The sequence below is a fragment of the Amycolatopsis sp. lyj-84 genome, assembly GCF_046549075.1.
Classification (GTDB): domain Bacteria; phylum Actinomycetota; class Actinomycetes; order Mycobacteriales; family Pseudonocardiaceae; genus Amycolatopsis.
In genome coordinates, this window is sequence record NZ_JAJPWO010000011.1 from 1 (window position 1) to 110,620 (window position 110,620).

The 110,620-nt window shown below is 69.0% G+C and carries 112 protein-coding genes and 1 pseudogene (1 of these 113 cut by a window edge); 57 read left to right on the top strand and 56 right to left on the bottom strand.

Going from position 1 to position 110,620, the window contains the following annotated elements; all coding sequences use genetic code 11:
- Positions 1-112: 112 nt before the first annotated feature.
- From ACLJRM_RS29680 to ACLJRM_RS29690, 3 genes are read right to left on the bottom strand one after another with little or no spacing between them, the layout of a single operon-like run.
- Positions 113-1,558, bottom strand: coding sequence for an alpha/beta hydrolase (locus ACLJRM_RS29680; RefSeq protein ID WP_410664933.1), 1,446 nt, complete (start codon positions 1,556-1,558; stop codon positions 113-115).
- 26 nt (positions 1,559-1,584) lie between these two features.
- Positions 1,585-2,304, bottom strand: a complete 720-nt coding sequence (locus ACLJRM_RS29685) for an ABC transporter permease (protein ID WP_101608995.1) — start codon at positions 2,302-2,304, stop codon at positions 1,585-1,587.
- Positions 2,305-2,331: 27 nt separating this feature from the next.
- Entirely contained in the window at positions 2,332-3,216 is an 885-nt protein-coding gene (locus tag ACLJRM_RS29690; RefSeq protein WP_168214356.1) for an ABC transporter ATP-binding protein, read from the bottom strand.
- A gap of 141 nt (positions 3,217-3,357) precedes the next feature.
- Here ACLJRM_RS29690 and ACLJRM_RS29695 point away from each other — a divergent pair, with 141 nt between their 5' ends.
- Both ACLJRM_RS29695 and ACLJRM_RS29700 read left to right on the top strand, forming a co-directional pair.
- Positions 3,358-4,476, top strand: coding sequence for a histidine kinase (locus ACLJRM_RS29695; RefSeq protein ID WP_410665082.1), 1,119 nt, complete (start codon positions 3,358-3,360; stop codon positions 4,474-4,476).
- A complete protein-coding gene (locus ACLJRM_RS29700) occupies positions 4,473-5,075 on the top strand; it encodes a response regulator transcription factor (RefSeq protein ID WP_101608992.1) in 603 nt (200 codons plus the stop codon). Before ACLJRM_RS29695 ends, ACLJRM_RS29700 begins: the two co-directional genes overlap by 4 nt.
- A 17-nt stretch (positions 5,076-5,092) precedes the next feature.
- Here the strand turns inward: ACLJRM_RS29700 and ACLJRM_RS29705 are convergent, their stop codons facing one another.
- Positions 5,093-5,665: a helix-turn-helix domain-containing protein gene (locus ACLJRM_RS29705; protein ID WP_101608991.1), complete on the bottom strand. Its 573-nt coding sequence runs from the start codon at positions 5,663-5,665 to the stop codon at positions 5,093-5,095.
- Between the two features lie 68 nt (positions 5,666-5,733).
- On the opposite strand from ACLJRM_RS29705, the gene ACLJRM_RS29710 reads away from it, so the two are divergent.
- Genes ACLJRM_RS29710 through ACLJRM_RS29720 form a run of 3 tightly spaced genes read left to right on the top strand, consistent with a single transcriptional unit; the run spans position 5,734 to position 7,773 of the window.
- Positions 5,734-6,327, top strand: coding sequence for a class I SAM-dependent methyltransferase (locus tag ACLJRM_RS29710; protein WP_410664934.1), 594 nt, complete (start codon positions 5,734-5,736; stop codon positions 6,325-6,327).
- A complete protein-coding gene (locus tag ACLJRM_RS29715) occupies positions 6,324-6,791 on the top strand; it encodes a DinB family protein (RefSeq protein WP_410664935.1) in 468 nt (155 codons plus the stop codon). Before ACLJRM_RS29710 ends, ACLJRM_RS29715 begins: the two co-directional genes overlap by 4 nt.
- Before the next feature lie 13 nt (positions 6,792-6,804).
- The gene (locus ACLJRM_RS29720; RefSeq protein WP_410664936.1) at positions 6,805-7,773 is read left to right on the top strand and encodes an alpha/beta fold hydrolase; all 969 of its coding nucleotides are present in this window, start codon (positions 6,805-6,807) and stop codon (positions 7,771-7,773) included.
- A 92-nt stretch (positions 7,774-7,865) separates the two neighbouring features.
- Here the strand turns inward: ACLJRM_RS29720 and ACLJRM_RS29725 are convergent, their stop codons facing one another.
- A complete protein-coding gene (locus ACLJRM_RS29725; protein WP_410664937.1) occupies positions 7,866-8,525 on the bottom strand; it encodes a hypothetical protein in 660 nt (219 codons plus the stop codon).
- 130 nt (positions 8,526-8,655) lie between these two features.
- Here ACLJRM_RS29725 and ACLJRM_RS29730 point away from each other — a divergent pair, with 130 nt between their 5' ends.
- Complete coding sequence (locus ACLJRM_RS29730; RefSeq protein ID WP_410664938.1) at positions 8,656-9,504, top strand: SAM-dependent methyltransferase; 849 nt, start codon at positions 8,656-8,658, stop codon at positions 9,502-9,504.
- A 58-nt stretch (positions 9,505-9,562) separates the two neighbouring features.
- Here ACLJRM_RS29730 and ACLJRM_RS29735 read toward each other — a convergent pair whose 3' ends face one another.
- Together ACLJRM_RS29735 and ACLJRM_RS29740 are read right to left on the bottom strand one after the other, a co-directional pair.
- Positions 9,563-10,720: a S1 family peptidase gene (locus tag ACLJRM_RS29735; protein WP_101608986.1), complete on the bottom strand. Its 1,158-nt coding sequence runs from the start codon at positions 10,718-10,720 to the stop codon at positions 9,563-9,565.
- Positions 10,721-10,940: 220 nt separating this feature from the next.
- The gene (locus tag ACLJRM_RS29740; protein ID WP_410664939.1) at positions 10,941-11,657 is read right to left on the bottom strand and encodes a TioE family transcriptional regulator; all 717 of its coding nucleotides are present in this window, start codon (positions 11,655-11,657) and stop codon (positions 10,941-10,943) included.
- A 58-nt stretch (positions 11,658-11,715) separates the two neighbouring features.
- Here ACLJRM_RS29740 and ACLJRM_RS29745 point away from each other — a divergent pair, with 58 nt between their 5' ends.
- A complete protein-coding gene (locus ACLJRM_RS29745; protein WP_410664940.1) occupies positions 11,716-12,276 on the top strand; it encodes a putative immunity protein in 561 nt (186 codons plus the stop codon).
- Here ACLJRM_RS29745 and ACLJRM_RS29750 read toward each other — a convergent pair.
- A complete protein-coding gene (locus ACLJRM_RS29750) occupies positions 12,273-12,749 on the bottom strand; it encodes a DUF6194 family protein (protein ID WP_410664941.1) in 477 nt (158 codons plus the stop codon). The two genes, ACLJRM_RS29745 and ACLJRM_RS29750, sit on opposite strands and share 4 nt — an antisense overlap.
- 62 nt (positions 12,750-12,811) lie before the next feature.
- Here ACLJRM_RS29750 and ACLJRM_RS29755 point away from each other — a divergent pair, with 62 nt between their 5' ends.
- Positions 12,812-13,522 carry a MerR family transcriptional regulator gene (locus ACLJRM_RS29755; protein WP_410664942.1) on the top strand — a complete coding sequence of 237 codons (711 nt, stop codon included), beginning with the start codon at positions 12,812-12,814 and terminating at the stop codon, positions 13,520-13,522.
- Here the strand turns inward: ACLJRM_RS29755 and ACLJRM_RS29760 are convergent.
- Together ACLJRM_RS29760 and ACLJRM_RS29765 are read right to left on the bottom strand one after the other, a co-directional pair.
- Positions 13,519-13,980: a peroxiredoxin gene (locus ACLJRM_RS29760; RefSeq protein ID WP_101608981.1), complete on the bottom strand. Its 462-nt coding sequence runs from the start codon at positions 13,978-13,980 to the stop codon at positions 13,519-13,521. The genes ACLJRM_RS29755 and ACLJRM_RS29760 overlap by 4 nt on opposite strands.
- 44 nt (positions 13,981-14,024) lie before the next feature.
- Positions 14,025-14,276: a hypothetical protein gene (locus tag ACLJRM_RS29765; RefSeq protein WP_168214353.1), complete on the bottom strand. Its 252-nt coding sequence runs from the start codon at positions 14,274-14,276 to the stop codon at positions 14,025-14,027.
- Between the two features lie 119 nt (positions 14,277-14,395).
- On the opposite strand from ACLJRM_RS29765, the gene ACLJRM_RS29770 reads away from it, so the two are divergent.
- The 4 genes from ACLJRM_RS29770 (at position 14,396) to ACLJRM_RS29785 (ending at position 18,580) form a co-directional block, all read left to right on the top strand.
- On the top strand, positions 14,396-15,199 hold the full coding sequence (locus ACLJRM_RS29770) for a class I SAM-dependent methyltransferase (RefSeq protein WP_101608980.1): 804 nt from the start codon (positions 14,396-14,398) through the stop codon (positions 15,197-15,199).
- Positions 15,200-15,284: 85 nt separating this feature from the next.
- A complete protein-coding gene (locus ACLJRM_RS29775; RefSeq protein ID WP_101613319.1) occupies positions 15,285-16,847 on the top strand; it encodes an adenylate/guanylate cyclase domain-containing protein in 1,563 nt (520 codons plus the stop codon).
- A 335-nt stretch (positions 16,848-17,182) separates the two neighbouring features.
- Positions 17,183-17,797, top strand: coding sequence for a papain-like cysteine protease family protein (locus ACLJRM_RS29780; RefSeq protein ID WP_369862477.1), 615 nt, complete (start codon positions 17,183-17,185; stop codon positions 17,795-17,797).
- 9 nt (positions 17,798-17,806) lie between these two features.
- Positions 17,807-18,580: a hypothetical protein gene (locus tag ACLJRM_RS29785; RefSeq protein WP_101608978.1), complete on the top strand. Its 774-nt coding sequence runs from the start codon at positions 17,807-17,809 to the stop codon at positions 18,578-18,580.
- On the opposite strand, the gene ACLJRM_RS29790 is transcribed toward ACLJRM_RS29785, so the two are convergent.
- The 4 genes from ACLJRM_RS29790 to wecB form a co-directional block, all read right to left on the bottom strand.
- On the bottom strand, positions 18,567-19,517 hold the full coding sequence (locus tag ACLJRM_RS29790) for an XRE family transcriptional regulator (protein WP_410664943.1): 951 nt from the start codon (positions 19,515-19,517) through the stop codon (positions 18,567-18,569). The two genes, ACLJRM_RS29785 and ACLJRM_RS29790, sit on opposite strands and share 14 nt — an antisense overlap.
- Before the next feature lie 97 nt (positions 19,518-19,614).
- A complete protein-coding gene (locus tag ACLJRM_RS29795; RefSeq protein ID WP_410664944.1) occupies positions 19,615-20,802 on the bottom strand; it encodes a cytochrome P450 in 1,188 nt (395 codons plus the stop codon).
- Between the two features lie 15 nt (positions 20,803-20,817).
- The gene (locus ACLJRM_RS29800) at positions 20,818-22,545 is read right to left on the bottom strand and encodes a DUF2334 domain-containing protein (protein WP_101608975.1); all 1,728 of its coding nucleotides are present in this window, start codon (positions 22,543-22,545) and stop codon (positions 20,818-20,820) included.
- A 4-nt stretch (positions 22,546-22,549) separates the two neighbouring features.
- Complete coding sequence (gene wecB, locus ACLJRM_RS29805; protein ID WP_410664945.1) at positions 22,550-23,764, bottom strand: non-hydrolyzing UDP-N-acetylglucosamine 2-epimerase; 1,215 nt, start codon at positions 23,762-23,764, stop codon at positions 22,550-22,552.
- Positions 23,765-24,014: 250 nt separating this feature from the next.
- Here wecB and ACLJRM_RS29810 point away from each other — a divergent pair, with 250 nt between their 5' ends.
- The 7 genes from ACLJRM_RS29810 to ACLJRM_RS29840 all read left to right on the top strand — a co-directional run bounded on the left by ACLJRM_RS29810 (position 24,015) and on the right by ACLJRM_RS29840 (position 30,626).
- On the top strand, positions 24,015-24,170 hold the full coding sequence (locus ACLJRM_RS29810; RefSeq protein ID WP_168214352.1) for a hypothetical protein: 156 nt from the start codon (positions 24,015-24,017) through the stop codon (positions 24,168-24,170).
- Positions 24,171-24,181: 11 nt separating this feature from the next.
- Positions 24,182-25,483 carry a glycosyltransferase family 2 protein gene (locus ACLJRM_RS29815; RefSeq protein WP_410664946.1) on the top strand — a complete coding sequence of 434 codons (1,302 nt, stop codon included), beginning with the start codon at positions 24,182-24,184 and terminating at the stop codon, positions 25,481-25,483.
- Complete coding sequence (locus ACLJRM_RS29820) at positions 25,480-26,070, top strand: hypothetical protein (RefSeq protein WP_199193123.1); 591 nt, start codon at positions 25,480-25,482, stop codon at positions 26,068-26,070. Before ACLJRM_RS29815 ends, ACLJRM_RS29820 begins: the two co-directional genes overlap by 4 nt.
- A gap of 20 nt (positions 26,071-26,090) precedes the next feature.
- Positions 26,091-27,167 carry a M20 family metallopeptidase gene (locus ACLJRM_RS29825; protein WP_410664947.1) on the top strand — a complete coding sequence of 359 codons (1,077 nt, stop codon included), beginning with the start codon at positions 26,091-26,093 and terminating at the stop codon, positions 27,165-27,167.
- A gap of 118 nt (positions 27,168-27,285) precedes the next feature.
- Entirely contained in the window at positions 27,286-27,546 is a 261-nt protein-coding gene (locus tag ACLJRM_RS29830) for a hypothetical protein (protein ID WP_101608972.1), read from the top strand.
- Between the two features lie 58 nt (positions 27,547-27,604).
- Complete coding sequence (gene glmS / locus ACLJRM_RS29835; protein ID WP_101608971.1) at positions 27,605-29,425, top strand: glutamine--fructose-6-phosphate transaminase (isomerizing); 1,821 nt, start codon at positions 27,605-27,607, stop codon at positions 29,423-29,425.
- Between the two features lie 67 nt (positions 29,426-29,492).
- Positions 29,493-30,626: a serine hydrolase domain-containing protein gene (locus tag ACLJRM_RS29840; protein ID WP_233224214.1), complete on the top strand. Its 1,134-nt coding sequence runs from the start codon at positions 29,493-29,495 to the stop codon at positions 30,624-30,626.
- 37 nt (positions 30,627-30,663) lie between these two features.
- On the opposite strand, the gene ACLJRM_RS29845 is transcribed toward ACLJRM_RS29840, so the two are convergent.
- Entirely contained in the window at positions 30,664-31,257 is a 594-nt protein-coding gene (locus ACLJRM_RS29845; protein ID WP_199193124.1) for a TetR/AcrR family transcriptional regulator, read from the bottom strand.
- Between the two features lie 109 nt (positions 31,258-31,366).
- Here ACLJRM_RS29845 and ACLJRM_RS29850 point away from each other — a divergent pair, with 109 nt between their 5' ends.
- From ACLJRM_RS29850 to ACLJRM_RS29860, 3 genes are all read left to right on the top strand, one after another.
- Complete coding sequence (locus ACLJRM_RS29850; RefSeq protein ID WP_101608970.1) at positions 31,367-32,137, top strand: ABC transporter ATP-binding protein; 771 nt, start codon at positions 31,367-31,369, stop codon at positions 32,135-32,137.
- A complete protein-coding gene (locus ACLJRM_RS29855; protein ID WP_410664948.1) occupies positions 32,122-33,738 on the top strand; it encodes a hypothetical protein in 1,617 nt (538 codons plus the stop codon). Before ACLJRM_RS29850 ends, ACLJRM_RS29855 begins: the two co-directional genes overlap by 16 nt.
- An 82-nt stretch (positions 33,739-33,820) precedes the next feature.
- Entirely contained in the window at positions 33,821-34,042 is a 222-nt protein-coding gene (locus ACLJRM_RS29860; RefSeq protein WP_410664949.1) for a hypothetical protein, read from the top strand.
- A gap of 325 nt (positions 34,043-34,367) precedes the next feature.
- Here the strand turns inward: ACLJRM_RS29860 and ACLJRM_RS29865 are convergent, their stop codons facing one another.
- Positions 34,368-36,764, bottom strand: coding sequence for a beta-L-arabinofuranosidase domain-containing protein (locus tag ACLJRM_RS29865; RefSeq protein WP_410664950.1), 2,397 nt, complete (start codon positions 36,762-36,764; stop codon positions 34,368-34,370).
- A 259-nt stretch (positions 36,765-37,023) separates the two neighbouring features.
- Here ACLJRM_RS29865 and ACLJRM_RS29870 point away from each other — a divergent pair, with 259 nt between their 5' ends.
- Genes ACLJRM_RS29870 through ACLJRM_RS29880 form a run of 3 tightly spaced genes read left to right on the top strand, consistent with a single transcriptional unit; the run spans position 37,024 to position 39,506 of the window.
- The gene (locus ACLJRM_RS29870; protein WP_101608967.1) at positions 37,024-37,785 is read left to right on the top strand and encodes a DeoR/GlpR family DNA-binding transcription regulator; all 762 of its coding nucleotides are present in this window, start codon (positions 37,024-37,026) and stop codon (positions 37,783-37,785) included.
- Complete coding sequence (locus ACLJRM_RS29875) at positions 37,782-38,675, top strand: carbohydrate ABC transporter permease (protein ID WP_410664951.1); 894 nt, start codon at positions 37,782-37,784, stop codon at positions 38,673-38,675. The genes ACLJRM_RS29870 and ACLJRM_RS29875 overlap by 4 nt, the downstream gene beginning before the upstream one ends.
- A gap of 3 nt (positions 38,676-38,678) precedes the next feature.
- Positions 38,679-39,506 (top strand): carbohydrate ABC transporter permease, encoded by an 828-nt coding sequence (locus tag ACLJRM_RS29880; protein ID WP_101608965.1) that lies wholly within the window; start codon positions 38,679-38,681, stop codon positions 39,504-39,506.
- Between the two features lie 106 nt (positions 39,507-39,612).
- Here ACLJRM_RS29880 and ACLJRM_RS29885 read toward each other — a convergent pair whose 3' ends face one another.
- From ACLJRM_RS29885 to ACLJRM_RS29900, 4 genes are all read right to left on the bottom strand, one after another.
- Positions 39,613-40,983: a GH1 family beta-glucosidase gene (locus tag ACLJRM_RS29885; RefSeq protein WP_410664952.1), complete on the bottom strand. Its 1,371-nt coding sequence runs from the start codon at positions 40,981-40,983 to the stop codon at positions 39,613-39,615.
- An 11-nt stretch (positions 40,984-40,994) separates the two neighbouring features.
- A complete protein-coding gene (locus ACLJRM_RS29890; protein WP_410664953.1) occupies positions 40,995-42,254 on the bottom strand; it encodes an ABC transporter substrate-binding protein in 1,260 nt (419 codons plus the stop codon).
- Positions 42,255-42,367: 113 nt separating this feature from the next.
- Positions 42,368-46,024: a BTAD domain-containing putative transcriptional regulator gene (locus ACLJRM_RS29895; protein ID WP_410664954.1), complete on the bottom strand. Its 3,657-nt coding sequence runs from the start codon at positions 46,022-46,024 to the stop codon at positions 42,368-42,370.
- Positions 46,025-46,128: 104 nt separating this feature from the next.
- Complete coding sequence (locus ACLJRM_RS29900; RefSeq protein WP_410664955.1) at positions 46,129-48,213, bottom strand: BTAD domain-containing putative transcriptional regulator; 2,085 nt, start codon at positions 48,211-48,213, stop codon at positions 46,129-46,131.
- A 319-nt stretch (positions 48,214-48,532) separates the two neighbouring features.
- On the opposite strand from ACLJRM_RS29900, the gene ACLJRM_RS29905 reads away from it, so the two are divergent.
- A complete protein-coding gene (locus ACLJRM_RS29905) occupies positions 48,533-48,784 on the top strand; it encodes a hypothetical protein (protein WP_101613313.1) in 252 nt (83 codons plus the stop codon).
- An 83-nt stretch (positions 48,785-48,867) separates the two neighbouring features.
- Positions 48,868-49,503, top strand: a complete 636-nt coding sequence (locus tag ACLJRM_RS29910) for a helix-turn-helix transcriptional regulator (protein ID WP_101608961.1) — start codon at positions 48,868-48,870, stop codon at positions 49,501-49,503.
- Positions 49,504-49,595: 92 nt separating this feature from the next.
- Here the strand turns inward: ACLJRM_RS29910 and ACLJRM_RS29915 are convergent, their stop codons facing one another.
- The 5 genes from ACLJRM_RS29915 to ACLJRM_RS29935 all read right to left on the bottom strand — a co-directional run bounded on the left by ACLJRM_RS29915 (position 49,596) and on the right by ACLJRM_RS29935 (position 55,049).
- Positions 49,596-50,195: a helix-turn-helix transcriptional regulator gene (locus tag ACLJRM_RS29915; protein ID WP_410664956.1), complete on the bottom strand. Its 600-nt coding sequence runs from the start codon at positions 50,193-50,195 to the stop codon at positions 49,596-49,598.
- Positions 50,192-52,783 carry an AAA family ATPase gene (locus ACLJRM_RS29920; RefSeq protein ID WP_410664957.1) on the bottom strand — a complete coding sequence of 864 codons (2,592 nt, stop codon included), beginning with the start codon at positions 52,781-52,783 and terminating at the stop codon, positions 50,192-50,194. Before ACLJRM_RS29920 ends, ACLJRM_RS29915 begins: the two co-directional genes overlap by 4 nt.
- 184 nt (positions 52,784-52,967) lie before the next feature.
- Positions 52,968-53,495, bottom strand: coding sequence for an EF-hand domain-containing protein (locus ACLJRM_RS29925; protein ID WP_410664958.1), 528 nt, complete (start codon positions 53,493-53,495; stop codon positions 52,968-52,970).
- A gap of 81 nt (positions 53,496-53,576) precedes the next feature.
- A complete protein-coding gene (locus ACLJRM_RS29930; protein WP_101608959.1) occupies positions 53,577-54,614 on the bottom strand; it encodes a hypothetical protein in 1,038 nt (345 codons plus the stop codon).
- A gap of 78 nt (positions 54,615-54,692) precedes the next feature.
- Positions 54,693-55,049, bottom strand: coding sequence for a helix-turn-helix transcriptional regulator (locus ACLJRM_RS29935; protein WP_233224216.1), 357 nt, complete (start codon positions 55,047-55,049; stop codon positions 54,693-54,695).
- 127 nt (positions 55,050-55,176) lie between these two features.
- Here ACLJRM_RS29935 and ACLJRM_RS29940 point away from each other — a divergent pair, with 127 nt between their 5' ends.
- Positions 55,177-56,466 carry an MFS transporter gene (locus tag ACLJRM_RS29940; RefSeq protein WP_410664959.1) on the top strand — a complete coding sequence of 430 codons (1,290 nt, stop codon included), beginning with the start codon at positions 55,177-55,179 and terminating at the stop codon, positions 56,464-56,466.
- On the opposite strand, the gene ACLJRM_RS29945 is transcribed toward ACLJRM_RS29940, so the two are convergent.
- Genes ACLJRM_RS29945 through ACLJRM_RS29965 form a run of 5 tightly spaced genes read right to left on the bottom strand, consistent with a single transcriptional unit; the run spans position 56,366 to position 63,501 of the window.
- Positions 56,366-56,920, bottom strand: coding sequence for an HPP family protein (locus ACLJRM_RS29945; protein ID WP_410664960.1), 555 nt, complete (start codon positions 56,918-56,920; stop codon positions 56,366-56,368). The genes ACLJRM_RS29940 and ACLJRM_RS29945 overlap by 101 nt on opposite strands.
- The gene (narI, locus tag ACLJRM_RS29950) at positions 56,917-57,642 is read right to left on the bottom strand and encodes a respiratory nitrate reductase subunit gamma (RefSeq protein ID WP_101608955.1); all 726 of its coding nucleotides are present in this window, start codon (positions 57,640-57,642) and stop codon (positions 56,917-56,919) included. Before narI ends, ACLJRM_RS29945 begins: the two co-directional genes overlap by 4 nt.
- Positions 57,639-58,250, bottom strand: a complete 612-nt coding sequence (narJ, locus tag ACLJRM_RS29955; protein WP_410664961.1) for a nitrate reductase molybdenum cofactor assembly chaperone — start codon at positions 58,248-58,250, stop codon at positions 57,639-57,641. The genes narI and narJ overlap by 4 nt, the downstream gene beginning before the upstream one ends.
- Entirely contained in the window at positions 58,247-59,812 is a 1,566-nt protein-coding gene (gene narH / locus ACLJRM_RS29960; RefSeq protein WP_410664962.1) for a nitrate reductase subunit beta, read from the bottom strand. Before narH ends, narJ begins: the two co-directional genes overlap by 4 nt.
- On the bottom strand, positions 59,812-63,501 hold the full coding sequence (locus ACLJRM_RS29965; RefSeq protein ID WP_410664963.1) for a nitrate reductase subunit alpha: 3,690 nt from the start codon (positions 63,499-63,501) through the stop codon (positions 59,812-59,814). The genes narH and ACLJRM_RS29965 overlap by 1 nt, the downstream gene beginning before the upstream one ends.
- Before the next feature lie 424 nt (positions 63,502-63,925).
- Between ACLJRM_RS29965 and ACLJRM_RS29970 the strand changes: the two genes are divergently transcribed.
- The 7 genes from ACLJRM_RS29970 to ACLJRM_RS30000 all read left to right on the top strand — a co-directional run bounded on the left by ACLJRM_RS29970 (position 63,926) and on the right by ACLJRM_RS30000 (position 68,355).
- Entirely contained in the window at positions 63,926-64,279 is a 354-nt protein-coding gene (locus ACLJRM_RS29970; protein ID WP_233224217.1) for an STAS domain-containing protein, read from the top strand.
- Positions 64,279-65,610 carry a PP2C family protein-serine/threonine phosphatase gene (locus ACLJRM_RS29975; protein WP_101608950.1) on the top strand — a complete coding sequence of 444 codons (1,332 nt, stop codon included), beginning with the start codon at positions 64,279-64,281 and terminating at the stop codon, positions 65,608-65,610. Before ACLJRM_RS29970 ends, ACLJRM_RS29975 begins: the two co-directional genes overlap by 1 nt.
- Complete coding sequence (locus ACLJRM_RS29980; protein ID WP_410664964.1) at positions 65,607-66,026, top strand: ATP-binding protein; 420 nt, start codon at positions 65,607-65,609, stop codon at positions 66,024-66,026. Before ACLJRM_RS29975 ends, ACLJRM_RS29980 begins: the two co-directional genes overlap by 4 nt.
- Positions 66,023-66,229: a hypothetical protein gene (locus ACLJRM_RS29985; RefSeq protein WP_101608948.1), complete on the top strand. Its 207-nt coding sequence runs from the start codon at positions 66,023-66,025 to the stop codon at positions 66,227-66,229. The genes ACLJRM_RS29980 and ACLJRM_RS29985 overlap by 4 nt, the downstream gene beginning before the upstream one ends.
- Positions 66,230-66,313: 84 nt before the next feature.
- Positions 66,314-66,712: an ATP-binding protein gene (locus ACLJRM_RS29990; RefSeq protein WP_410664965.1), complete on the top strand. Its 399-nt coding sequence runs from the start codon at positions 66,314-66,316 to the stop codon at positions 66,710-66,712.
- 95 nt (positions 66,713-66,807) lie between these two features.
- Positions 66,808-66,984, top strand: coding sequence for a CsbD family protein (locus ACLJRM_RS29995; protein ID WP_101608946.1), 177 nt, complete (start codon positions 66,808-66,810; stop codon positions 66,982-66,984).
- A 711-nt stretch (positions 66,985-67,695) separates the two neighbouring features.
- Positions 67,696-68,355 (top strand): pentapeptide repeat-containing protein, encoded by a 660-nt coding sequence (locus ACLJRM_RS30000; protein WP_410664966.1) that lies wholly within the window; start codon positions 67,696-67,698, stop codon positions 68,353-68,355.
- 6 nt (positions 68,356-68,361) lie between these two features.
- Here the strand turns inward: ACLJRM_RS30000 and ACLJRM_RS30005 are convergent, their stop codons facing one another.
- The gene (locus ACLJRM_RS30005) at positions 68,362-68,697 is read right to left on the bottom strand and encodes a cupin domain-containing protein (RefSeq protein WP_101608944.1); all 336 of its coding nucleotides are present in this window, start codon (positions 68,695-68,697) and stop codon (positions 68,362-68,364) included.
- 71 nt (positions 68,698-68,768) lie between these two features.
- Between ACLJRM_RS30005 and ACLJRM_RS30010 the strand changes: the two genes are divergently transcribed.
- Both ACLJRM_RS30010 and ACLJRM_RS30015 read left to right on the top strand, forming a co-directional pair.
- Complete coding sequence (locus ACLJRM_RS30010; RefSeq protein ID WP_101608943.1) at positions 68,769-69,713, top strand: GlxA family transcriptional regulator; 945 nt, start codon at positions 68,769-68,771, stop codon at positions 69,711-69,713.
- 46 nt (positions 69,714-69,759) lie between these two features.
- Complete coding sequence (locus tag ACLJRM_RS30015) at positions 69,760-70,107, top strand: helix-turn-helix domain-containing protein (protein WP_101608942.1); 348 nt, start codon at positions 69,760-69,762, stop codon at positions 70,105-70,107.
- 8 nt (positions 70,108-70,115) lie between these two features.
- Here ACLJRM_RS30015 and ACLJRM_RS30020 read toward each other — a convergent pair whose 3' ends face one another.
- From ACLJRM_RS30020 to ACLJRM_RS30030, 3 genes are read right to left on the bottom strand one after another with little or no spacing between them, the layout of a single operon-like run.
- Complete coding sequence (locus tag ACLJRM_RS30020; RefSeq protein WP_410664967.1) at positions 70,116-70,706, bottom strand: ClpP family protease; 591 nt, start codon at positions 70,704-70,706, stop codon at positions 70,116-70,118.
- Positions 70,703-71,329: a ClpP family protease gene (locus tag ACLJRM_RS30025; RefSeq protein ID WP_101608940.1), complete on the bottom strand. Its 627-nt coding sequence runs from the start codon at positions 71,327-71,329 to the stop codon at positions 70,703-70,705. The genes ACLJRM_RS30020 and ACLJRM_RS30025 overlap by 4 nt, the downstream gene beginning before the upstream one ends.
- Before the next feature lie 56 nt (positions 71,330-71,385).
- Positions 71,386-72,621: a serine/threonine-protein kinase gene (locus ACLJRM_RS30030; RefSeq protein ID WP_410664968.1), complete on the bottom strand. Its 1,236-nt coding sequence runs from the start codon at positions 72,619-72,621 to the stop codon at positions 71,386-71,388.
- Positions 72,622-72,738: 117 nt separating this feature from the next.
- On the opposite strand from ACLJRM_RS30030, the gene ACLJRM_RS30035 reads away from it, so the two are divergent.
- The gene (locus tag ACLJRM_RS30035; RefSeq protein WP_101608938.1) at positions 72,739-74,301 is read left to right on the top strand and encodes a PucR family transcriptional regulator; all 1,563 of its coding nucleotides are present in this window, start codon (positions 72,739-72,741) and stop codon (positions 74,299-74,301) included.
- On the opposite strand, the gene ACLJRM_RS30040 is transcribed toward ACLJRM_RS30035, so the two are convergent.
- The 3 genes from ACLJRM_RS30040 to ACLJRM_RS30050 are packed head-to-tail and all read right to left on the bottom strand — an operon-like array spanning position 74,289 to position 76,884.
- Positions 74,289-75,158, bottom strand: coding sequence for a polysaccharide deacetylase family protein (locus ACLJRM_RS30040; protein WP_410664969.1), 870 nt, complete (start codon positions 75,156-75,158; stop codon positions 74,289-74,291). The two genes, ACLJRM_RS30035 and ACLJRM_RS30040, sit on opposite strands and share 13 nt — an antisense overlap.
- Complete coding sequence (locus ACLJRM_RS30045) at positions 75,155-76,282, bottom strand: tRNA-dihydrouridine synthase (protein WP_101608936.1); 1,128 nt, start codon at positions 76,280-76,282, stop codon at positions 75,155-75,157. The genes ACLJRM_RS30040 and ACLJRM_RS30045 overlap by 4 nt, the downstream gene beginning before the upstream one ends.
- On the bottom strand, positions 76,279-76,884 hold the full coding sequence (locus tag ACLJRM_RS30050) for a DUF1989 domain-containing protein (RefSeq protein ID WP_410664970.1): 606 nt from the start codon (positions 76,882-76,884) through the stop codon (positions 76,279-76,281). The genes ACLJRM_RS30045 and ACLJRM_RS30050 overlap by 4 nt, the downstream gene beginning before the upstream one ends.
- Positions 76,885-77,022: 138 nt before the next feature.
- Here ACLJRM_RS30050 and ACLJRM_RS30055 point away from each other — a divergent pair, with 138 nt between their 5' ends.
- The 3 genes from ACLJRM_RS30055 (at position 77,023) to fahA (ending at position 79,743) form a co-directional block, all read left to right on the top strand.
- Positions 77,023-77,556 carry a MarR family winged helix-turn-helix transcriptional regulator gene (locus ACLJRM_RS30055; protein WP_101608934.1) on the top strand — a complete coding sequence of 178 codons (534 nt, stop codon included), beginning with the start codon at positions 77,023-77,025 and terminating at the stop codon, positions 77,554-77,556.
- Positions 77,557-77,725: 169 nt separating this feature from the next.
- Entirely contained in the window at positions 77,726-78,571 is an 846-nt protein-coding gene (locus ACLJRM_RS30060) for a hypothetical protein (RefSeq protein WP_410664971.1), read from the top strand.
- Entirely contained in the window at positions 78,568-79,743 is a 1,176-nt protein-coding gene (gene fahA / locus ACLJRM_RS30065; RefSeq protein WP_101608932.1) for a fumarylacetoacetase, read from the top strand. The genes ACLJRM_RS30060 and fahA overlap by 4 nt, the downstream gene beginning before the upstream one ends.
- Positions 79,744-79,752: 9 nt before the next feature.
- On the opposite strand, the gene ACLJRM_RS30070 is transcribed toward fahA, so the two are convergent.
- The gene (locus ACLJRM_RS30070) at positions 79,753-80,469 is read right to left on the bottom strand and encodes an ANTAR domain-containing protein (protein WP_101613310.1); all 717 of its coding nucleotides are present in this window, start codon (positions 80,467-80,469) and stop codon (positions 79,753-79,755) included.
- A gap of 78 nt (positions 80,470-80,547) precedes the next feature.
- Positions 80,548-80,970: a DUF6292 family protein gene (locus ACLJRM_RS30075; protein ID WP_101608931.1), complete on the bottom strand. Its 423-nt coding sequence runs from the start codon at positions 80,968-80,970 to the stop codon at positions 80,548-80,550.
- A 174-nt stretch (positions 80,971-81,144) separates the two neighbouring features.
- Between ACLJRM_RS30075 and ACLJRM_RS30080 the strand changes: the two genes are divergently transcribed.
- The 4 genes from ACLJRM_RS30080 to ACLJRM_RS30095 all read left to right on the top strand — a co-directional run bounded on the left by ACLJRM_RS30080 (position 81,145) and on the right by ACLJRM_RS30095 (position 84,044).
- Positions 81,145-81,609 carry a hypothetical protein gene (locus ACLJRM_RS30080; RefSeq protein ID WP_410664972.1) on the top strand — a complete coding sequence of 155 codons (465 nt, stop codon included), beginning with the start codon at positions 81,145-81,147 and terminating at the stop codon, positions 81,607-81,609.
- A gap of 20 nt (positions 81,610-81,629) precedes the next feature.
- Positions 81,630-82,178, top strand: a complete 549-nt coding sequence (locus tag ACLJRM_RS30085) for a GNAT family N-acetyltransferase (protein WP_410664973.1) — start codon at positions 81,630-81,632, stop codon at positions 82,176-82,178.
- A gap of 87 nt (positions 82,179-82,265) precedes the next feature.
- Positions 82,266-83,105 (top strand): pentapeptide repeat-containing protein, encoded by an 840-nt coding sequence (locus ACLJRM_RS30090; RefSeq protein WP_101608927.1) that lies wholly within the window; start codon positions 82,266-82,268, stop codon positions 83,103-83,105.
- Positions 83,106-83,174: 69 nt separating this feature from the next.
- Complete coding sequence (locus ACLJRM_RS30095) at positions 83,175-84,044, top strand: aminoglycoside phosphotransferase family protein (protein WP_410664974.1); 870 nt, start codon at positions 83,175-83,177, stop codon at positions 84,042-84,044.
- A gap of 9 nt (positions 84,045-84,053) precedes the next feature.
- On the opposite strand, the gene ACLJRM_RS30100 is transcribed toward ACLJRM_RS30095, so the two are convergent.
- The 3 genes from ACLJRM_RS30100 to ACLJRM_RS30110 are packed head-to-tail and all read right to left on the bottom strand — an operon-like array spanning position 84,054 to position 86,409.
- Positions 84,054-84,290: a hypothetical protein gene (locus ACLJRM_RS30100; protein WP_410664975.1), complete on the bottom strand. Its 237-nt coding sequence runs from the start codon at positions 84,288-84,290 to the stop codon at positions 84,054-84,056.
- A 56-nt stretch (positions 84,291-84,346) separates the two neighbouring features.
- Positions 84,347-85,189 (bottom strand): hypothetical protein, encoded by an 843-nt coding sequence (locus ACLJRM_RS30105; protein WP_410664976.1) that lies wholly within the window; start codon positions 85,187-85,189, stop codon positions 84,347-84,349.
- A 20-nt stretch (positions 85,190-85,209) separates the two neighbouring features.
- On the bottom strand, positions 85,210-86,409 hold the full coding sequence (locus tag ACLJRM_RS30110; protein ID WP_101608924.1) for a cytochrome P450: 1,200 nt from the start codon (positions 86,407-86,409) through the stop codon (positions 85,210-85,212).
- Between the two features lie 100 nt (positions 86,410-86,509).
- Between ACLJRM_RS30110 and ACLJRM_RS30115 the strand changes: the two genes are divergently transcribed.
- Positions 86,510-87,169 (top strand): TetR/AcrR family transcriptional regulator, encoded by a 660-nt coding sequence (locus tag ACLJRM_RS30115; RefSeq protein WP_233224218.1) that lies wholly within the window; start codon positions 86,510-86,512, stop codon positions 87,167-87,169.
- Between the two features lie 608 nt (positions 87,170-87,777).
- Complete coding sequence (locus tag ACLJRM_RS30120) at positions 87,778-89,928, top strand: putative bifunctional diguanylate cyclase/phosphodiesterase (protein ID WP_410664977.1); 2,151 nt, start codon at positions 87,778-87,780, stop codon at positions 89,926-89,928.
- A 48-nt stretch (positions 89,929-89,976) separates the two neighbouring features.
- Here ACLJRM_RS30120 and ACLJRM_RS30125 read toward each other — a convergent pair whose 3' ends face one another.
- Positions 89,977-90,798, bottom strand: a complete 822-nt coding sequence (locus ACLJRM_RS30125; RefSeq protein WP_101608922.1) for an SAM-dependent methyltransferase — start codon at positions 90,796-90,798, stop codon at positions 89,977-89,979.
- Positions 90,799-90,954: 156 nt separating this feature from the next.
- Here ACLJRM_RS30125 and ACLJRM_RS30130 point away from each other — a divergent pair, with 156 nt between their 5' ends.
- From ACLJRM_RS30130 to ACLJRM_RS30140, 3 genes are all read left to right on the top strand, one after another.
- A complete protein-coding gene (locus ACLJRM_RS30130; RefSeq protein WP_410664978.1) occupies positions 90,955-92,280 on the top strand; it encodes a cytochrome P450 in 1,326 nt (441 codons plus the stop codon).
- Between the two features lie 58 nt (positions 92,281-92,338).
- A complete protein-coding gene (locus ACLJRM_RS30135) occupies positions 92,339-93,367 on the top strand; it encodes an alpha/beta hydrolase (protein ID WP_410664979.1) in 1,029 nt (342 codons plus the stop codon).
- Between the two features lie 242 nt (positions 93,368-93,609).
- A complete protein-coding gene (locus tag ACLJRM_RS30140; protein ID WP_101608919.1) occupies positions 93,610-93,882 on the top strand; it encodes a hypothetical protein in 273 nt (90 codons plus the stop codon).
- Between the two features lie 278 nt (positions 93,883-94,160).
- Here ACLJRM_RS30140 and ACLJRM_RS30145 read toward each other — a convergent pair whose 3' ends face one another.
- Positions 94,161-94,637 (bottom strand): nuclear transport factor 2 family protein, encoded by a 477-nt coding sequence (locus tag ACLJRM_RS30145; RefSeq protein ID WP_410664980.1) that lies wholly within the window; start codon positions 94,635-94,637, stop codon positions 94,161-94,163.
- 301 nt (positions 94,638-94,938) lie between these two features.
- On the opposite strand from ACLJRM_RS30145, the gene ACLJRM_RS30150 reads away from it, so the two are divergent.
- Positions 94,939-95,724, top strand: coding sequence for a helix-turn-helix domain-containing protein (locus ACLJRM_RS30150; protein WP_101608917.1), 786 nt, complete (start codon positions 94,939-94,941; stop codon positions 95,722-95,724).
- Between the two features lie 193 nt (positions 95,725-95,917).
- Here the strand turns inward: ACLJRM_RS30150 and ACLJRM_RS30155 are convergent, their stop codons facing one another.
- The 3 genes from ACLJRM_RS30155 to ACLJRM_RS30165 all read right to left on the bottom strand — a co-directional run bounded on the left by ACLJRM_RS30155 (position 95,918) and on the right by ACLJRM_RS30165 (position 97,968).
- Positions 95,918-96,181 carry a hypothetical protein gene (locus ACLJRM_RS30155; RefSeq protein WP_410664981.1) on the bottom strand — a complete coding sequence of 88 codons (264 nt, stop codon included), beginning with the start codon at positions 96,179-96,181 and terminating at the stop codon, positions 95,918-95,920.
- Between the two features lie 139 nt (positions 96,182-96,320).
- A complete protein-coding gene (locus ACLJRM_RS30160; protein ID WP_410664982.1) occupies positions 96,321-97,553 on the bottom strand; it encodes an RNA polymerase sigma factor in 1,233 nt (410 codons plus the stop codon).
- Between the two features lie 13 nt (positions 97,554-97,566).
- Positions 97,567-97,968 (bottom strand): YciI family protein, encoded by a 402-nt coding sequence (locus tag ACLJRM_RS30165; protein ID WP_410664983.1) that lies wholly within the window; start codon positions 97,966-97,968, stop codon positions 97,567-97,569.
- A gap of 477 nt (positions 97,969-98,445) precedes the next feature.
- Here ACLJRM_RS30165 and ACLJRM_RS30170 point away from each other — a divergent pair.
- A pseudogene (locus ACLJRM_RS30170) lies at positions 98,446-98,664 on the top strand (IS5/IS1182 family transposase); the annotation flags it as partial.
- A 417-nt stretch (positions 98,665-99,081) separates the two neighbouring features.
- Here the strand turns inward: ACLJRM_RS30170 and ACLJRM_RS30175 are convergent.
- Positions 99,082-99,471, bottom strand: coding sequence for a cupin (locus tag ACLJRM_RS30175; RefSeq protein ID WP_410664984.1), 390 nt, complete (start codon positions 99,469-99,471; stop codon positions 99,082-99,084).
- Positions 99,472-99,549: 78 nt separating this feature from the next.
- Here ACLJRM_RS30175 and ACLJRM_RS30180 point away from each other — a divergent pair, with 78 nt between their 5' ends.
- Both ACLJRM_RS30180 and ACLJRM_RS30185 read left to right on the top strand, forming a co-directional pair.
- Positions 99,550-100,122, top strand: coding sequence for a TetR/AcrR family transcriptional regulator (locus tag ACLJRM_RS30180; protein ID WP_410664985.1), 573 nt, complete (start codon positions 99,550-99,552; stop codon positions 100,120-100,122).
- A gap of 56 nt (positions 100,123-100,178) precedes the next feature.
- Complete coding sequence (locus ACLJRM_RS30185) at positions 100,179-100,799, top strand: TMEM175 family protein (protein ID WP_410664986.1); 621 nt, start codon at positions 100,179-100,181, stop codon at positions 100,797-100,799.
- A gap of 5 nt (positions 100,800-100,804) precedes the next feature.
- Here the strand turns inward: ACLJRM_RS30185 and ACLJRM_RS30190 are convergent, their stop codons facing one another.
- Positions 100,805-101,770 (bottom strand): hypothetical protein, encoded by a 966-nt coding sequence (locus ACLJRM_RS30190; RefSeq protein ID WP_410664987.1) that lies wholly within the window; start codon positions 101,768-101,770, stop codon positions 100,805-100,807.
- A gap of 50 nt (positions 101,771-101,820) precedes the next feature.
- On the bottom strand, positions 101,821-102,834 hold the full coding sequence (locus ACLJRM_RS30195) for a metallophosphoesterase family protein (RefSeq protein WP_101608909.1): 1,014 nt from the start codon (positions 102,832-102,834) through the stop codon (positions 101,821-101,823).
- Between the two features lie 165 nt (positions 102,835-102,999).
- Here ACLJRM_RS30195 and ACLJRM_RS30200 point away from each other — a divergent pair, with 165 nt between their 5' ends.
- Positions 103,000-103,734 (top strand): aminoglycoside phosphotransferase family protein, encoded by a 735-nt coding sequence (locus ACLJRM_RS30200; RefSeq protein ID WP_410665083.1) that lies wholly within the window; start codon positions 103,000-103,002, stop codon positions 103,732-103,734.
- 7 nt (positions 103,735-103,741) lie between these two features.
- Here the strand turns inward: ACLJRM_RS30200 and ACLJRM_RS30205 are convergent, their stop codons facing one another.
- From ACLJRM_RS30205 to ACLJRM_RS30230, 6 genes are read right to left on the bottom strand one after another with little or no spacing between them, the layout of a single operon-like run.
- A complete protein-coding gene (locus ACLJRM_RS30205; protein ID WP_410664988.1) occupies positions 103,742-105,061 on the bottom strand; it encodes an ABC transporter substrate-binding protein in 1,320 nt (439 codons plus the stop codon).
- Complete coding sequence (locus tag ACLJRM_RS30210; RefSeq protein ID WP_410664989.1) at positions 105,058-106,065, bottom strand: branched-chain amino acid ABC transporter permease; 1,008 nt, start codon at positions 106,063-106,065, stop codon at positions 105,058-105,060. The genes ACLJRM_RS30205 and ACLJRM_RS30210 overlap by 4 nt, the downstream gene beginning before the upstream one ends.
- A 1-nt stretch (position 106,066) precedes the next feature.
- On the bottom strand, positions 106,067-106,945 hold the full coding sequence (locus tag ACLJRM_RS30215) for a branched-chain amino acid ABC transporter permease (RefSeq protein WP_410599280.1): 879 nt from the start codon (positions 106,943-106,945) through the stop codon (positions 106,067-106,069).
- Between the two features lie 11 nt (positions 106,946-106,956).
- Positions 106,957-107,661, bottom strand: a complete 705-nt coding sequence (locus tag ACLJRM_RS30220) for an ABC transporter ATP-binding protein (protein ID WP_101613306.1) — start codon at positions 107,659-107,661, stop codon at positions 106,957-106,959.
- Complete coding sequence (locus ACLJRM_RS30225) at positions 107,648-108,418, bottom strand: ABC transporter ATP-binding protein (protein WP_410599278.1); 771 nt, start codon at positions 108,416-108,418, stop codon at positions 107,648-107,650. The genes ACLJRM_RS30220 and ACLJRM_RS30225 overlap by 14 nt, the downstream gene beginning before the upstream one ends.
- Positions 108,419-108,476: 58 nt before the next feature.
- On the bottom strand, positions 108,477-109,334 hold the full coding sequence (locus tag ACLJRM_RS30230; protein WP_101608904.1) for an alpha/beta hydrolase family protein: 858 nt from the start codon (positions 109,332-109,334) through the stop codon (positions 108,477-108,479).
- Between the two features lie 140 nt (positions 109,335-109,474).
- On the opposite strand from ACLJRM_RS30230, the gene ACLJRM_RS30235 reads away from it, so the two are divergent.
- Positions 109,475-110,071: a QsdR family transcriptional regulator gene (locus ACLJRM_RS30235; RefSeq protein ID WP_101608903.1), complete on the top strand. Its 597-nt coding sequence runs from the start codon at positions 109,475-109,477 to the stop codon at positions 110,069-110,071.
- A gap of 49 nt (positions 110,072-110,120) precedes the next feature.
- Positions 110,121-110,620 carry the start of a helix-turn-helix transcriptional regulator gene (locus tag ACLJRM_RS30240; protein WP_410664990.1) on the top strand. 1,879 nt of this gene lie beyond the right edge of the window, so only the first 500 of its 2,379 coding nucleotides appear in the window; its start codon is at positions 110,121-110,123; its stop codon lies off the right edge, out of view.

Sequence of the window (110,620 nt, forward strand, 5' to 3'; positions counted from 1 at the left end):
AACCGGCGACGCGGTCCGGCCAGACGATCAGATGCTCCCCGACCAGGCCTTCCCGTTCGTGCTCGATCACCGTCACCGAATCGCCACTCACGACCCACTGGACCACCGCGGATCAGCAGGCGAGATCGTGCCGCGGTCGCGCGCCGGTGACCAGGAACCCCGTCGCGAGGTCGTTGGCGCACTTGTTGTCCTTGAACAGGTAGGCCAGATGCCCGCCCTGGTCGACGGTGACCATCCTGGCGCGGTCGCCGAAGGCTTCACGCAGCTTCCGCGCGCCCGCCAGCGGCGTGGCCGGGTCGCGGAGGTTCTGCACGATCAGCAGGTTCGACGGGCCGCGGCCGGTGATCTTCACCGGCGGTTCCACCGGCTCGGACGGCCAGAACGCGCACGGCGTGATGTCCGCGGCCGCCGCGCCGAACAGCGGATGCCGGAACCGGTCGATCGCGACGTTGCGCCGGTACGTCCCGACGTTCTCCGGCCAGTCCGAGTCGTTGCAGATCACGTGCAGCTGGCTCGCGATGTAGTTGTCGGCCGGGTACGCCGTGCCGGCGGTCGATCCGGTGACGGCTGGTGTCGGCGCGGGTTTCCCGGTGTCGAGCGCGCGCCAGGTCTCGGCCAGCAGCGGCAGCTGCTTGTCGTAGTAGAGATAGGCGAACGTGATGTGGCGGAACACCTGGCCGTTGTAGCCATCCGGACTCGGGGTCTTGTCCAGCCGCGCGGCGAGCTCGAAGTACTTCGCCGTCACCTCCGCCGGCGTCCGGCCCAAGCCGTACTCGGGTTTCGAAGCGGCGAACTTCGCGAAGTCCGGGAAACGATCTTCGACACCTTGCCCGAACAGCCGCGAGAACGACGCGTCCCAGCCGCCGGGCCCGGTCGCGCTGTCGATCAGGAACCGGTCGCTGCGCTCGGGGAACAACGAGGTGTACACCGAACCGAGGTAGGTGCCGTAGGAGATGCCGAAGTAGTTCACCTTCCGCTCGCCGAGCGCCTCGCGGACACGGTCCATGTCACGGGCGGTGTTGGCGGTGGTCATGTACGGCAGGAGCGGCGCGGTGGGCGAGGAGCCGCATTTCGCGGCGACGGCGGCGACCCGCTGTGCCTCGGACGTGACGTCGGCCGAGTCCCGGGCGTACCTCGGGATGTTGGACGGATGCTCAGCGACGGTCAGCCCGCAGGTCACCGGCGTGCTGTTGTGGACACCGCGCGGGTCCATCCCGATCACGTCGTAGCTGTCCAGCACGTCCTGCGGGATGTTCAGCTTCTTGAGGGTGTCCGGATAGGCCAGCCCTTCACCGCCGGGGCCGCCGGTGTTCGTCAGCAGCACGCCGCGGCGCTTTTCAGGCTTGGTGCTCGCCAGCCGCGAGATCGCGATCTCGATGGTCTTCCCGCCGGGGTCGCGGTAGTCCAGCGGGACCTCGAGGGTGCCGCACTCCAGGCCGAGGCCTGCCGCCTCCGCCGGGCAAGGCCCCCACTTCGGCGGGGGTGCCGCGGAAGCGACCGCCGGGGTCGCCACGGTCAGCAAGGCGGCCGCGAGAACGGGGATCATGGCTTTGCGCATGGGTTTTCCTCCTCGGATGGACCGGATCACCGGCGCGGTTCCCAGCGGAAGAGCCGCGAGGCCAGGACCACCGCGACGACGACCCACGCCAGGGTCGGGGCGAGCAGGAGCAGCGATTCGGAGACCGCGACGCCGCCGTTCCAGGCGTTGACCGCGAGTTCGGTGGCCGAACCGCCCGGCAGCAGGCGCTTGACCAGGGTCAGGTCGTCGGTGCCGCTGATGCCGACCCAGGAAGCGACCGCGATGACCCCGAGGCTCACCGGCAGCGTGGTGACCTGGGCGTGCTCGGGGGAGTTGGTCAGGCCCGCGGTGGCCAGACCGAGGCCGATCATCATGGCGACGGTGGCGAGGACGGCCAGCACCAGCAAGCCGATGTTCGCGGGCTTGCCGGTCACGAAGCCCAGTACGGTCATGATCACGGCCACCTGGACGAGCGCGATGACGGTGACCGGAAGCACCAGCCCGATCAGGATGGAGGCGTCACCGGCCGCTGTCGAGCGCAACCGCTTGAGGAACAGGTTCTGCCGCCGGGAGGCGAGCGTGGTCACCGAGCTGGCGTAGAGACCGAACGCGCACACGGTGAACATCACGATCGCCGCGATGTAACCGAGGCTGCCGATCTTGGCGAAGATTTCGTGCTGGTAGACGAAGAACGCGCAGATCGCGATGGGCATCACGAAACTGGTGATGAGGACCGAGCGGTTCCGGAAGATCTGGATCAGCTCGCTGCGGGCGATCGAAAGCATGACTGGAGTCCTTTGTGGAGTGAGTGGCTAGTCGTTGTCGATGGCGCGGAACACGTCGTCGAGCCTGGTCGGGCCCGCTTCGAGGTCCCGCAGCTCGATCGCGTGGTCCTGCGCCCACCGCAACAGGGTGTGCAGGTCCTTCTGCAGACCGAAGGTCTCGATGACGAACTTCCCGTCGTGCTCCCGCCTGCCCTGCAACGGCAGCGCCGGTGCCGGGGCGGGGAGGACGAAGCGGATCACGGCGGGCAGCGTCCGCGTCAGTTCGGAGACCGTGCCCTCCTGGTGGAACTTCCCCCGGTGCATCAGGCCGATGCGGTCTGCGCGCTGCTGGGCCTCTTCGAGGTAATGCGTGGTGAGCACGATCGTGGAGCCGTCCTCGCGCAGTTTGTCGACCGCGTCCCACAGCGCGTCCCGCGACTGGATGTCCAGACCGGTCGTCGGCTCGTCCAGGAACACCAGTTCCGGCGAGCCGTACACCGCGGTCGCGAAGTCGAGCCGCCGCTTCTCGCCACCGGAAAGCTGGGACACCTTCGTGTTCGCCTTGCGGGCGAGGTCCACGATGCCGAGCACCCGTTCGAGCCGGTCCGTGCGGTGGGTCAGCGTCCCGATCAGGCGGATCGATTCCTTCACCGTCAGGTCCGGTGAGAAACCGCTCTCCTGCAACATGATGCCCATCTTGGGCCGCACGGCGGCGCGGTCACGCGGGCTCTTTCCCAGGACGCGGACCGTGCCCGACGTCGGGGTCCGGTGCCCTTCGAGGGTTTCCAGGGTCGAGGTCTTCCCCGCCCCGTTGGTGCCCAGCAGGGCGTAGAACTCGCCTCGCCCGACCTGGAAGGACAGATCCTTCACGGCGTGGAAGTCGCCGTACTTCAGGTTCAGGCGGTCTACGTCGATCACTGGTGTCGAAGTCATACCTAGATCTCAACCGCTCCGGCCCGGAACGGCCAGTGCGGCCACGTCATGACCGGCCCATGACATTCTTCGGGGTGAACCATGACGTGGTGTCACTGGTGCCCTCCGTCGCGGAGGGCCGATACTGGGCCCATGTCTGATGTGGACACCGAGCCGGCGCGGGGAAAACTGCGCAAGCTCAATCTCACCATGTTCTTCCCGCTGTTCACCGTCGGCGGGGTGATCGTGGTGGCGTCGGACGCGCGGACCTGGTGGCATGTGGTCGTCCTGAGCTTGAGCGTGCTGGCGGCCATGGTCGCCTTCGTGCGGTGGACTTCGGGCGAGCTCATGCGGGTCGCGATCCCGTGCCTGGTCGTCACGGCCGCCGTGTGGCCGTTCTCCGTGCTGCTGATCGGCGGCGGGTCGGCGTTCTTCGGGATCCTTCTCGTGGGTTCCTTCGTCGTTCCCCAGCTTCCCCGGCACCGGGTCGCGGCCGCGATCGCGCTCGTCGTGTACATCGCGGCGGTGGGCGCGTCGAGGCTGCTGGTCTCCCACGAGGACGTGTCCGAAGAGCTGATCAGGTTCGTCTTCGTTCCCGCCGCGGTCACCGCCATCGTGCTCGGGCTCATGTTCCCCAACAAGCGGTTCTACGACGTCGTCCACGAACTCGAGGAGTCACGCGAGCGTGAGGCTGAACTGGCCGTCATCCGCGAACGCGTCCGCTTCGCCAGCGATCTGCACGACATCCAGGGCCACACCCTCCACGTGGTGAAGCTGAAGACCGCGCTCGCCACGAAACTGGTGGACATCGACGCCGAACGGGCCAAACAGGAGCTGAGGGAGATCCACGCGCTCGTCAGCGACACGATCACCCAGACGAAGGAACTCGCCTATGCTCAGCGGAGGCTCAACCTTTCCGCCGAACTGGAGAACGCGAGGAACCTTTTCGAGGCCGCGGGGATCCGCGTGCGGATCAACCGGGAGGGTGACGTCGATCCGGAGGCGGGCAGGCTGCTCGGCCAGGTCCTCCGCGAGACCACGACCAACATCCTGCGCCACGCCCAGGCGACGCGGGTGCGGATCACCCTGACGGAGTGGAGTATCGGCATCGTCAACGACGGCGCCCAGCGCGCACCACTGCCCGAACTCCGGGGGCTGGCCGCGCTCGGACAACGCGTCGTCGCGGAGGGCGGCGAGCTGACGGTGGAACAGGAAGACGGGCAGTTCGTCACGGCCGCGTCCTTCCCGGGCGGGCGTTCCGAAGCAACGGAGAAACGATGACCACGGTGGTACTCGCCGACGACGAAGCCCTGCTCCGCAAGGCGATGGCCGCGCTGCTCCCGCTCGAGGGCGAGATCACCGTCCTCGCCGAAGCGGAGAACGGCGAGGAGGCCGTCGAGGCCACCTTGCGGCACGAACCCGACGTCCTCGTCATCGACCTCGAAATGCCCGGTGTGGACGGGCTCGGCGCTGTCGCGGAGATCCGCCGCACCCGGCCGGACCAGGTCATCCTCATGCTGACCAGGCACGCGAAACCCGGTGTGCTCCGCAAAGCCCTCAAACTCGGGGTGCAGGGATTCGTCAGCAAGGCGGCCGAACCCTCGCACATCACGTTCGTCATCGCCGCCCTGCACCAGGGCAAACGCTGGATCGACCCGGACGTCTCCGCGCTCGCCGTGGTCGACGACTGTCCCCTCACCGAACGGGAGCTCGAGGTGCTGCGGGTGACCGGGGAGGGGTATTCCGTCGCCGAGATCGCCGCTCAGCTCCACCTCGCGCAGGGCACGGTGCGCAACTATCTCTCGAACGCCATGCAGAAGACCCAGACGCAGACCCGGCACGAAGCCGCCAGGTACGCGCGTGAGCACGACTGGCTCTAGGGCTTATGAAACACGCCCTAGTCCGCGCGGATGTGGGCGCGTTCGCCCTGCGGTCCGAAAAGGACAAGGGTCTCGACGGCATGCCCGTCGGCGGAGCCGAGCCAATGCGGCAGCGCGGTGTCGAACTCGGCGGCCTCGCCGGGCGGCAGGACCATGTCGCGGTCGCCGACCACCAGCCGGAGCCGTCCATTGAGGACATACACCCACTCGTAGCCGCCGTGGGTCTGCGGCGTGGGTTCCGCCGGTTCGGGGCGACTGGGAATGAGCATCTTGAAGGCCTGCACGCCGCCGGCGCGGCGGGTGAGCGGCAGGAAGGTCATGCCGTGCCGGTGGATCGGCTGTAAATGGATCCGCGGATCGCCGGTCCGGGGTGCGCCGACGAGGTCGTCGAGCGGGACGCCGTGCACGCGCGCGAGTGGTAGCAGCAGTTCCAGTGTGGGCCGCCGCCCGCCGCTTTCCAGTCGCGACAAGGTGCTTTCCGAGATCCCGGTCGTCGCCGACACCTCGGCCAGGGTCAGGCCACGGCGTTTGCGCAGCGCGCGCAACCGGGGGCCGACCGCGTCCAGTACCTCGTCTGTCTCGTCCGCCATGCCGTCGATCTTGCCAGGTCGGCAAGTTTTCGTGCCAGGTCATGTCCTCCGAGGCAACAGTGGCGACCATGGACGCGACGAAATTCTGGGACGGGCTCTACGAACGGCGTTCCGCCGGAACGCCCAAGGTGAACGCGAGACTGGCCGAGATAGCCGGCCCGCTGGCCCCTGGCGCGGCGCTCGATCTCGGCTGCGGCGGCGGGGGAGACGCGCTGTGGCTGGCCGCCCGGGGCTGGCGGGTGACCGCGGTCGACATCTCCGGCGCGGCCGTGCGTTCGCTCCGGGAGCGCGGTGCGGCGATCACGGCCCTCCGCGTCGATCTCGCCGAGGATTTCCCTTACGGCGCCTTCGATCTGGTGTCCGCGCAGTACTTCCACACGCCTTTCGAACTGGACCGGGCCCACGTGCTGCGGACCGCCGCGAACTCGGTGAACCCCGGCGGACGGTTGGTCGTCGTCGATCACGGCTCGGCCGCGCCGTGGTCCTGGGACCAGAACGCCCAGTACCCCGCGCCGCTGGAAGTGGCCGCTGAGCTGGACCTCGATCCGGTGGAATGGCCGGTCGAGCGCGCGGAGGCCTCGGAACGGCACGCCACCGGTCCGGCGGGACAGACCGCGACCGTCGTCGACCACATCCTGGTGCTCAGGCGAGGGGAGCGATGAGCAGGAAACGCGACACCGGGCCGCCGTCGACCGGAGCCGGCGAGAAGGACGTGCTCGCCGGTTTCCTCGACTACTTGCGCGCCGCGATCATGGTTAAAGCCGACGGGGTGCCTGAAGAGCGGGCCCGCGTACCGGGCGTGCCCTCCGGCACGAACCTGCTCGGCCTGATCAAGCACCTGACCCAGGTGGAACGGCACTGGCTGCTCGGGCACGACGACGTCACCGACTGGAAAGCGACGTTCCATCCGTCCCCGGAGGACACGACGGCGTCACTTCTCGCCGCTTACCGGGAAGTCATCGCCGAAGCGAACGACGAGATCGCGTCCTGGACCGACCTCGCCGAAGCGGGCCCCCGCCGGGGATCACGGCGCTGGACGCTGACCCATTTGATCGAGGAAACCGCACGCCACGCGGGACACGCCGACATCCTGCGCGAACTGATCGACGGCGCCACCGGGCGCTGAGACGGAGACTTCCATGCTTCACCGAGCCGCCGTGTTCGTCGCGGCCCTCGTCCTGATGACGGCCTGCGGTTCGCCACCGGCCGCCCCACCCTACGAAGAGATCACCCGCGGCGACGCGAGTTTCGCGCAGCAGTTCCGCCACGAGTTCGCCGACGTCGACGGGGTGAAGATGCACTACGTCACCGGCGGCAAGGGCGCCCCGCTCGTCCTGCTGCACGGCTGGCCGCAGACCTGGTACGGCTGGCACCGCGTCATGCCCGCGCTGGCCGAGCATTTCACCGTGTACGCGCTCGACCTCCCCGGCCTCGGGGACAGCATCGGCGCGCCGCCCAGCTACGACAAGGCCACCCTCGCCCGCTACGTGCACGGCCTCGTCGCCGGACGGCTGGGCCTGCGCGACGCCCGGATCGCCGGCCATGACCTCGGTGCCGCTGTCGCCTTCCAGTACGCCGCGCAATTCCCCGGCGATCTCACCAAGCTCGCCTATCTCGACCTGCCGCTGCCGGGCCCCGCGCTCGACGCGACGGCGTACCGGAACCTGAGCTGGCATATCGCTTTCCACTCGCAGAAAACGGTTCCGGAAGCCGTCGTCGGCGACGACGTCCGCGAATATCTTTCCCTTTTCTATCCCCAGGTCGCCTATTCGGGGACGGCTTTCGGCGGGCCCGGGGCGCCGTCGCCGTTCGACGAGGCCGAGATCGGCGAATACGCCCGTACCTACAGCAAGCCGGAGGTCCTGCACGGCGGTTTCGAGCTCTACCGCACGCTCGGCCAGGACGCGACCGCCAACACCGGCGCGAAGCCCATCACCACTCCGACCCTGCTGATGACCGCCGAAGGGCTGCTCGAACCGCAGAAGGCCACCCTGGCGCCCCGCGTCGCCGACCTCGCCCGCGCCGTCGAGGTGCCCAGGGCCGGGCACTGGCTCGCGGAAGAGAACCCGGAGTTCGTGAGCGCCGAACTGGTCAAGTTCCTGAAGTAGCCGTCCGGTCCGTGAAGGCCTCCTTCCCTACCCTGAAGGTAGTGAAGGAGGCCTTCACGGACTGCCGAGTGCGCTGTCGGCGGCCACCAGGCTCAGTGAGGGAACAGTCGCCCGGCCGCCTTGAGTAGATCGTCCAGCTCCGAGGAGAGGGAGCCGGCTTTCTGTGCGAAGGTCGAGGTCTTCAGTTCGGGCGGTGGCAGTCGTTTCTGCAGCCGGGCCAGTGTCTGTCGCTCGTTTTCGGCGATCGTGAGATCGGCGGCGCAGCGCGTCGTCCCGGTGGTCAGGCCCAGCGACTGGATCAGCGTCTGCGTGTCGTACCTGGCGGCGGCGCCGTAGTCGACGATCCGGGTACTGGCCTCGAGACAGCTCGTCACCGCGTTCTTGTACCGCTCGTTCCGGATCAGCTCGGGCAGCTGTTCGCGAGCGGCGGTGGCGGTCTGGTCGACCACGGTCATCGTCGACCATTGGCTCTGGAGCACGGAATCTATCACCAGGCCGACCTCCGCCGGCCGCAGCGCGACGGTGACGGCCGTGCCCGGTTCCAGCGTCGTGCCGCCGAGGACGCCCGGTGATCGGCTCGCGCGGAAGATCTGCACCATCGCCGGCACGCCGCCGTGTTGCAGGACCGTCGCCGGGCGGGCGGGCTGAACCAGCCAGACGTCCTTGGTGTCGTTGCCGATGAAGACCGACGTGCCGATTTCGTCGGTGCACATGGCCAGCCCGGAAATGTCCCGCAAGGCCCCGCCGGTCATCACGAGGGGTACGCGTTTCCCGGTCGTGGCGTCGGGACAGCCGGGGTCGCCCCCTTCATCGGGAAAACGTGTCTGCAGGTCGTCGGCGAACCGGGAACCGTTACACGACGGGATCCGCTATCTTCTGCTCATGGGGGAGAATGCGAGCGCCCGTGACGTGGCGCAGCGGCTGGCGGATTCGGTGAACAAGGTCTCGGTCGGCCGCGTGTACGACTATCTGCTCGGCGGGGTGCACAACTACGCCGTCGATCAGCAATTCGCGGAGGAACAGCTCCGGCTTGTCCCGTCGATGCGCGATTTCGCCCGTGCCAACCGGGCTTTCCTCGGCCGTGCCGTTCGCTACATGGTCGATCAGGGCATCCGGCAGTTCGTGGACATCGGTTCCGGGCTGCCGACCCAGGGCAACGTGCACGAGGTCGCCGAAGAGGTCGCGCCGGGCGAATGCCGGGTCGTCTACATCGACAACGAGCCGATCGCGCAGGCGCACGCGGAGATCCTGCTGGAGCAGACGGCCGACCCGGCCCGGCACACCGCGCTGGACGGCGACTTCCACGACGGTCTCCGGCTGTGGAAGAAGGTGCTCGGCACCGGGTTGATCGATCCGGGCCAGCCGATCGGCCTGCTGGCGGTGGCGTTGCTGCATTTCATGCCCGACGAAACCGCCCCGCACGTCACCCTCGGCCGCTATCTGGAGCAGTTGCCTTCCGGCAGTCTCATGGCACTTTCGCATATCCACGTTCCGGTCGAGGACACCGTGCTGCACGCACAATCGGCGAACGTCGTCGATTCCTACCGCCGCCGGACAAACAGCGCCATCACGCTTCGCGGGCGGGAGGAGATCGCCGCTTTCTTCACCGGACTGCGGCCGGTCGAGCCCGGTCTGGTGTGGTTGCCGGAATGGCGTCCCGAAGGCGGACCGCTGCACGAGGAAGATTTGGTGGGGTCTCGCGGATTGGCGGGCGTGGCCCGTAAACCCTGAGCCTCGTGAGTGGTAAGGACGGTTAGAACCGTCCTTACCACTCACGAGGCTTTGTCGGTCAGGAACGGGTCAGCGTGACCCCGTAGGTGTTCGCCGCGTCCACGACGGGCTGGTAGTAGGAGTACGAGCCGGTGGCGTTGGAGCCCTGGTTGTACCCGCAGTCGTGCCCGTCGTCGGGGCCGCCGGAGGTCATGCCCTGCGCGGTGTTGCCCGCGATGTAGGCGCCGCCGCTGTCGCCGCCTTCGGTGCAGACCGTGGACTTCGCCAGGCCCTTGGTGGCGACGCTTTCCCCGTTGTAGCGGACGGTCTGGTTGTAAGCGGTGATCTTGCCGCAGGTCCAGCCGGTGGTGTTGCCCGCCTTGCACAGCGTGGTGCCGACCGGCGCCTTCGAGCTGCCGGTGATCTGCACCGTGGTGCCCTTGCGGGTGTCCACGTAGCCGCGGCCGGTGTCTTCGTCGTCGATGTCCATCAGGCCCATGTCGGCCGACGGGAACTCGGTGGCGACGCCCCGGCCGATGTGGACGCCGTTGCGGTTGAGGATGTCAGGGTTGCCTTCGACGCAGTGCCCGGCGGTGAGCAGCACGTTGTCGCCGTCACTGGTGGTGCCGGGGAAGCCGAGGGAGCAGTTGGTGCCGGGGTCGAGGTCCATGATCTGGCCGGGGATGACGTCGGCCTGCGTGGTGTTGCCGTTGGCGACCCCGGTCCGGACGGTCACGCCGGGCAGCGCCGAAAGCCTGCGGACGAGGGCGCGGTCCGCGCCCTGCTGCACGGTGACGACGACCTGGTCGGCCGCGAGTTCCGGACCCCAGGACTGCACCTGGGCGACGTCCTTGCCGATCACGCTGCCGACGGTGGCGGTCAGGGCGTCCAGCGCCTTCTCGCCGCGGGCGCCGGTGCGGGCGGTCAATCCGGCCGCGCGGAGTGCCTGGGCGGATCCGGCGTCGGAGTTCACCACGAGGGCGCCGGCGTCGTCGAAGTACGCGCCGTCGGTGTGCAGGCCACGTGTTCTGATGCTCTCCAGCGACGAGATCAGGTTCTTCTCGTGGTCGAGTTTCTGCGCGGCCTGAAGCGGGCTGACCTGGAGCTGGGCCGCGAGGGTCTCGAGCATCGTCTGGTCGTAAGCGGTGACCGGGGCGGCGGTCGCCGGAACGGCGAACGCGCCTATTCCGGCGCAGACGCTCAGCAGAGTGAGCATGACGGGTCCGCGAATTCGCATGCGAATTTCCTTCGATAAGGAGGGAACGACGAACCGCCGGAATATGTTCTAAAAGGCAGGGACCGGGCGGTTCATCTCGACGTCACGCAGATTACGAGCGGCTGACTATCGTGTCGTAGCGCCGAAAGTAGGTTCCGTTGAACCGGTACTACTTTCGTATGCGGAAAACGTGAATTGCCTGCGTATTCTATTGCGCGGAAGTGTCAATGGCGCAAAAGTGTCAGCGATTCGGGTTCTCGCCGAGATAGGCGTCCAGCGCGGCGGCGCCGGAGAGCAAGGCGCGGCCCCTCGCCGAGAGCCGGGTGTGCCAGTCGTGCAGTGTCGACTCGAGGGGCACGACGCCTCCGGCCGAGCGGACCTGCTCGATCAGCGGCGCGATCCGCTCCAGGAGATAGCCGCCCCGCCTGAGCTGATGGGTCAGCTTGGCGTCGCGCACATCGGCCGGGCTGTACACGCGGTAGCCCGTCCGCGGGTCGCGTTCGGGCCGGAGAAGGCCGGCGCGTTCCCATTTCCGGAGGGTGGCGGGCCGGACGCCCAGTTTCCGCGCCAGCGGGCCGACGAACAGGTCGCCCCGCTCCTGCGGCACGGGCTCGAGCTCGCGGAGCGCGGCCGCGACGGCCTGGAGGGTGCGGCGGTCGTCGAGCAGCTGGGCGTGACTCTCGTCGACGAGCCGGAGCGCCTCCTCGACCGCGCCCCGGTTGACCTCGGTCATGATCGACGTCGCCGTCGCGTGGCCGTGTCCCGGCACGAGCGCGAGGAACGCGCGCAGGGCTTGCGCGTGCAGCGGGGTATAGGTGCGATAGCCCTGCGGACCGCGTTCGGCCGCCGGGAGGATGCCGTCCGCCTCGTAGTTGCGGACGGCCTGCGTCGACAGACCGTGCTCACGCGCCAGATCGACCGGCCTGAGCCGTTCGCGGATTTGAAGGTTTCGGCCCACTGTCCTGCCATCGTCGCTGCGAAGTGCCAACCGGCGATTCAACGATACAGTCGAGTGAATGACAGCGGCGGAACAGAACCTCACGATCGACCTCGACCTGGCGGAACTACGTGCGGTCACGGCCTTCTCCGTGGCCTGCGCGGAGCCCGCCCTGGCGATCTTCGAGCGCGAGTGCCCGGAGGATCCGCGTCCGCGGGCCGTGCTCGACGAGGCACACCGGTTCGCGGCCGGGGGCAAGCGGACGAAGGCGTTGCGGGTGACCTCGCTGGACGCGCACCGGGCAGCTCGGGCCGCCAGGGAAAGCGGTCGTGAAGCCGCGTTCGAAGCGGCCCGGGCCGCCGGCCACGCGGGAGCGTCCGCGTATCTGCATCCGCTGGCGAAAGCGACCCAGGTCCTGCACATCCTGGGAGCCGCTGCGAACGCGGCGCGCGCCTTCGAACTCGAGGCCGGTGATGACCCCGCCGTCGGCGCCGGGTACGTCGAGAAGTTTGCCGGTCTCGCCGGTCCTGTCGTGGTGGACGTCCTGAAGCGCTACCCGGACGCCCCGGGCGGCGGTCGCCGGGCAGGGGAGTTGCTGCGGACGCTGGACGCGTCGTTGCGGTCGCGTTCGGTCCTCTAAGCGCGTGGGGAGTCCGCTCGCCGCTCGTACCGCTCCCGCGCTCGCTGATAGGCCGTGCCGAGCAGTTCGCGAGTGACCTCTTCGGTCCGGGACGCCGGGTTCACCACCGCCAGCCAGCCCGCGGTTCCGTACACGGGATGGGCGATCACGGTGTCGGTGACGCCGGGGTCGACGTCGGTTCCGGCCGCTTCCCGGGGTGTGCGGCCGAGCCGCCGGGCGAACTCCTCCTTACCGGCGTGGATGTTCACGCGGAACGTGTCCGGCCGGTCCAGGCGCGAGGTCTCGTCGCCGGGGTAGTTCTTGGTCACGACCGTCGCGAAGGGCTGGACGTTCGTGGGGACGACGCCGTCGGGTGAGTAGTAGAAGAACGCGTCGCCCCAGCTGAGCTCCGGCCAGTCGTCGCCGGGCGCGGGGGTGAGGGCCAGGACGCCGTCGAGGTCCGACACGAAGCTGATGATCTCTTCGATGGTCATGTGCTCAAGCGTCACATTAAAGTGCTTGTGGAGGGTTCGACCATGTTTCCGACGGAGTGAAGGTGTCAAGTCTCAAATCGGCCGGGATGCGCACCGCGGAGGTCGCGCGGCGGGCGGGGTACTCCGTCCAGCAGGTGCGCAACCTCGAACGCGACGGCGTGCTCCCGGCGGCGACGCGGGCGGCCGCGGGGTACCGGAGCTACGGGGAGGTCCATCTCCGGTCCGCGCTGGCCTATCGTGCGCTCGCCTCCGGGGTGGGGCCGGTCGAGGCCAAGAAGATCGTCCGCGCACTGCACCGCGACCCGCTCGCCGAGGTGCTCGCGCTCCTCGACGCGGCCCATGCCCGGCTCGACGCCGAACGCGCGGATCTGCGAGAGGCCACGGAAGCCGTCCGGGTGATCTCCCGCGAACCGATCGAAGACGTGCGCGGCTCAGACTCGATGGGTGTCTCCGAACTCGCGTCGGCGCTCGGTCTGCGTCCGTCGACATTGCGGCACTGGGACGCGGAACGGCTCGTCGTCCCCGGCCGCGATCAGCGCGGGACGCGGCGGTACACGCCGTCCCAGGTGCGGAACGCGCGGATCGTGCACCAGCTGCGGCTCGCCGGGTATCGCGTCGCGCCCCTTCGCGCGCTCATGCCGGAGTTGCGGCGATCCCGGAGGCTGGAGGACGTCGCCTCAGCGCTCGCCGTCCGGGAGGCCGCGATCACGGCCCGCTCGCGAGCGCTTTTCGACGGCACCGCCGCGCTTTCGCTCATCGCCACGGCAGGCTAGGCCGTGGTCTTCCGTTCGCGCAGGGCCGCGAGCGCCTTGTCCGCATGGACGTCGAACTTCAGCTCGCTCTTGATCACCTCGAGGACCTTGCGGTCGGTGTCGATCACGAAGGTGCGCCGTTTGGCGTGCAGCGGGCTGAACCTGCGCCAGACGCCGAACTGCTTGGCTACGGCACCATCCACATCGGACAGCAGCGGGTAGTCGAAACCGTGCAGGGTGGAGAATTCGCGCTGTTTGGTGACGCCGTCCGGGCTGATCCCGACGCGGTGGGCGCCGACGTCGGCGAATTCCGCGGCGAGGTCGCGGAAGTGGCAGCTCTCGGCGGTGCAGCCACCGGTCATCGCGGCGGGGTAGAAGAACAGCACGACCGGGCCGGTGGACAGGAAGTCCGACAGTGTGCGGTCCTGGCCGGTGTCGTCGGGCAGGGTGAAGTCCGGGGCGAGGTCTCCTTGGTCCATGTCCGGCTTTCGGAGCCGGGTGCGCGCCGGATTGGTCCCGGATCTCAGCGGGTGCAGCGCCAGAAGACCGTCGCGTTGTACGGGAAGAGGATCTTGTCGTACTCCTCGCAGTCCGGGAAACCGGCCCAGGTCGCCTGGTTCCTGGCGTCGTGCCGGGCGTAGACGAGTTCGAGGCCGAAGTCGCTCGACCCGTGCCCGACGAACTCCCTGGTCTCCTGCGTGCTCGCGGAAGCGGGGGTGGCGATCGTGCCCAGGACGGCGGCCGCGCCGAGCAGCGCGAGCAGTGTTTTCCTCATGCCGACCACGGTAGGGCGGGAGTGGTTCGCGGTTCGCCCGCTGGATGGGCGTTCTCGCGGCCTCCGTCCGTCGTAGGTAACAAGGACCCGGAGGGTGCGAAAACGGATATCGTCGCGGCATGTCTACTCGCAAGGTCGGCACGCAGCGTGCCTTCGACGAAGCGGCGGCCGATTTCGCCGCGTTGGGGCGCTATCTCTGGGAGCCGATCGGCGCGGCCACGGTGGCGGCCGCCGGACTCGGCCGCGGAGCCCGTGTCCTCGACGCCTGTTGCGGGACCGGCGCGTCCGCGATCCCGGCGGCGCGGGTGGTCGGCCCCGAGGGGGTGGTGGACGCGCTCGACCTCTCCGGTCCGATGATCGGCGAGTTGCGCCGGTTGTCGGCGGACCTGCCGCAGCTTCGCGCGCACCAAGCCGACGCGACGGCGTGGGAAACCGACGGGTACGACGCGGTGTTGACCGCGCTCGGCATTTTCTTCTTTCCCGACATGGCGGACGGCACCGAGCGGCTGATCAGGCGGGTCCGGCCCGGCGGGCGGGCCGTGTTCACCATCTGGCGCGGCGGATCCATGGTGACGGCGGGCCGGTACGTCGGCCGGGCGATGGCCGCGGTGACCGATTCCGCGCCGCCGCCGGAACGCGAGCCCGGGTTGATCGACCGGATCAACCAGGCCGGAAGCTACGCCGAGTGGCTTTCCGCGCGTGGTCTGTCCGATGTGGACGTCGTGGTCAACGAACTGCGGCTGACCATGACGCCGGAAGTGGCGTGGCTGGTCATCATCGGTTCCGGCTTCCGGGGCCTTCTTTCCGATCTCGAACCCGCTGTCGTCGAGCAGGTACGCGAGCGTTATCTCGATTCCTTGCGCGACGAGGGCGTGACCGAGCTCGACGTCACCACGCTGATCGGCTCCGGCACCGTCGGCTGACCCCGCGTTCAGAGGACTAAACGCGAGGGGTGGCGGGTTTCGGTGTACAGTCGTTCACTCAAACCGGGTGAACGGCGGGTACGGGGTGCGACCAGTCAAGGACTCCTCTGTTCGGGACCGCGGGCAAGGGCCGTTCGGCTCCTGGCTGCTCGGTCCGCTCGATCAGGACGCGGCCGTGTTGCGCCGTCGCGTCCAGGGACTGCTCACCGGGACGCTGATCGCGACCAACGTCATCGGCGCGCTGGTCGTGGTCGGCCTGGCGGCACTGCTGATGCCCTCACCCGGCATGTCCGGCGAACTCGTCCGGGTCACCGCGATCGCTGTCCCCGTCTACGTGGTCTCCGCCGTCGTCGTGGGGGCGATGTGGGGCACCCGCGGCGCGCTGCGGACGTTGCGCTGGGCGGCGGACGGCCGGACGCCGACCGACGCGGAGCGCGCCGCCTGCCTCCGCGTGCCGTTGCGCCTGACCTTGGTCCAGGCGGTGTTGTGGGGCATCGCGACCGTGGTGTTCGGCGTGCTGGCCGCGCTGGTGCAGCCGCGGGTCGCGCTGACCGAACTGCTCGTCGTCGCGTTCGCGGGCGTGGTCGTCTGCGCGATCGCTTATCTGGCAGGGGAGTTCATCCTCCGGCCGTACGTGGCCCTTGCCTTGGCGGGCACCTCGCCCGAGCGGCCCCTCAGCGGTGGGGTCAACCTGCGGATGCTGCTGTTCTGGTGCCTCGGCACCGGCGTTCCGGTCGCCGGGCTGGTGGTCACGGCGGTGCTGGCGTGGGTGCGCGGCGACGTGTCGACCACGAAGCTCGCGGTCTCGGTCGTCGCCCTCGGCCTGGTGGTGCTGTGCTTCGGCCTGCTGGTGACGGTGTTCACCGCTCGCGCCGTGGTGAACCCGATCCGGTCGGTGCAGCACGCGCTGGGCCGCGTGCGGGCCGGGGACTTCGCCGTGGAGATCCCGGTCTACGACGGCACCGAACTCGGTCTGCTGCAGGCGGGTTTCAACGGGATGGCCGTCGGCCTCGCCGAACGCGAACGTTTGCGGGACCTGTTCGGCAGGCACGTCGGCGAGGACGTCGCGATCGAAGCGATGCGCACGTCCGCCGAACTCGGCGGCACGGTGCGGACGGTGTCGGTGCTGTTCGTCGACCTGATCGGCTCGACCGCGCTGGCCGCGAGCCGTCCGCCCGAGGAGGTCGTCGGCCTGCTCAACCGGTTCTTCGCGGTGGTGGTCGACGAGGTCGATCGCAACCACGGGCTGGTCAACAAGTTCGTCGGTGACGCCGCGCTCGCGATCTTCGGCGCGCCGGTGCGGCTGGACGACCACGCGACGCTCGCGCTGTCCGCGGCCCGCGCGATCGGGCGCAGGCTGGCGGCGGAGGTGCCGGAATGCCCGGCCGGGATCGGCGTGGCGACGGGCGAGGTGGTCGCCGGGAACGTCGGCGACCCGCGGCGGTTCGAGTACACGGTGATCGGCGACCCGGTCAACGAAGCCGCCCGGCTCACGGAACTGGCGAAGAACGTCGAAGCCCGGTTGCTCGCTTCGTGGACGGCGATCGAGTCGGCGGCCGAGGCCGAGGCCGCACAGTGGAAGGCGACGGAGGACGTCACCTTGCGAGGTCGCACCCGCCCCACGACGCTCGCGACCCCGCGTCCCTGAGCCTTTGGTGGCGGATTCACAGCTCTTGTGAACGGACAGTGAATCTTGCGCGTGTCCGCGCGTCGTGACTCCGTGGACCCGCGCTTTCCTGCCGTCCCGACGTCGCGCTTCCTGTGAACGATCACAGCGTTTCCTGACCGTCGCGCGAGGGCGTTGTCCCCGGGGGCGCCGCGGCGCACGGTGATCTCGGCCGGGAGCACCTCGTCCGGCCGGCGGCCACCTTTGGTGCGCCTCTCCCCATCCCCATGTCAAAGGAGACATCTGTGAAGAGCTTATCGAGTCGGCGGGTGACCCGGGCCGTGCTGGCGACCGGTGCCGCGGTCTTCGCGTTGAGCATGGTGCCCGCCGCCGCCCTCGCGCAGCCCGGCGGGGACGGCGACCGGCCCAGCGGTCTGATCAAGACCGAGACCCACACCCAGGTGCGCGAGATCGCCCCGGTCGCGGGCACGGCGATGACGGTCGCCTCGACCGCGGCCTCCAAGCAGTTGAACTACACCCAGCAGGTGCAGCAGTACAACCAGTGGTGCTGGGCCGCGGACGGTTCGAGCATCGAACGCTCGATGGGCGGAAGCGCCACGCAGGCCCAGTTCTGCGCGGCGGGCAAGGGAACGCAGGCGGGGTACTGCCCGAACCAGGCGGCACAGATCTCCGAGATCATCCGCGGGTTCCGCGGTACCGGCTTCTCCGCGCAGGACGCCGGTGGCCCCATCGGTTTCACCTCGGTCGTCAGCCAGGTCGACTCCGGGATCCTGAACCTGACGGGGATCTACTGGACTTCGGGCGGCGGCCACGCCCAGGTGATCTACGGCTACGACACCACGAGCCAGTCCATCATGGTCGGTGACCCGTGGGCGTCTTCCCCGCGGTACAAGACCTGGAACTACAACCAGTACCGCCGCAACGCCCAGCACACCTGGAACGACACCATCGTCAACATCCGGAAGGGCTGAGACGCGGTCATGAACAGGATCTGCCGGAAGTTCTCCGGTTGTCTCGTGCTGGCCGTCGCGGCACTCTTGCCGGTCACGTCGCCCGCCGCGGCGAGCGAAGGAGTCGTCCCGCCCTCGGCCGACGATCTCGCCGCCGCTGTGCGCGTCGCCGGTGAGCCGGGCGCGATCGGTCTCGCGAAATCGAACTTCCGGCAGGTCGACCGCATCGAGCCGCAGCGGATCACGGTCAGCGAGCGCGGTGTGGCGGTCTACACGCTCAATCCCGATTTCGTCCGCGGCACCGCCGGCGCCCCGGCCGGTGCTTTGAGTTCCGTCGCCGTGACGGCCACCGCCGACTCCGGCCAGAAGGCGACTCTGCAGGCGATGCCGGACGGCCCGGGGAAGTGGGTCGCGGCCGGCGCGTTCTCCGGGAACGACGAAGAGACCTTCAGCGCCCGGCTCCGGCCCGGTTCGGTCCTGCTCAACGAACCTCAGATCGACGGCTGGTACGACCTCGGCGCGGACGACGTCGTACTCCTGCGGGCGAGCCTTCCCCAGTCGGAGGTGGGAAAGTCCCTCTCGCTTCCCGACTACCAGCGGAAGGTGCACGACCGTTACGGCGACAAGATGCCGGGCTCGGACTATCAGCGCAATCAAGGAATCGGCTTCGCCCCGGCCGGCCCGCAGCCCGTCGACGGCGGTGTGCCCGTCGCGATTCTGGCCGGATCGATCGCCGGGGGAGTGGCCGTGCTCGCCCTCGCGGTGTTCTTGGTCTGGCGCAAGCGCCGGCTCACTCCCAGATGAGGTCGATTCCGGCGATCCCGACGCCGAGGTCTTCGAAATACGCGCTGACCGTGGCTCCCGGACCGCAGAACAACGGTTCGCTGACCACGGGAGGAAGTTCTTCGCGCTCGCGGACGGTTTTGACGCAGCGGGCCGGGATCGCTCCGGCGTCGAACCGCATCCGGAGAAGGTAGGCGGACATGCGAGAGCGCACTGTCCGGTGAAAACAGGTCGAACGGACGGACCCGGCCAGGTGCAACGTGAAGGCGAAGGTGTGCGTCTCGCCCTCGGCCAAGCCCCGGTCGAAGAGGAGCTCAAAGACCATTCCCGGTGATGAGGTGCTTCTTCGCACTCTGCCTCTTCGACAACCGTCGACGGCGACGACGGACGTGGCCTCCATGTCGGTGCCGGGTTCGTCCTGGTGGGTCACCACGAAGCCGTCCGCTCCGGTTTCCCGCGCCCGGACGACCATCGTCGAGGTGATCTCCACGATCCGGCCTTCCACCGTCATGGTCAGCACGTCGACGACGGTCACGACGTCGACCTTCGCGTTTCCCGCCGCACCGGGTGACTCGCTCAGTTCGTCCAGCAGCGAGCAGGTTTCGGCCCAGCTCTGCCGTAGTTCCGGCAACGACGGCCTGCGGTCGCCTTCGCCGGGAGACCTCCGCTGCGGGCCGATCAGGACGACCAGGCTGTCCGCGGGCAGGCCCAGCACCGCTTCGAGCGCGCGGACGATGTCGAGCGACCGCGGCGTCGACGGATGCCGCAGTCCGCGCTGCCAGTAGCTCAGGGTCGATTCGGCCACGGAAACCCCGCGTGCCGCCAGATGCGCCCGGATCCGGGACAGGGAAAGGCCGCGGTGATCCACCGCCTCGGAAAGCGCGCGATGGAAGGGGCCGGACCTGACCGCGTCCGGCACCGCTCGCCGTGCGCTGGGCTCCTTGGTTTCCTGGTACATAGGGCACCCCCACCGGGACCGGGTCGGGCGCACAGCATGTTGCAGTCCGGTGGCGGACGGCAACCGTCGAAGGTCGAGAACCGGACTTTCCGCCCCCTCAGGCGAACTCGAGCCGTAGGCCGGAGAGGCCGCGCAACGTCACCTGTTTCACCCAGGCCGGCTCGGAGGTCCGGTGGAAGGCGCGGCCCGCGCCGAGCAGCGCTTCGAACACGGTCCGCCCTTCCAGCCGTGCCAACGGGGCGCCGAGGCAGAAGTGGATGCCCTGTCCCAGCGCGAGATGCCTCGGTGAGGGCCGGTCGACGTCGAAGCGGTCCGGGTCCTCGTACGCGCGAGGGTCGCGGTTGGCCGCTCCCAGCAGAACGACCGTCTGGGCGCCTTCGCCGACGAACCGGTCGCCGACGGTCGCGTCCCGCAAGGCGATGCGGGTGGTCAGCTGGACGGGGGAGTCGTACCGGAGCATCTCCTCGACCGCGTTCGGGATCTTCGACCGGTCGTCGGCCAGTTTCCGGAGCTGCTCCGGGTGGTTCAGCAGCGCGAGGATCCCGTTGCCGATCAGGTTGGTCGTCGTTTCGTGCCCGGCGACCAGCAGGAGCATCGCGGTGATCACCAGCTCGCCCTCGCTGAGTCTGTCGCCCTCGTCGGACACCGACACCAGGTCGGAGAACAGGTCGCCGGTCGGCCGCTTCCGCCGGTCCTTCGCCAGTTCGCGGAAATAGGCGACGAACTCGCGGCGGGCGGCGACCGCCGCGGCGACGGTCTCCTTCGCGATCAGGAAGGACGGGTCGAGCGCGCGCCCCATCGCGTGCGACCAGCCCTCGAACCGATCGCGATCGGCGAGGGGCACGCCGAGCATCTCGCTGATGACGACGACCGGCAGCGGCTTCGCGATCTCGGTCATCAGGTCGAATTCGCCCATTTCGAGCGCTTTCGAGACCAGTTCCTTCGCCAGTTCTTCGACTCGCGGGGCGAGTTGCTCGACCATCCTCGGCGTGAAGGCTTTGGAGACCAGCCGCCGCAGCCGCGTGTGATCGGGCGGATCGAGCCCGAGGAACGACCGGATCACGCGGCCCTCGTCGTCCACCGGCTCGTTTTCGTGCGGATCCGGCAGCACCTCCGGCTCCGAATGCCCGAACGCGGGGTTCTTCAGCAGCGCGGAGGCCTCCTCGAACCCGCTCACCACGAAGAACCGGTCGGCGGCCTCGAACACCGGTCCGCGGCCGAAGACCTGACGGTAGAACGGGTACGGATCGGTCCTGGTCTCCGGCGTGAGCAGGTTCTCGAGCATGGCCCGATCCTATGCTCAGCCGTCGAGGATCTCCGCCGGTGTGACGAAGCGGTACCCCAGCGCCCGCAACGAGTTCACCAGATCCCGCAGGCCGCCCTCGCCGAGGAACGGGTGGTAGAAGAAGCTCGCCACGTTGTCACGGACGACGAGCGCGCTCTGGGCGTCGGCGAGCATGTCGACGGCGGTGCGGGCGGCGTGCTGGTTGAACGCGATGGGCGCCACGTTGCCGATGTTCTCGGGGACGACGTTCGCGCCGTAGACGTCGCGCACCGGATACGGGAAGAACTGGCCGTACACCTGTTCCGAGGTCGCCGTGGCCGTCGAGCCGCAGCGGCCGCCGGGGCAGAAGCCCGCATAGTAGCTGCCGCGGTCGTAGCGTCCCTGGAAGAGCGCGGTGGTCTGCTGGTAGTCCACGGCGGAACCGCCGTAGTGCGGGAACTCGAACATCGTCGGCTCCGGGAGGCCCACCCGCCGGAATTCCCCGAGGCCGGTCGCGATGCGCTGGTCGAACCACTGAGCCGAGTCCTCGGGCATCGGCCCGTCCATGTGCACGACGCCTTCGCCGTCGACACTGGCCTTGTAGAACTCGAAATCGCTCGCGCTCACCCCGTCGTACGGGTTCGGGCCGCTGTCGCTCTGGTGGCTGTAGCCGTGCATGATCAGCGTCGCGCCCGCCTGGACGGCGTCCTTGAGCACGCCGACCAGCTCCGGCGAGTCCACCAGCCGCGCGGAGGTCGGGTCGCCGTTGTTGGCCCGGCCCTGCGGATCCGAGTAGTACGGGTAGACCGCGAGGGAGAACGGAACCTGCTGCTGGATCAGGAAGTCCGTGATCCGCCGGAGTTCCTCGGGCTTCGTCCTCGGACCGACGTCCTCGAGCCGGACCAGCGCGCGGTGCCGATCCGGCGCCTGTGGCGACAGGACGCCCAGCAGGATGTCGGCCGCAGCGAGATAGCGGTCCTGCGCTTCGGCGTAGGCGTAAGGAACTTCGGCCAGATACGTCAACTGTCCTGAATGGACAGCCCAGGGTGACGGCGTGCCGCCCGGAGCACTCGCTTCGGCCAAGATCTGGACCTTCGTCCGATCGCGGACGTCGATCGCGACGACCCCGGTGCCCGAACGCGGATCGCGGCGCAGGGGAGTGCCCTTGTAGGTGACGGTGGTGGGGTTGTCGTCGCGGTAGCCTTCCGCGCGCCAGCCGGGACCACCGGCCGCCTTGCCGGAACTGGCGTGCAGTTGCCAGATGTTGGCGCCGATCCAGACCACGGGGATCCGGGTCGTCGTGACGTCGGTCAGGAACGCCTTCGGCAGCGACGCGTCGTAGATCGAGCCGAGGTACACGATGGCCTGGAACTCGTCCGCCTGCCGCGGCCGGTAGTCGGCGGCGGGCTGCAGTTTCCAAGCGGTGCCACGGGAAACGAGGTTCGCGGTGAACATCGCGTACGCCTCGGCCGTTTTGACCTCGTCGGGCGGGGAAGTGGTTCCGTCCTTCTTTCGCCCGTCGTCGTAGAGCACGAGGGTCCGCCGGTCCGGATCGCCGCCGGGGCCCGGTAGTCCCGCCTTGCCCGCCTCGGGAGCGCGACCGGCGAGCGACACCGGCGTGGCGGGCGGCGACGCCGTGACCGGAGTCTTCTTGGTGACCTGGACCAGGACGACGACGGCGACGGTGACCGCGACGACCGCCACGACGGCGAGCCGGAACCAAGCGGGCAGGCGGAAGCGCTGCGTGCCCTTGTCCTTCGTCATCGGGTCAGACCTCGGCCAGATCGCTCGCGGAGGCGGGCCGGAACGGAGCGGGCAGATCCGCGGCCAGCCCCAGCAGGTGCGCGAGTGCCCGCTCGGTCCGTTCGGAGGCGGCGCCGTCGCCGAACGGGTTGCCGCTGCTCATCATCCGCGTCCGCGCCGCCGGGTCGTTCAGCAGTCGCGTCGCGGTCGAGACGATCTTCTCGCCGTCGGTGCCGACGAGCAGCGCGCAACCGGCGTTCACGGCCTCCATGCGCTCGGTGACGTCACGGAGCACCAGGACCGGGACGCCGAAAGTCGGGGCCTCTTCCTGGATACCGCCCGAATCGGAGAGCACCAGCGTGCTGGCCGCGAGGGTCGCCGCCAGTTCGGGATAGGGCAGCGACCCGGTGATCAGCACACCCGGCGTCGCGGCCAGTTCCTCGCGGACCAGGGCACGCACCTGCGGGTTCGGATGCGCGGGAAGCACCACCCGCAGTTCCGGATCCGAGGCCATCAACTCGGCCACCGCGCGCAGGACCCGGCGCATCGGCTCGCCCCAGGATTCCCGGCGGTGCAGGGTGACCAGCATCAGTTTGACCGCGCCGCGGGTCGCGTTTTCGAGCAGCGTCGCCAGTTCGGGATCGTGCACCGTGGTGGATTTGTCCGTCACCGTGAGGATCGCGTCGACGACGGTGTTGCCCGCGACGAGCACGTTCTCCTCGGGCACCCCTTCGGCCAGCAGGTTCGCGGCGGCGTCGGGAGTGGGGGCGAGATGCAGCGCGGCCGCCTGGGTCACCAGTTTCCGGTTGAGCTCCTCGGGGAACGGCGCTCCCAGGTCGAACGAGCGGAGGCCCGCCTCGAGGTGCACGACGGGAACACGCCGCCAGAACGCCGACAGCGCCCCGGCCAACGTCGTCGTCGTGTCGCCCTGGACGACCACGGCGGCGGGCGGACGTCGCCCGGCTATTTCCTCCAAACCCAGGAGGAGTCCGGAAAGGAGTTCCGGTTGGGACCCCGTTCGCCGATTCAGGGTCAGCCGTTCATCCGCCGTCAATCCGAAGGTCGCCAAGGCCTGGTCGACCATTTCGGGATGCTGGCCCGTGGCCACGACCACGGGCCGCATCCGGCCTTCGGAAGCCAAGGCCCTGGCCACCGGGGCCAGTTTCACGGCTTCCGGGCGGGTTCCCGCGACCAGCCAGATTTCGGGCATGGCGTCGGTCTCGTTCTGTGCGTTACGCACCTGGTCCTTCTTCCGGGTTCGCGCTTGGTACGGCGTGAATTCGTCGTTGAAGTCACGAAGGAGTGGTAGGTGAGGCGAGGATCACTAACTGATGGTCACCTTTACGGGGGATCGTCGCCCGCGAACGTTAACACAGACGGGGTACTGTACCCACCCGAAAGGCTTAATATCGCTTCCCAGGGTGACCCCAAGCTCACGGTGTGAAAACTGTGAGTAGATGTTTGCGGCGCCCTCTGTCCGGAGGAAAGACATGTCGATGGTGCCGGTGGGCCCGGTCAAGGTTTCCGCGCTCGGAATCGGCGCGACGATGGCGGGGGCGACGGTGAGCACCGTGCTCGCCATGGTGATCGGCGCGATCGCCCTGCTGCTCATGGCGCGTTCGCTGCACCTTCGCTTGAAGGACTGAACCACCCGCCCATGACGAACCCCGCCTTCGCCGCGACCATGATGCTGTTGCTCCTGTGGTGGCCGACGCACAACATCCTGCTCGCGGCGTTCGCGTGGCGCACCGGCCGCCCGCGCCGGGCGGTGGCCGCGCGCGGGGAGGGGCTGGAATTCTGGATCGTGATCCCGGCGCTCAACGAGGAGCGGGTGGTCGGGAACACCGTCCGCACCGCGCTTTCGCTTGGCACGACGCGGAATCCGGTGCGCGTCCTGGTCATCGACGACGGTTCGGACGACGGCACGCCGGGCGTCCTCCGCGAGGTGACCGACCCGCGCCTGCACGTCCTGCGCCGTGATCTCCCGCTGGCCCGTCAGGGCAAGGGGGAGGCGCTGAACGCCGGCTACCGCTACATCCGCCGGCTGTGCGAGGCCGAGGGAAGCGTGCCGCGGACGATCGTCGGCATCATCGACGGGGACGGCCGGGGCAGCCCGGGGATGCTGCGCGAGGTGGCCGACGTGTTCGGCGACCGCGGAATCGGCGCCGTGCAATGCCGGGTGCGTATTCACAATCGGCGCAGCATTCTGGCCTTGTTGCAGGATCTGGAGTTCGGGGCGGTCGCCGACGCGTCGCAAAGCCTGCGCGATCTCGCGGGCAGTGTCGGAATGGGCGGGAACGGGCAATTCACGAGACTCGGCGTGCTGCGCCGTTTCGATCCGGCCCCCTGGTCGGACTGCCTGGTGGAGGATCTCGAACTAGGGCTGAGGCTGCACGTCGCCGGTATTCGGATGCGGTACGTGAAATCGGCGTGGGTCACGCAGCAAGGACTCGTCGATCTGCGCAGGTTGCTGCGGCAACGTACTCGATGGGCACAGGGCAATTTGCAGTGCGCAAGGCATTTGCGGGAATTGCTGGGCTCGCGTCACGTGGGCAGTATCGGTCTCTTGGACTTCCTCGCCTATCTCGTGACGCCTTGGCTGACGGTGCCGTTGTCCTTGGTGGTTTCGCTGTTGTTCGTGGGCACGCTCGTCGCTTCGTGGTCGGGCGTCACCTTGGGCGGGCTGATCGCGCCGCCGTCGGCGTTGCCGGGCGCGGCGTTGATCGGCGTGGTCGTGTTGCTGGTCCCCGGTGTGGTGTGGGCGGTCGTGCACCGGCTGCGGCTCGGCGAGGAACCGTTCCACCGCTGTCTGCTCGCGGGCCTTCTCTATCCGGGATTCCTGGTGCTCGGCGTGATCGCCACCTGGCGCGCGCTGTTCCGCGTGCTGGCCCGCCGCAACAGCTGGACCAAAACCGAGCGGCTGAGCGAGGACGAGACCGTCTCCGCCGGAGTGGCGTGACCCGGCGAGGTCACCTGCTCGCCGCGATGCTCTTGGCGTGCTCGCTCGCCGGTTGCGGGGTGGAGGAATCGACAGGCTGGACGGCGACCGTCTACTACACCGCCGTCGAGGAGTTCCACCACGAACCGCCGGTCGGCGTCCGGGGCTGTCCCGACCGCGACTGTGTTTTCGGTGACGCCGATCTGGGGCGGCATCCGGCGGGCTTCGTCGCGGCGGTGCGTGAGGAAGGAACCGGCCGTCTCGAAGCGGGCGGGTATCTCAACTGGTCCCACAACGTCGGCTACTGGCTGGACTCCGAGCCCCGGGACGCGGCCGGTGACGCGTTGCGCCCGTTCGTCTCGGCGGCCGCGGATCCGGGAGTGCTCGCCAGGGGGACGGCGTTCCGGCTGATGGACTGTGGCCGGTTCCCGGCGGGCGCGGTGTGCGCACGCCTGCTCGAAGCGCGCTGGGTGGTCGTCGACGAGTTCACCCCGGGCTTCGGCGGTGACCGGCACGTGGATCTCTACCTCGGCGAGGAAACCGGACCCGGTTTCACCACGGGCCCGTGGTACGCGACGTTGGCCGGGGCCACTGTCGCGCAGGAGTGAGCATGCGCGAAGGTGTTCGGATGACTGCCGACGCGATGATCGAAGACCTCAGGACCCTCGTCGAAATCGAGTCGCCTTCGGGCGACCTCAAGGCTTTGACGGCCTCGGCCGAGGCCGTCAAAGCCCTCCTCGGGAGCCGCCTCGGCGGTACGGCGACCCTGACGGAGAGCGCGGCCGGGCCCCACGTCCGGTGGTCCGGCGGTGGTGAACCCCGCGTGCTGATCCTGGGGCACCACGACACCGTGTTCCCGATCGGCACGCTGGCGCGCCGCCCGTTCGCGGTGACCGGCGGCCGGGTGACCGGCCCCGGGGTGTTCGACATGCTCGGCGGGCTGGTGCAGGCGATCCACGGCCTGGCGGCACTCGACGATCTGACCGGTGTCGAGATCCTGGTGACGGCCGACGAAGAAACGGGCTCGCACGAATCCCGCGCGCTCATCGAGGAACGCGCCCGCGCGTGCGGCTCGGTGCTCGTGTTCGAAGGAGCGGCCGACGGCGGCGGCCTCAAGATCGGGCGCAAGGGATGCGGCACGTTCGAGGTCGTCATCACCGGCCGGGCGTCGCACGCCGGTCTCGAACCCGAAGCCGGGGTGAACGCGCTGACCGAAGCCGCGCATCAGGTGCTGGCCATCGCCGCGCTCGGCCGGCAGGCGGCCGGGACGAGCGTCACCCCCACCGTCGCTTCGGCGGGAACCGCGAGCAACGTCGTTCCCGCTTCCGCGACCGTCGTGGTCGACGTCCGCGTCGAGTCCGCCGAGGAGAAGGAGCGCGTCGAAGCGGGGTTCGCCGCGCTGACCCCGCGTCTCGCCGGGGCGGAAATCCTGGTCCGAGGCGGGATTCACCGGCCGCCGATGCCCGAGTCGGCCGCCGCGGAGCTCTTCGCCGTGGCGGAACGGCTGCTGCCCGGCGTCGCCGGGGTCGCCGTCGGCGGCGGGAGCGACGGCAACCTCACGGCCGCGATCGGCGTCCCGACCCTCGACGGGCTGGGCGCCGTCGGCGGCGGCGCGCACGCCGATCACGAGTACCTGCTGGTCGAGTCGATGGTGGAGCGGGCGAACCTCGTCACCGGGCTCGTGGCGGCGATCCGGGACCGGTGACCATGTGGTTGCCCACCACTCACGAGCGATTTCGAGGTCAAGCAGGCTGAAATGCCAGTTCTTGCCCGATTTCGGGCAAGAACTGGCATTTCGAGACCTCGCTGTGCATGATGGGAGCGTGGAGGACGCGGACATCGTCGAGCAGGTGGCCCTGTCGACGGGTCTGTCGACGGCCATCGCCGCCCGTGTCGTCGAGGACGTCCTGGCGTTCTACCGGCAGCCGGTCGAGCAGTACGTCCGGTCGCGGCACGCTCAGTTGCAGGGCGAAGGCAGGAAGAATCCCGAGATCTTCCCTCTCATCGCCGGGGAACTGGGCGCGCGGCTCGTCGCGCCTCCCGAACTGTCCGAGCGGCAACTGCGCCGCATCGTCTACGGCTGACGGAGCACGCCCGGTCTCGCGTGCCATTCGTCCGTTTTCTTTGTGAGGTTGACTCGTCATGTGCGGAATCGTCGGCTACATCGGCGGTCAGAACGCCGCCCCGATCCTGATCGAGGGGCTCACGCGGCTGGAATACCGCGGCTACGACTCGGCCGGGATCTCCGTCCTGGGCGGTAAAGGCGCGCAGGTGCACCGGATCGTGGGGCGGGTGCGGAACCTGACGGCGGCCCTGCCCAAGCGGCTCGCGGGCAAGGTCGGCATCGGGCACACGAGGTGGGCGACGCACGGCCCGGCGACCGAGGCGAACGCCCATCCGCACGTCTCCGAGGACGGCCGGATCTCCGTGGTGCACAACGGGATCATCGACAACGCCGACAGCCTGCGCGAGCAGCTCGGCCAGGCCGGGGTGACGCTGACCTCCGAGACCGACACCGAAGTGCTCGCCCACCTCATCGCGAGGTCGGGTGCGAAGACCCTCGAAGACGCTGTCGTCGAGGCCGTTTCCCGGGTCACCGGTACCTACGCGATCGCCGTGACCGACACCGAGCACCCCGACCGCGTCGTGGTCGCGCGGAACGGTTCGCCGCTGATCATCGGCGTCGGCGACCGGGAGATGTTCGTGGCCAGCGACCTGTCCGCGCTGGTCCGGCACACCTCGCAGGTGGTGCACCTCGACGACGGCGAGTTCGCCAGCGTCTCGGCCACGGGCTACCGCACCTTCACCGTCGACGAGAGCGACACCGGCAAGGCCGCGACCGCGATCGACATCAAGGCCGACGATCTCGACCTCGGGGGTCACCGGCACTACATGTACAAGGAAATCCAGGAGCAGTCGGAATGCCTGGAGCGCATGATCCGCGGCCGCCTCGACGACCGCTTCGGAGTGTCCCGTTTGGACGGTCTGAACCTGACTCCCCGTGACCTGCGCGGCTTCGCCAGGGTGAAGATCCTCGGCTGTGGCTCCGCGTACTACGCCGGGCAGATCGGCGCGACCATGATCGAGGACCTGGCGCGGGTCCCGGCCGACGCGGAGGCCGCGTCCGAGTTCCGCTATCGCAACCCCATCATCGAGGCCGACACCCTCTACATCGCGGTCAGCCAGTCCGGCGAAACCGCGGACACCGCCTTCGCCGTCGAAGAGGTCAAGCGCAAGGGCGGCCGGGTGATCGGTCTGGTCAACGTCGTCGGCTCGACGATCGCGCGGGCCTGCGAGGGCGGCCTGTACCTGCACGCGGGTCCCGAGATCGCCGTCGCCTCGACCAAGGCGCTCACCAACATGGCCGTCGGGTTCGCGATGATCGCGCTGGCGCTGGGCCGGGTCCGCGATCTGTCCAATGCGGACGGACAGCGCATCGTGGCCGCCATCCGGGCCCTGCCGAAGCAGGTCGCGTCCATTGTGGAGGCGGAGTCCGAGATCGCCGAGCACGCCAAGACCTGCGCGGACGCGCGGAGCCTGTTCTTCATCGGCCGCGTCCGGGGTTTCCCGGTGGCACGGGAAGGCGCGCAGAAGTTCAAGGAGATCTCGTACCGGCACGCGGAGGCCTACCAGACCTCGGAACTCAAGCACGGCCCGCTCGCGCTGATCGACGAGTCGCTGCCCACGGTCGCGATCGTGCCGTTCGACGACCTCGCCGACCGCAACCTCGCCGCGATGCAGCAGATCAAGGCCCGCAAGGGTCCGGTCCTGGCGATCACGCACGACGACGTCGACTTCGGCGACCTCGACGTGCCGCGGTTCGTCGTCCCGCGTTCGGAGCCGGAACTCGACCCGATCCTGCTCACGATCCCGCTGCAGTTGCTGGCCTACCACGCCGCGCTGATCCTCGGCCACGACATCGACAAGCCGCGGAACCTCGCGAAGTCGGTCACCGTGGAGTGACCCTGATCTTCGAAGATCGGGTATCTCCCTGATGTCCCCGGCGTCTCACACGGACATCATCTGTGACATGAAACTTCCAGTTGTCACAGCAGTCGCCGTCGTCGCGGCGGTCCTCACCTCGGTGCCGGCCGCCGCGACACCCTGCCTCGGAAAGCCCGACCCCGCCGCGTTGTCGGCGGCGATCGCGGGTCTGCCCGACAAGGACACGACGGGCGCGCTGGTCCGGGTCACCGGCCTGTCCGGCGCGTGGTCCGGCACCTCCGGGGAGTCCGACGTCCGCACCCATGCCCCTGTCCGGCCGGACGGGTTCTTCCGGATCGGCAGCACCACCAAGGTCTACACCGCCGTCATGGTGCTCCAGTTGGCGCAGGAGAACCGGATCGACCTCGAACAGCCGGTTCAGCGGTATCTCCCCGGGGTGCTTCCGGCGGGCTATCCGCCGGTGCCGGTGCGCACCCTGCTCGACCACACCTCCGGGTTGCCGTCGGTGGACATCCCCGGTCTCTACGAGCCGGAGTGGATCCTCGCGCATCGCTACGATCACTGGAGCCCGCGCGAGGTGGTGGACACCGCGCTGCGCCATCCGATCGACTTCCAGCCCGGTACGGCCCAGAAGTACACGAACACCGCTTACGTCACGGCGGGAATGCTCGTCGAGAAGGTGACGGGACAGTCCTACGCCCGCAATCTGCGCGATCGCATCACCGTGCCGCTCGGCCTTTGGGAGACCTTTTACCCGGAGGACGACCCGCGTCTGCCGAACCCGGCCGCGCGCGGTTATCTCGACGTGGACGGGGAACTGGTCGACGTCACCGAGATGAACCAGTCCATCCCCGGCGCCGCCGGCGCGATCGTCTCCACGGCCGGGGACCTCGACAAGTTCATCACCGGTCTGTTCGGTGGCCGGCTGCTCGGTCCCTCGGTGATGCCGCGCCTGTTCGCCGTGCCGGACGTGCCCATGGCCGACGGCAACGGCCGGGCGAGTTACAGCCAGGGCTTGATGAAGCTGACCCTGAACGGGCTCACCGTCTGGGGAAAGACCGGCAGCCGGTACGGCTACGCGAGCGGGATCTTCGCCACCCAGGACCTTTCCAGGGTGGTGGCGTACTCGGTCAATCCCACGGTGAAATCCCCGGACGGCCAGCCGCTCATCGTGCAGAAGATCGCGGAAGCGGCGAGCAGGAGCCTGCCGAAGACCTAGGCCTAGTACTGCAACGGCAGTTAGGTGCGTTGCAGTACTAGGTCGCCGTCGGGGCCTTCGGTCCCATCCCGGCGAAGACCGCCTCGATCACGCGGTCGACGTATTCGCGCGTCAGCGGTTTCCGGGTGATCAACACCTGGAAATACAACGGGCCGGACAGGAGGGCCATCGCCAGGCTCAGGTCGAAGTCGCCGGCCAGTTGCCCCTGGTCGCGAGCCTTCCGCAAGCGAGCGATCGTCTTCTCCTCTTGCGGGCCGATGAAACGTTCGTTCAACGCCTCCGCGACTTGAGGATCTTGCTGGGCCTCGACCAGCAAAGCCTGATACAGCGGCCCGAGCGGCGGTTTGGCCAGCAGATCGACGGCCGCGTAAATCTGCCGGCGCAGGTCGGCTTCGATATCGCCGGTGTCCGGATAGTTCAGTCCGGGCTCGTTCAGCGACAGCAGGGAGTCGAGGAACAGAGCGCCCTTCGACGGCCATCGGCGATAGATCGTGTGCTTGCCGGCTCCGGCGCGTGCCGCGACCGCCTCGATGCTGAGGTTGGCGTACCCCACCTCCTGCCCGAGCTCCAGTGTGGTCCGCATGATGGCGTCAGTCCGGTCGGCGACACGGCTGCTGCGTTTGTCGGCCATTTCGCCAGCATAGCGGAACGGCACGTGCCGTGTTGACTTTGCCGGAGGCCTCCAGCATGCTCCCTTCGGAAACGGCACGACACGTGCCGTTTCGTAACTGGAGGATTTCATGGATTCATCGGGTACGGCTCCGGCGCTTCGGCTCGCCGGGCTGACCAAGACCTTCGGCGGCAGGCCGGCGGTCGACCACATCGATCTGGAAGTGCCCCGGGGATCCTTCTTCGGCCTGATCGGCCCCAACGGCGCCGGTAAGACGACGTCGTTGTCGATGGCGGTGGGACTGCTGCGTCCCGACAGCGGGCGCTCGGAGATCTTCGGCGTCGACGTCTGGACCGACCCCGCGCGGGCCAAGGAAATCATCGGCGTGCTGCCTGACGGGCTGTCCATGCCCGAGCGGCTGACCGGCCGCGAACTGCTGCGTTTCACCGGTCTGCTGCGCGGTATGGAGGTGGCCGAGGTCGAACGGCGATCGGGCGAGTTGCTGGAGATCTTGGCACTGGCCGATACCGGGCGCACCCTCGTGATGGAGTACTCGACGGGCATGCGCAAGAAGATCGGCCTGGCCACCGCGCTGCTGCACGCGCCGAAGCTGTTGGTGCTGGACGAACCGCTGGAGGCCGTCGATCCCGTCTCGGCCGCCACCATCAAGGTCATCTTGCGGCGGTTCGTACGCGATGGCGGTTCCGTGGTGTTCTCCAGCCACGTGATGACCGTCGTCGAGCAGTTGTGCGACCACGTGGCGGTGATCGCCTCCGGCCGGGTCGTGGCCTCGGGCCTGTTGGAGACCGTGCGATCGGGCCGAAACCTGGAAGAGCGGTTCGTGGACCTGGTCGGCGGCCAGGCTCCCGAGATGGGGGAGCTGGCGTGGCTGTCCTCCTGATCCGGATGAAACTGGCCGTGCTGCGGAATTCCATGAACGGCCAGCGCGCCGGCCGGCTGGTCACGGGCGCCGTGGCCGGGCTGGCGCTCGCGGCGGGCCTGATCTTGGTCGCCGGACGCGACTACCCGGTCGCGTCGCTGCGCTTCGATGTACTGGGAGCGGGATTCGCGCTCTGGACGGCCGGGTGGCTGCTGGGCCCGGCGCTTTTCGGTGGCGGTGACGAGACGTTGCGTCCCGAACAGTTCTCGCTGTTGCCGTTGACACCACGTCGTCTGGCGGCCGGACTGGCGGCGGCGTCGTTCGTCGGCGTGGGCCCGCTGGTCACGCTCGTCGCCTTTTCCGCGCTGGTGGTGGCGTCGGTCAAGACAGGGCTTGGTGCCGCGGCCACGGTGGTCGGCGTGCTCGCGGTCGTCCTCCAGCTTTCGGTGTGCGTGCTGGCCTCCCGCTTGGTCACCGCGGCGCTCGGCCAGGTCATGCGCTCCAAGGTGGGTGCGGCGCTCGCCGCTCTCGTCAGTGCCGCGATCTTGGCCGGGCTGCATTCGAGCTGGGTGCTCTCGCCGCTGGCACAGACCGCATTGCGCACCGGCTTCCCGGACTCGTTTTCCGCGTTATTGACGGCCTTGCCCTCAGGCTGGGGACTGCTGGCAGTGCGGGCCGCCGCGCAGGGGAATTGGCCGACCGTGGCCGCCGCCCTGGCGGGGCTGGCGGCGCTCGGATTGCTCTGCTGGTACGGCTGGGCCGGTCTGCTGAAGCGACGGCTGGCCACCCGTCGCGCGAGCGGACGTCCGGTCCGGGTGTCCTCCGGCGGCTGGGCCAGTGGCCCGGTGACGGCGGTCGTCGCCCGGGAGCTGCGCACCTGGTCCCGAGACCTGCTTCGCTTTCATTACCTGGTTTTCGCCCTGTGCTACGCGCTGGTGTTCTGCCTGCTGCCGCTGGCCGTCGGCGCGTCGATCTTCCTGCCGTGGACCGGGCTGGTGTTCGTGCTGTGGGTCGCGGCGATCTCCGCGAACCTCTACGGCGAGGACGGCACCGAGCTGTGGGGCAAGCTGATGATCCCCGGTTCCGCCCGCCACGATGTCCGCGGCCGCCAGCTCGCCTGGTTGCTGGTCACCGCGCCGGCGGCACTCACCCTGACCATCGCGATGGTCGTCTTCACCGGCGAATACGGCCTTGGGCACTGGCTGGCCACGTTGCTACCCGCGCTGCTGGGCGGCGGTGCGGGCGCTGCTGGGCGGCGGTGCGGGCGTGACCGTGCTGGTGTCGGTGCTGAGGCCGGTGCCCATGACCGATCCGCAGCTCCGGGGCGGCAACCTGCTGGAGAACGGTACCGACTTCGCGCAGGTCCTGTTGGTGCTGATCCTCAGCGCGGCGACCGCCGCCCCCGCCTATTTCGCGGCGCGGCTGGGGCCGGTCTGGGCGGGGCCGGTCGTGGGCTTGGCCGGCGGCGCTTCGCTGGCCTGGCTACTGGGACGTCGGGCCGCGGCCAAGCTCGAATCGAGCGCGCCGGAGTTGCTCCTGTATCTGCGTACCGGCGTCTCGCCCCGGCGAAAGCGACCGGCCCCGGCCTGGAAACCGGAAAAGCCTTCCCTGCCCAAGCCTGAACTGCACCTGGAGAAACTCGGCCTCCACCTGGCTCCGCAAGGCAAGCGTTTCTACGTCGTCGCGAGCCTGATCCTGTGCTGGGTGCCCCTGGGCGCCCAGGGCATCGTGCCCGCGACCATGCTGATCACCGGCCAGATCACGCCATCCTGGTTTCTGGCGCTGCACCTGCCCCGGCAACTCCAGTGGCCCACGGTCATCGTCATGACCTGCCTTGGGCTCGTCATGCTGACCACCGGCCTCGGCATCGGCCTCCACTACCGGGCCAAGTCACGGCGAGAAGAGGGCGAACTCGAGCCCGGCTAGCTCCGCAATCGCGAAAACCGCCTCTCCGGCGAGTTCACGGAGAGGCGGTTTCGCCGCTGAGCCGCCAAGCGAGTCGCATCCGGCCGAGTGCCACCGCAAAGCCGTATCATCGTTCGGCCGGGACGAAGCCGAATTCGTCACCCGCCCCGTCGATCGATCCACATAGGACGCTCCTCCGTTGCAAAGGGCACCACATCCGGTCGGTTACGACGGCACGGAGATAGCCGACCCGCGATCCGCTCATGCACCCGGCCCGGCTCACCCATCGCCACATCGACCACCGCAACGATGATCTACCACACGCACACCAAGTGCCGTTGCAGTACTAGTCCAGCAGGCGCCACAGGTGGTCCGCGGTCCCGTTGTCGTCGAACTGCACGACGATCGCCGAGTCCGCCGTGGACATGAGGTCCACGCCGAGGACCTTGCTCGAGTTGCGGTTCTGGAGGCGGAACCACCCGTCCCCGTTGTCCAGGAACCGCCAGAGGTGGTCCGCGGTGCCGTTGTCGTCGAATTGGACGACCCGCGCCGAGTTCGCCGTGGACATCTGGTCCACCCCCAGGACTTTGCCGGAGTTGCGGTTCTTGACGCGGAACCAGCCATCGCCGTTGTCGATGGTGCGCCACAGGTGGTCCGCGGTGCCGTTGTCGTGGAACTGGACGACCTGCGCCGAGTCCGCGGTGGACATCCGGTCCACGCCGAGGAGCTTGCCGGAGTTGCGGTTCTCGATCCGGGTCCAGCCGGTCCGCCACGGCCGTGATCCACCGGTCCGCGGGAACGACGTCACCCGCAGTCGCGCGGCGCCCATCGGGATCAGGGTGACGCGCTGGACCGGTGTGGTCACGGCGACCGGGCTGTCGGCGAGTTCGTCGATCACGTCCTGCTCGCTCGCCTGCCACGCGTCGATGCGCTGGGCGTCGGTGGTGAGCCGGACCGGGCTGTTCGCCGGGGTGAACGGGTCGAGCGGGTTCCCGCCCGTCGTGGAGACCGTGAACGCGGCCTGCGGCACCAGGCCGTAGTTCCACGCGGAGCCGGGCCGGACCTCGTGGACGGGCCATTGGTCGTCGCCCGCGACCCGGCTCCAGTTCTCCTGGATCGCGAGGGAGAACGTCAGCGGCCCGCGGTCGACCGAGACGGAGCCGTGGTTGCGCGCCCAGACCCGCGTGCGGGTGGTCATCGGCAGCCGCAGGGTGACGCGGTCGCCGGTCCGCCAGACCCGGCGGACGGTTTCGTACCGCGGGCCGCCGCTCACGGCGACCGTGCCACCGTTCACCGACAGCGCCGGTGCCGGGCACCAGCCGGGAATCCTGATCTGGAAAGGGAAATCCGTCGGCTTCGGCAGTGAGAAGGTGAACGTGATGGTGTCGGAGAACGGATAGCCGGTCGTCTGCGTGATGGTCACCGGAGTGCCGCCGGCGACCTTCGCGGTCACCGTGGACGCGCCGTACAGCATCGCGCAGAGACCTCCGCCCGCCGTCGCCTGCCACATCTCCTCGACGTAGTACGGCCAGCCCATCCCGTAGTTGTGCGGGCAGCACCGGTAGTTGTCGATCCCCGGTTCGTACGCCTGCATGGTGAAGTCGTTGTCGAACTGGCTCAACGTCTTCGGCTGCCGGTCGAGCTGGATCCCGTTCGCCGACGTCACGTAGTGCACGCCCCGCCCCGCCGGATCCAGCGCGGCGGGAAGCAGATTGAAGGCGAGTTCCTCGACGCGGTCGGCCCAGACGGGATCGCCGGTCGTCCTGGCGAGGATCTCGTGGCTCATCATGTACTCGACGATCCCGCAGGTTTCGAAGCCCTGCCGGGGATCGTCGTAGCCGGGCCGGACGTTCTCGTCACCGGCGAAGCCGCCGCCGGGGAACTGGCCGTAGCGGCCCTGGATCCGGTCGTAGTTCGCGTAGGCGCTCGCGCGATGCGCCGGATCGCCGGAGAGGACCCAGAACTGGCCCGGTTCGCGGAAGCCCTGGGTGATGTTGACGTTGTGCGCGGTGGGCAGGTCGTCCACCCAGTTCGCCGAGTGACGGTGGATGGTGCGGACCAGATCCAGCAGGAACGGCTCGCCGGTGCGGTTGTAGAGCCAGTAGACGACGTCGATCGTGTCGGCCCAGCGGGTGTTGCCCCAGCCGTCGGTGTACACGGACACCGGTTGTGCCGCCATGAAACGGAAGTAGCCGCTGAGGAACGGGACGACCCGGGCGTCCTTTGTGTACTCCTCGTACGAGCGCAGCGCGTGCAGCATCGGCATGTGCGGCCAGAGGTCCGCGTGGCCCGACTGCCGGGTGCGCAGCTCGGACGGGCCGAAGTACCCGTCCGGGGCCTGGGTGGCGAGGATCGCGTCGATCCAGCGGCGCGTGTCGGCGAGCACGCGGGAGTCGCCGGTGACGTAGCCGAGATCGCCGTAACCGCGCAGCCAGTACGGCACCTCCTCCCAGCCTTTCAGCTCGGGCCGCGTCCAGCCGGTGTTGTCGAACGCGAGGTAATGCGAGACCTCCTGGTAGCGGCCGTTGAGGCCGTCGAGCTGCTTGCGGAGCTGGGTGGCCAGCCAGCCACCGGCCTTCGCCGAGCCGGGCGGGAGCCGGACCAGGGGAGCGGGCAGGAGCGGCGCGCGGTTCGCCACGTAGGGCGCGGCGGCCGCGGCTTCGGCTGTGGCCTGCGTGCCGACGCCGACGACGAGGCCTGTCGCGAGGGTGGCTTTGAGGAAGTTGCGGCGGGGGACTGACATGGGGTTTCCCCTTTCCTGGCCCGGTGCGACCAGATTTACATCGTTGATACAACGTTGTAAATCCGCCGTTCGGTCGGTCCGAACGGGCAAATCAGCCGTCGATTCGGGCAATACCGCGGCAAGGTCCACCTGGCGCAGTGTCCTCAATGGACAGAGCGACGCGGAAAGCTCCCGGTTACCGAGGGGTTCCGTTGTCGGACCGGTGAGAAAGCAACTATTGTCGCCATGACCGCTCATCCGCCAGGGCAGGAGGTGACCGTTGTACGCCGAAGAGCGGCAACGCGCCATCCTCAAGCAAGCCCGGCAGGACGGCCGCGTCGACGTGGCGACACTCGCGGCCGCTTTCGAGATCACCAGCGAGACCGTCCGTCGTGACCTGACGGCGTTGGAGCGCAGCGGGGTGCTGCGCCGGGTGCACGGCGGCGCGATCCCGGTCGAGCGGCTGGGGATCGAGCCCGGCCTCGACGCCCGCGACACGGTGATGACGGCGGAAAAGGACCGCATCGCCACCGCCGCGCTGGACGAGATCCCCGCCGAGGGCGCGATCCTGCTGGACGCGGGCACCACCGTAGGACGCTTGGCGGGCCTCATCCCCGCCGATCGTGAACTGACCGTGGTCACCCCGTCCCTGCCCAACGCCTGCGCCCTCGCCAACCGGCCAGGAATCACGCTGATGCTGGTCGGCGGAAGACTCCGAGGCCACACCATGGCCTCGGTCGACAGCTGGGCTCTCGACACCCTCAAGGACACCTACGTCGACGTCGCCTTCATCGGCGCCAACGGCCTTTCCGTCGAACGAGGGCTCACCACGCCGGACACCGCCGAGGCGATGGTCAAGCGCGCGGCCATCGCGTCCGCGCGGCGGACGGTGCTGCTGGCCGATCACACCAAGATCGGCAACGACCACTTCGCCCGGTTCGGTGACCTCGGGGACGTCGACACCCTGATCACCGACGCCGGCGTCGATCCCCGGATCGCCGACGAGATCACCCGGACCGGCGTCAAGGTGATCACCGTTTGAGGCGAACGGGCGAGCGGCTCGCCGGATACCTGATGACAGCGCCGTTCTACGTCCTGTTCGGCGTTTTCGGCCTCTTCCCCCTGCTCTACACCGCCTGGGTGGCGCTGCACCACTGGCATCTGATCAACGGCGACACCGGGTTCGCCGGGCTCGGCAACTTCGCCGTCCTGCTCCAGGATCCGAACTTCTACAACGCTCTCTTCAACACGGTCAGCATCTTCGTCCTCTCCACCGTCCCCCAGCTGCTGGCCGCGCTCGGGCTCGCCGCGCTGCTCGACCGCCCGTTGCGCGCGCGGACCCTGTGGCGGGCCAGCGTGCTGTTGCCCAACGTCGTCTCGGTGGTCGCGGTGGCGCTGGTGTTCAGCCAGCTCTTCGCCGAGGACTACGGCGTCGTCAACTGGGCGCTGGGCCTGGTGGGTCTCGACCCGGTGGACTGGCGGTCGGACCGGTTCGCCTCGCATGTCGCGGTGAGCGTGATGGTGATGTGGCGCTGGACCGGCTACAACGCGCTGCTCTACCTCGCGGCCATGCAGTCCGTGCCGCAGGAGCGCTACGACGCCGCCATGCTCGACGGCGCCTCGCGCTGGCGGACGTTCTGGTCGATCACCGTGCCCGCGATCCGGCCGACCATCGCCTTCACCGTCGTCGTCTCGACCATCGGCGGGCTGCAGCTGTTCGCCGAACCGCAGCTGTTCGACGACACCGGCACCAACGGGACCGGCGGCGCCGACCGGCAGTTCCAGACCCTCGCCATGTACTTGTACGAGAAGGGGTTCGGCGAGTTCGACGCCGGATACGCGGCGGCCATCGCGTGGCTGCTCTTCCTGTTCTCGGCGGGCTTCGCGCTGGTCAACTTCTTGCTCGTGCGCCGGATCCGGGGCGGTGAGTGAGGCGTGGCGGCCAGGGAACGGACCGGTTTCGTCGTCTACGGGCTGCTGCTCGCCGTCGGCATCGCCTCGATCTTCCCGCTGTACTGGTCGTTCGTGGTGTCCTCCAAGGACAATTCCGCCCTCGGCGAGACCACCCCGCCGCTGCTGCCCGGCGGTAACCTGATCGAGAACGTGGGCAAGGTCTTCGAGACCGTCGACTTCTGGCTGGCGATGCAGAACTCGCTGATCGTCGCAGGAACGGTGACCGTCTCGAACGTGCTGCTCTCCAGCATGGCCGGATTCGCCTTCGCGCGCCTGCGGTTCCCCGGCCGCGACTCGCTCTTCCTGGTCGTCATCGGCACGGCCATGGTGCCCGCCCAGCTCGGCGTCATCCCGCTCTACCTGGTGGTCGGCGAACTCGGCTGGTACGGGCGGCTGGAAGCGGTGATCGTGCCCGGACTGGTCGGCGCCTTCAGCGTGTTCTGGATGCGGCAGGCGTGCGAAGAAGCGATCCCGGGCGAACTGCTCGACGCCGGCCGCGTCGACGGCTGCTCGACGGCGCGGCTGTTCTGGAGCGTCGCCATGCCCGCCATCCGCCCCCAGGCCGCCGTACTCGCGATGCTGACGTTCATGACCGCGTGGAACGACTTCTTCTGGCCCTTGATCGTGCTCGATCCCAACGCGCACCCGACGGTCCAGGTGGCACTGTCGCGGCTGGCCAGCGGCTACTTCACCGACTACTCGCTGATGCTCACCGCGGCCACGCTCGGCGTGCTGCCCGTCATCGTGCTGTTCATCGTGCTGGCCAGGAAGGTGGTCGACGGCGTCATGCGCGGTGCGCTGCGGGGCTGAAGTCCCGTCGCGCGCCACCCCCGGGACGCTATGAAAGGCCCGTTACTTGCAAAATTTGCAAGTAACGGGCCTTTCCTAGCACTTCAGGGACCCGTGACCGGGCCGCTCACGCTCCTGCGAGACCGTTGCGCGCCACCACGTCCGCGTAGAACCGGGCGCTGTCCTTGAGCGTCCGCTCCTGGGTGCCGAAGTCGACGTGCACGAGGCCGAACCGCTGCGTGTACCCCATGGCCCATTCGAAGTTGTCCAGCAGCGACCAGGCCATGTAGCCGCGGATGTCGGCGCCGCGTTCGATCGCGTCGTGGACGGCGGCGAGGTGTTCGGCGAAGTACCGCACGCGTTTCGCGTCGTGCACGCGACCGTCCACGACCTCGTCCTCGAAGGCGGCCCCGTTCTCGGCGATCACGAGCGGCAGGCCGGGGCAGTGGTCACGCAGCCACAGCAGCAGATCGGTGAACGACTCCGGCCGCTGCTCCCAGCCGAGCGAGGTCAGGTCACCGCGGGGTGGCGTGACGTCCATCCCGCGCAGGCCGGGCAGCGGGCAGTTGCTGTCGGCCACGGGGTCGGCGAGCGGGACCGCGCGGGCAGGCGCGTAGTAGTTGACGCCCAGGACGTCCAGCGGCTGCGCGACGATCTCCAGATCGCCGTCCGCGATCGCCGCTTCGAGGGTGCCGAGATGCTCCAGATCCGCCAGCAGTTCGGGCGGATAACCGCGGCCGAGCAGCGGGTCGAGGAAGAACCTGTTGTGCAGGAAGTCGAACTTGCGCGCGGCCTCACGGTGCTCGGCGTCGTCCACGTCGGTCAGCACCGGGGCGAAGTTGAGCACGATGGACACTTCCTGCTCGCCGCCACCCGCGCGCAACGCCTGCGCGGCCAGCCCGTGCGCGAGCATCAGGTTGTGCCCCGCCACCAGCGCGGCGCCCTCGTCCCGGATGCCCGGCGCGTGGTCGCCGTTGCCGTAGCCGATGAAGGCGGCGCAGAACGGCTCGTTGATCGTGGTCCATTGCCGGACGCGGTCGCCGAGTGCCTTGTGGACGGTCAGGGTGTAGTCGGCGAAGAGACTCGCGACATCGCGGTTGGGCCAGCCGCCTTCCTCCTGCAACGCCTGCGGCAGATCCCAGTGGTAGAGCGTGACCATCGGGGTGATCCCGTGCTCCAGCAACGTGTCGACAAGACGATCGTAGAAGGCGAGCCCGCGCGGTTCGATCGTGCGGCCGTCCGGCATGACCCGCGACCACGCGACCGAGAAGCGGTAGTACGGCACGCCGAGTTCGCTCAGCAGGCCGACGTCCTCGCGATAGCGCCGGTAGTGGTCGCACGCCGGGTCGCCGGTGGCGCCGTCGAGCACCAGGCCCGGTCGCGCGGTGAAGGTGTCCCAAATGGACGGTCCGCGGCCGTCGGCGGTCGTCGAGCCCTCGATCTGGTACGCCGCCGTGGCCGTTCCCCAGCGGAACCCGGCCGGAAACCCGCGTGTCACGCCGTCCCCGCTCATTTGGCGGCCGCGGCGCGGCCTTCGGTCGCGGCCTGGGTCCAGGCCTGGTCGAGCGTTTGCCTTCCCTCTTCGACCCGGCCGAGCGCGTGCCCGTACACGGGCCGCACCTCACCGTCGCGCAGCCCGCGATAGTTCGGGCGGAGGGCTTCGGCGGACGCGGCGAAGATCTTGCCGACCGGCGCGTCGCTGAAGTACTTGCTGGTGTGGGAAAGCACGGCGCCGTCCTGGTAGGCGCCCAGCGCGCTCGGCAGCAGGCCGCTTTCCAGGAAGATCCGCTTCTGCTGTTCCGGCGCGGTGAGCCAGACGGCGAGGTCGTAGGCCTCTTTGCGGTGCTCGCCCTGTTTCGGGACGGTCAGGAAGGATCCGCCCCAGTTGCCCGCCTTGCCGGGAACCGAGGTGACGTCCCATTTGCCCGCGAGTTCCGGGCCGCCCGCCTCCTCGATCTGGGTGAGCATCCAGGCGGGACAGGTGATGGCGGCGAACCGGCTCTGCTTGATCGCCACCGTCCAAGGCTGGGTGAAGGTGGTGACGGCGGCCGTCTCCTTCTTCAGCGCCATCCCGCCCGCCAGGTCGAAGGCCTTGCGCACGTTCGGGTTCGTGTCGCCGACGAACGTGTCGTCCTTGGCGAAGTAGTTCTCCTGAGCCTGGTTGAGCATCGCCGTGTAGATGGTGCCGGCCGAGTCGGCGAACTTGACGTCCGGCGCCCTCGAACTGAACTTCTCCCCGGTTTCGGCGAACTTCTCCCAGGTCGGCCACAGCGCGGCCACCTGGTCGCGGTCGGTCGGCAGACCGGCGTTCGCGAACAGGTCGCGGCGGTAGCAGAGGGCGAGGCTGCCCATGTCGGTGCCGAGGCCCATCACGAACTTCCCGTCGTTCGCGGTGCCCTGGTCCCATTTCCAGCCGGGCCAGTTCGCGCGGAGGTCCTGCGCGCCGAATTCGGAGAGGTCGGTGAACTTGTCCGTGGATTGGCGGAACTTGGGGAGGTACTGCTCCTCGATCGCCACCACGTCCGCGCTGCCGCGTCCGGCGCCGAGGCCGGTGGCGAGCTGACGGTGGTGCGTCTCGAAGTCGGCGACCCGGCCCTCGACCGTGATCCCCGGATGCGTTTTCTCGTACTCGTCGAAGAGCTTCTCGTAGCCGAACTCGCCGAAGGTGGCGACGGTCAGCTTGATCGGTCCGCCGGATTCCGCCGGCTTTCCCGAACAGCCGGTGAGCAGCAGCGCGAAGGCCGCCAATCCGGCCAGCAGGCGGGTCATGGCTCTCCTCGGTCGTGCGCGATTCACGGACTGCAGGCGAATTATGTCGTGGTGATCGGGCGGTGGCAGCGCGTGCCGTCCGTTGGGACAACCGCGTTGCCCGAAGAGACGGCTCACGCGAGCCGTCTCGGCAACTGATCGCCGACGGTCAGCCGGGAATCGGCGTGCAGTTTGGTCAGCACCCGGGACACCAGCGACTGCACCGTCCGCCTCGGCAGGCTCAGTTCCGCGGCGATCTCCGGATTGGACAGTTTCGCCGCCACCAGCCGCGCGACCCGCAGTTCCAGCGGCGACAGCGCCCCGGCGTGGCGGGGACCCTGCTCGGCACGGCTCAGCACGCCGTGGCGGCGCAGCCTGTTTTCCGCCCGGCGGATGTTCCAGCCCGCGCCGACCTGCCCGAGTACCTCGCACGCCTCGGTGAGCGCCTGGGTGGCCGCTTCGAGGTAGCCGGTGCGGCCGAGCAGTTCGGCGGCGTCCTCCAGCGAGGCCGCGAGTTCGATCGGGCGGCGGACCTCGCGATAGTGATCGGCCGCGGCCAGCACGCCTTCGGGATCGCCGTCGATCAGCGCGCGGCACCGCGCGGCGGCCGCCGCCGCCCTCGCGGGCACGGTCTCCTGGCTCGCTTCCTCGGCGCAGACGGCGAGCGCTTCCCTTGCGAGGTCGTCGTTCCCGGCCGCGAGCGCGATCCGGACGACGTCGGGAAGCCATTGGTGGCGCAGCATCATCTGGGCGAAGTCGGGGCGCAGCACCGGTGCGAACAGCCGCAGCGCGTCGTCGAGCCGGTCACGCTGCTCGGCGGCCATCGCCTGGGCGGCGAGGTAGAAGTCGCAGCTTTCGCGCTCGGAGGAGTTCGACGGCGAGTGCGCCTCGGCCGCTTCCAGATGCGCGCGGACGGAGACGCGTTCGTTCCGGTGGCCCGCGATGAGGGCGGCGACCCCGTGCAGCAGCAGGGCGGCGGCCCCCGGCTCGCGCACGCCGTAGAAGGTGATCGCCGGGCCGTCCTCGGTGACCGAGTCCAGTTCGGCCAGCGCCTCGTCCCAGCGGCCTGTCCAGTAGTAGTGCACGGCCGCCGAGACCTGCGGGCCGGTCGGCAGGCCGTGCCGTGCCGCCGTCTCGTACCCGGCGTGCAGCGTGGCGTCGGCCTCGTCGAGACGGTCGAGGTTCTGCAGGGTGAAGAGGCGGTTGTCGAGCAGGTCGAACCGCAGTGTCGCCAGGTCGGCTTCGTCCCCGGTGGTCTCGAGCGCGGCGTCGATCGCGGTCAGCGCCCGGTCGTGCTCGCGGCGGATCGAATGCACGAGCCACAACGTCTGCTGCGCGTGCGCGGCGGGATACCGTTCGCCCGCCTCGACGGCCTCGGCGTGCAGTCCTCGCGCTATCCGTTCGGTCTCGCCGAGATCGTCGAGCGTGCCGCGCCGGAAGTTGGCGAGCAGGGTGCGGGTGCTGGTCCGCCACAGTTCCGGCATCGACGGGTCGTCCGCGGTGTCGGCGAGCGCCTCGATCGCGCCGGGGGTGTCGCCCCGGCGGTAGCGCAGCGCGGCGAGGACGTGCCGCATCTGCGCCAGATCCGCCTTGTCGCCGACCGTCTTCACCGCCTGCTCCGCCTCGGCCTCCGGGTCTTTTTCGAGCCGGAACAGCACGCGGACCAGCGCGGCGATCAGCGTCTCCCGTTGCTCGCGGGTGGGCACCGTGCTGTCGAGCGCGCCTCGGAGGAGATCGGCCGCGATGTGCGGGGCGCGGTTGGACACCGCGATGTGGTTGCCGGTGAGCCAGCCGACCAGCCACGGGTCGACCGGCACCGGTTCGGCCGCCAGTTGCTCGGCGACCCGTTTGATCGGCGCGCCACCGCGGGCGAGCGCCTCGGCGGCGCGCCGGTGCAGCGCGGCGCGGACCGGTTCGGCGATGCCGCCGTAGAGCGCCTGCCGCTGGAACGGATGGTGGAAGGCGAGTTTGTCGCCCGCGTACTCGATCACCCCGGCGGTGGTGGCCGGTTCGAGATCCCGCAGGACCTCCAGCGGGCTCTTGCCCGCCAGCGCGGCGAGGTCCTCGACCGCGAACTCCGCGCCCAGCAGCGAGGCGGTGCGCAGGATGTCGGTCGTGGCCGGGTCGAGGCATTCCAGCGTGCGGCCCACCGCCGCCAGCAGCGATCGCGGCGCGTTCTCGCTGCCGTTGAGCGTCACCTCGGCCACGCCCGCCTTGATCCGCAGCGAGCCGGTGCGGACCAGGTCGTGCGCGATTTCCCTGGCGTAGAGCGGATTCCCGGCCGCGCGCCGGACCAGCGGGCGCAGGCTCGGGCCCAGTTTCGCCGCGAGGATCACTTCGAAGACCGCGGTGACCTCGTCGTTGGTGAGCACCTCGACCGGCATGATCTCGCCGTCCCTCGCCTCGATCCCGCGGCGCAGCTGGGCGAGGTCCCGGCGGCCGTGCCCGGTGCGCGTGGCGGCGACCAGCAGCAGCGGCAGCTGACGGGTGGCGGCGGCGAGGCGCTGCCACAGCAGCACACTGGCCTCGTCGGCCCAATGGAGATCGTCGATCACCAGCACCAGCGGGCCCGCCGCGCAGGTCTCGTCGACCAGTGCCAGTAGTTTGTCCACGGTGGACAGGATCGGGTCGGTGGGGCCCCAGTTCCCGTGTGCGGGCTCGGCGTGCAGCTCACCGGCCAGTTTGGCCTTGGCCGGATCCGCGGCGCCGTGGTGCACCCCGAGGCATTCCATGATCACCTGCAGCGGGAACCGTTGCTGGAGCTCGTCGGCCGCGGTCCAGGCGAGCTGGCAGCCGCGTGCCGCCGCGCCCGCCAGCCCGGCGATCAGCAGCTCCGACTTGCCGATCCCCGGTTCGCCTTCGAGCCAGACCGGACGGCCGCGCCCGGCGAGCAGGTCGGTGACGAACCCGTCCAGTCGTTCGACCTGACGGGCCCGGCCGGGCAGATACCCCTGGCCGCCGCGTTCGATCGCCTTGGCCACCGGCGGCGGCACGACGCGCACCGGAACCGGTTTCGATCCGGTGACAGGTTTTTCGGTGCCGTCAAGGATGCGCTGATGGAGTTCACGCAGCGGGGCGCCGGGCTCGACGCCGAGTTCGTCACGGAGGACGCGCCGGGCATCGCGGTAGACGGTCAGCGCTTCGATCTGCCGCCCGCTGGCGTGCAGGGCGCGCATGAGCGTCTCGTGCAGCGACTCGCGCAACGGGTGCCGCTGGACCAGCGCGGTCAGCTCGGCCACCAGTTCACGGTGGTCGCCGAGGCCGAGCAGCGCGGTGGCCCGCAGTTCGGTGGCGGTCAGCTGGAGTTCGGAAAGCCGGACGCGCTCGGCTTCGGCGAACGGGCCCGGTACGCCGGAATAGGCCTCGCCGCGCCAGCGGCCGAGCGCGGTGGTGAGCCGCGCGGCCGCGCCACGCTGATCCGCGTGGGCCAGCAGCATTTTCCTGGCGTCGGCGGCGTCCCGTTCGGCCAGGTGGACGTCGAGCGCCTCGCGGTCCAGCCGCAGCACGTAGCTCGATCCGGACGAATGCAGCACTTCGTGCGCGTCGCCGCCCGCTTTGCGGATCGCCCCGCGCAGACCCGAGACGTAGGTGTGGACACTGCCGGTGGCGCTGGCGGGCGCCGTGCCACCCCAGACGTCGGCGATCAGTTCGCCGAGCGAGACGGACTGGCCGCACCGCGCCGCGAGGGTGGCGAAAACCGCGCGCTGGCGGGCGGGCCCGAGCTTCAGCTCGACGTCTTCGAGCCAGGCACGGGGCGGCCCGAGCAGCTCGACGCGCAGCCCGTTCGTCACGCCGGCTCCATTTCTCGTTCTCACCGAAAGTGGCCGGATCACTACCGTGGTCCCCGCAGTTTAGGACGTACGCGCGGCGGTTCGGTTGCGCACCCGGGTGTGGGTCAGACGACGCCGCGCTGGGGCGGGACACCGGGGCGGGCGAGGGCGTGCAGCGGCGCGCACCAGGGCTGCGCGGCCCCCGTCGTGCGCGCGGTGGGCCAGGACGTCTCCGTGCCCGTTTCGGGCAGCAAAAGCGCGGCGAGTTCGCCTGCCAGGCCCTGGTGCTGCTCCTCGGTGAGGTTCCGCTGGTGCGAAAGCAGGTGGAGCAGTTCGACCGCGTGCCCAGTGGACAGCAGGCCTACGTTGTCGAGCAGCCATTGCGGGATCCACCGCGCCGTCAGCTCGTCGCCCACCTGGAGCAGCTGCTCGGCGACGCGGTCCGCGGGCGCGCCGGAGCCCACCATGGTCGCGGCGATCTCCTGGTGCAGCACGGCGCGGATGGCGGGCGGGGTGTTCGCGGCGAACACCGAACGCACCAGGGGGACGCGGAACCGCAGGCGGTCCCCTTCGGTTTCCAGCACACGCGCGGCGAGCGCCTCCTCGACCGCTTCGATCAGCGCCCGCAGCTCGCGGCCGGTGACGCCGGTCAGGTCGGCGACCGTGAACGACGAGCCGAGCAGCGCGGCCGAAGTCAGCGTTCGCTTGCACGCCACGGAAAGCGTGGCGAGATGCTCTTCCACCACGGCGGTGATCCGGCTGTGCGGTGCGGCGGTGAGGTCGCGGCCGTCGGCGAATTCGGTGAACAGCTCGCACAGGTAACCGGCGTTGCCCGCGGTGTACTCGGCGGCGAACCCGAGGAAGTCCTCACCGGGATCCCTGGCCAGGGTCTCCTCGGCGAGCGCGGCGACGGCCGGGCCGTCGAACGGCGGCAGCGAGACGATCTCGCCGTCGAGCCGCGAGCGGAGGACGTCGAGCGTGCGGCGCCGGGGGAGGGGTCGCACGGAGCCGATCAGCAGCAGTGGCAGGTGCGCGGTGAGCCGGTGCAGGCGCTGCCAGGCGAGCAGGCTGTCCTCGTCGGCCCAGTGCAGATCCTCGAAGACGAGTACCCGCGGCCCGTCCTCGCACAGTTCGGTGACCGTCTTGGTGAGATTGTCGAGCGCCTCCCCGCCGAGGCAGTCGGCGATGAGGCTCAGCGGGATTGCGCTGGTCAGTTCGTCGGCTTCGACCCAGCGCGTCCGGTTTCCCGCCGCGGCGAGGGCCTCCGCAAGGAGCGCGCTCTTGCCGCTGCCCGCCTCGCCGTCCAGCCACACCGTCCCGCCGCGGCCTTCGTCCAGCAACGCGGACAGGTGACGGCGCAACCGGCCCAGTTCGAACTCGCGGCCGACGAAGGCGGACGGCCGTTCGGGCAGCGCCCGCGTCGGCCGGTGGCGTTCCGGCTGGTCCTGGTGGTGCAGCGACGGGTCGCCGTCCAGGACCCGCTGTCGCAGCGCCAGCAGCTCCGGACCGGGTTCGAGACCGGACTGCTCGATGATCGTCTCGCGGGCGCTGTCGAACGCGGCCAGTGCTTCGGCCTGCCTGCCGGACCGGAACAACGCGGTAACCAGCATGCGGTGCAGGCCTTCGTGCAACGGATGGCGCTCGACCAGCACGGCCAGCTCGCCCACGAGCTCGCGATAGCCGCCCAGGTGCAACGCGACCTCGGCCTGGCGTTCGAGCGCGCCCATGCGCAGTTCGTTCAGCCGGGCGCGCTGGGTTTCGGCGAAGGGACCGGGGATCCCGGTCAGCGCGGAGCCCCGCCACTGAGCGAGCGCGGAGCGCAGCGACTCCAGCTCCCGGTGGTGCTCGCCCGCGAGCCGGTAGGTGCGGGCCCGTTCCAATTCGGCTTCGAAGACGTGGACGTCGACCTGCTGTCTCGGCAGGTCGAGGCTGTAACCGGCGCGGGTGGCGACGAGCGGCTCGCCCACGGGCTCCAGCGCGCGGCGCAGTGCGGAGACGTAGGTGTAGACGATGCCGGTGGCGCTGTCCGGGGGCCGCTCACCCCACACGGCGTCGATGATGTCCTTGCGGGAGACGAACTGGCCGGCGTGCAGGGCGAGCGCGGCGAACACCGCTTGCCGCTGAGCGGGACCCAGGGCGATCTCGCCGGAGCCGTGCCGGGCGGGGGCGCCGCCCAGTAGCCGCACCGTCAGCGAGGGAACCTCGTCCATGACCTGCCGCCTGTGCGTCCGACTTCCGGAAAGAGCATCGCGCCCGGGGAAAATCCTAGTAGGGCCGTTGTGGGTTTCGCAATCAATCGGACACTCAGCGTGTGGGTTTCGTCCGCTGGTCATGAGACATTCTCGCGTTTTGCCAGGGCGGTCCGGTTCAGGGGGTTCACCACCGTGAACGGGTCCGAGGTCGGTGCCCGTTCATGTGGTTTTCAGGATGTGGACAGCCGAGGGGCGACTGGGCAAAGCCGGACGTTCTCGGGGGCAGACTGTCGTCCGGCCCTGGTCCCTGGCATGCGTGGCTGTGCATGCTGTGTCGGTGAGCCAGGATCAGGAGCGATTCGCCGGAGATGTCCTGCTCAGCCTCGCCCACGACGGCAGGCTGATGCTCGACGCCGACGAAGCCGAAGCGCGCGTCGCCGAGCTCCGGCGGACGCTGGCCTACGGGTACGCCCTGCTCGCCGACCCGGACTACACCGGACCCGAGGACAGGCTCCGCGAGATCCTCGACGAACTTCCCAAGTACGTGGAAGCGTTTCAGCTGGCCACGAAGTTCTTCACGCCTCGTTGAGAACTCGTGGAGAGTTCGTGAAGAGCTCCTTCGCAGACTGTGTCCCATCCGACTGGGGCCGCGGATCAAGCGGAGGGGACAGAGTGGACACGGAAACCCGACAGATCACCGTGGCGGTGCACGCGCCCGATCCGATCACCACGGCGGGCCTGGCCAGTCAGCTGGGCACGCAGCAGGGGATCGACATCCGGGACTGGGAGCAGCGCGCCGACACCGACGTACTGGTGTTCGCCGCCGAATGGCTCACCCCCGAGATCGTGCTGTGGCTGCGACGGCTCGCCTCCGAGGACGGCAAGCCGGTGGTGCTCGTGGTGAGCCAGATCAGCGAGGCGGAACTGGTCCCCGCGATCGAATGCCGGGTGGTGGCGGTCCTGCCGCGTTCGGCGACGACCGGTGAGCGGCTCGCGCACGCCGTCCGCGCGGCGGCGTCCGGCGGCGGGGTGCTCCCGCCGAGCCTGCTCGGCGAACTGCTCAAGCACGTCGAACGGCTGCAACGCGAGGTGCTCGACCCGATGGGCGTCAACACCGCCGGGCTCACCACGCGGGAGATCGACGTCCTGCGCCTGATGGCCGACGGCAAGGACACCGTCGAGATCGCGGGCGAGCTCTGCTACTCGGAGCGCAGCGTGAAGCACATCATCCAGGGCATCACCGGACGGCTGAAGCTGAAGAACCGGCCACACGCCGTCGCTTACGCGGTGCGGGCCGGGGTCATCTAGAACGGGCTGAAGGGGCCCATGGCCGCATGTAACGCGGTGAAGGGCGCTTTCGTCGCGTCGGATGCGGGGAAAGTCCCCTTCAGCTCACGTCCTCAGATCAGCCCGGCCCGGATGGCGGCGGCCACCGCCTCCGCCCGGTTCCGCAGCGCCAGCCGGTGCTGGGCCTGGTGCAGGATGTTCTTGATGGTCCGCTGCGAGTAGCCCATCGCCGCGCCGATCTCGCCGGTGTCCTTGCCGTCGGCGATCATCCGCAGCACACGGATCTCGCGTTCGTGGAACCGCGAAGTTTCGTCGGGGCCGCCCACCATGGCGTCATACCCGGCGGCCAGCCTCGCGGCGGTGGTCGTGACCGCCGTCCGCGCGGCCAGGACCTCCGCGATCAGCAGTTCCGTCCCAGCCGCCTGATGCGGCAGCGCGCGGCGCACCCCGGCGGCCGCGGCCGAGCGATAGCCCTCGGGCGGCAGCGGCCCGGTGATCAGGACGCCGGGCAGGCCGCCCTGTTCGGACACCGCGCGCCGGAGAACCGGGAGGTCGTGGTCGACCGGATCCTCGGCGGCCACCAGCACGTCCGCGCCCCGGGTACCGGCCGGGACGACTTCGAGCGCCTCGGCCTGCGACAGCATGCCGACCAGCCCCGCCAGGGTCAGCGGGTCGGCCGTGTGGACGGCCACCCGGAGGTCCGGCCCGCTCACGAGGCGTATCGGCCGTTCAGCAGCGCCGTGGCCAGTTCGATCCGGGAACGGTAGCCGGTCCGGCTGAAGAGCAGGCTCAACCGTCCCTCGACGCTTTTCTGGCTCGTCTGCAGCGCCGTCGCCAGTTGTTCGTTCGTCAGCCCTTCGCCCGCCAGCAGTGCCAGCAGGTGCTCGTTCTCGGCGACCGTCTCCTGGCCGCCGGGAATCTCGATCCCGTTCTCCCGCATCAGGTTCCGCAGCCGCGCGCGGTACAGCAGCGCGTCCAGCGACCCGAGCACCTCGTACACCTCGGTGAGCACCTTCGGATCCGTCGCGCCGTGCCGGACCAGCCGTTCGGCCGCGACGGCCAGTTCGAGCGGTTGCGCGCGTTCGCGGGCCAGCCAGAGACATTCGCCGGCGGGCTCGCGGCCGAGGCAGGCCCGGACCAGATGGCGGTGCAGCAGCACCCGCCCGGTCGGCATCGCGGAAGCGAGGTCCTCCAGCGCGTCGAGTGCCTTCTTCGTCCCCGCGCGGTCGTTGTTGCGCAATGCCAGTTCGGCGAGATCGGCCCAGGCGATGTCCGTTCCGACGGCGAGTCCGCAGGTGGCCGCGTGCAGACGTTTGGCGGCGCGGTCGGTTTCGCCCAGCGCGATGTCGACCCGCGCTTCGGCGATGTCGAGCAGATGCGCCAGCATCGGCGCGGTGGCGCGGGCGGCGGTCAGCAGTTCTCGTGCCGCGCTGAACCGTCCCTGCGACAGCAGGACCGACACGGTCGACAGGTGCATCGCGGCCGAGCCGGTGTCATAGCCGCGCCGCGAGCGGTCGGCCACGCTGCGGTGGGCGAAGTCGACCGCGCGGGCGGAATCGCCGTGCATGGCCGCGAGCAGTGAACGTTCGCTGTCGCGCAGGCCGGTTTCCGGGAAGACCTCGTCGGCGAGCAGCTTTTCCGCCCGCGCCCGTTCGCCCAGCACCAGCAGCGCGGTGACGTACGACGTGATCTGGTCGTTCCGCGGCCGCCTCGCCGTCCTCAACGGCCACCGCTCGCGCTCGGTCAGGTTCGCGCCGAACCGTGCGGAGCGGCCTGCCCAGAGTTCGGCCAGACCGCCGAAAAGTTCGCCCAGCATCGCGGAAACCGTCGACTCGGTGCGCCATGAATCGTTCTCCGCCAGCAGTTCGGCGGCTTCGGCCCACCGGTCCAGCAGGCTCAGCGCGATCGCGCTCGACGCCACCGACCATTCCGGCGGGTTCGTGGCGATCCTCGCCAGCTCGGCCGTGTTGCCGGAGTTGTGCAGCGCGCAGACGGCGATCGACTGCGCTTCCTGTGCGGCGTCGGCGGAAAGCCGGTCGGGGAATTCCTCCAGCAACCGCCGCGTGCCCGCGAGACTCTGGTCGTGATCGCCGTTGAGGTGGCACCACATGGTGTGGAGAAGGGTCACCCTCGCGCGTTGTGGCCGGTCCTCGGTCAGTTCGACGGCGGCGCGCAGCCACCGCGCGCCGCGGGTGGTCTGGTCGTCGGGCAGGAAGGCCGCGTTGTCGAGCAGTTCCGCGAGCGCGCGCCGCGGATCGATCAGCTTGCCCGCTTCGGCGATCCGGTCGGCGAGATAGTACGGGTCGGACGTGTGCGCGGTCCCGTTCCACAACGCGGTGACGGCGGCCGCGGAGAACCGGCGCCGCTCGAAGGGGCCGAGTTCGGCGATCAGCGCGTAGGCCACCACCGGCACGGTGAACCGCCATCCGCGGCCGCGGTGCAGCACCCCGTCGGCGCGCAGGACTTCGAGGATCGCCAGGGTTTCCGCGGGATCCTGTGCCAGCACCCCGCTGATCAGCGACGGCATCGCCTCGCCGAGCGGATGCAGGACGGCGGCGGCCTTCGCGACCGCGAGCCGCTCGGGATCCAGCGGCACGGACCGCAACGGCACCGCGGTCCCGGGGACGAGATACGCGCGCCGGTCGACGATCCGGATCGCGCCTTGCGCGCGCAGCAGGTCCAAGGCCTGGCGCAGCGCGGCGGGGACACCCCGGCTGAGTTCGTGCAGGCGATCCCGCAGCGAAGCGCTCGGAACGGCGCCCAGCGCCTCGACGACCGGCCGCGTGATCTCCTCCGCCTTCAACGGCAGCAGCCGCACGGGATGCACCAGGCCGTCGGCCCGCAGCCGCCGCACGAGGGCGAGTCCTTCGGCCACCTCACGGACCGGGGTGCGAGTAGCGCAGATCAACCGCGCGGAAGTACCGTCCAGCCGCCGGATCAATGCCTCCAGGACGGCCAGCGAGTCGCGGCCCATCCACTGGGTGTCGTCGAGCATCAGCACGTGCCCGCCACCGCCGAGGATCGGCACGGCCACCGCCCGCGCCGCACGCCCGGCCACCGCGGGGTCGTCGGCCGCGCCCGTCGCCGGGGCGGGCCAGGGAAAGCCGCCGGGAGCCAGGTCACCCGTCTGTGTGAAGCGTGCGCTCGAAACCCCTTGCCCTGACTCGGAAAGCCGCTCGCGCAACCGGGCGAGCAGCGTGGTCCGGCCGGCGCCCGCCGGTCCGGTCACCCATACGCAGGGGGCGCCCGTGCCGGTGACACGCTCCAGGATCTGCTCGGTCACCTCGTCCACATCCGCCATCCTGAGCCGACCCGGCGGCCGTGACGTGGGCGTCCGGCGGGTTCTGGCCCGTATGGACGGCGGATCCGCCCGAAAGCCGCGACCGGATGCGCGCCGCTTCCTCGAAGCTAACGTGGTCCGGCCCCGGCGCGGCGTCTTTCGGACCGCACGGCCGGAGGCACTGACCGAAAGGGCAGCGCGGAGGTCAGGCCGCGAGCGGGCCGAAGACGAGCGTGCCCGGCGCCCTGGCGTCGTCGCCCGCCCAGAACTCCAGCCACAGCGCGGCGAACTCGTTCCGGGACAGCATCCCGTCGCCGTCGGAGTCCAGCAGCGGGAACGTGGCGTCGGTGTCGGTCGGGCGGCCGTTCCAGACCTCGATCAGCCGGCGGTACTCCGCCGCGGAGATCAGGCCGTCACGGTTCTCGTCGATCGCTTCGAACATCGCGTCGGCGGTCGCGATCACGGCCTCGGGCGTGTCCGGCAGCTTGTCCACCACCAGCAGGACTTCGTCGAGGGAGACCTTGTCGTCGCGATCGAGATCCGAGGCCGCGAGCAACGTCGTCCACCAGCTCAGCATGATGCCGGTCAGGCGCGGCCCGTCACCGGGGCCGCGCTGTCGCGCCCAGCGGTCGGCCAGGGCCTGGAAGTCCCGCTTCTGAAGGAAACCGTCGCCGTCGACGTCCATCGCGGCGAAGACACCGGAGATCTTGCGCCGTTGCAAGTCGCTTGCCATGCGTCCGAACGATAGAACCGACTCCGGAGGGACACATCGGCCATTCAGGGCCCCGGCGAACCACGATCGGGGGACGGGCGCTCACTCGGATTGCGGCGGCTGCGCGGAAGGGGGAAGGCCCTTGATGATCTTCGCGACGAGGACTTCGAGTTCGGACCGGATCTGGTCGGTGGTGGAACCGGCGGCGATGCCCCGGGTGACCCGCAGCAGGTCCGTCACCGTTTCCGTCTTGTGGTCGAAGATCTCGGCGGTCGCCCGCGCCTTGGCGGCGAGTTCCTGCGCCGCGACGAGTTCGTCACCGGAGCCTTTGATCAGCGCTTCGACGGTGCTGACCAGACGTTCCAGGATGCGGTACACCGCCCGGGCCGAGAACCCGCCGAGGAGCGCGAGCAGCGGACGGGTCAGGAGCACGCTGACGCTCGTGGAGGCGGGAGCGTTCGCGGTGGTCGCCACGGGCTCCACGATGAGGAACGCCAGCGCCGTCCCGGCGAGGCCGCCGAGGATGATCAGGTTGGTGTACCTGCCTTCCAGGCCTCGTTCGAAGGAGCCGCGGGAGAGCTGACGGCTCAGGGCGAACATGACGTAGAAGATCCCGCCGATGACCGAGGCGAGCGCGGTGACGAGGATGTCCAGCCAGAGCGGGGCCCCGGAACTCGTCCGCCAGATCTGGAGGACCACGAAGGTGGTGAACAGCGCCATCGCGAGGAAGGCGAGGGAGCGCGCGTATCTGGTGGCACCGAAGTAACGGCGGACTCCGTGGGCTTCTTCGTCGGCGAGCAGCTCGATCGTGTTCGGGTTCGCCGGTGCCACGGCGGCGACGAGTTGTTTGTGGGCTTCGGTCAGTTTGCTGAGTGGTAGCGGGGTGTAGAGCGTGTCGTCGAACTGGGGATCGGCTTCTCTCCGTGCCACGTCCACGATGTCGACCGCGTCGGCGGGGAGGGACAAGCCGCTCTTCGTGCCGTAGCGGATCATCGCGAGGCACTGGTCGAGGACGGTCAGGCGGGGGTTGTAGGCGTCGACACGGTCCCGCTTGCCCCGTGGTTTCCACTCGGCGGATCCACCCCAGCGCCGTTCATGCGCGTTCGGCTCCTCGAATTCGGAACTGTCGTTGAGGGACATGGCGCGCCTCGCATCCGGAGAATGACCTGCCTGGCAGTCGTCGATTCCCTGTCGCGCGTTGCGTGCCTGCCCGGATCGTTATTCGGTGAGCGCGTCGAGGATCTTGCCCAGTGCGGATTGCGCCACCGCCGAGGTGTACGGGCCGACGGCGACCAGTGAGGCGATGAGCGCCGAGGCCTCGCCCGGGGTCAGCGAGACCGGCGGCAGCACGGACCGCGCGTCGATGCCGTAGCCGCCGCGTGGCCCTCGGTGGATGGCGATGGGAACACCCGCTTCGCGCAGGCGCGTGATGTCGCGTTCCACGGTCCGCAGGCTCACCCCGGTCGACTCCGCGAGACTCATGCCCGTCACCCGGCGCGGCGCCCGCACCCGCAGCAGTTCGATGATCGCGTGCTGCCGTTCGATCAGGGGCGCCGCCTGGTGTAACTGGGTCATCCCTGCGATTCCTGCGGAACCGACCAGCCGCTGACGCATTTCCGCTCTCCTCGAGTTCGAATAGCCGACCCGGCGCTGACGTGTATTGGATCTTAGGCTCGTTTTTCCTTCTCGTGATCGGATCTCGATGACTACACCTTTCGCTTTCCCCGGCGACTTCCGGCGCCTGTGGATCGGTCAGACGATCAGCGCGTTCGGAGACAAGGTCTCACGGGTGACGTTGCCGACGGTCGCGCTGCTCGGGCTCGGCGGGACCGCCTGGGACGTCGGACTGCTGGCCGCGTTGCGGTTCGTGCCGTTCGTGCTGATCGGTTCGGTGGCCGGTGTGTGGGTCGACCGGTTCCCGCGCCGCGGGACGATGATCTGGGCCGACGCCGGCAGGCTGGTGGCGATGGGGTCGATCCCGGCCGCGTATCTGTTCGGCGTGCTCACTCTCGGCCAGTTGTTCGTGGTCGCGGGGGTGGTCGGAGTGCTGACGGTCTTCTTCGAAGTCGCCGCGCAGTCGTATCTGCCGGTGCTGGCCGGACCGGACGGGATCGTGGCGGGCAACGAACGGTTGCAGACCTCCCGCGCGGTCGCCGAGGTCGGTGGCGCGGCCGCCGCGGGCGGGCTGATGCAGGTCCTCGGGACCGCGCTCGCGATCCTGGCCGACGCCTTGTCCTTCCTCGCTTCGCTGGTGTCATTGTTGCTGATGCGTCACCGCGAGCAGCCAGCCGTCAAGCAGCAGAAGCCGCGATCGGCGCTGGCGGAGGCCAAGGAAGGGCTGGCGGTGTTGCTGTCCGACTCTCGGCTGCGCAACCTCATGTTCGCGAGCACGACGGTGAACCTCGGCGTGGCGACGGCGACCGCTCTCGTGCTGGTTTTCGCCTACGACGACGGGAAGCTGAGTCCTGGCGCCGTCGGCCTCGCGTTCGCGATCGGCACGGTGGGCCTCATCCTGGGCGCGGTCTCCTCCGGCGCGATCGCCCGCAGGCTTACTCTCGGCCGGACGCTGGCGACCTCGATCCTGATGACCGGCCTGGGTTTCCTGCTGCTGCCCGCAGGCGGGCAGGGGGCCGCGCTCGCCATGTTGATCGTGAGTCAGTTCCTCATCGGTTTCGCCGACTCGGTGTTCAACATCCACGTGCTCAGCCTGGTCCAGCGCATCACGCCGCCGGAAATGATGGGCAGGGTCAACGGGACCGCGCTCTCGGTGGTCTTCGGCACCGGGACGCTCGGCGGCCTGGCCGCTGGCTTCGTCGGCACGGTCTTCGGCACCGTGCCCGGGTTGGTGCTGTCAGCCGGGATCATCTGCTGCGGCGCGGTGTTCGTCCTCGTCAACCCCTTGCGGACGATTCTGTCGGGAGCGGACGAGGAGGTTCTTCAGCGGTCCGGGGCGAGCGCCACCAGGGATAAGGAATCCCGAACAGCTTGTTGACCAGCACGGCGAGCAGCGCGATGAGGGCGACGCCCACCAGGACCGCGACGATCTGCGGAGCGGTGTGCAGGAGACCGAGCGCGATGATCAGGGTGGTCGCCCCGGCGGGTGGATGGGGAATCTCCAGCGCGGCCATCGCGGCGCAGGTGAGGCCCAGCGCGATCGCCGCCGCCCCGATCCTGGCCCAGGAAGGATGGGTCAGGTCCGGGGCGGCGGTCAGCAGCCCGGTGACGGCGAGGCCGGTGAGTCCCGCGAGGACACCGGCCAGGTGACCGAGCACCGTGTTGCGCGGGCTCGCGCCCGGCGCCCGCGGACTCGCGAACACCAGGAACGCGGTGGGCCCGAGCGAAGGGAACAGCAGGGGAGCGCCCGAAAGGATCGCGCAGAGGCCGATGAACACGATGCAGCCGAAGGAACTCAGCGCGACGTAGGCGGTGCGGCGGATCCTGGTCATTCCCAGCCACGGCGCGGGTTCCGGGTACCGACACTGCCGGGGGCGCGGCGCCGGTAGACCACGTACGGGCGGAGCAGGTACCGCACCGGGGCGCTGAAAGCGTGCACCAGGCGGGAAAACGGCCACAGCGCGAACAACAGCATGCCCAGCGCGGTGTGCAGCCGGTAGTCCAGCGGCGCCGACGCCATCAGCTCCGGCTGGGGATCGAGGAGCAGGATGCCGCGGAACCAGGGCGCGACGGTCTCCCGGTAGTCGTATCCGCCGCGGACACCGTTGTCGACCAGCGTGGTCGCCAGTCCGGCGAGCATCACCAGCACGAGCACCACGTACATGTACTTGTCGCTGACCGAGGTGGCGCCGCGGACCGCGGGCACCCGGATCCGCCGCCACAGCAGGAGACCGAGCCCGCCGATCGCGACCAGCCCGGCGATGCTGCCCATCCCGAGCGAGATCAGGTGGTAACCGTGCTCGTCGAGTCCGGCGAACTCGGTGACACCCTTCGGCACGAGCAGGCCGAGCACGTGCCCGCCGATGACCATCAGCAGTCCGATGTGGAACACCGGGCTGGCCACCCGCAGGAGCCGGGATTCGTGGAGCTGGCTCGACCGGCTCGTCCAGCCGAACTTGTCGTGGCGGTATCGCCAGATCGTGCCGAACACCAGCAGCGCGATCGCCGCGTAGGGCGCGGCGCCCCACAACAGCAGGTCGAATCCGGAACTCATCGGCCACCTCCGGCGCCGGTGGGGAACGGGTCGAGGCCGACCAGTTCGGTGGGCGGCTCGGCGGGCAGCGGCGCGGGGACGGCGGGCAGGGTGGCCAGCACCGCGGCGACGGCGTCGCGATACGGGGTGTCCATAGTGGACAGGTTGCGGTGCAGGAGTTCCAGTGCGGGATGGAAGCGGGCGAGCACCTGCCCGGCCGCGTCCGGTTCCGCGGCGGCGGCGAACTCCAGGATCACGGGCAGGAAGTCCGGCAGTTCGTTCTCGGCGGGGGCGAACCCTTGGGTGCGGTAGAACCGGCGTACCGCGGCCAGCGTCTCCCCGCGGCGGCGGGTGTCGCCGTCGAGGAACCAGCTCAGATGCAGGGTCCGGCGGGGTTTCCTGTCGAAGACCTCGATGTAGTGCGAGGCCAGCTCGCCGGGTTCACCTTGTCCGAGATACGCCACCGTGCGGGAGAGTTCGTCGTGGCCGGGGCCGGTGGTCTCGTCGAGGCAGGCGCGCAGCAGGCCGAGCTTGCCGAGGACGGCTTCGTCGGGATACTGCAGGCACCATCCGGCGATCTGGCGCAGTGCCGCGTGATCCCGGGAAGCCTTGGGACGGAGGAGTTTCACCGGTTTCGCCCCCGCAGGGTCGGGAACAACGCGTCCGGGCGGGCGCCGTCGTCCCAGCTGACCAGGTCCACTGTGGACTCGCCGCCGCCCATGCCGGGACCGCCGTCGACGTCGAGGCTGCACCGGGTGGCGATGCCCTCCAGATCGTGGGCCTGCCCGACACCCGCGGTGGGGATGACATAGCGTTCGTCGTACTTGGCCAGCGCGAGCAGCCGGTGCATGCCGAAGATCTGCTCCCCGGTGAGCCCGACGGAGGCGGGGATGTCCTCGTCCGTCTCCTGCCCCAGGTTCACCGCCCGCATGTAGGAGCGCATCGCCGCCAGCCGCCGGAGGGACCGCCGGACCGGCTCGGTGTCGCCGGCGGTGAACAGTTCGGCCAGGTACTCGATCGGGATGCGCAGGGCGTCGATGGCGCCGAACAGGTTGTCGCGGTGCTCACCGTCGTGACCGCTGCCGCTGACGGCGTCGACCACCGGCGACAGGGGCGGGATGTACCAGACCATCGGCATCGTGCGGTATTCCGGATGCAGCGGCAGCGCCAGCCGGTAGTCGTGGATCAGCTGGTACACCGGGGAACGCCGCGCCGCGGTGAGCCAGTCGTGCGGGACACCGGCCGCCTCGGCCGCCCGGATCACGGCGGGGTCGTGCGGATCGAGCAGCAGGTCGAGCTGCGCGGGGTAGAGGTCGTGCTCGTCGGCGACGGACGCGGCCTCGGTGACCTTGTCGGCGTCGTAGAGCAGGACACCGATGTAGCGCAGCCGCCCGACGCAGGTTTCCGCGCACACCGTCGGCTGCCCGGCTTCCACCCGCGGATAGCAGAAGGTGCACTTTTCGGCCTTGCCGGTCTTGTGGTTGAAGTAGACCTTCTTGTACGGACAGCCGGTGACGCACATCCGCCAGCCGCGGCACTGGTCCTGGTCGACCAGCACGATCCCGTCCTCCTCGCGTTTGTACATCGCGCCGGACGGGCAACTGGCCACACAGGACGGGTTGAGGCAGTGCTCGCAGATCCGCGGCAGGTAGAACATGAAGCTCTGCTCGAACTCGAACTTGATCTGGATGCCGAGTTCGTCGCGGAGCTTCTCGGCGATCGGGTCCTTGACGCCGTGCTCGGTGGAGCCGCCGAGATCGTCGTCCCAGTTCGGTCCCCAGGTGGGCTGGAGGGGTTCGCCGGTGATGGCCGACCGCGGCGCGGCGGTGGGCACGTCGTCACCGAGCGGCGCCTCGATCAGGGTGGCGTAGTCGTAGGTCCACGGCTCGTAGTAGTCGGAGATCTCCGGCAGATCCGGGTTGGCGAACAACTTCGCGAGCTTGCTCAGCCGTCCGCCCGCTCGCAGCCGGAGCCTGCCCTTCGCCGTCCGCTCCCAGCCGCCCTTCCAGCGCTCCTGATCCTCGTAGCGACGCGGATATCCCTGCCCCGGGCGGGTTTCCACGTTGTTGAACCAGGCGTACTCGGTGCCCGCCCGGTTGGTCCAGGCCTGCTTGCAGGTCACCGAACAGGTGTGGCAGCCGATGCACTTGTCGAGGTTCATCACCATGGCCAGCTGTGCCATGACCCGCATCAGTAACGCACCTCCTGGGAACGGCGGCGGATCACGGTGACCTCGTCGCGCTGGTTGCCGGTGGGGCCCAGGTAGTTGAAACCGAAGGAGAGCTGGGCGTAGCCGCCGATGAGATGGGTGGGTTTGAGCAGCAGCCGGGTCAGCGAGTTGTGCGTGCCGCCGCGTTTGCCGGTGGCCTCGCTGCGCGGCACGTTCACCGCCCGATCCTGGGCGTGGTAAAGGAAAACGGTGCCCGCGGGCATCCGGTGGGAGACGATCGCGCGGGCCACCACGACGCCGTTGCGGTTGACCGCCTCGATCCAGTCGTTGTCCTTCGCGCCGATGGCCTCGGCGTCGGCCGGGCTCATCCAGATCCCCTGCCCGCCGCGGGACAGGGTGAGCATGTGCAGGTTGTCCTGGTACGTCGAGTGGATCGACCATTTGCTGTGCGGGGTCAGATAGCGCACGGTGACCTCCGCGGCGTCCCCCGTCCCGCCGGAGAGATGCTGCGAGCCCAGCGGCGGCCGGTAGACCGGGAGCGCCTCGCCGAGTTCGTGCATCCAGTCGTGGTCGAGGAAGAAATGCTGACGGCCGGTGAGGGTATGCCAGGGTTTCCCGTGTTCGACGTTGATCACGAACGCCGAGTAGCGCCGTCCGCCGCTCTCGCTGCCGGACCATTCCGGACTGGTGATCACCGCCGCCGGACGGGACCGGGTGTCGGCGAAGGTGATCTTCTTGCCTTCGTGCTCGGCGGAAAGATGCGCCAGCTCGGTGCCGACCCGTTTCTCGAGATCGCGGAAACCCTGGGTGGCCAGCCGCCCGTTGGTGGTGCCCGACAGGGCGAGCACGGCGTCCGCGGCCTTGATGTCGGTGTCTATCAGTGCTTGGCCCTGAGCGGCCCCGGTCATCGCGACACCGTTCTTCGCGCGCAGCCAGTCCACCTCCTCGCCGACGTCGTAGGTGAGGCCCTTGCTGGTGGCGCCCAGTTTCTCCAGCAGTGGGCCGAGCGTGGCCAGTTTCGCCGCCACCGCCGGATAGTCGCGTTCGACGACGGTCAGCCGCGGCATGGTGACGCCCGGGATCGGCTCGACGTCGCCGTCACGCCAGTCACGCACGACTCCGCCCGGCTGCGCCGTTTCGCTCGGGGTGTCGTGCGTCATCGGGGTGGCGACGAGGTCCTTGCGCACGCCGAGATGCCGTTCGGCGAGTTCGCTGAACCGCTTCGCGATCGTGTGGAAAGCCTCGAAGTCGGTGCGGGTCTGCCACGGCGGATCGACGGCGGCGTTGAACGAATGCACGAAGGGATGCATGTCCGTCGACGAGAGATCGTGCTTTTCGTACCAGGTCGCCGCCGGCAGCACGAGATCTGCGAACAACGTGGTGCTGGTCATCCGGTAATCGATTGCCAGCATGAGATCCAACTTGCCGACCGGGGCGGTTTCGTGCCATTTCACGGATTTCGGCCGCGCGTCCGGCGGCGCCTCCTCGCCGCGCAGGTTCGCGTCGGTGCCGAGCAGGTGGCGCAGGAAGTACTCGTGGCCCTTGGCGGAGGAACCGAGCAGGTTGGACCGCCACACCGTGAGCACCCGGGGCCAGTTCTCCGGATCGTCCGGATCCTCGGCCGCGAACCCCAGCGTGCCTTCGCGGAGCTTGTCGGTGACGTGGCGGACCGGGTCGAGCCCGGCTTCCTCGGCCTCGTCGACCAGGTCGAGCGGGTTGCGGTCGAAGGTGGGGAACGACGGCATCCAGCCCAGCCGCGCCGACTGCGCGAGCGTGTCCGCGGCACTGGTCCCGGCGAGTTTCCCGGTCGCCAGCGGGGAAGTCAGCTCGTCGTTGCGCAGCGCGTCGTAGCGCCATTGGCCGGTGTGCAGGTACCAATAGGCCGTCCCGATCATCTGCCGGGCGGGCCGCATCCAGTCCATCGCGCCCGCGAGGGTCTGGTGTCCGGTCAGCGGCCGCACCTTCTCCTGGCCGACGTAATGCGCCCAGCCGCCGCCGTTGCGGCCCTGGCAGCCGGTCATCGTCAGCAGCGCCAGGAAGGACCGGTAGATGGTGTCGGAGTGGAACCAGTGGTTGGTGCCCGCGCCCATCAGGATCATGCAGCGGCCGCGGGACGCCTCGGCGGTCTCGGCGAACTCCCTGGCGATCCGGGCGACCCGCTCGGCCGGGACCGAGGTGATCTCCTGCTGCCACGCCGGGGTGCACGGTTCAGCCGGATCGTCGTAGCCGGACGGCCACCGGCCGGGGAGATCGCCGCGCCGCACGCCGTACTGCGCCATCAGCAGGTCGAACACCGTGGTGACCAGCTGTCCGCCGTGCTCCACGGCCGGTACTCCGCGCCGCAGGACGCCGTCGGTGTCGAACCGCGGGAGCAGCACCTCGACGCCCTCGTGACCGGGATCGGTGAGCAGGCTCAGGCGCGGCACGACGTCTCCGAGGTCGAGGTTCCAGCTGCCCTGGTCGTGTTCGTTCCAGCGGAAGCCGACCGAGCCGTTGGGCACGACCGGTTCCCCGGTGCGGTCGTCGACCAGCACGGTCTTCCACCGCGGCTCGGCCGTCTCGGCTCCGAGATCCGCGGCGGTGAGGAACTTCGACGGTACGTACGCGCCGTCCCGTTCGGTCAGCGTGACCAGGAAGGGAAGGTCGGTGAAGCGGCTGACGTAGTCGGTGAAGTACGGAACCCGCCGTTCGGCGAAGAACTCGGTGAGGATGACGTGCCCCATGGCCATCGCCAGTGCGGCGTCGGTGCCGGGGTGCGGGGCCAGCCACTCGTCGGCGAACTTGGTGTTGTCGGCGTAGTCGGGGGAGACCACGACGACCTTCTGGCCGCGATAACGGGCCTCGGCCATCCAATGGGCGTCCGGTGTCCTGGTCACCGGGACGTTCGAGCCCCACATCATCAGGTACGCGGCGTCCCACCAGTCCGCGGACTCCGGCACGTCGGTCTGATCGCCGAACACCTGCGGCGAGGCCACCGGCAGATCGGCGTACCAGTCGTAGAAGGAGAGCATCGGGGCACCGATCAGTGCCATGAACCGCGACCCGATCGCGTGCGAGACCATGGACATCGCCGGAATCGGCGAAAAGCCGGCGACCCGGTCCGGCCCGTAGCGCGAAATGGCGTGCACATGCGCGGCGGCCGCGATTTCCGCCGCTTCGTCCCAGCCGACCCGGACCAGTCCGCCCTTTCCCCTGGCACGCTGATAGGACAGTCGTTTCATCGGGTCGTCCATCACCGAAGCCCAAGCGACGACCGGGTCTCCGTGCTGTTTCAGCGCCTCCCGGTACATTTCCACCAGCACGCCTCGCGCGTACGGAAAACGTACCCGGGTCGGGGAATAGGAATACCACGAAAAGGAGGCGCCGCGAGGGCAGCCGCGCGGTTCGTACTCCGGTTTGTCGGGGCCGACGGAGGGATAATCCGGATCCTGGCTCTCCCACGTGATGATCCCGTCGGACACGTACACGTTCCAGCGGCAGGAACCCGTGCAGTTCACGCCGTGCGTGGACGGGACCACCTTGTCGTGGCTCCAGCGGTCACGGTAGAAAGCATCGGCTTCCCGGCCGCCGGTCAGGTGTACGGAGTGCAGATCCGCGGAACTCTCCGCGCGGGTCAGATAACGGCCCAGGCGGAGCAGGGCGGTGGTCGCCGCACCTTCGTCGTGGTGGTTTTCGGAGCCGTTTCCGTTGACTTTTCGTGGCGAGCGCACGCTCGCGACCTCCCGACTAAAGTCGTGAATGAGGCAGACAGCGCGAACAGGACGTGCCGAGTCTGTCCGGGGAACGAGTGCGATGCTAGCGGTATCGGCCGTCCATTGTCTTTCCGCGAAGGTGATCATGGGTGTTGATCACTCGAAAAGACCAGCAAGTAAATGTGCAGGTAATGGCGAGGTAAGTGTCCCGAGAAATTCGATTATTCCGTTCGGTCGGGCGATCGAAATGAGTTCCTGTGCGAATTCACGGAATGGGGTGCCGGTGTGGCGCACGGATTCGGGGCCGGGCGAACCGGAAAACGTGGAAGAAGTATCACCGGGCGCCGGACAGGGCCGAAGGTATGTATAACGACCTATACCGGCACGCTTCGGCCGACCCGTCCGGATGGCGGCCCGCCGCGTCCCCCGGCAAAATGAACCGGTGACGGAATCGGGGAGGGCCGGGAGCGGCGGTGTCGCGCTCGAGGGCACTGACGAAACGGCCGTGCTGGAGGTGTCCGGCGCGCTCGACCTCGCCCTCGCGCCCCGGCTGCGGCTGATGGTCGAACGGGCCTTCCGGCTGCGGCCCGCGGTCATGGTCGTGGATCTGACGGCGGTGGAGTTCCTGGCGTCGGCGGGGATGGCGGAGCTGGTCCGGGCGGACCGGCTGTGCGCGGGTGTCACCCAGGTCCGGGTCGTGGCGGGCAACCGGGTCGTGCTGCGGCCGCTGGAGCTGACCTGTTTGACCGACGAGCTGGCGGTCTATCCGACGAGGACAGCGGCGCTGGAGGCCTGATGGAGCCCGGTACCGACGTGGTCGCGGAGGTCGTCCGCCGGATCGCCGCCGGTGACCGAGAGGCCGTTTCCCCGCTCGTGGAACTCGTCGACCGCCTGCGTGCCGAGGCCGCGCTGCTCGACGGGCTGCACTCGGTCGGCAGGCGGCTGACTTCGCAGCTCGACATCGACCGGATCGTGCAGGACGCGACGGACTCCGCCACGAAGGCGACCGGGGCGGCCTTCGGCGCGTTCTTCTACAACCTCGTCGACCAGTTCGGCGAGTCCTACACCCTGTACACGCTGTCCGGGGTCCCCCGCGAGGCCTTCTCCCGGTTCCCGATGCCCCGCAACACCGAGATCTTCGCGCCCACCTTCGACGGCGTCCGCACGGTCCGCAGCGACGACATCACCGGGGATCCCTGCTTCGGCAAGAACCCGCCCTATCGCGGCATGCCGGAAGGGCACCTCCCGGTCCGCAGCTATCTCGCGGTGCCGGTGCTGAGCCCGACCAGCGGGAAGGTCCTCGGCGGGTTCTTCTTCGGCCACGCCGAACCCGGCCGCTTCACCGAACGGCACGAGTACCTCGCCGAAGGCATCGCGGGTTATTCCGCGATCGCGCTGGACAACGCCCGGCTGTACGAGCGGGAGCGCACCCTCGTCGCCGAACTGTCCCGCAGCATGCTGCCGGAGGTGCCCAGGATCCCCGGCCTGCGGATCATCACCCGCTACCTGCCCGCCGCCACCGGGATCAACGTCGGCGGCGACTGGTTCGACGTCATCCGGCTGCCGTCCGGGCGCACGGCGTTCGTGATCGGCGACGTCGTCGGGCACGGGGTGCCTGCGGCGACCGTGATGGGCCAGACCCGGACGGCCATCCGCGCCTACGCCCTGCTGGAACTGCGGCCGTCGGAACTGCTGCTCCGGGTCTCCCAGCTGACGGAGCCCGGGTTCGTCACCTGTTTCTACGCGGTCCACGACCCTGAGGACCACTCGCTGACCTACGCCAACGCCGGGCATCTGCCCGCCGTGCTGAGACATCCGGACGGCCGGATCGACCAGGTCGGCGAGGCGCTCGCACCGCCGCTGGGTGTCGGCTCCGCCTTCGCCGAGGAGCGGACCGATTTCCCGCCGGGCGCGGATCTGCTGCTGTACACCGACGGCCTGGTGGAGAGCCCCGCGAGGGACATCACGCTGGGCATCGAACGGCTGCTCGGCGCGTTCGCCGCGTACGGCGACCGGCTCGGCGACGCGGCCGCCTGGGACGACCTCATCGAGGAGATCACCCACAATCGCCACGACGACGACATCGCCGTGATCCACGTCCAGCACACGACAGGCGGCGAAGAATGAAGCACGTACCTGCCCCGGTCCCGTGGGAGTTCCGCGATCGGGTGCCCGCCGAACCGGGACGGCTCGTCGGGCTCCGTAAGCAGCTCACGGGATGGCTCGCCGGCCTCGGCGTCGACGGGGAACGGCAGGAGGACATCGTCCTGGCGAGCAACGAAGCACTGGCCAACTCCGCCGAACACGCCTACCGGGGCGGCGCGGACGGCGTCATCGACATCCACGCCACCGCCGTCAGTGACGAGATCAGGATCGTCGTCACCGACTACGGGGCCTGGAAGCCCGCGGACCCGGCCGACACGATCCGCGGCCGCGGCCTGCTGCTGATCGACCGCCTGGCCGACCACGCCGAGTGCGAATACCGGGGCGACGGCACCACGGTGACCATGACCTGGACGAGCCTCCCCGAAGGAGCGAGATGACCACCGAAATCGAGCGGGCGGCGCACGCCTACTGCCCCGTGTGCACCCCGGATCCCGGCCGCGGCGACCAGGTCACCGCGCTCTGCGGGGCCACCCACCCCTTCTGGGGCCGTCGTGAGCGGCCGGTGAACAACTGCCCGTCGTGCGAAGCCCTGGCCGCGGGCACGGTCTACCCGTGTGGTCACACGGGTGGCGAGCGATGACGCGATGATCGTTAAAGTTCGCGGCATTCGGGGTACTAGGTCCTCGCGAGTCCCCCACGGGTAGCAAAGAACTTGGAGGTCCCCGTGTCCACCGATCAGGCATCCTCCGCCGGCGCCAAGGTCGAAGTACTGACCCTGGACGTGAGCGGCGACCTGAGCGAGCTGGCCAGGGTGCGGGCTTGGGCGCGCGCGGAACTGCGTGACGTCACCGAAGAGGACCTCACGGACACGATCCTGGTGCTGGACGAACTGGTGTCCAACGCGGTGCGGCACGGGAATCCACCGCGTCAGGTGCGCCTGCTGCGACTGCCTGGCCGCCTGCGCATCGAGGTCGACGACTCGGGCAAGGCGCCCGCCACCCCGCGTCCGCCTTCGGACACCGGGGGCCGCGGCCTCGCCCTCATCGACGCCTGCGCCACCCTGTGGGGCCAGGAGCACCGCGAAGACGGCAAGACCGTGTGGGCCGAGCTGACCCGGTCCTGACGAAGTCAAACGTGTCCGGCGCCACGCGAACCGGTCGTTTCGAGCCCGGTCCGACGGGTATCCGGAAGCAGCGGACGACAACGAATGGAGGCCCGATGAACGACAAGGCCGAAAACAAGGTCGACGAACTCAAGGGCAAGGCTAAGGAAGCCGTTGGGAACGCGACGGACAACGAGCAGTGGCAGGCCGAAGGCAAGGCCGAGCAGGGCAAGGCCAACGTCAAGCAGGCCGGCGAGAAGCTCAAGGACGCCGTGAAGGGCGTCAAGGACTGACTTCGCGACTGAAAAGGGGTCTGCCTTCGGGTGGGCCCCTTTTTCGTGCGCGGGGCTGCCTCGGTCGGGTGGGTCGTGAGTGGCGATTCGGGTTCTAGTGGACCCATATTTGTCTACCCACGGGATCCTGACGTCGTCTCGGTGGGGCTTGTAGAGCTTGTTCTGGATGGTGATGTGGGTGAGTGGGGAAGATCTGGGACGTTGAACGTCTCAAATCTTCCCCACTCGGCTGCCGTCCGCGGGGTGGTGGGGTGGCACGGTCTTGATCAACGGAGGATCGGGGACGTTGAGTGTCCCCGATCCTCCGTTGATCAAGCTCCGAGACCGGAACCCCCGCCTCGACGATGAAGGAATCGGGACACTCAACGTCCCGATTCCTTCATCGTCGACACCTGGCACGCGCGTGAGCCGCCACCCCGTAGTGGTCAGGTGGTCGTTGTGAACCGAGTGTGGAGGATTTAGGACGTTGAGCGTCCCGAATCCTCCACACTCGAACCCTGCCGCGGCGAGATTCCGGTGTCATCGAGCCCCGAGACCAGAGCGACCCCCTCGACTACCGCACCTCACCTTCGCCCTGGTCACGCGTAGGTAGGCAGATACCGGTCCGCTCTAACCCGAATCGCCACTCACGACCCACCCGACCCACCCGGTCACCGCAGCTCCCACACTCGCCGGGCAACCCCGCCCAGGCCCTGCGGTACGGTCCGGCTCATGGAGTTCCGGGATTTCGACGGTGTCAGGGTCCGGCGGCCGTCGGTCGAGCGGGACGAGCTCGCGAGCGAGCGGGCAGTGTTCGACGGCGACTTCGATTTCGACACCGTCCACCTCGACGGCGGTGAGCAGGACGGGGTCCGCGGGGCCGGGGAGATCGCGCACTCCCTCGTCTCGGAGGTGAACCTGGCGAACGCCCGGCTCGGCAGGCTGACGCTGTCCGACGTGATCCTCGAAGGCGTCGACCTGTCCAACGCCGCGATCCGCGAACTGACCGCGCGCCGCGTCGAGATCCTTCGCAGCCGGGCGATCGGGCTGGGTGTGTCGATCACGTCCGCCACCGATCTGTACGTCGAGAACGCGCAGTTCGACTACGCCTCGGTGGTGGTCGAGCGGGTGAAGGGCGCCGCCGTGTTCTCCGGATGTTCTTTCCGGGAAACGGTGTTCTCCGGCGACCTGTCCCGATTGACCTTTGTGGACTGTCAGTTCACCGACACGGAATTCGCCGCGACCGGCGCGGCGGGCTGCGATCTCCGCGGCTCGCGCTTGTCCGGCGTGCGGGGGCTGCTCACCCTGAGCGGAGCGAAGATCACCAGTGAACAAGCCGTCTCGATCGCGGGGATCCTCGCGGCCGAGAGCGGCTTGTCGGTCATCGGCTGACGCGGTTCACCCCTCGGGATAGAAGACGAAGAGCGTGCATCCCGTCGCCGACGCGGGCACGTGCCACGAACCGGCCGGAGCGTGCAGGAAGGTTCCCGCCGGATAGTCGCGCGCGCCGTCGTTGAACGTGCCGGAGACGACGTAGACCTCCTCGGGTCCCGGTTCGTGGACGTCGCGACGCGGCCACGAGGTGCCGGGGTCCATTTCCAGCACGTTGGCCTGCGCCCCGTTCGCGCCTGTCCACAAAGGACGAATACGGATTCCGGGGAAGAGCTCGCGGACGGGGGATTCCTTGACGGAGACGGAAGTGTAGCCCTCTTGGGCGAGGATTTCGGGGTGCATGAACCCCAGGTTCCGCGATCGGCGGGCCGTCGGACAGTGTCCGATAAGACACCATGGGGTACTTTTCTGCCATGCATCGCGTGAGGGCACTGGTGCGGCCGGTGCAGTCGACGTTCGAACTCGGTATCGCCGCCGAGGTCTTCGGCACGGAACGGGCCGGGGTGCCGCGGTACTACGAATTCGACGTCTGCACGGAGAAGCCCGGCCCGGTGCCGACCACCGCCGGGTACGCGATGTCCGTGACACGCGGCCTTTCCGCGCTGGCGGAGGCGGACACCGTGCTCATCCCGGGCTGGACTCCGGTGGAGGCACCGTTGCCGGACGCCGTGCGCCGGGCGCTTCTTCGCGCGCATGCCAGGGGCGCGCGGCTCGTCACGATCTGTTCCGGCGTTTTCGCGCTGGCCCGCACCGGGTTGCTGGACGGCAGGGCGGCGACCACGCACTGGGCGCGCGCCGCCCGGCTGCAGGAGGAGTTCCCCGAGGTGCGCGTGGAACCGGACGTGCTCTACGTGGACCACGGCGACGTCGCCACGAGCGCCGGGGCGGGCGCGGGGATCGACCTCTGCCTGCACCTCGTCCGGCGAGACCACGGGGCCGCGCACGCCGCGCTCGTCGCACGGCACATGGTGATGCCGCCGCATCGGGACGGCGGTCAGGCGCAGTTCGTCCCGTCCCCGCCGCCCGACGACGAGCTGGACGGCCTCCTCGAGTGGGCGGGCGCGCGTCTCGGGACATCGTTGTCGGTGGGCGAGCTGGCCGCGCACGTCAATGTCTCGCCCCGCACCCTGGCCCGCCGGTTCGCCGATCGGCTCGGCACCACGCCGGGCGCCTGGCTGCTGGCGCGCAGGGTGACCGAGGCGCGCACCCTGCTGGAGGAGACCGGACTTCCGGTGGAGGCGATCGCGGCCCGCGTCGGCCTGACGTCGGCCGTCAACCTCCGCCGCCGTTTCCGCGACCAGGTCGGTACGACACCGGGCGCGTACCGGCGCGCGTTCCGGGGCCCGGTTTCGCCTTGAGCGGAACAGCGCGCACGGGCCCCGGCCCGAATGTCACGATGACCGTATGGCGGACATCCTCCCTTTCCACCCGAAGCGCGCCTCCACCGCGGACAGCGAGCCGGAACCGCTGTGGCGTGACGTGCTGGGCCGGAGCCTGCGCGCGGCGAGGGAAGAACAGGGCGGCCGTCTCATCGACGTCGCGGAACGCGCCGGCATCTCGCCGCAGTACCTCTCGGAGATCGAGCGCGGCCGCAAGGAGCCTTCCAGCGAAATGATCGCCGCGGTCACCGGCGCGCTCGGGATCGACCTGGCGGATCTCCTCTTCGGTATCGCGGGCACGGTCCGGCGGGGCGGCGGCACGGGCCTCGCGGTCGGCCGCCGTCCGTCGGGACCCGTGCTGATGGCCGCCTAGAACACGGCTCAGGCCCGGCTGTCGAGGACCTGGTCCGCGAGCCCGTAGGCGACGGCGCCCGCCGCGTCGAACACGCGGTCCCGGTCGGTGTCGTGCCGGAGATCCGAGACGGCGCGGCCGGTGTGCGTGGAAAGGATCTCCTCCAGCTGCGTCCGCACGCGCACGACCTCGTCGGCCTGGAGGATGAGGTCCGGGATGGTGCCGCGACCCTGCGCGGCCGGCTGGTGCAGCACCACGCGGGTGTGGGGCAGCACGAACCGGTGCCCGGCCTCGCCCGCGGCCAGCAGGATGGCGCCCGCGGCCACGGCCTGCCCGACGCAGGTCGTCGCCACCGGCGCCTTGATGAAGCGCATGGTGTCGTACAACGCGAGCATCGCCGACGGATCGCCGCCCTCGGTGTTGATGTAGAGGTTGATCTCCTGCTCGGGGTTGTCCGCCTCCAGGTAGAGCAGCTGCGTGATCAGCGCGTTCGCCACGCCGGAGTCGATCGCGGTCCCGAGGTAGATGATCCGCTCGGACAGCAGATGCGAGTAGACGTCCATGATCCGCTCGCCCGCGGGACTGCGGGAGATGACGTTGGGGATGGTGTAGGTGCTCATGCGCCGGCACCCCTTTCCGAGCCGAGGCCGAGTCTGTGGGTGCGCACGGGAACGACCTGGTCGAGGCTCTCGACGACGTGGTCGATGAAGCCGTATTCGCGGGCCTGCCCGGTGGTGAACCAGCGGTCGTGCAGGGAATCGGCGAAGATCCGGTCGATGGGCTGGCCGGTGTCTTCGGCGATGAGGCCGAGCACGGTGTCGCGCGTGTAGCGCAGATCGTCCGCCTGCACCTCCACTTCGACGGCCGAGCCGCCGATGCCCGCCGAACCCTGGTGCATCAGGATCCGCGCGTGCGGCAGGGCGAACCGTTTGCCCGGGGTGCCCGCGGAGAGCAGGAACTGCCCCGCGCTGCACGCCAGGCCCAGCGCGAGGGTGGCGACATCGCACGGCACGAGGCGCATGACGTCGCGGATGGCCAGCATCGAAGGGACCGAGCCACCCGGCGAGTGGATCCACAACGCGATGTCCTTGCGGGGATCCTCGCTCGCCAGCGACAGCAGCTGGGTGGTGAGCACCGTCCCGTTGTCGTCGTCGAGCGGGCCGTCGAGGACCAGGACACGCTGGCTGAAGAACCGTTCCCGGAGTCGTTGGTCGAAGAGTGGTTGCTTCTCGTGGTCGGTCATGCCCCGACCATGCCGCCGGGGACCCGTCGTCCGCCGGTTTCTCTGCTGTGAGCGGATCAGCCCACAGCAGGGCGGTCCACTGTGGATCGCCGGACCGGCACGAACCATACGGCGATCGTCAGGACGACGGCGAAGACGAGGATGAGGAGATCGACGGTGAAACCGGGCTGGACCGGAAGGCCGAGGTGGATCCGATCGTCGCCGACGAAGGTCAGCAGACAGGTCGAGATCAGCGTCAGCAGCGCGGAGACACTGAGCATGATCTGCCCCGCCCGGACCCTGGCGAGCAGGCTCGCGCCACCTGCCACCGCGGCCACTCCGGCAAGGACCAGGCTGAAGTCTCCCACCATGATCGACAGCTCCGAGAACTCGAAGAAGTAGTACGCCTGGTGCATCAGCATCGCGTTCGTGAGCAGGGCGAAGCCGAGCACCATGCCCGCCACCCCCGCCAGGACCGCGAACACCGAAGGCATGGCGATTCCGGGGGAAGGCGGACGCGGCGCGGGGGTTTCGACACCGCTCGCGGCTTGTGCCAGGAGCGGGAGCGCGTGGTCCGGCAGCATGCGCGCTTGCGGCGCTTTCGCCACCAGCCCGCGGATGACGTCCGCCAGCGGCCCGTGCGTCCGGTGGAACGGCGGCTGTTCGTTGACGACGGCGTACAGCGTGGCCGCGATGTTCACCCGGTGGAAAGGATTCACGCCTTCGCTCGCGCTGAGCAGTGTCACGCCGAGCGACCAGAGATCCGAGTGGGGAGTGCCTTCGTGGCCCGCGATCCGTTCGGGGGCGAGGAAGGCGGGTGAACCGGACGGGTCGAGGGCGCCGGCGATCCCGAAGCCGGTCAGCTTCACCGTGCCGTCGGGGCACACCAGGATGTTCGCGGGCCGGACGTCCCCGTGCACGACGCCCGCCGTATGCGCGGCGGCGAGCGCGCCGAGCGCCTGCCTGCCGATGTCGGCGACGAATCGCGGCGGCAGCGGGCCGGAGGACGCCACGTCTTCCAGAGTCCGCGCTTCGACGAGGTCCATCACGAGGTACGGCACCCCGTCCGTCACGACGACGTCGAGCACGGGCACCACCGACGGGTGATCCACCGCGACACCGGCCTCACGCTGAAGCCGTTCCACGACGACCGCGCGGGCGGTCTCGTCCAGTGGGGGAAGAACCAGTTCCTTGATCGCGACCTGACGGCCGTCGGTGCCGTCTTCCCCACGCCACAGCACGGCCGCCCCGTCGCCGCCCAGCTTCTCGAGCAGGGTGTAGCGCTCGGCGATCGTTCGTGAAACTGCCGTCACAGTGGGTCTCCTCGAATCCTGAAGGGTCTCCGAGGCACGCTAATCAGCGATCATGAAAAACCGATGAAATGGCGGATCATCCATAGCGACCCAGCTTCACTGGATATATTCACAGTCATGCTGAGCTTGGCGGCGCTGGTCGAGGACCCCGATCTCGAACTGCGGGTGGTCGTCCCCGGCCGCGACGGGGCACTGGCCGAGCAGGTGCTGTGGGTGCACAACACCGAGCTGCCCGATCCCGCGCCGTACGTGCGGGAACACGAGGTCGTGCTGACCAACGGCCTGTGGCTGGACCGCACCGGCCCGGCGGACTTCGTCGCGCGGGTGGTCCGCGCGGGAGCGGCGGGGATCATCTTCGGCCTTCGCGTCGAGCAGCGTGACACTCCGCCGGAGCTCGCCGAGGCGTGCCGGGAAGCCGGACTGCCCCTGCTGGAGATCTCGGTGGCGGTGCCGTTCACGGCGGTCACCCGCGCGGCGGCGGCGATCCAGGCCAGGGGCAGGCAGAACGCGCTGATGTCGTTGGTGCGCCGAGGAGACGAGCTGACCTCGGCGCTGTCGAGGGGCGCCGGAGCTTCCGGGGTACTCGAGGTCCTCCGCCGCGAACACGAGCTGCCGCTGGCGGTCGTCGACCGGATGGGCCGGGAGCTGGCGGCCGCCGGTGCCGAGCTGGACGCCGGCCAGTCGCGTGCAGCGGCGGAGGCCCTGGCCAGGCGTCCGCCGCCACTGGAAGCGGACCTCGGAGCGGGGACGCGGGCGGCGCTGTTCCCGGTCGGCGCGATCGGCGACGCGGACGCCGTGCTGCTCTGCCTGCGTCCCGCGGCCGAGCTGACGCAGGGGGAGCGGGACGCGCTGGAGCAGACCGCCCGCTACCTCAGCCTGGAGGTCGCCCGGCACCAGGCGGTGCAGGCCATCGAGATGCGGTTCGCCGTCGAGCTGCTGGACATGGTGCTCTCCGGTGCGCAGCGCGCCGCAGAGGTGCCCGGCAGGTTGCGGGCCTTCGGCGTCGACCCGGACGGGCCGCTGGCGGTGCTCGCGCTGGCGTTCGCGGGCGACGACGCCACCGCGACCCTGCCGGGGATGGCGGAGGCCGTGACGGACTTCCTGCTGGCGGACGGCCTGCCCGCGGTCGTGGCGGCGGGCAGCCGGGACGTCGTGGCGGTGCTGCCCTGGCGGTCGGGAACGCATGCGCCCGCCGCGCTCGCACCCCGGCTGGCGGCCGCGGTGTCGCATCGGTTCTCCGGCGCGCGCGTGGTCGTCGGGCTGGCCGATCCCGTGTCCGGCGCGGCCGAACTGCGCGCGCCGTTGTCGCGCAGCCGCGAAGCCTGCCGCGTGCTCCGCGGCAGGCGCGGCGGACCGGTGGCGGCGAGTTTCGCCGAGCTGGGCAGCTACCGGCTGCTGCTGGAGTCGCACGACGAGCAGTGGCGGCACACTTTCGCCGACGCCTTGCTCGGCCCGCTGCGCGAGCACGACAGAGCCCGCGACGGCGACCTGGAGACGACCCTGCGGGCGTTCCTCGACCACGACGGCCAATGGGCGGCCACCGCCGCGGCCCTGTTCGTGCATGTCAACACCTTGCGCAACCGGCTGGCGAAGGTCACCGAGCTGACCGGCCGCGACGTCGGGCGGACCGCGGACCGGGTCGACCTGTTCCTGGCTTTGGAAGCTGGTCAGTCCGGATAGACCGCAGGATCGACTTCGAGGCGCCGCAAGGGTTCCGAAGGCAAGGCCGGGTCGGCGAGCGCCGCGGCCGCCACGTCCCGGCACCGGGCGAACCGGACGTCACCGAGGCCGAGCCCGAACTCGACGAGCTCGCGCACGGCGGCCAGCCGTCCCGGCCTGCCCGACAGGAACGGGTGCAGGCACAGGTTGAACAGGCAGCGGTAGCGGCGCATCGCGTCCAGTTCCGCGCGCCACATCTCCAGCACCCGCACCGGAGAGGTGATCACCGATCCGATCTGAGGCGCGGGAAGGAACGCGTACTGCTCCCAGTCGTCGAGTGACCAGTGCACGGGAAGCTCGGCGATCCGGCCCGCGCCGGTTTCGATCAGGTAGGGCCGGTCGTCGGCCATCAGTGACGAGTCGTAGCTCAGCCCGTGCTCGGCCACCAGACCTGGAGTGTCCCAAGTGGACTCCCAGCCCGCCGCCCGGTGCCCGCTGATCTCGATGCCCTGGCTCGCGAAGACCGCCATGCCCCGCTCGAAATCGGCTCGCTGCTCCGCGACGGTCATCGTCGTCGGCGGCCGGTGGCTGTAGGAGTGGTGCGCCACCTCGTGCCCCCGTTCGACGATCTCGGCGGCCAGGCCGGGCCGCTGTTCGGCGACCCAGCCCGGGACGAAGAACGTCGCCGGTACGGCCAGTTCGTCGAGCAGGCCGAGGATGCGCGGCACCCCGACCCGGGGCCCGTACGCCTGATGGGACATGGTCGACAGGTGATCCGCGTAGCCCCGCCCTCGCGCGAGGATCGGGGATTCCGCGTCCACGTCGAAGGTCAGGGTCGCCACCGCGGCCGCGCCGCCGTGCCAGCTTGGTTCCGTCACGCTTGCCGACTCTCCCGCCAGCGGCGCGAGTTCGCCACCGTGACGGTCGGGGAGACCATCGCCCGGTCGAATTCTTCCAGCGGTTCCGCCGCCGCGACGCGGGCGGGCAGATCGGGGTTGGCGAGCGCGCCGTGCCCGAGTGAGAGCAGGTCGGCGTGCCCGCCGGCCAGCACCTCGCGTGCCTGCTCGAGGTCGTGCATCCCGCCGTTGGCGATCACCGGCAGACCGGTGACCCGCCGGGCGAGGGCGGTGATGGTGCCGCCGTCGGGCAGCTTCGCCGTCTCCAGCCAGTTCCGGCCCTCGCTGGCGATGTGGAGGAAGTTCGCGCCCGCCTCGGCGACAGCGGCGAAGATCACCTCGGCGTCTTCGCGGCCGCCTGGCCAGCGATAGGTGAAGTCGTTGACCTTCGTCTGGGACAGCCGCACCCCGGTCAGCAGATCGGGCACGGCTTCGGCGACGGCGGTCACGACGCGAGCGGTCAGCCGGATCCGATGCGCGACCGGGCCGCCGTACTCGTCGGTGCGCTGATTGGTGTAGTCGGTGAGGAACTGGTCCAGCAGATAACCGTTGGCGGCGTGCACCTCGACGCCGTCGAACCCGGCCAGGCGGGCACGCACGGCCGCGGCGGCGAACCCCTCGACGAGGTCGTCGATCTCGGCGACGGTCAGCTCCCGGGGTACCGGCCACGGCCCGGAACCGCCGTACGCGGGCATCATCTCCCGGAGCGGCTGGACGGCCGACGGGCCGACGGTGTGGTCCTGGTGCGGATTTCCCTGGGAGAGCGCCCCGGCGTGCATGAGCTGGGCGATCATCCGCCCGCCCGCCGCGCGCACTCCGGCGGTGACGACGCGCCAGCCCGCGACGTGCTCGTCACTCGCGAGACCAGGCTGGTTGAGATAGCCCTGGCTGGCCGCCGTGTCGGGGTAGGTGCCCTCGCTGAACACCAGGCCGAACCCGCCGCGGGCGAACTCGGCGTAGTAGTCGGCCATTTCGCCGGTCGGGGTGCCGTCGGGCCGCGCCGAGACGCGGGTCATCGGGGCGACGGCGTAGCGGTTGCGCAGCGCGAGACCGCCGAGAGTGATCGGGGCCAGCGCGGGGTGGGCGTGGCCGACGGTGGTGGTCATGACGGGTTTCCTCCATTGTGGACGATTTCGATGGCGAGCGGGGAAAGTCCGGCGTCGCTGATTCGCACGAGATCCTGCGGGCAGGCGGAGACCACGACGACGCAGTCCATTTCGGCCCGCAGGGTCACCGCGTCGCCTGGCCGCGAAGAGGCGGTCAGCCAGCTGAGCCGTCCTGCCTCGCCGACCGGGATGCGCATGAAGACGTTGATCGGCTGAGGAGTCGGACCGGTGAAGCCCAGGCCGGTTTCCTGCAGCGCTTCGAGCAGGTTCGTCGCGCAGGACCGGTGACCGGGGGCTCCCAGCGCGGCGTAGCGGGCCGGGTCGCAGGCCGGGATGAGCATGTCGTGCTCACCGGGGGAGGTGTCCTCGACCAGGGTCAGGATCGGGCGGCGCCGGTCGGTCACGAAGGACTCGCCGACGGCGGGGAACAGCCTGTCGTTCGCGGCGCGGGTGTGCGCCGCGCTGTGGTGCTCGTTCCCGCTGCCGGTGAACGCGAACACGTCGCCGACCTGGCCTCCGTCGACGTCGATCACCCGCACCAGGTCTCCCGCGGTCACCCGGACGGCCTTGGCGGTCCCCGGGGGCACTTCCGTTCTGCTCATGCCTTCAGCCAACAGGTGATCGCGGTGCGCCCGCCATGGAGGAATGTCCATGATTACGCTTGATCGATGGACGAATCTCCAAGGGCGGAACTGCTTTCGACTTTGACCATTTTCGAGGTCCGGGGTTAGTGTTCGGCGATGGAAGACGTGGACGCGGCCGGGCGGGACTTCTGGTCGTTCGTGGCACTGGCGAACCGGCGGCTCGCGCAGGAGTACGGCTTCCGGCATCAGCTGGCGACCGAGGTGCTGCTGACCCTCAACCGTGCCTCCGACCTGGTGACCTACGACCTCGAAGCCGCGGTGCACCGGCCGCGTGGCCGGTCCTGGTCGGCGTTCCGGCTGCTGTTCGTGGTCTGGCTCGCCGGGCCGCTCGAACCGACGAGCGCGGCCCGGCTGACCGGGATGAGCCGGGCGGCGGTGTCGAACCTGGTCAAGACACTGGTCGCGGAGGGGATGCTCCACCGGGCCCCCGACGAGCGGGACGGCCGTTCGGTGCAGCTGTCGCTGACCGAGGCCGGGCAAGAGGAGATGGTCTCGGTCTTCCGCGAGCACAACGAGCGCGAGTTCGGCTGGACGAACGCGCTGACCGAGACCGAACAGCGCATCCTCGTGATGCTGCTGGGGAAACTGATCACGAGCCGCGAGGAGTTCGGCGCCCGGAGCCGCAACTAGGGGCTGAAGGACGCTTTCACCGCGTGCCATGCGGGGAAAGCGCCCTTCGCCGCGTCGGATGCGGGGAAAGTCCCCTTCAGCTCCATCGGCCCTTCCCGTCACCCGGAAGACCGGACTACGCTGCCCGAAGAGTAGTAAAAGTGTGAACTAAATCGGCGAGGAGGGGACCATGGTGGACGTCGGGCGGATTCCCCCGCTCTTCGCCGGGTTGTGCGACGACGCCGCAGTGTTCCCGCCGGGCCTGGCCCCGCTGCCGGACGCCGTCGTGGCGCACGACGAGCACGTCTCCGCCTGGTACTCCGGCCTCGTCGGACCGCTGGTGGTCGCCGCCACCGCGCTCGACGACCTCGCCGAGGTCCTGCGTGAGCGGGTCACCCCGCTTCCGATCGCGGTGACGCTGCCGGGTGGCCCCGCGCAGCTCGACGGCGTGCTCAAGGCCGTCGACGCGCTGCCGGTGCGTCTCGACGCGCTCGAAATCGCCGTCCCGGACGGAATGGGGCCGGACGAGCTGCTCGCCGCGATTTCCGGTGCCACCGCGCCGGTCTACGTCGAGATCCCGCGTGACGACCGGCGACTCCCGTTGCTGACCGCCCTTTCCGGCACCGGCCACCGCGCGAAGTTCCGCACCGGCGGTGTCCGTGCCGAGCTGTACCCCGGCGAAGCCGAACTCGCCGCCGCCGTCCGGGCGGCCGCCGGGGCCGGTGTCCCGTTCAAGGCCACCGCCGGGCTGCACCACGCGCTCCGCAACACCGATCCGGAAACCGGCTTCGAACAGCACGGATTCCTGAACCTGCTACTGGCCACCGACGCCGTCCTCCACGCCGACGGCGACCCCGAAGCCCTGCTCGCCGAGCGGGACGGCGCCGTCGTCGCCGACCGCCTCCGGGCGCTGGACGCGGATCGTGCCGCCGCCGCCCGCACGGGCTTCACGTCGTTCGGCACCTGCAGCATCACCGACCCCCTGACCGAACTGGCCGGACTCGGCCTGCTCGCGACGCCCCGAGGAGAGGCATGACCACGATCGACATCCCCGCGGATTCCCTGTTCGGGATCGGCAACCTGCCCTACGGCGTGTTCTCCGTCGACGGCGATTCCCCCCGCGTCGGCGTCCGTGTCGGCGACTCGGTCCTCGACCTGGCCGCGGCGCTCGGTGACGACGTCTTCGCCGCGCCGACGCTGAACCCGTTCATGGCACAGGGATACGACCGCTGGGTGGCCGTCCGGGAGCGGATCCGCGAGCTGATCACCGGCGAGATCCCCGACGGCGCGGTCCATCCCGTCGCGCGGGTGACCCTGCACCTGCCGATCGAGGTCGCGGACTACGTCGACTTCTACGCCTCCGAACACCACGCTTCGAACGTCGGCAGGCTGTTCCGCCCCGACGCGGAACCGTTGCTGCCCAACTGGAAACACCTCCCGGTCGGCTACCACGGACGCTCCGGCACGGTCCTGGTCTCCGGCACGGACGTCGTGCGCCCGAGCGGCCAGCGCAAGACCCCGGCCGACGTCGCGCCGGTGTTCGGGCCGAGCACGCGGCTGGACATCGAAGCGGAGATGGGTTTCGTCGTCGGCACCGGAACCCCGCTGAACACCCCGATCTCCCCGGATTCCTTCTCCCGCCACGTTTTCGGCGCGGTCCTGCTCAACGACTGGTCTGCCCGCGACATCCAGGCGTGGGAATACGTCCCGCTGGGCCCGCACCTCGGCAAGAGCTTCGCGACCTCGATCTCCCCTTGGGTGGTCCCGATCCTGGCGCTGGAGGCCGCGCGGATCCCGCTGCCGGGACAGACGGATCCCTTGCCGCTGCCCTATTTGCAGGAGCGGAAACCGTGGGGCCTCGACATCGACCTGGTCATCGAATGGAACGGCGAGGAGGTCAGCCGTCCGCCCTTCCGCGAGATGTACTGGTCGCCCGCCCAGATGCTCGCGCACCTGACGGTCAACGGCGCTTCGTCGCGCACTGGAGACCTCTACGGATCCGGGACGATCTCCGGACCGGAGAAGCACCAGCGCGGCGCTTTCCTCGAATTGTCCTGGGGCGGCAAGGAACCGCTCACGGTCAAGGGGGAGGAGCGCACGTTCCTGCTCGACGGTGACGAGGTCGTGATCACCGGGACCGCACCCGGCGCGGACGGCGCGCGGATCGGGTTCGGCGAGGTGCGGGGCCGCGTGCTGCCCGCGAAGTGACCGGGTCGCTCACTCCTGGGGCGACTCGAGGCGCAACTGCCGGTTGAGCACCGCTCGCGCGACTTCGGTCACCGGAATCCGGTGGCTGAAGGCGTGGGCGCGCAACCGAACCAAGGCGTCTTCGAGGCTGATCCGGAGCTCGGTGGCCAGCATTCCGGTCGCGACGTTCACGTCGTCGTAGTGACCCGCGACGTCGGGCCGCGCCCAGCGCGCGTGCGCGGCTTCCCCGCCGTTGCTGTCGGTCAGCAGCGCGGTGGTGGCGATGGTGGCCAGCGCGAGCGCGTCGCCCAAGCCCTCCCGGCTCAGCGTCCCGGGTTCGCGGCGGTAGAGATCCAGGGTGCCGAGCCGGAGCGCGCCGACCCCCAGCGGGAAGGCGAACGCCGCGCCGACCCCACTCGCCGCGGCGCCGTCGGCGAATCCGGGCCAGCGCTGCTCGTCGACGGCGAGTTCGTCGACCAGTACGGGATCGCCGACGGTGAAGGCTTCGACCCCGGGGCCTTCGCCGACCGTGTACTGCAACTCCTCCAGAGACGTGGCCCAAGGTCCGTTCGCGGCGACCAGCTCTTGGTCGTGATCCCGCAATCGCAGGGAGACCGCCGCCCCGTCGACGTCGAGCTCCTCGACGGCGACCGCGCAGACCACGCCGACCCATCCGGTGTCCGGAGCGCGATCCGCCCCGTGGTCGATGACGAGCCGCCACAACCGCTCCCGGCGCCGACCGTCCACCGTCGCCACCTCCGTTCCGCTGACTCCGGCCTCATCATCACCCACCGGAACCTGGGGCCGCAGCGCGGAACGAGACGATCACCCACCCCGAGGAAAGGCGGGCTTCGGGTAGGCCGCCAGCCGGTGCGCCAAATCCGCCCCGCCGTCGAACAGGGGCGGCGGCTCGGGGCGCGGCGAGCGTTCGCCCGAGAGCAGCCCCTGGGCGAACTCGGCCACGACCCGGGGCGCGGGGAGTGGCTCGGCGGTGAGGTAACCGGCGACGACGAGCTCCTCGCCGGCGTGCGTCTCGATGGTCAATGCCCATCCGTGTCGTTCCGTCCAGAGCAGCGCCACATCGCGGTCCGGCCGGTCGGGAAGCCGCCGTTCCAAGGCGATGTACGCGCTCGCCGTCGGTTCGGCCTGCGTGTAGAACGCTTCGCCTTGCAGGCCCAGCTCCTCGTTCACCAGGCGCACATACCGCTGGAGGCCCTGCAGGGCCGCTTCTCCGAAGTTCGTTTCCATCCGATCGCCACCTCACGGTCGGTGTACTGGATGTCCGGAAACGCACCGGTTCAAACAGACTCGACGAAGACAGTGGAGCGATCTTCGCCGAACATGACACGCGGAGCGTTGTCACCTCATAGGATCTGTCCGGCCAGACGTCTCGATCCCCGGCGAGAGTTATGGAAGGCGCGCATGTCCCCCTTGGCGTACACGAGCATCGAAGCCATCCCGCGAGTGTTGCTGCTCGTGGTCGGGCTGCTTGGCCTGATCTTTTCGATCAAAGGACGCTCCAGGGGTGTCTCCGGCCTGATGGTGGGCGCCTTCGCGGTCCTGCTCCTCACGACGGTCGCGAGCATCGTGTGGCAGTTCGTGGTGGCGAACCTCTCGTCCTGGGCCGGCGAACTCACCGCCGACGAGATCCGCCTGGTCTTCATGGGCGTCGGCATCCCACTCGAACTCGCCTCGCTGCTTTCCTGGCTCCTGGTCGCGATCGCGGTCGTCAAGCACGGCCTTCAGCACCTGCGCCCCGCCGCACCGCAGTCCGGCCCTTCCGGATATCCGATGGGCGCACAGCCGGGGTTCCCTGCTCCGCAACCCGGTTACGCTCAGCCCGGCCAGCCGCAGCCCACCCCTCCGGTTCAGCAGCCGCCGAGCTAGCGTGCGCTAGGTTGCCTGCCATGACCGATCTCGGCTCTGTCGCCTGGCCGCCGGCTCCGATCGAGACCGAGCGGCTCGTGCTCCGCGAGTCCGAGGCGCGGGATCGTGCGGTGTTCATCGACTTGTTCGCCTCGCCCGAAGTGGGCACTTACATCGGTGGTCCTCAATCGCGTGAGGAGCTCGAGCGCACGCGACCTGAGATTCCAGGACGGCGTCCCGGCTTGTTCGTGGTCGAACTCGACGGTGCGATGATCGGCATGATCACGCTCGATCAGCGTGCCGCGGAGCGCCCCGGGCACGTCCGCCCGGACGCGGGGGAGTCGGAGCTCGGCTACCTCTTCCTGCCGCAGGCGTGGGGACACGGATACGCCGCCGAGGCCTGCGCGGCGGCGCTCGGCTGGTTCGCCGACGCGGTTCCCGGTCAGCCGGTGGTGCTCTGCACCCAGACCGCCAACGACCGCTCGGTGCGTGTCGCGGAGAAACTGGGTTTCGCCGAAGTGGAGCGATTCGAGGAATATGGCGCCGAGCAGTGGTTCGGAGTCTGGTATCCAGTCCCGCCGCCCAGCTAGCTTGTAGCGCGTCCACGGAGACATCCGATCGAGTGCCACCCGGCCCCATCGTCCACATCCGGCAAGGACTTCGGCAGAATCGAACGAGTGCCGCTCACTTCGAAGCATCGATCTCCACACAGGATCGCCGGAATTCGACGACCGCGATCCCGGCGACGTCCGGCACGTGGCTTCTCCAGGCTGCTGGGCTGGGATGGCTGGCTCAAACTGGGTTCACTGCTCACGGCTGTCGCCGCCGTCGCGGCCCTGTGGTTCACCGCTCAATCCCTGCGGACCACTCAGAATCAGGTCGCGCTTTCCGAGCAAGGTCAGCTCACCGACCGATTCGGCAAAGCCGTCGAGCAAATCGGGTCGGACAAACTCGACGTGAGACTGGGCGGGATTTACGCCCTCGAACGGCTTGCCCGCGATTCACGCCGCGATCACCCCACCATCATGGAAGTCCTCACCGGCTTCATCCGCGGTCACGCCCCCAGTACCTCTTGTCCCGAACCGACTCCTGACTATCAACCGCCGACCGATATCCAAGCCGCCATCACCGTCATCGGCCGTCGCACCGTCGACCACGACATCGATGTCCTGAACCTGGCGCGCACCTGCCTGGCCAAGGCCGACCTCGAGGAGAGCGCGCTCGCGTCCGCCCACCTCTCGGGCGCCAACCTCGCCGAAGCGGCGCTCGTGCGCGCGAACCTGAGCGGCGCGAACCTCCGCGGCGTCCGGCTCGACGGCGCGACACTCCACATGGCCGCCCTCGTCCAGGCACGACTTCCCCGCGCGAGCCTGGACACCACCGATCTCTCCCACGCCGACCTCACCGACGCCAGCCTCGACCAGGCCGACCTCACCAACGCCGATTTCACCAACGCGAAACTCGTGCGAACCGATTTCCGGGGAGCGATCCTGACCGAGGTACGCGGACTGAAGTGAAACCTGGTTGATCACCTTGCGAGGCCATGACACTCTGCCGACAGTTAAGACCTACCCAAGGAGCTGTTCTTGACCGTCGAGACGACCCCGGCGATCGACGCCGCGCTGGCGAGGCGTCTGGTCGATACGCAGTTCCCTCAGTGGGCCGAGTTGCCGCTGTTTCCGTTCACCCCGGCCGGATCGGACCACGTGATCTACCGGCTGGGCGAGGACCTGTCCGTCCGGATCCCTCGCCATGCAGGTGCGATCACGCAGGCGAGGAAGGAAGCCGAGTGGTTGCCGCGGCTCGCCCCGCACCTGCCCTTGGCGGTCCCCGTACCGGTGGAGGTGGGAGAGCCGGACTTCGGCTATCCGTGGCAGTGGGCGGTATCGCGCTGGTTGGACGGCGAGGTGGCGACCGTCGATACTCTCTCCGGTTCGCACGAGGCCGCCGTCGCACTGGCCGAGTTCCTGACCGCACTCCACCGGTTCGACGCCGAAACGACCGAGGACCTCACCGGTCAGCCACTGTCCACACGGGACACGGCGACCCGATCCGCCATCACGAAAGCCGGTGACGCCTTCGACACCGCGGCGATGGGCGAGTTGTGGGAAGCGGCGCTCGCCGCCCCTGACCGGGACCGTCCACCGGTGTGGTTCCACGGCGACTTCCACACCGGCAACCTGCTGACGACCCAGGGCCGCCTCAGCGCTGTCATCGACTTCGGCGAACTCGGAATGGGCGATCCGGCCCGCGACCTGATCATCGCCTTCACCCTCATGTCGGCCGAAACGCGAGCCACCTTCCGCGCCACGCTCGACGTGGACGACGCCACCTGGACCCGCGGTCGCGGATGGGCCCTGGCCACCGGGTTGAACGCCTACATTTGTTACGCCGCAGTCAATCCGCGCGTCGCCGCACAGACGACCCGCCAGATCGCCCAAGCCCTCGCCGGCTGAACCCGCCCGCTATTCGGGGCGGGTGAACAACGGATGCACCACGTTCGTCAGGTAATTCGGAGCGATTCGCGGTGCGCTGGCGGGCTCGTCGGCCGTGTAGGCCCCGACCGGGCGGCCGTCGGAGTCCTCCACCTCGATCCTTTCCGGGATGGCGGTACCGCCCGACACGATCAGGACCGGGCGGCCCTCCCGGTACTCCAACGTCAGGGGGCCCGTCTCAGGCTGCGGCAGTTCCTTGATCACCATCTGAAGCAACCTACTGCCGGTGGACCAGGGCTGCCATGCGCCAAGGCCGGATTCACCTACCCCGGCGGTCGTCCTGCCGGGGAAAGCGCCCCGCGCGGTGCGGCGGCGTCCGCCGTCCCCAGGCATCGGCCCCCGTCGAACAGCCCCAGTTCGTAGTGCACGGTGTGCTCGTCGTGTCCGCCGACGGCGATCCCGATGTCGTAGTTGCCGGGGTAAAGGACCTCGCCGAGGTAGTTCGCCTCGTATCGCCAGGGGAGATACCGAGGGAGCTTCTTGACGGCGCTGTCTCCCAGGAGACCCTGTGCGTGGGACGCGATCGCCTCGTCGTAAAACCCGAGCTGGGCGATGTAGTTGACGTGCCGGTTGAGATCGACGTCCCCGACGCGGGCGCGGACAGCGGACGTGGCGGGGTAGTGGTCCCGTTCGCGGCGGCGTGGATCGGGTTTCGCCGCGGCCGCCGCACCTGATTCCGGCAGCCGCAGCTCCTCGAGATCGGCGAGCAGAACGTCCGGTAAGGCAAGCGGCCCGGACCTGTCGGCGAGCACGATGGTGGCGTCGGCCGTGGCGACGAGCTGTCCGTCGGCGAACATGCCCTGACCGTAGGTGTAGGAGGTCCGGCCGATCGTCCGGATCCCGGTGCCGATCCGGACGGTCGCGCCGGTCGCGCCGAACGCCGCTCGCCGTTCGACCCGCTGGCCGACGAACAGGATGTGGAAGGGCCCGAACCCGCCGTCGGCCACGAGCTTTTCGAAGCGGGAGAAGCGAAGAAGGACCCGGGGATACTCGAACAGGCGCGCCAGTGCCACCGTGCTCGTCGTGCCGTCCGGTGCGAGGTCGCCGAACCGTTGCACCACTTGCCGGTGGTCGGGAAAGGCGGACGGCTGTCCGTCGATGGTCAACGTCGTTCCTTTCGGAATGATCACCAGGTCACGTGCAGGGAACGCAGGCCGTGGATCAGCGCGCGGTCCTTGAAATCGGGTGCCGCGGCGGGATCGGCGAGGCGCAAGCCGGGGAACCGCCGCAGCAACGCCGGAAGTGCCAGCTGTAGTTCGAGACGGGCCAACGTCGCGCCGAGACAGTGGTGGATACCGTGACCGAAGGCGACATGCGGGCAGCGGGCGCGAGTGACGTCGAGGGTGTCCCCGTCAGCCAGCAACGCCGGATCACGGTTGGCCGCGGGCAGCGAGGTCACCACGTGTTCGCCACGCCGCACCGGATGCCCGCCGATCGTGGTGTCCTCGACGGCCACCCGGACGAAGCCGGCGTGCAGGACCGAGGTGAAGCGCAGCAGCTCCTCGACAGCGTCTTCGACCGCGCTCGGATCGTCGCGGACGAGCGCGAGCTGACCGGGGTGGCGCAGCAACGCGAGAGTTCCGAGCGAAATCACGTTCGCCGTGGTCTCGTGGCCGGCGATCAGCAGCAGATCCGCCAGGCCCACCAGCTCGTCATCGGAAAGCGCGCCCGCGCCGTTCTCGCGGAGCAACAGGCTCAGCAGGTCGTCTCCCGGATTCTCCCGGTGCCGCGCGACCAGCGTGCGCATGTAGGCGGCAGCTTCGGCGTCCAGCCGCAGCCGTTCCCGCGGGTCCATGGTCGTGTCGAAGAGCCGGTTGCTGCGCGCGCCGAACTCGGCCCGGTCGGCGTAGGGCACCCCGAGCAGTTCGCAGATCACCAGTGAAGGCACGGGAAGCGCGAACACGGAAACCAGATCCGCGGCCGGACCGGCGGCCTCCATCGCGTCGAGGCACGCGTCGACGATCGCCTGGATCCGCGGAGCCATCGCCTGTGCACGCCGGGCCGTGAACGTCGCGGTCAGCAGCCGTCGCAGGCGGGTGTGCTCGGGCGGATCCAGCATCAGCAGCCGCCCCGCGCGACGTCGCTTCATCTGCTCGTCGTCCACGCCCGCCGCGGCCAGACCGGGCGACGGGCCGATCGCGTCGAGCCGCAGGCGTTCCGCGTCGCCGTGCACTGCCCGGACATCGGCATAGCGGCTGAAGAGGGTGGCCTCGTGTCCCAACGGCGACCGCACCCGGTACACCTCGCCGTCGTCGCGTCGGCTCCGCACGCCCGGGTCGATGTCGAACCCGTTCCGCAGGGCGGCCAGCTCGTGCAGTTCGGTCATGGCCTCATCGAACCACGTTGCACGCACCGCGTGCAACGTTGCGTGCAACGCCGCTTTCGTCAGCTGCGGAGTGCTCGCTCCGCTGGTCTAAGCTGCTGCCATGCGTCAGCGGTGGAGCGAACAGACCATCCTGGATGCCGCCGTGGAGCTGATCTCCCGCTCCGCGGGGGACGACGTGTTCAGCATGCGCAAACTGGCCGCCGAGCTGGGGACCGACTCCTCCAGCCTGTACCGCCACTTCCGCAACCGCACCGAACTGATGCTCGCGGTCGTGGACCACGTGCTGGTCCAGGCCATGCACGGTTACCAGCGGCAGGGAACCTGGCGTGCCCGGCTCGTCGACCTGATCCTGCGCTCATGGGACGCCTACGCCGCGCTGCCGCAGCTCGCGAAGGACGCCAGCCACTACCCGGGCAGCGGACCCGGCAGCCGGCTGGTGATCGAGGAGACCCTGCAGGCCCTCGACGACGCCGGGGTTCCCGAGGAACTCGTCCCGGAGTGGTATCACCGCCTGGTGACCTTGTCCGTGTCCCTGATCTCCGCGCACGCGGCCGGCCGATCCAGCGGCCCTGCAGAACGGAAGCGGAGACTGGAAACCTTCCGCGTGACCACCCTGGGCGCAGACCCGGCGGACTTTCCCGCGCTGGCCCGCTACGGTCGCCGCATCGAACCCGTCGGCTTCACCCGTGAGAGTTTCCTTGCCGCCGTGGAGCTGGTGCTGGACGCGGTGCCGGCGCGCCAAGAACGAAGCCGTACCTAGCGCTTCGCGGCATGCGAGGGTTTCGACCGTGAATTGACAGCGGCTTTCGACGTCATTGAAGAATCTTTCGGAAACGCGATTTCCGACGCTGACAACGATGGGCGTTCGGTTTCTGTCGAAGATGATGACTTTCGAGGTCGGTTCCCTGGGGCGAGGACGCGATTCACCAACTTCGGGCCCGTCGGGAAATATCTCCAGCACCCTATCGGTTGATGCGCCGTCACACCGATGGACCAGCCGCGACTCGGCGGTAGCGAGTAGGCTTTTCGCCTCACGGCGAACGAGCCACGTGGTGACGGCGCCATGAAGAACCAGGACGGGGTTCCTCCGGGAAATCGGCATGACGAGGCCGGATGACGCCCGAAAACGCGACTATCCACCGGGGGCGCGCACATTTCCAAGTTGATCGGGACGCCGCGGAGCAGGCCGAGCAGGCGATATTTCGGGAAATTCCGAAATCGATTCGCATATATACGGTGGCGTCGCCAGGAAGATCCGCTAGAGCATCACCCTATGGTGGGCTTGCCGTACCCTGACCGGTTTCGGGCGAAAAGCCGAATCGGCGCGAACGGCCGGTCGAGGACACGGAGATCAAGGGGTCGATCGTCATGACCAGGCCACTACCTTCCGGCGGGCAGGAGCGGCCTGCCGGAACGCAGCCTCTCGCGTCGCGGCGGGAACGCGTCAAGGTCGCGCGGAAATGGGCCTATCTCGTCAGTAGCACCACTTATCTCCCCTTGTCGCACGACCAGATCGAACGAGAGTTGCTCGGCCTGCTCGATCGGCTGCTCGAGGCGGTGGCCGGGGACCGGCCCGCGACCGAGAGCGCGGCGGAGGTCGGCGCTGAGCTCGTTCGGCTGCACTGTGTCGGCAAGACGAGCCTGCAGTGCACGGTGGATGTGCTCGCCGCCGCCTTGCTGGCGCCGGCGGATTCAGGCTCCGCCGATCGGCTACCGGAACGCGTCGCCAGGTTGCTCGGTGCGCTGGCGTCCGGTTACGTGGAAGCGATCCGTTCCGCGGCCGTCGAGCAGCGGGACACGAGTGACCAGGCTTTGCTCAACGCGGTCCGGGAGTCGCAGCGTGAGTGGCGGGCCAGTGAAGCCCAGCTGGACGAGATCTTCCTCGGTTCGCCGAGTGGGATCGCGGTCACCGGGCTCGAGGGCCAACTCATCCGTACGAATCTTGCCCTGCACCGGATTCTGGACCGGGCGTCGAGCGAGGTCGACGGCGGCACCCTGTTCGACTTCGTGCAAGAGGCGGATCGGCAGCTCCTGAAGGACGGCTACCGCGATCTCCGGGACGGAAAGATCGACCGGCTGCGATCACGCCCGCGCTTCGTCACCAAGGACGGCGACCCGTTTCAGGCCACGCTGATCGCTTCGCTCCTGCGCGATTCGCACGGCTACGTGACGATCGTGACCGACGACGCGGAGCTGGCGCTCCTGCAGAACCAGCTGCGACACCAGTTGTTGCATGACATGCTCACCGGTCTGCCGAACCGGCAGTTCTTCAGCACGCACCTCGAGCACGTGCTGCACCTGCCGAATCCGGCGACGCTGTACCACGTGGATCTCGACGGGTTGTCGTTGGTCACCGATGGTCTCGGCAGGAAGGCGGGAGACAGCCTGCTGCGGACCGCCGCGGACCGGCTCAGGTCCGTGGTGGCGGGGGAGAACGCGATGGTCGCGCGGTTCGAGAGCGGCAAGTTCGGCATTCTGATCGAGAAGTCGGCGAGCACGCCGGACATCGTCACGATGATCGAGCGGATCAACGAGACGCTGTCGGAGCCGGTCTACATCGACGGGAAGGGCCTGGCGGTGACGGCGAGTTTCGGCGTGGTCGAAGACCTTCCCCGCAACGTCGAACCAGCCGAGTTGTTGCGTTCGGCGGATCTGGCGATGCGGCGGGCCAAGAGCAAGGGACCTGGCCGGTGGGAGCGCTACGACCCGGTATGGGACAACCGAACCAGGGAGTCCATCGGCCTGGTGGCCGCCATGCCCGGCGCCTGGGAGAACGGCGAGCTGGGCATCGGTTACGAGCCGCTGGTACGTCTGGCCGACGGCGAGATCGTCGGGGCCGAGGCGCGGCTGAGGTGGGAACATCCGGAACTGGGACTACTGCCGAAGGAACGGTATCTCGAACTCGCCGAGCGAACCGCGCTGATCGGTGCGCTCGGCGCGTGGCTGGTCAAGCGTGGCTGGACCGACAAGGTCGCGGGCGGCGGCGCGGGCATGCCGCTGCTGGTACCGCTCACACCGAACCAGCTGGCCGATCCTCGACTGGCCGGGACGATCCGGGGAATTCTCGACAGTGTCGCGCCGGCCCCCGACCGGTTGTGGCTCGGCCTGCCGGCCGGGGCACTGCTCGTGGCCGGGCACGAGATCGTCGACAACACGCGCTTGCTCGCCGACCTGGGGATCGCAGTGGTACTGCACGACTTCGGCGTGACGCCAGGCGAGCTGGCGTTACTGGAAGACCTTCCGGTACACGCCATACGCCTCGACTCTCGTCTCATGTGGCAAGCCGTCGACAAGGAATCGATGGTCCTCGCTGGGGCGAAGACCATGATCGCGCTGGTTCGTCAGGCCGGGATCACCGTACTCGCCGGTGATCTCGAAACCAGCGCGCAGGCACGATGGTGGCAGCGAGCGGGAGCCGAGCTGGGAATGGGCCCGCTGTTCACCGGCGACGAGGGACCGGCGACCGACATCGGATCCCTCATCGGCGGTGGACGGGCCGGTCCGCTTCAGGGCCGGTGAGCCTCAATGTCCTTAATGGACAGTTGTCTCGGCGGCCGGAGTCCCGCTTCAGGATTTGCGTGCCATTCCGGCGTAGAGAACCTGGTTCAGTGTCGGGTCCTCGGCGATGTCGCCGGGCCCGGCGGGGCGCCAGGTGCCGCATCCGACCAGACCGGGTTCGAGCAGTTCGAGGTCGCCGAACATGGTGAGCACCTCATCGTAGGGGCGTGGCGTGACCTGGTCGCCGCCCTTTGTCGCGATCCTGAGTGCTTCCCGGACCTGGTAAGGCAGGTAGTCCTCGGTGATGTGGGTGATCGCCAGGTAGCTTTCGGAAGCCATCGCGTCGATGTAGTGGCGCATGAGGCCACCCGGGTCGGATTCGTCCGGGATCCAGTGCAGCATGCACAGGAACAGCATGCCGATCGGCTCGTCGAGATTCAGCTGCCGACGCAGCTGAGGATCGCTGAGGATCCGTGAGGGGTCACGGGCGTCGGCCTTGAGTGCGGTGGCGTGGTCGTTCCCGGCGAGGATCAGTTGGCTGTGCGCGACCGCGACGGGATCGTGGTCCACATACACCACCCGGCATTCCGGGTCGGCGTCCTGTGCGATTTCGTGCACGTTGCCGACGGTCGGCACGCCCGAACCGATGTCGAGGAACTGGCGGACGCCCTGGTCGATCATGAACCGGACAGCCCGTCGGAGGAACGCGCGGTTGAGTCTCGCCACACCCCGGGCGTAGGGCACGACTTGCTCGGCCCGCGTGGCGGCTTCGCGGTCGACGGCGAAGTTGTGGCCGCCGCCCAGCATGTAGTCGTACATCCGGGCGGCACTGGGCACTGTTTCGTCGGTGCCCGGTGGGACCCAGTCCGGAAGTCGCGTCAGTGTCAACACCTCGATCCCATCGCTTTTCCTTGGAGAGCCGTCGAGCTTACTCAGCCCGGCATGTGATCGGTTCGCGGCCGCGTAGTCACCCGATTGAGTGCTGTGAGCTGCCGCCGAATGGCGCTAGCGTGTTCTTTCCCCTTCCGCGTCGGCGATGGAGTCCGGATGCCCGTACCGGTTGCGCCCGGTCGTTGGCCGTTGATCGGACACACTCCTGCGATGTTGCGGCGTCGCTTCGGATTCACGTCGTCGTTGTACGCGCACGGAGACGTGGTGCGGGTCTACCTCGGCCCGATGGAAACGTATTTCCTGACCAGTCCGGAATTGACGCACCAGGTGCTGGTCACCGACGGGAGCAATTTCCGCAAGGGCGCGATGTTCGAGAAGTTCCGCCCGTTCGTCGGCAACGGGCTCGCTCTCTCCGACGGTGTTCTTCACCTGCGGCAGCGCCGGTTGATGCAACCTGCTTTCCACCACACCGCCATCGCGGGGTACGCCGAGATCATGACGAGAGCGGCCGCCGATCTGATCAGACCGTGGAAGCCGGGCGAGGTGCGCAGGGTGGACCACGACATGCAGGCACTCGCGGTCACCACCGTCGGCGAGGCGCTGTTCTCCGCCGAAATGGGCGAAGCCGCGACCGAGGAGGCCCGCAGGTCGATCCCGATCATCCTCAAGTACGGCATGATCCGTCTGCTCTCGCCCGCGTTCGTGGAGAAGCTCCCCGTTCCGGCCAACCGGCGGTTCGACAGGGCCGTCGACCGCATGCGCGCGATCGTGGAGGAGCTCATCGACAACCGGCGTGCCGAGCAGGCCGACCGGAGCGACCTGCTGACCATGCTGCTGCTGGCCAGGGACGCCGACACGGGCGAGGGGATGACCGACGAGCAGGTGCGCGACGAGGTCATCACCCTGCTCACCGCGGGGATCGAGACCAGTGCGCTGGCGCTTTCCTGGCTGTTCCACGAAATCGCCCGCCACCCCGAGGTCGAGCAGAAGCTCCACAACGAGATCGACGAGGTGCTCGGCGGCAGGCAGGCCACCGCCGAGGACGTGCCACGGCTGGTCTACACGCGGCAGGTCGTCAACGAGGTCCTGCGGATGTATCCACTGTGGATCCTCATGCGCCGGGTCACCACGGAAGTCGATCTCGGCGGTGTGCGCCTGTCTCCGGGCACCGAGGTGATCATCAGCCCGCACGCCATGCATTTCGATCCGAGGTTCCACGACCACCCCGATCGTTTCGACCCGGACCGCTGGGCGGGGGAGCGAGCCAAGGATCTGCCCCGCGGGGCCTACATCCCGTTCAGCGCGGGTGCCCACCAATGCATCGGGAATTCCTTCGCCATGACCGAGATCGCGATCGTCGTGGCCACGATCGCCGCGCGATGGCGGCTGGTTCCCGTCCCGGGCAAGCCGGTCCGGGTGAAGTACACGACCACCGCGTACCCGAACCGGCTGCCGATGACGGTCGTCCCGCGCTTCCGATAATCGTCGAAACACATTATTTCAGTGGAGGTTCGTTTTCATGCATTGGCGTCATGGCAGAGTGAAGCGCCGTGCCGGCGCGGCGTTTTCCGCCATCCTGCTGGCCGGGTCACTGCTGACGCCCGCGCAGGCGCAGGCCGATTCGGCGTCCTGCCGGGACGTGGCCATCCCGGTGCGGCTGGCCGGGCTGCTTCCCCAGACCGTGCACGGCAGGCTGTGCGAACCGCCGCAGGGCGCGCGAACCGTTCAGGTCCTGGTCCCCGGCGCCACCTACAACAGTGCGTACTGGGACTCCGCACGCACCCCGGAAACGCATTCTTTCCGGCTCGCGATGAACAAGGCCGGCTACGCCACCTTTGCCATCGACCGGCTCGGTACCGGCGCCAGCTCCAAACCACCCAGCGCACTGCTGACCGCGTTCACCGAAGCCGACGTGGTACACCAGGTGATCCAGGCGATCCGGCACGGCGACCTCGGCTCGCGGTTCGACAAGGTGATTCTCGGCGGACACTCGCTCGGTTCCGCCATCACCGTGCTCGAAGCAGGCACTTACCATGACGTCGACGGCGTGCTGATCACCGGGCTGGCACACCGCATCAATCCCCCCGGCGCGCTGATCGTCCTCGGCTCGTTCATCCCCGTCGCGCTCGACCCGGTGATGTCGCTGCGGGGGCTCGATCCCACCTACCTGACCACCCGGCCAGGCACCAGATACGCGGCATTCCACGCACCCGGACCCGACGTCCCCGGGATGACCGCCTACGACGAGGCCACCAAGGACGTCGTCGCCCCCGGCGAACTGCTCGACGCCGCCGCCCTCGCCACCGTGCTCCCGTACACCAGGCGGATCACCGTGCCGGTGCTGGTCGTACTCGGCGGCGGGGACGTCGGCCTCTGTGGCCCGCTCGCGACCGACTGCACCTCCTCGGCCGGCCTGCGCCAATCCGAGGCGCCGTACTACTCCGCGTCGGCACGGCTGCGGACCTATGTACTGCCCGGCTTCGGCCATTCGATCAACTACGCACCCAACGCACCCGACTACCACCGAGCCGTCTCGCAGTGGGCCGGCACCATGGGACTGCCTCGGTAACAGCGTGCTCAGCCGCGGGCACGCCGACATCCCGCGCGAACCGATTGGCGGTACGACCGGATACCGGTCACACCGAAGGTGCGCTCATCGGCATGAGCGCGCGACATGCGGAATGAGGGAGCGTTCCCGAAAAGTTGGCCCGGTAGCCGCTCATTGTGGGACGCTGGCCATCAGGGTCCGGGTCGCAGCTAGCCGTCCCACCCGCAAGGCGATGGGTTCGTGAACGATCTGCAGGAGGACGCATGCGCGGGCCGGAACGTTCCAGGAACGCTGCCTACCTGGCCCGAAATGATCCGCGGACCTACGTGGCCCATGTGGGCGAGCACTACGCCGAATGGCTACTCAGCCTGGACGAGCCATCGGGCATTACCCGTGAAGGCAAGGCGGCGGTAACCCTCACCGCCGCCGCTGTGGCGTACATGCAGCAACGCCCGTACCTACACGATTGCCACATCAATGCCGCCATCACACAGATTTTCTTCGAAGGTGAGCCGTATCCAGTGAGCCAATGCTGACACTTCGTTGATGTGACCGAGTCAGCCGTGGTCCACGATCACCCGGCGGTAACGATGGTGGATGCTGATCGCGCCTGACGCATTCAGCGGTTTCTCCGCCCCGACACGGGCGATTTCCGGCGCCTTCGATCTCCCGGTTCGACCGGGGCAACGGCAAGGCTGAACACCCGCTCTGCGGCAGAAGAGGATGGTTGCCGGGCCATGTGTGTCGGCGTATCCAGAACCGGCGGTCGTTTGTGCGGACGATTCGACGCCGGAGTGGTCCAAAAGTTTGAAGTTCAGTCCTCGATCGCGTTGACCCGGCCGCTGTAGTCGGCGATTCGATGCCCGGTGAGCCAGGGCCGCGCCGCTCCGGATGTCCACCAGCGTTGCCATAGTGAGGGGTGTTTGAGTATCGTCGGCAGTAGCGGCAAAGGGTCGAAGTAGTTCATCCGCTCGATCGCCTTGCTGCCGCGCAATATGAACCGGTCGATGTTCGGCCATTCGATTAGGTCACGCCCGACGTGAGCGCGCAGCCGGAGTTCGATGAACAGCAGATCCGCGTCGCCGCGCCACCGGTCCACCTGTGCGCGCAGGTCGGGCAAAAAGCACCAGATCCGCCGGAACTCTTCCTGTGCGGCCGCTATCCCCCGTATCGGTGCGGCCAACGGCTGGGTCAACACGACGTCCGGGTGCAAGATCTCTGGTATCCGCTGGGGAGATGGGTCGTTCCAGAAGTCGATGAAGTTTGCGACGAACTGTTCGGACTCTTGCATGTGGATGTCTCTTCCGTGCGTGCTGGTCTTGGTTGTCAGGAATGGTGTTCGAGAAGTCGCAAGAATTATTGTGATGCGACGAGAGATGCGATGAGCCGGAGTCATGCCGCGTCGGCGACGGCCTCATTCCGCCATAGGCAGTCACTACTCGACTTGCCGGAGTACGTGCGAAGTTGTGGCCAGGGCCGGCCATCACGGTCGCCACCGGGCGGATCTCGTCGATGCAGGGCTACGTCGTCAGCCATGCTGTCCTCCACGAAAGCGGCGGTTGCTCCGTCGCACGACGCTTATTCTTGATCACATGACCGCTCCCGCACTTCCACAAACGTGCGCTGCCGTACAGCTGTGGCTTCGGCTCGGGCACGCCGTCTACATTGGCCCCCTGCTGCGCCTCGGCCCCCACTCCTCGGCGATCGCCTGTCTGGGCGTCGGCCTCGACGCGCCCTTCACCGTCCGGGCCGACGGGGTGCCGGACCTGACCGTCCGCAGCTTCCTGTTCCGCGCCAGGGTCCGGCACGAGATCCGCGACGGCGCAGGCAGGATGCTGTTCTGCTACTTCGATCCGACCTCGGCGCGGATGTCCCGATGCCTGGGCGGTATGCGGCGTGCCACCGACGCATTTTGCACCGGCCACCGCCACGAGGCGGACCTGATCGACCTGGCCACCCGCGACGAGGTGGACTTTGAGCAAGTACTGACAGCGGCCAGCATCCCCGTGGTCGGCACCGGCGATGCGCGGATCGCCAGCGCGGCGGCCCGCATCCGGGCCGACCCGGCGCGCCCGCAGCGTGCCGAGGCCGCCGCGCGCGAGGCGGGCCTGTCCAGGTCATACTTCCTGCGGAAGTTCTCCGACCAGACCGGCACCAGCTTCCGACGCTATGTGCAGTGGGCACGGATACTTCGCGTGGCCGAGGCCTTCGCCCACGGCCACGATCTCACCCGCGCTGCCGCCGACGCGGGATTCGCCTCACCATCGCATCTCACCGGCACCTTCCGCGGCATGTTCGGACTCACCCCTACAGCCCTGGCCGCCCTCAACCTCCAACTCCTGCTCCACGAGCACGACAAAACCGACTACGGCCAGTAACGCGCCCACCAGCTGCCAATTGACCGACGTCCGCATCTCGGCAGGAGCGGGCGTCAAGAGAGCCGAACGCACGCTATGCGCCATGAGCGGGCATGCGAATGGGTCCTGTGTCTCCAAGCGATGGCGAGGGCCTACCAGTGCTGCTGCGATGGCAGTCCGCCCCCAGTATCAATACCGTCATGTCCAGAAGTCTTTAGTAGTACTCGCGACCGTAGGCGTCCAGCTCAGGGATAACCCGAATGAGTCGCTGTTCGTCTTCGGCGAGGACGTTCCATCTCCAGTCATCCAGGAGACCTCGCCGTTTCAGCCAGACGGAGACACAACCGGCTGGGTCTGCATCGAGCATCACCATGTCGAAGCCTGCCACGTCGGCACTTCGCCCCCGGCTCGGGAGCGGCGCCTTGTTGTGGGCCTCGAAAAGCGTCGTGACTGTTGCCGGCCGATCCGTGAGATCCAACGACTTCCTCCTCCTGAGAGTTGTCCCGCGATCGCCGTGGCAGGAGCGGTCCGCGCGTGCTCGGCCTCTCACACAGTGACGAACCCGGTGTTGCGAGAGCGTTCGGTGATGTGCGTCAGCTCGGGCACGAGCGACACGTTTAAGTGATGTCGCCGAGGCGGGCCGCACGGGCCCGGAGGTAGCGCTGTTCGGGGAGACTCAGGGTCTTGGCGGCGGCTGACTCATAGGCGGTTCGGGCGGCCTCGGGGTCGTTGGCGCATTCCAGGAGGTGGGCGCGGACCGAGTCCAGGCGGTGGCCTGTGGTCAACTCCGGTGCGAGCGCGTCCAGTTCGGCCAGACCAGCCTTCGGTCCGTGGACCATGGCGATGGCCACGGCACGGTTGAGGCGTTCGACAGGGCTGGGGACAAGGTGGACGAGGACGTCGTAGAGGCCGAGGATCTCGGGCCAGTCGGTGCTGTCGGACGAGTCCGCCTCGTCGTGGACGGCGGCGATCGCCGCCCTCAACTGGTAGGGGCCGGGGCGGCGTTGGGACAGAGCCCAGGTCACCAGGGCCACGCCCTCCTCGATCGCCGCCTTGTCCCACAGCCCGCGGTCCTGCTCGTCGAGGGGGATCAGTTCGCCGCCCGCCCCGGTCCGCGCGGCGCGGCGGGCGTCGGTGAGGAGCATCAGGGCGAGCAGGCCGGTGACCTCACAGTCGCCGGGCAGCAGGCGGTGCACCGTACGGGCCAGCCGGATGGCCTCGCCCGCGAGTTCGGCCCGCTGGAGGGAGGCTCCGGAGGTGGCCGTGTAGCCCTCGTTGAAGATCAGGTAGAGCGTGTGGAGGACGGCGGGCAGCCGCTCCTCCCAGTGATCGGGGCGGCCGAAACGCGTGCTCTTCACCCGCTGCTTGGCCCGGCTGATCCGCTGGGCCATCGTCGCCTCCGGCACCAGATGCGCGCGGGCGATCTCGGCCGTCGTCAGACCGCCGACGGCCCGCAGCGTCAGCGCGATCTGAGCGGGAGGGGGCAGATCCGGATGGCAACAGAGGAAGAGCAGCGTCAGTGTGTCGTCCTCGGAGGGCGCACGATCGGGCCCGGGCGGCGGCGCGGTGAAGGCGTCGCGCGGTGTGAGCGCCGCTGCCTTCTCCTCACGCAGCCGCCGCGCCTGATCACTGCGCAGGGCGTCCGTGAGCCGCCGCGAGGCGACCCTGATCAGCCAGCCCCGCGGATTGTCCGGAACCCCCGACTCGGGCCACTGCCCGGCCGCTGCCAGCAGCGCCTCCTGTACGGCGTCCTCGGCGGCGTCGAAGTGCCCGTACCGGCGCACGAGCGCGCCGAGGACCTGCGGCGCATGCAGGCGCAGCAGGTCCTCGACCTCGCTCGTACGTCTCAAACGTCTCCCCTGCTCACACTTCGCCGAGCGGCCGGATGACGACGGGGTACGTGTTCGTGCCCTCGGGAACGGGGCACTGGGTGACCCGCGCGGCGATCTCCGTGACCCGCTCCAGGCTCTCGCACTCCAGGAGCCAGTAGCCGGCGATCACTTCCTTGGTCTCGCCGTACGGCCCGTCGGTGATCACGGGCTTGCCGTTCGCGCCGGCGCTGACGAGGCGGGTCCTGGCGGGCTCGGCCAGCCCCTGGGCATCGATGAACTCGCCTGTCTCGGCGAGGTCGTTGTTGATCGCCCCCATGTGCTGGAACATCGCCTGCATATCCTCGTCGCTCCAGGCCGGGAGACCGGCGGCGGGCTTGCCCACCTGGGCCTCGTAGTCCGCCTGCGTGCCCTGCACCATCACCAGGTACTTCATGAGTCCACTCCTTCGGCTCGGGCCACCCTTGGTGGGCGGCTCTCACAGGGGATGTCGGAGCCGGCCCGCGCTTCTCTACACGCTCGCGGAAGTTTTCCAGGCTCGCGGGAAGAGCGTCCGGAGTCCCGCTGCTTGGCCCTGTCGACCGCCGGTCCGCGCTCCGTCGTGAGGACGGGCTCCGACTCGGCCTCTTCCGCCTAGTACGCCTGGCACTCAGGGTTCTTGCACGGGCCGGGACGCCACAGGGGCACGAACACGCCCACGGTCTTTGCCGGCGCACGGCCTGCTCGACGGGTGGCCGCAAATGGGACAGACATACCCATCACCGGCCATGTCCTCAGGATATTGCGGTATAGCCCGGGCCGACGGGTGAGCGACGTGCCCGCGTCAGCTGGGCGCAGTTCTTCGATGCGGCGTACGACGACATGTGGCCTGGCCATCGGCGGGCGGCCGGTGATTCCGCAACACCTCGGTGAGACGATCGCCGAGCAGTCGAAGAACTACCGGTACTCCACCAACCACCAGGTCGTCATCGACGCCGACACCCTGCTCGTCGTGCTGGTCGGCAACACCACGGTGATCGCAGACGGAGGCTACCGGGGTACCGGCCTGATCATCCCGCATCGTCGCGAACGTGGTCAGCGCGACCTCCCTGCCTGGAAGGAGGAACACAACCGCTCGCACAAACAGGTCCGCAAGCCACGCAGTGCGCGACTGCGTCCCAAGCGACCCGAAGATCACTTACGGGACAACTCTTAGGCCGACGAAGCAATGGTACGGGCGCGGCGGTTCCGGAACATGTTCCTCGGAGCGACGGACGAACGCGGGTTCGGCCAGGGATGCATCTACCACCCAGGGTTTCGAATACGACTGGCCGGGCGTGATCTGTGGCAAGGCGCTCGTCCGCCGGGACGGCACGTGGCAGGCCGTGCGCGCGAACTCCAAGGACACCGAGGTAGAGAAGGCGGATGAGCTACGTTTCGCGGCGCTGGTCAAGAACACCACAAGGTCTTGCTCACCCGCGGAATGCGCGGGACCACGAAGATCCCGAGACCCAGGAATTCCTGGAAGAGATGACCCGATGAAAAGGGGCCGCCATCGAGGCGGCCCCTTTCACTCGGCTTCGTGGAAGTCGTCCAGCCGGTGCGCTTCCGCCGAGGCTTCCGTGGTGGCGAGCCAGTGCGGATACGTGACGTAGACCAGTTCGGTGTCCTCATCGGCCACGTAGACGACCTCGGTGTCGGCCCGCAGGTAGATGACCTCGCCCGCCCGCGCCGTCACCGAGCCCGACGGACCCTCGACGGTGAAAGCGCCGGAAGTGATGACCAGTGCCTCGTCGTAGGTCACCTTCCACGGGTTCTTCTCGCCTCTCCGGTAGCGCCCGAATCCGACGGACATCGCCGCGCCGCTGTTCTGGTCGACGACATCGGCGAGGAAGATCTGCTGGTCAAGCCGCTGGAACCAGGTCGAAGCGCCGGAGCTGGTGAAGTGTTCGACGGACATTCGCGTCTCCTTAAGTGGAAGTTCCTCCACTTAGTTAACTGGAGAAAGTTCCACTTGTCCACCGGTTAAGCTCGGCGGGTGCTTCCCATCGCAGGATCCGGGCCAGTAGAGCGGGCGGACGCGGCTCGCAACCGGCAGAAGATCGTCCGGGCCGCGGCCAAACTCGTCGCGGCCAAGGGGATCGAAGGACTCGCGCTGGACGAGGTCGCGGTGGAGGCGGGTGTCGGGATCGGCACCGTGTACCGGCGGTTCCCGGACAAGGGCGCGTTGGCGCAGGCGCTCCTGGACGAGAACGAGCGCGAGTTCCAGGAGGCGTTCATCAGCGGGCCGCCGCCGCTCGGTCCCGGTGCGCCGGCGCACCAAAGGCTCAAAGCGTTCCTGAGTGCGTACGTGGACAGGCTCGAAACGCACGGACGGCTGCTGATGGTCGCCGAGACCGAAACCCCGATGGCGAGGTTCGTCACCGGCGCTTACCGGCTTCACCAAAGTCACCTGGTCGCGTTGATCCGCGAGATCGAGCCGGACATCGACGCGCACTTCAGGGCCGATGCGCTTCTCGCACCACTGGCGGCCGCGCAGTACGTCTACCAGCGGCAAAGCATGACGCCGGAGCAGATCAAGGACGGGCTCGAACAACTGCTCGGCAGATGACGGGGCGGGCCGGTTCTCTCGTCGCCGGACGGAGCCGAACCGCTTACGCTCCCCGAATGCCCCAGAACAGGTCTCCCGAACGGCTGGTGTTCTTCACCGACGCCGTCGTCGCGATCGCGATCACCCTGCTGGTCCTGCCGCTTGTGGAGGCCGTTTCGGATGCCGTCTCACAGCACCTCGACCCGGCCGCCCTGATCGGCGAGAACCAGTGGAAGATCTACAGCTTCCTGCTCAGTTTCGCGGTGATCGCCCGGCTCTGGATCGTGCACCACCACGTGTTCGAGCAAGTGAAGGCGTACAGCAAGCCGTTGATGGTGGCGAACTTCGGCTGGGTACTGACGATCGTGGTGCTGCCGTTCCCGACCGAGGTGGCCGCCTCGTACGGCAACGACCGGTTCACCTCGTCGCTCTACATCGGCACGATCCTGGCCGCGTCTCTGTTCCAACTGCTCATGGTGCTGATCATCCGGCGCGACCCGGCTCTGCGCGACGAGGACAGCGAACTGGCCCGGGCGCCGCTGTTCGACACGGCCGTCAACACGGCTTTGCTGGCGGCCGCGTTCATCGTGGCCGCGCTGGTGCCGCACGCGGGGTACTACATGCTTCTGCTCCTGCTGCTTCCCGGGATCATCGCGCGGTTCCGCAAGACCAAGAACGCCGCGGCGGCGGACGCCTAGTCCGGTCAGCCGAGGTGGACGATCGTGACGTCTTCGCCGTCGGTGACGGCGAACCGCCGGTTGGCGTTGTCGACGGCGATTCGCGCGGGGCCGGAGAAGGACTTTCCCCAGACGATCGAGCTCTCCGCGTGGCCTGTGGCGAGCTCGGGCCACTCCGCGAGCAGCTCGCCGCTGTTCCCGTCGTACAGACGCGGGTGTCCGTAGAGGGCCATGATGTCTCCGGCCACGCAGACCAGATCACCCGCGGGGTGGTCGAGTTGCTTGCGCCACAAGAATTCCTTCGTGGTCATCGACCAGCGGGCGAGCATGGTGCCCGCGAGTTCGTCCGGCTCGGTGGGCTGCTCGAGATCCGAGGAGGTGCTGATCGCGACGTCGTCTCCGATGAAGCACGCCCCGCTGATGTCGGGAAGAATCAGTCTTGTCGCCGGGTGATCGTCGTCCGTCGAGTCGAGAACGCCCGGATCGGTCAACGCGCGGCGCAGGTCGAAGGTCATCACGCAGTCGACGGGGTGCCAGGCCCACCCGGCACTGAGGAGATAGCGGCCGCTGGACGAGACGGCCAGCCGCGAGTGGAAGAAATCCGAGGGCTCTCGGCCGTCACCGGCGCCCCAGTGCTCACCGGTGACGGCGTCTTCGATCTCAAGCCTGTTGTACTCGTCCGGACAGTGCACGAGTCCGGTCCGGCCGTCCGGCAACGTGAACAACTCCAAGGGATACCGGTACGCGTCGGCTTGGTAGTCGCTGCGCCCGATCTCGCGGATGACTTCTCCGTCAGCGGTCAGCAACAGGCCGTCCGTGCCGGTGCTCGCCAGCAGGGCGACGACATCGCCGCGCGGTGACACCTTCACCGCGTCGAACCGCTGTCCGTAGTCGCCGGACCTCCGGCTGCCGGACGACCCGTCCACCGGGATGGTCCGCCAGCCGGCGGCGACGTCGTACAGGGTTCCCCCGACCCAGGCAAGAGTCCGCATTCGGTCAGTGTCGCAACCCCGGACACCGTTGTCCTGCGAATATCCGTCCTTCAGAGGCTGTCGCGCAGCGGCACGGTGATCTGCTTGAGCCAGGTTCCGCTGGTGAAGTCGCGCGCTTTGATCACCACGGCCCGGTGGTACACCTCGATCTGGAGGCCCTGGTTGAAGCTGCCGCCGAGCGAGACCTCGCCGCCCTTGCCGTCGTCCACCCAGCCGGTCTGCACGGCGCCGGTGTTGACCACGGTGAAGCCTTCGAGGTTGCCGCTGCCGGGGACGACCCGGCGGGTCACCCAGTCGGACAGGGTGAGGTCCCAGTGGGTGTGCCCGGAGAACAGGAACACGTCGCGGTACTTGCCGAGCACGCCGAGCAGGCGGTCGGCCTGGAGGTAGTCGTTGAGGTAGAGCTTGTTGCGGGTGCCGGACACGGTGTTCGGCAGCGGGTGGTGGGTCAGCACCATCACCGGCTTGCGCCACCGGTCCCAGTACGCCAGCCGCTGTTCCAGCCAGGTGAACTGCTGGTCGCTGAGCCACACCTCGTCCCACAGCTTCGGGTCGTGGTACTTGGCGTAGCGCTCGGTGCCCAGGCACAGCACCGGCACGCCGCCGAACGAGGTCTCCGAGTAGGCCGTGTTGCGCCCGGCGAACTTGTAGAAGCTGCGGAACAGCGATTCCTCGGTGGTGCCGTTGGGCCAGGTTTCCTGCGCGAGGGTGTCCGGGTCCCGCCACTTCGGCACGTAGAACTCGTGGTTGCCGATGGCCCAGGCGACGTTCCTCGGGTGCGGGTGCTTGTTCAGCATCGCCCGCACCTGGGCGTACTCGAAGTCGTAGCCGCGCGGGGTGATGTCGCCCGCCACGCCGAGACCGGCGCCGCGCGGGTTGGTGGCGTTGATGTCGTCCAGGGCCTTGCCGAAATCAACGAGGTCGCCCTGGATGTCGCTGATGATGTTGAATCGCACGGCCGGGCCGAAGGGGTCCCGGGAAGGGGTGGCCTCCGCCGGGGTGCCCAGCACGGTGGTCGCGGCCACCGCGCCACCCGTGGCCAGCATGAACGACCTGCGATCCATCAGAACACCCACATTCGGTTCCACCAGTACCAACGGGGGCAAAGGTAGGACGTCTGAGGTGACCATCGGTGACTTGGCGCCAGCCGGGGGGTGTACGTGAAGAAAATTTCAGGTTTGAGTCGGGAAGGAGGGATTCCCTTGAGCGGCACTCCGGATCTCGGTCCCATGCCCCAGCGCGTCACCGTCGGCGTCGACCAGGTGCGACGGCTGGTCGACGACCAGTTTCCTCAGTGGAGCGCCCTTCCGGTCCGGCCCGTGGACGAGAGCGGCTGGGACAACGTCACCTTCCGCCTCGGCGACACGATGGTGGTGCGCCTGCCGAGCGCGGCCGAGTACGCCTTGGCCGTCGACAAGGAACAGCGGTGGCTTCCGGCGCTCGCTGCCCGGCTGCCGCTGCCCATCCCCGCCCCGCTGGCGAAGGGGCGCCCTGACGACGGCTATCCCTTCTCGTGGTCGATCTACCGATGGCTCCCCGGGGAACCCGCGAGCGCGGGCGGGATTTCCGACCCTGTCCGCTTCGCCCTCGACCTGGCCGGGTTCCTGGCCGCGTTGCGCGGCGTCGATGCCGCCGACTGGGAGACCGCGCTGGGCGCCCCTTGGGACGGAGTGGACGTCTGGTTCCACGGTGACGTCGCACCGGGGAACCTCCTGCTCGACGGCGGGGAACTCGCGGCCGTCATCGACTTCGGGACCTGCGGTGTCGGCGACCCGTCCTGCGACCTGGCCATCGCCTGGACGATGCTGACCGCCGACGGCCGCAAGGTGTTCCGTGAGCGCCTGTCCGTCGACGACGCGGCCTGGGCACGCGGGCGCGGTTGGGCTCTGTGGAAGACATTGATCGCCTGTACCCGGGCCGACGAGGAAGCACGTCGAGTCCTCGACGAGATCTACTCCGGCTGAGACCCGCTCAGTTGCCCGCCTTCGCCTCCGGGATCCCGTTCGCCGGTGGCGCGTCGTTGGCCGCCGAGTCGTCCGCCTCGATGGGGGCTTCGCCGATGTCGGTCACCAGGACCGGTGTCAGATCCTTGCCTGCGCCGCCGTGGAGTTCGACGACCGACATCCCGGAGATGCCCAGGTGGCTGTCACCGGTGTAGCGGAACGGCGCGAGGCCCGGCCCTGCGAACGTCTTCCCGTTCTGCTGGAGCACCTCGACGACACGTTCGCGGGTCAGGTCCCGCCCGGCGGCCTGCAACGCCTGGACGAAGGTGTACGCCTGCGCCATCCCGTAGATGCGGTAGTTGGTCAGGTCGCCGCCCTTGCCGTGTTCGCTCCAGATCTTCCGCCACAGCTTCGTCCACGCGTTGTCCGGAGCGTCGACGCCCGGCAGGTACTCGGTGGTGACGACGCCGTCGATGAGGGACGCGCCGTTGGTCACCTTGCCCTCGGAGAACCGGGCGAGCAGCGAGCCGACCAGGGCCGGATCGGAACCGACGTTGCTGTAGAACCATTTCGGCTTGAAGCCGATCTTCAGCGATGCCAGCTGGGAAAGCGCGGTGTAGGACGGGACGGTGAAGCCCAGCACCAGATCCGCCCCCGCGGCCTTGAGTTTCGCGATCTGCGGCGCGATGTCGGTGTTGCCCGGCGAGTACTTCGCGACCTCCACGATCTGCTTGTCCAGATACCGGCGCGCGCCCTTCTCGCCGTCGCGGCCGAAGTCGTCGTCCTGGACGAACAGGCCCACCTTGGCGCCGGGCAGGTTCTTCCGCACCCAGTCGCCGATGATCTTGCCCTCGATCTCGTAGTCCGGCTGCCAGCCGAAGGTGAAGGGCGCCTTCTTCGGATCGTCGCCCCAGCGCAGCGATCCCGAGGACACGAACAGATCCGGGACCTTCGAGCTGTTGAGGAAATCGACGACGGCGCTGTGCGTCGGCGTGCCGAGGCCGCCGACCATCGCGAAGATCTCTTCCTTGAGCACCAGTTCGTTGGTGACCGCGCTGGTGTTCGTCGGGTTGTAGCCGTCGTCCTTCGCCACGAACTCGATCTTGCGGCCGTTGATCCCGCCGTTCGCGTTCACGTAGTCGTAGTAGGCCTGATGACCGCTCGGGATTTCGCTGTAGCCCGGCGCGGCCACGCCGGTCAGCGGGAAGTGCGCCCCGATCTTGACGGTGGTGTCGGTGACGCCGACGGTCGCCCCCTTTTCTTCGCCCTCGGGTCTGCCTCCCGCGCCGCAGGCGGTGGTGACCGTGACGGCCAGGAAGAGGGCCACGGCCTTGGTCCAGCGTTTCATGAATTTCGCCTCCGGTGAGTGAGTTTCCGCAGCCCGCCGGCCAGGCCGGCCGGTGCGAGCAGCACGATCAGGACGGTGACCAGGCCGTAGATCAACGGCGCCAGATGCGCGGCCTGGACGTCGGACAGGCCGAGATCCGTTCCCACGCCGGTCACCAGCGGCGGCAGGAACGTCAGGAGCGCGGCTCCCGCGAGCGCGCCGGTGAGACTTCCCAGACCGCCGAGCACCACCGCGGAAACCAGCAGCAGCGACAACGTCAGCGCGAACCCGCTCGGCGCCGCCAGCCGTGCCGACAACGCCATCAGCGCCCCGGCGAGCCCCGCGCAGCCCGCGCTGACCACGAAAGCCAGCACCCTCGTGCGGCCGAGGTCGATCCCGGCCAGTCCGGCGGCCACGTCCTCGTCGCGGACCGCCTGCCAGTCGCGGCCGACGCGGCTTCGGGACAGGTTAGCCAGCAGGACGAACACGACGATCACGGCGAGCCAGGAAAGGTAAGCGAGGTAACGGATCCGCGTGAGGTCCTGGCCGGTGACGAAGTACGCGGCGTCCGCCAGCCAGCCGGGGATCTCCGGCATCCGGACGGTCAACCCCTGCTCGCCGCCGAGCGCTTCGCCGAAGAACAACGGGATCCCCGGCACGGCGACGGCGAGCGCGAGCGTCGCGCCCGCGAGGTACGGACCGTGCAGCCGCGCGGCCGCGACGCCCACGAGCGCTCCGACGGCCAGCGTGATCACCATCGCCACCAGGAGGATCACCGGGAGCGGCAAGGCGGACTCGGGTGATTTCAGCAGGAGCGCGGCCGAATACGCGCCGACCGCCATGAGCGCCCCGTGGCCGAGTGACAGTTGCCCGTTCAGTCCAGTGAGGACGGTCAAGCCGCCCGCGGCGATCGCGAAATACGCCATGGTGGTGAACTGAGCGGTGAGGAACGGGCCGGTGTTCTCCAGGACGAGCACGACGACGACCAGTCCGGCGAGGGCGAGCAGCAGAGGTTTGCGCGGCATGTCAGACCCTCCGTTCGCGGACGCTCGCGAACAGACCGCCGGGTTTGAGCAGCAGGACCACCATGAGGATGGCCAGCGCGGCGAGCGGGACCAGTTCGGCGCCGACGTAGCCGCTGACCAGGCTCAAGGACAGGCCGAGCGCGACGCCGCCGACGACCGCGCCGACCGGGCTGTCCAGGCCGCCGAGCACCGCCGCGACGAAGCCGTACACCACCACACCGTCCATATAGGACGGATGAACCAGCCCGCCGCCGGCGATCAGCAGCCCCGACAGCGAACCGGCGAGGGCGGCGAGCGCCCAGCCGAGCGTCAGCATCCGCCCGACCCGCACCCCCAGCAGGCGCGCCACTTCCCGGTCGAAGGCCGCCGCCCGCATCCGCAGGCCCAGATCGGTGCCGCGGAACAGGAGCACGAGCCCGATCAGCACCACGCCGACGGCGGCGATGGTGAACACGCCGAACCCGGTCAGCGCGATCGTCGTGCCACCGACCTCGAAGCCGGTGAGCCCGAACGGCGCCGGGAACGACCGGTACCGCGAGCCGAACACCAGCGCCGCCAGCGCGTGCAGCACGATGAACAACCCGAGGGTGAGGATCACGGCGTTGATCTCGGGTTTGCCGGAGACGAACCGGACCACGAAGCGTTCCACCAGCGCGCCGAGCAGCAGCCCCGAAAACAGGGCGACGGCGAAACCGAGCCAGTACGACCAGCCCGCGTCGATCAGCACCAGCGCGAGGTACGTGGTGATCATCGCCATCGGCGCCTGCGCGAAGTTCACGATCCGCGTCGCCCGCCAGATCAGCACCAGCGCCAGGGCGAACGCGGCATAGACCGCGCCGAGGGTCAGCCCGGTGAGCGCGGTGGTCAGCAGTTGCTGCACGAGGCTCCCTTTCAGAATCCGAGGTAGGCGTGCCGGAGGTCGTCGTCCTCGACCAGTTCGGCCGCGTCCCGCCGGACGACGACTTCGCCGAGGTTGAGCACGACGCCGTGGTCGGCGATGGACAGCGCGCTGCGCGCGTTCTGCTCGACCAGCACGACGGCGAGTCCCTCGTCGCGGACGAGACCGCGCAGCAGGGCGAAGATCTGCGCCACGATCCGCGGCGCGAGCCCGAGCGACGGCTCGTCGAGCAGCAGTACCGTCGGCCGGGACAGCAGCGCGCGGCCGATCACCAGCATCTGCCTTTCCCCGCCGGAAAGGACATGCGCTAGCCCGTTCTTGCGATCGGCGAGTACGGGGAAGAGCTCGTAGATCCGCCGGAGCTGGGAGGCCGTCGCGCGGCTTCCCGATCCGAGCGCGCCGAGCCGCAGGTTCTCCTCGACGGTCAGCTCGGCCAGCACGCCGCGGCCCTCGGGCACCTGCGCGAGACCGAGGGCCGGAAGGTCCTCTGTGGACACTCTGCTCAGGTCGCGGCCCGCGAGCGTGACGCGGCCGCCCGTCGGCCGGACGAGGCCGGAAATGGTGCGCAGCAAGGTGGTCTTGCCCGCGCCGTTCGCGCCGAGTACCGCGGTGATCTCGCCGGGGGAGGCGGACAGGCTCACGGAATCGAGCGCCCGGACGGGGCCGTAGGCCGCCGAAAGGTTCTCAACGGTCAGCACCGGCCACCTCCTCGCCGAGGTAGGCCGCCCGCACCGCCGGGTCCGCGCGGATCTCGTCCGGGGTGCCGCGGGCGATCACCTTGCCGAAGTCCAGTACGACGATCTCGTCGCACACTCCCATCACCAGATCCATGTGGTGCTCCACGAGCATCACCGACATGCGCTCGGTCAAGCCGCGCACCAGCGTGCCGACGTCGGCGATCTCGGCCGCCGACAGCCCACCCGCCGGTTCGTCGAGCAGCAGCAGTTCCGGTTCGCCGACCAGCGCCCGCGCGAGCGCGACCCGTTTGCGGACCGGATAGGGGAGACTCGCGGGATAGCGGTGGGCGACGTCGGCGATGTCGAAGTCTTCGAGGTACGCCATCGCCCGCTCTGTCAGCGCCTTCTCGTCCCGTGTGCGGCCCAGCATCGAGGACCAGAAGCCGGCCTTCGCGTGCTTGCCCGCGCCGACGAGGACGTTGTCCAGCACGGTCATCCGGCCGAAGAGGCCGAGTTCCTGCAGGCTGCGGGCGATCCCGAGGCCCGCGAGATGATGCGGGCGCAGCCGTCGCAGTTCGGTGTCGCGCCAGGTCAGCGCGCCGGTGTCGGGGCGGACGAAACCGCACGCGACGTTGAAGAGCGTGGTCTTGCCCGCCCCGTTCGGGCCGATCACCCCGAGCACCCGGCCCGGCGCGACGGTCAGGGAGACGTCGGACAGCGCGACGAGACCGCCGAAGGTCACCGACACGCCGGACATCTCGAAGGTGGACAGGGTCACGCGGGAACTCCCAACGGGGAAAGGGGTCCCGGCGCGGGTGCGCCGGGACCTGGACGCCTCAGGCGTGCGGGCAGGTGTCCCGGTAGTCGCTGATCGCGCGGTCGTCCGGGGCGGGGCACAGGAACTGCTCGTAGCGGGTGTCGTTGTCCACGAACCGCTTCAGCCACGAGATCGTGTACTTGGCCATGGTCGTGTTCGCCGTGTTCGGGAAGAAGTGGCTCGCGTTGTCCAGTTCCATGTACGCCTTCTCCGCGGAGGCGGGAATGCTGGTGTAGAACGGGATCGAGTGCGAGGCCACCGGCGCGACCGAGTCGGATTCGCCGCCGATGACGAACGTCGGCACCCGCAACGAGGACCACGATTTCTGCGTGTTCCACGGCGCGAGCGGGACGGCGGCCTGCAGCGACGGCCGGTCCTGCGCCGCCTCGAGCGAACCGCCACCGCCCATCGAGTGCCCGGCCACCGCGAGCCGGGAGGTGTCGATGCGGGACCGGACGCTGCTGCGCTGGGTGAGATAGTCGAGCGCGGCGAGCAGCTGGTCACCGCGGCTGCCGGGCTGGTCGTAGATCGTGTTCGTGTCGATGGTGAACACCACGAAGCCCTGCGACGCCAGCCGCGGGCCGATCCACGCGATGCTCGACTGCGTCGCGGTGTAGCCCGGCGAGACGGCGACAGCGCCGAAGGTGCCCTGCGCGGTGCTGGTGGGGTAGTAGATGGTGCCGCCGCCGAAACCGGTGACGGACACGCGCGACACCGACGTCTCCGAGACCGCGAACGAGCCGCGCGAGGCTTCGATGCTGCTTTCCGTCGGGGCCGGTCCTCGTTCGTAGGGGTTTTCGGCGGCGTAGGCCGTCGGCGCGGCAGCGAGTGCCGCGACGGTCGCCAGTCCACAAAGGATCCGGGTCGTACTACGCATGGTGCCGTCTCCGTTCGCCGGTGAACACAGTCCGTGGTGATGGACTGTGGCAAACGGCCGCGACGGACTGCATCGGTGAAATCGCCAGTCTTCGTCCGCGGCGGCGCTCCCGGTCATGGACGCCCGTACGATCGGCGATCGTGAATCCCTCAGCCGAGGACATAGTCCGCACCGCGGCGCGGTGGATCGATCGCGGCGTCCGCGTCGACACCTCAGCCTTCGCCCAGGAACTGGGCATTTCCCGCAGCACCCTGTTCCGCCGCGTCGGCAACCGGGAGGACCTGCTCGGTGATGCCCTCTACTACCTGTCCGAGCGCACCCTGACGGCCGCCATGCGCACCTGGGAGCGCGATGAGGGCGACGTGGTGCGCAACGCGGCCGGTGAACTGCGCTGTCTCGCGATCATGCGCGAGTACCGATCCGTGCTCGCGGCGAGCGCCGGGTTCCGCCGGTTCCTCGACGACGAGCCCGTGCTGGCGATCCGGCTGCTCACCGACCCGGACGGCCGCGTCCAGCCGAGGGTGATCGCGGCGCACGTCGAGCTTCTGCGCCGCGATGTCGACGACGGTGGGTTCGCGCCCGCTGTCGGCCTCGACAGCCTCTGTTACGCGATCGTCCGGCTGGGGGAGGCGTTCCTGTACTCGGACGTCCTCGCGTCACGGACGCCGGATCTCGACGCGGCTTCGACGCTGCTCGGAGCACTCGTGGAAGGACGGGTGCCGAGCAGGACCTTGTGAAACACTTGCGCCTGGTGTTTCATCGAAAGGGATTTTCGAGGAGGCGCCGATGCCTGTCCGGGACGTCGTGTACCCGCTGCGGGGCAGGGACGACCTCTTCGGCGGGCTGCGCTCGATCGCCGGGCGCGCCGTCCTGGTCCGCGGGTCGGAGGGGCTCGGCAAGTCGGCGCTGCTCACCGCGCTGCGGGCCACCCTCGGTGTCCGCCTCGTCGGCGTGCGGGGCCTGCGGGCCGAACGTTCGTTGCCCTACGGCGCGCTGCATCGGATGTTCGGCGCTCCCGTTTCCAGTGGTGCGGAGGCGCGTGATCGGCTCACCACCCTTCCGTCACCGGCGATCTGCTGGGTCGACGACGCGCACTGGATCGACCCGGAATCCCTGGCGGCGTTGGGTTTCGCGGCCCGGCGGCTGGACGGGGTCCCGGTCGGGATGGTGCTCGCTTCGCGATCCGGATCCGACGAGTTCGACTCCGTCGAGCTGACGCCGTTGACCGACACCGCCGCCTGCCAGCTGTTGCGCGATCGCGGCGTGCCCGCCGGGGTACGTCCGCA

Excerpts from the sequence above, each read along its gene's own strand:
- ACLJRM_RS29680 (WP_410664933.1), bottom strand. The coding sequence starts at position 1,558 with ATGCGCAAAGCCATGATCCCCGTTCTCGCGGCCGCCTTGCTGACCGTG.
- ACLJRM_RS29685 (WP_101608995.1), bottom strand. The coding sequence starts at position 2,304 with ATGCTTTCGATCGCCCGCAGCGAGCTGATCCAGATCTTCCGGAACCGC.
- ACLJRM_RS29690 (WP_168214356.1), bottom strand. The coding sequence starts at position 3,216 with ATGACTTCGACACCAGTGATCGACGTAGACCGCCTGAACCTGAAGTAC.
- ACLJRM_RS29700 (WP_101608992.1), top strand. The coding sequence starts at position 4,473 with ATGACCACGGTGGTACTCGCCGACGACGAAGCCCTGCTCCGCAAGGCG.
- ACLJRM_RS29705 (WP_101608991.1), bottom strand. The coding sequence starts at position 5,665 with ATGGCGGACGAGACAGACGAGGTACTGGACGCGGTCGGCCCCCGGTTG.
- ACLJRM_RS29710 (WP_410664934.1), top strand. The coding sequence starts at position 5,734 with ATGGACGCGACGAAATTCTGGGACGGGCTCTACGAACGGCGTTCCGCC.
- ACLJRM_RS29715 (WP_410664935.1), top strand. The coding sequence starts at position 6,324 with ATGAGCAGGAAACGCGACACCGGGCCGCCGTCGACCGGAGCCGGCGAG.
- ACLJRM_RS29720 (WP_410664936.1), top strand. The coding sequence starts at position 6,805 with ATGCTTCACCGAGCCGCCGTGTTCGTCGCGGCCCTCGTCCTGATGACG.
- ACLJRM_RS29725 (WP_410664937.1), bottom strand. The coding sequence starts at position 8,525 with ATGACCGGCGGGGCCTTGCGGGACATTTCCGGGCTGGCCATGTGCACC.
- ACLJRM_RS29730 (WP_410664938.1), top strand. The coding sequence starts at position 8,656 with ATGGGGGAGAATGCGAGCGCCCGTGACGTGGCGCAGCGGCTGGCGGAT.
- ACLJRM_RS29735 (WP_101608986.1), bottom strand. The coding sequence starts at position 10,720 with ATGCGAATTCGCGGACCCGTCATGCTCACTCTGCTGAGCGTCTGCGCC.
- ACLJRM_RS29745 (WP_410664940.1), top strand. The coding sequence starts at position 11,716 with ATGACAGCGGCGGAACAGAACCTCACGATCGACCTCGACCTGGCGGAA.
- ACLJRM_RS29750 (WP_410664941.1), bottom strand. The coding sequence starts at position 12,749 with ATGACCATCGAAGAGATCATCAGCTTCGTGTCGGACCTCGACGGCGTC.
- ACLJRM_RS29760 (WP_101608981.1), bottom strand. The coding sequence starts at position 13,980 with ATGGACCAAGGAGACCTCGCCCCGGACTTCACCCTGCCCGACGACACC.
- ACLJRM_RS29765 (WP_168214353.1), bottom strand. The coding sequence starts at position 14,276 with ATGAGGAAAACACTGCTCGCGCTGCTCGGCGCGGCCGCCGTCCTGGGC.
- ACLJRM_RS29770 (WP_101608980.1), top strand. The coding sequence starts at position 14,396 with ATGTCTACTCGCAAGGTCGGCACGCAGCGTGCCTTCGACGAAGCGGCG.
- ACLJRM_RS29780 (WP_369862477.1), top strand. The coding sequence starts at position 17,183 with ATGGTGCCCGCCGCCGCCCTCGCGCAGCCCGGCGGGGACGGCGACCGG.
- ACLJRM_RS29785 (WP_101608978.1), top strand. The coding sequence starts at position 17,807 with ATGAACAGGATCTGCCGGAAGTTCTCCGGTTGTCTCGTGCTGGCCGTC.
- ACLJRM_RS29790 (WP_410664943.1), bottom strand. The coding sequence starts at position 19,517 with ATGTACCAGGAAACCAAGGAGCCCAGCGCACGGCGAGCGGTGCCGGAC.
- ACLJRM_RS29795 (WP_410664944.1), bottom strand. The coding sequence starts at position 20,802 with ATGCTCGAGAACCTGCTCACGCCGGAGACCAGGACCGATCCGTACCCG.
- ACLJRM_RS29800 (WP_101608975.1), bottom strand. The coding sequence starts at position 22,545 with ATGACGAAGGACAAGGGCACGCAGCGCTTCCGCCTGCCCGCTTGGTTC.
- ACLJRM_RS29810 (WP_168214352.1), top strand. The coding sequence starts at position 24,015 with ATGTCGATGGTGCCGGTGGGCCCGGTCAAGGTTTCCGCGCTCGGAATC.
- ACLJRM_RS29815 (WP_410664946.1), top strand. The coding sequence starts at position 24,182 with ATGACGAACCCCGCCTTCGCCGCGACCATGATGCTGTTGCTCCTGTGG.
- ACLJRM_RS29825 (WP_410664947.1), top strand. The coding sequence starts at position 26,091 with ATGACTGCCGACGCGATGATCGAAGACCTCAGGACCCTCGTCGAAATC.
- glmS (WP_101608971.1), top strand. The coding sequence starts at position 27,605 with ATGTGCGGAATCGTCGGCTACATCGGCGGTCAGAACGCCGCCCCGATC.
- ACLJRM_RS29840 (WP_233224214.1), top strand. The coding sequence starts at position 29,493 with ATGAAACTTCCAGTTGTCACAGCAGTCGCCGTCGTCGCGGCGGTCCTC.
- ACLJRM_RS29845 (WP_199193124.1), bottom strand. The coding sequence starts at position 31,257 with ATGGCCGACAAACGCAGCAGCCGTGTCGCCGACCGGACTGACGCCATC.
- ACLJRM_RS29850 (WP_101608970.1), top strand. The coding sequence starts at position 31,367 with ATGGATTCATCGGGTACGGCTCCGGCGCTTCGGCTCGCCGGGCTGACC.
- ACLJRM_RS29865 (WP_410664950.1), bottom strand. The coding sequence starts at position 36,764 with ATGTCAGTCCCCCGCCGCAACTTCCTCAAAGCCACCCTCGCGACAGGC.
- ACLJRM_RS29890 (WP_410664953.1), bottom strand. The coding sequence starts at position 42,254 with ATGACCCGCCTGCTGGCCGGATTGGCGGCCTTCGCGCTGCTGCTCACC.
- ACLJRM_RS29900 (WP_410664955.1), bottom strand. The coding sequence starts at position 48,213 with ATGGACGAGGTTCCCTCGCTGACGGTGCGGCTACTGGGCGGCGCCCCC.
- ACLJRM_RS29920 (WP_410664957.1), bottom strand. The coding sequence starts at position 52,783 with ATGGCGGATGTGGACGAGGTGACCGAGCAGATCCTGGAGCGTGTCACC.
- ACLJRM_RS29925 (WP_410664958.1), bottom strand. The coding sequence starts at position 53,495 with ATGGCAAGCGACTTGCAACGGCGCAAGATCTCCGGTGTCTTCGCCGCG.
- ACLJRM_RS29930 (WP_101608959.1), bottom strand. The coding sequence starts at position 54,614 with ATGTCCCTCAACGACAGTTCCGAATTCGAGGAGCCGAACGCGCATGAA.
- ACLJRM_RS29935 (WP_233224216.1), bottom strand. The coding sequence starts at position 55,049 with ATGACCCAGTTACACCAGGCGGCGCCCCTGATCGAACGGCAGCACGCG.
- ACLJRM_RS29940 (WP_410664959.1), top strand. The coding sequence starts at position 55,177 with ATGACTACACCTTTCGCTTTCCCCGGCGACTTCCGGCGCCTGTGGATC.
- ACLJRM_RS29945 (WP_410664960.1), bottom strand. The coding sequence starts at position 56,920 with ATGACCAGGATCCGCCGCACCGCCTACGTCGCGCTGAGTTCCTTCGGC.
- narI (WP_101608955.1), bottom strand. The coding sequence starts at position 57,642 with ATGAGTTCCGGATTCGACCTGCTGTTGTGGGGCGCCGCGCCCTACGCG.
- narH (WP_410664962.1), bottom strand. The coding sequence starts at position 59,812 with ATGCGGGTCATGGCACAGCTGGCCATGGTGATGAACCTCGACAAGTGC.
- ACLJRM_RS29975 (WP_101608950.1), top strand. The coding sequence starts at position 64,279 with ATGGAGCCCGGTACCGACGTGGTCGCGGAGGTCGTCCGCCGGATCGCC.
- ACLJRM_RS29980 (WP_410664964.1), top strand. The coding sequence starts at position 65,607 with ATGAAGCACGTACCTGCCCCGGTCCCGTGGGAGTTCCGCGATCGGGTG.
- ACLJRM_RS29985 (WP_101608948.1), top strand. The coding sequence starts at position 66,023 with ATGACCACCGAAATCGAGCGGGCGGCGCACGCCTACTGCCCCGTGTGC.
- ACLJRM_RS29995 (WP_101608946.1), top strand. The coding sequence starts at position 66,808 with ATGAACGACAAGGCCGAAAACAAGGTCGACGAACTCAAGGGCAAGGCT.
- ACLJRM_RS30000 (WP_410664966.1), top strand. The coding sequence starts at position 67,696 with ATGGAGTTCCGGGATTTCGACGGTGTCAGGGTCCGGCGGCCGTCGGTC.
- ACLJRM_RS30005 (WP_101608944.1), bottom strand. The coding sequence starts at position 68,697 with ATGCACCCCGAAATCCTCGCCCAAGAGGGCTACACTTCCGTCTCCGTC.
- ACLJRM_RS30010 (WP_101608943.1), top strand. The coding sequence starts at position 68,769 with ATGCATCGCGTGAGGGCACTGGTGCGGCCGGTGCAGTCGACGTTCGAA.
- ACLJRM_RS30015 (WP_101608942.1), top strand. The coding sequence starts at position 69,760 with ATGGCGGACATCCTCCCTTTCCACCCGAAGCGCGCCTCCACCGCGGAC.
- ACLJRM_RS30020 (WP_410664967.1), bottom strand. The coding sequence starts at position 70,706 with ATGAGCACCTACACCATCCCCAACGTCATCTCCCGCAGTCCCGCGGGC.
- ACLJRM_RS30025 (WP_101608940.1), bottom strand. The coding sequence starts at position 71,329 with ATGACCGACCACGAGAAGCAACCACTCTTCGACCAACGACTCCGGGAA.
- ACLJRM_RS30035 (WP_101608938.1), top strand. The coding sequence starts at position 72,739 with ATGCTGAGCTTGGCGGCGCTGGTCGAGGACCCCGATCTCGAACTGCGG.
- ACLJRM_RS30045 (WP_101608936.1), bottom strand. The coding sequence starts at position 76,282 with ATGACCACCACCGTCGGCCACGCCCACCCCGCGCTGGCCCCGATCACT.
- ACLJRM_RS30050 (WP_410664970.1), bottom strand. The coding sequence starts at position 76,884 with ATGAGCAGAACGGAAGTGCCCCCGGGGACCGCCAAGGCCGTCCGGGTG.
- ACLJRM_RS30055 (WP_101608934.1), top strand. The coding sequence starts at position 77,023 with ATGGAAGACGTGGACGCGGCCGGGCGGGACTTCTGGTCGTTCGTGGCA.
- ACLJRM_RS30060 (WP_410664971.1), top strand. The coding sequence starts at position 77,726 with ATGGTGGACGTCGGGCGGATTCCCCCGCTCTTCGCCGGGTTGTGCGAC.
- fahA (WP_101608932.1), top strand. The coding sequence starts at position 78,568 with ATGACCACGATCGACATCCCCGCGGATTCCCTGTTCGGGATCGGCAAC.
- ACLJRM_RS30075 (WP_101608931.1), bottom strand. The coding sequence starts at position 80,970 with ATGGAAACGAACTTCGGAGAAGCGGCCCTGCAGGGCCTCCAGCGGTAT.
- ACLJRM_RS30080 (WP_410664972.1), top strand. The coding sequence starts at position 81,145 with ATGTCCCCCTTGGCGTACACGAGCATCGAAGCCATCCCGCGAGTGTTG.
- ACLJRM_RS30085 (WP_410664973.1), top strand. The coding sequence starts at position 81,630 with ATGACCGATCTCGGCTCTGTCGCCTGGCCGCCGGCTCCGATCGAGACC.
- ACLJRM_RS30100 (WP_410664975.1), bottom strand. The coding sequence starts at position 84,290 with ATGGTGATCAAGGAACTGCCGCAGCCTGAGACGGGCCCCCTGACGTTG.
- ACLJRM_RS30110 (WP_101608924.1), bottom strand. The coding sequence starts at position 86,409 with ATGACCGAACTGCACGAGCTGGCCGCCCTGCGGAACGGGTTCGACATC.
- ACLJRM_RS30115 (WP_233224218.1), top strand. The coding sequence starts at position 86,510 with ATGCGTCAGCGGTGGAGCGAACAGACCATCCTGGATGCCGCCGTGGAG.
- ACLJRM_RS30120 (WP_410664977.1), top strand. The coding sequence starts at position 87,778 with ATGACCAGGCCACTACCTTCCGGCGGGCAGGAGCGGCCTGCCGGAACG.
- ACLJRM_RS30130 (WP_410664978.1), top strand. The coding sequence starts at position 90,955 with ATGCCCGTACCGGTTGCGCCCGGTCGTTGGCCGTTGATCGGACACACT.
- ACLJRM_RS30140 (WP_101608919.1), top strand. The coding sequence starts at position 93,610 with ATGCGCGGGCCGGAACGTTCCAGGAACGCTGCCTACCTGGCCCGAAAT.
- ACLJRM_RS30145 (WP_410664980.1), bottom strand. The coding sequence starts at position 94,637 with ATGCAAGAGTCCGAACAGTTCGTCGCAAACTTCATCGACTTCTGGAAC.
- ACLJRM_RS30150 (WP_101608917.1), top strand. The coding sequence starts at position 94,939 with ATGACCGCTCCCGCACTTCCACAAACGTGCGCTGCCGTACAGCTGTGG.
- ACLJRM_RS30165 (WP_410664983.1), bottom strand. The coding sequence starts at position 97,968 with ATGAAGTACCTGGTGATGGTGCAGGGCACGCAGGCGGACTACGAGGCC.
- ACLJRM_RS30175 (WP_410664984.1), bottom strand. The coding sequence starts at position 99,471 with ATGTCCGTCGAACACTTCACCAGCTCCGGCGCTTCGACCTGGTTCCAG.
- ACLJRM_RS30185 (WP_410664986.1), top strand. The coding sequence starts at position 100,179 with ATGCCCCAGAACAGGTCTCCCGAACGGCTGGTGTTCTTCACCGACGCC.
- ACLJRM_RS30190 (WP_410664987.1), bottom strand. The coding sequence starts at position 101,770 with ATGCGGACTCTTGCCTGGGTCGGGGGAACCCTGTACGACGTCGCCGCC.
- ACLJRM_RS30195 (WP_101608909.1), bottom strand. The coding sequence starts at position 102,834 with ATGGATCGCAGGTCGTTCATGCTGGCCACGGGTGGCGCGGTGGCCGCG.
- ACLJRM_RS30200 (WP_410665083.1), top strand. The coding sequence starts at position 103,000 with ATGCCCCAGCGCGTCACCGTCGGCGTCGACCAGGTGCGACGGCTGGTC.
- ACLJRM_RS30205 (WP_410664988.1), bottom strand. The coding sequence starts at position 105,061 with ATGAAACGCTGGACCAAGGCCGTGGCCCTCTTCCTGGCCGTCACGGTC.
- ACLJRM_RS30210 (WP_410664989.1), bottom strand. The coding sequence starts at position 106,065 with ATGCCGCGCAAACCTCTGCTGCTCGCCCTCGCCGGACTGGTCGTCGTC.
- ACLJRM_RS30230 (WP_101608904.1), bottom strand. The coding sequence starts at position 109,334 with ATGCGTAGTACGACCCGGATCCTTTGTGGACTGGCGACCGTCGCGGCA.